Source organism: Streptomyces sp. IMTB 2501 (assembly GCF_001953885.1).
Classification (GTDB): Bacteria; Actinomycetota; Actinomycetes; order Streptomycetales; family Streptomycetaceae; genus Streptomyces.
Genome location: NZ_MQUS01000017.1, coordinates 1 through 114,047 on the forward strand (window position 1 = coordinate 1; position 114,047 = coordinate 114,047).

The following is a 114,047-nucleotide window of genomic DNA, read 5'->3' on the forward strand; positions in this document are numbered from 1 at the left end:
AGGAGTCCGCACGGTCCGACACCGGCTTCGTCGACCCGAACAACTTCTCCGCCTCCGGCGCGTGGTAATACGCCGACAGCCCCTGGAACTGGGAATGCACATCCGCACCCGTGGAACGGATCTGACCGGCATCCTTCTTCAGCGCACCGTAATCCTTCTCCAACTGCTCCAGATCACCGGTGAACTGCAGAATCTCCTCCGGCTTGATCACGCTCTGACCATCCCCCCGGTTCCTGTCCGCCTCTTGAGCGGACCCCCTCCACGCCCACGTCAACGTCTCATCATATAAATGAGGTCTCGGGCGAAGGTGCGACGCCCACGCGTGTCGGGTCGCCGAAGCTTGCAGGCGGGCCGGTGTCGGGCTGTTCGCCGAGCAGGATTCCGCCGAGGATGGCTCCCGCGACGCTAGTCTCCGAGGAACCACCCCCGCATCTGTACGGCGAGACGCCGAAGGCCGACAGCGTGCGCACCCTGCCACTGAGCCTGGAGTCCGGCGACAACCTGGTCAACTTCCGTACGAAGCAAGAACAGAAGCGCCAGGAGTGGAAGGACGCCTACGACGAGACCGGCCGCGTGTGGACGCACGAGAACGGTGAGGCGCTCCATCCCGACTGGATATCACGACGCTTCTCCCGTCTCGTGGAGCTGTCCGGGCTACCGCCAGTCCGCCTCCACGACCTGCGCCACCTCGCTGCCACCCTGTCCCTGCTCGCCGGGACCGACATCAAGGTGGTCCAGGAGAAGCTGGGGCACTCCTCACGCCAGATCACCTCCGACACGTACACCAGCGTGCTGCCCGAGATGATGCGGGCCGAAGCCGAGTCCGTGATGGCCGTCGTCCCCCGCGAAATCCCCTTCACCGTAAGCACCCCCATGGAGATCCCCGCGGAAGCCTGGCAAGGCGACGTTGCCGTCTTCTTCGCCCACGGCGCGCGGCAGTCGGCCGATACCTGGGCCGTCGGAGCGCAGCCTCATCCAGATGCCGATCTCCTCGGCATGATCACTATGGCTGGCCGGGGCCAGGACGATGCCGCCAACGCGGCTGTGAAGTGGGTACGCGACCACTGCGCCGCGAACGATCTGGAGCTGGTCCGGGTCGAGAACTTCAACGACCGCTACCCGGAGGAGCAGCGGACCTCGTTCTCACTCACCCGCTTCACGATCGCCCGATCCAAGTCGCCAGCCCTGGACGCCTGGTCGCTACCGACCGGCTTGCCGCCCGCAGCGATCCGGACCGCCCGCCGGGGGCCAAGCAGGCGACGAAAGACGCGTGAGAGCACTTCGGTCCACTGAACGGTCCCCGCGTCCACTACGCGTCCACTGGATCTTGATCTGAACGAGTGAAGGAGAGCCACCACGCTCGGCGTGGCGGCCCTCCTTCCACGTTGCCACAGGTAGAAACGCTTCTGCACCTGCGACGCCTGGTGGGGCGGGTGGGACTCGAACCCACGGCCGACGGATTATGAGTCCGCTGCTCTAACCGGCTGAGCTACCGCCCCATAGCGGCGTGTCGCGTACATGTGTGCGCGCCGTCTGCCGCAGCATAGCCGCTCATACGATCTCCTGCTTCGGATGGTCGGCATCCGCGCTGCTCATGACCTTGAGGACTACGGCGCAGGCACAGCGGTTCCCGCGGGCATGAAAAAGGACCCCCAAGGGGTCCTCGTTCACTGCGCTCCCCCGACTGGACTCGAACCAGTAACCTGCCGGTTAACAGCCGGCTGCTCTGCCAATTGAGCTACGGAGGACCGAAGCTCCCCCGACTGGACTCGAACCAGTAACCTGCCGGTTAACAGCCGGCTGCTCTGCCAATTGAGCTACGGAGGATCGCCTCGATTGCATCGAACGTACCTACCTGGGTATTCGCCAGGGGGCGGGCGCTCGCTGCGACACATACATTAGCGCAAGCAGGGGGGTGCTCCGCCAATCGGTACCCACGGCGCCCACGCCGCACCGCAGACCAAGGCAAGGGAAGGGTGGCAGCCATGCGCTACCGGCTCACGTTCGTCGCCGGACTGGCCCTCGGTTACGTGCTCGGCACGAGGGCCGGACGCGAGCGCTACGAGCAGATGAAGAAGGCCGCCCGGCGGATCGCGCAGAACCCGGCCGTCCGCAACACGGCCGAGAGCGCCGCCCAGCAGGGCCGCCAGTACGCAGGCAAGGCCTTCCACACGGTCAGCCACGGGGTCGGAGACCGGGTCCCCGAGACCGTGGCCCAGCGGGTGCGATCCCTGCGGGAGCGAAATCTGAACGGCACCCCTGAGGACGACTGGGGCACCAGCAACACCTAGGGGGCTGTTTCTGCCCAGGGACGCGGGGGCGGCGCGACAAGCCACAACGGCCCCGCACCGGCACGATCGCACAGGCCCCCCACGACGAGTAGGCGCTCGTGGCCGAAGCCGGCGCGGCGATGCGGCAAAATTCTCCGTATGGGGATAGTCGCCGGGCTGGACAGCTCACCGGACTTCACACGCATCGTGGTCTGCGACGCAGACACCGGTGCCGTACTACGGCAGGGGTACGCACCGCACCCGGTCGAGACGCCGGACGGCGCCCGCCCGAGCGACATAGACCCCCAGGCCTGGCTGCTCTCCCTCGGCGAGGCGGCGGGCGGCGGCCTGCTGGAGGGCGTGCAGGCCATCGGCGTGTCGGCCCAGCAGAACGCGCTGATCCCGCTGGACGCCCAGGGCAACACCGTCCGCCCGGCGCTGGTCGGCGGCGACAAGCGGGCGCAGGTCGCGGCGGCGGATCTCGTGGACGCGCTCGGCGGCCGGGAGGCCTGGGCGCAGGCGGTCGGCAGTGTGCCGCAGGCCGCCCAGCTCGTCACCAAGCTGCGCTGGCTCGCCAAGAACGAGCCCGAGAACGCCCGCCGGACGGCCGTACTGCTGCAGGCGCACGACTGGCTGGTCTGGCAGCTGCTCGGGCGGCCGGTGCGCAGGACCACTGATCGCGGGGGTGCCTCCGGAACCGGGTACTGGTCGGCCGCCACCGGTGCCTACCGGCCCGACCTGGTCGAGCTGGCGCTCGGCCATCAGGCGATGCTGCCGGAGGTGATCGGCCCGTCGGACGCGGCCGGTACGACCCCGGAGGGGCTGCTGATCTCCGCGGGCACCGGGGAGACCATGGCGGCCGCGTTCGGGCTCGGGATCGGGCTGGGGGACGCCGTCGTCTCCCTCGGGGCCTCCGGGTCCGTGATGGCCGTCCATCCCGAGGCGCTCGCCGACCAGTCCGGGATGATCACCTCCCTCGCCGACGCCACCGGAATGCACCTGCCGGTCGTCACCACCCTGAACGCCGTACGCACCCTGCGCGGTACCGCCGAACTGCTCGGGCTGCCGGATCTGGAGAGCCTGTCCGAGCTGGCGATGAAGTCCACGCCGGGCGCTCATGGCCTCGTCCTGCTCCCCTATCTGGAGGGTGAGCGGACGCCGAATCTGCCGCACACCGCGGGGACGCTCGCCGGGCTCCGGCGGGAGTCGATGAAGCCCGAGCATCTGGCGCGGGCCGCGTTCGAGGGCATGCTGTGCGGGCTCGGTGACGCGCTGGACGTGCTGCGCGGGCGGGGCGTGGACGTGCGGCGGATCTTCCTGCTGGGCCCGGCCGCCGAGCTGCCGGCCGTGCAGGCCGCGGCGCCCTCGCTGTTCGGTGCGCAGGTCGTCGTACCGCAGCCCGCGGACTACGCGGCGATCGGTGCGGCCCGGCAGGCGGCCTGGGCGCTGGGGGTGAAGCAGGGCACGCTCGATCCGCGTACCCCGCCGGCCTGGCAGGGAGCCGCGGCTCAGGTGCTGGAGCCGGGCGACGAGCTGGCCGTGGGTCAGGCGGTGCGGCAGCAGTTCGCGGCGGTGCGGGAGCAGACCCATCCGGGAGCGTTCCGCGTGTGACCCGCAGCCACTGGGGCCGTGGGCGCCGGGCCGTCGGGTTAATTCAGTTGAGGTAACGCGGGTGGAGTGTCCGACGATAGGGGCCAAGGGCACACCGACCAGCCCCTGTCGCCGAACCCGAGAGACGTAGCGTGCTCATACGACTTCTGCGTAGCTATCTCAGTCCCTACAAGAAACCCATAGCCTTGCTGGTGCTGCTGCAGTTTCTGCAGACCTGCGCCACCCTCTACCTGCCCACCCTGAACGCGCACATCATCGACAACGGTGTCGTGAAGGGTGACACGGGTTACATCCTGTCCTTCGGCGCCCTGATGATCGGCATCTCGCTGGCGCAGGTCGTGTGCAACATCGGCGCCGTGTACTACGGCGCGCGGACCGCCTCCGCGCTCGGCCGGGACCTGCGCGCAGCCGTCTTCGACCGGGTGCAGTCCTTCTCCTCGCGTGAGGTGGGTCACTTCGGGGCGCCCTCACTCATCACGCGTACGACGAACGACGTACAGCAGGTCCAGATGCTGGCCCTGATGACGTTCACGCTGATGGTGTCGGCGCCCATCATGTGCGTGGGCGGCATCGTGATGGCGCTCGGCCTGGACGTGCCGCTGTCCGGGGTGCTGGTCGCGGTGGTGCCGGTGCTCGGCATCTCCGTGACGCTGATCGTGCGGCAGCTGCGGCCGCTGTTCCGGTCGATGCAGGTGCGCCTCGACACCGTGAACCGGGTGCTGCGCGAGCAGATCAGCGGCAACCGGGTGATCCGCGCCTTCGTCCGCGACGAGTACGAGCAGGGCCGGTTCGGGAAGGCCAACGCCGATCTGACCGAGATGCAGCTGGCCACCGGCCGGATGCTCGCGCTGATGTTCCCGATCGTCATGACGGTGGTGAACCTGTCGTCGATCGCGGTGGTGTGGTTCGGCGCGCACCGCATCGACAGCGGCGGGATGGCGATCGGCGACCTGACCGCGTTCCTCGCCTATCTGATGCAGATCGTCATGTCCGTGATGATGGCCACCTTCATGTTCATGATGGTGCCGCGCGCGGAGGTGTGTGCCGAGCGCATCGAGGAGGTCCTCGGGACCGATTCCAGCGTGGTGCCGCCGGCGGCGCCGGTCGTCGAGCTGCGCCGGCACGGTCATCTGGAGATCCGGGGCGCCGGCTTCCGCTACCCGGGTGCCGAGGAGCCGGTGCTGAAGGCCGTCGACCTGGTGGCCCGGCCGGGTGAGACGACCGCCGTGATCGGCTCCACCGGCAGCGGCAAGTCGACGCTGCTCGGGCTGGTCCCGCGGCTGTTCGACGCCACCGAGGGCGAGGTCCTCGTCGACGGCGTGGACGTCCAGGACGTCGACCCGAAGCTGCTGGCGAAGACGGTCGGGCTGGTGCCGCAGAAGCCGTATCTCTTCGCGGGCACCGTCGCCACCAACCTGCGCTACGGCAACCCGGACGCCACCGACGAGGAGCTGTGGCACGCGCTGGAGGTGGCGCAGGCCAAGGACTTCGTGAGCAGGCTGGAGGGCGGCCTGGACGCGCCGATCGCGCAGGGCGGTACGAACGTCTCCGGCGGCCAGCGCCAGCGCCTGGCCATCGCCCGCACCCTGGTGCAGCGCCCGGAGATCTACCTGTTCGACGACTCCTTCTCCGCGCTCGACTACGCCACCGACGCGGCGCTGCGCGCGGCGCTCGGCCGGGAGACCGCCGAGGCGACCGTCGTCATCGTCGCCCAGCGCGTGGCGACGATCCGGGAGGCCGACCGGATCATCGTGCTGGACGAGGGCCGGGTCGTCGGCTCCGGCCGGCACCGGGAGCTGATGGCGGACAACGAGACCTACCGGGAGATCGTGCTCTCCCAGCTGACGGAAGCGGAGGCTGCCTGATGGCCGGGCCCATGGGACGCATGATGGCCGGGGGCGGCCCCGACCAGCGCTCGATGGACTTCAAGGGGTCGGGCAAACGGCTCGTCGCCCAGTTCAGACCCGAACGGCTCACGATCTACGGCCTGTTGCTCTGTGTGGTCGTCAGCGTGACCCTGAGCGTGATCGGCCCGAAGATCCTCGGCAAGGCCACCGACCTGGTCTTCGCCGGGATCATCGGCCGGCAGATGCCGGCCGGGGCCACCAAGCAGCAGGTCCTCGACCAGATGCGGGCCCATGGCCGGGGCTCCGTCGCGGACATGCTGCAGAGCACCGACTTCACGCCCGGCAAGGGCATCGACTTCGGTGCCGTCGGGAACGTCCTGCTGCTCGCGCTCTGTACGTTCCTGGTCGCCGGCCTGCTGATGGCGGTGGCCACCAGGCTGGTCAACCGGGCCGTGAACCGCACGATGTTCCGGATGCGCGGGTCCGTGCAGGCGAAGCTGTCGCGGCTGCCGCTGTCGTACTTCGACAAGCGCCAGCGCGGCGAGGTGCTCTCCCGCGCGACCAACGACATCGACAACATCGGGCAGACGCTCCAGCAGTCGATGGGCCAGCTGATCAACTCGCTGCTGACCATCATCGGTGTGCTCGTGATGATGTTCTACGTCTCCTGGATCCTGGCGCTGGTCGCGCTGGTCACCGTGCCGCTGTCGTTCGTCGTGGCCACGCGGGTCGGCAAGCGGTCGCAGCCGCACTTCGTGCAGCAGTGGCGCTCCACCGGCAAGCTGAACGCGCACGTCGAGGAGATGTACACCGGGCACACCCTGGTGAAGGTGTTCGGCCGGCAGGAGGAGTCGGCGAAGCAGTTCGCCGAGCAGAACGAGGCGCTCTACGAGGCCGGGTTCAAGGCGCAGTTCAACAGCGGTGTCATGCAGCCGCTGATGATGTTCGTGTCGAACCTCAACTACGTCCTGGTCGCGGTCGTCGGCGGTCTGCGCGTCGCCTCCGGTTCGCTCTCCATCGGTGACGTGCAGGCCTTCATCCAGTACTCGCGGCAGTTCTCGATGCCGCTGACGCAGGTCGCGTCGATGGCGAACCTGGTGCAGTCCGGTGTCGCCTCGGCCGAGCGGATCTTCGAACTCCTGGACGCGGAGGAGCAGGAGGCGGATCCGGTGCCGGGCGAGCGGCCGGCCGAGCTGCGCGGGCGGGTGGGCCTGGAGCGTGTGTCCTTCCGGTACGACCCCGAGAAGCCGCTGATCGAGGACCTCTCGCTCACGGTGGAGCCCGGCCACACGGTGGCGATCGTCGGCCCGACCGGCGCGGGCAAGACCACGCTGGTCAACCTGCTGATGCGGTTCTACGACGTGTCGGGCGGCCGGATCACCCTCGACGGCGTGGACGTCCGCAGGATGTCCCGGGACGAACTCCGGTCCGGGATCGGCATGGTGCTGCAGGACACCTGGCTGTTCGGCGGCACGATCGCGGAGAACATCGCGTACGGGGCGTCGCGGGAGGTGACCCGGGGCGAGATCGAGGAGGCCGCGCGCGCGGCCCACGCGGACCGGTTCATCCGCACCCTGCCCGACGGGTACGACACCGTGATCGACGACGAGGGCACGGGAGTCAGCGCGGGTGAGAAGCAGCTCATCACCATCGCGCGGGCGTTCCTGTCCGACCCGACGATCCTGGTGCTGGACGAGGCGACGAGTTCGGTCGACACCCGCACCGAGGTGCTGATCCAGAAGGCGATGGCCAAGCTGGCGGCGGGACGGACGTCGTTCGTGATCGCGCACCGGCTGTCGACGATCCGGGACGCGGACACGATTCTCGTGATGGAGAACGGATCGATCGTGGAACAGGGCGCGCACGCGGAGCTGTTGGCCGCGGACGGTGCGTACGCGCGGCTCTACAAGGCCCAGTTCGCGCAGGCTGTGGCCGAGGTGGACTAGGCGCATGGGGGCCGCCGGCGGGCGGCCCCCTTCTCCTCAGTCCAGGTAGCCCCTCAGCTGGTCCGCGAAGGCGTGGTCACGGAGCTTGTTGAGGGTCTTCGACTCGATCTGGCGTATCCGTTCCCGGGTCACGCCGAAGAGACGGCCTATCTCCTCCAGGGTGCGGGGGCGGCCGTCGATGAGGCCGTAGCGAAGCTGGACGACCTTGCGTTCCCGTTCACCCAGCGTGGACAGGACGGCCTCCAGGTGCTCCCGGAGCAGGAGGAACGCGGCGGACTCGACGGGGCTCGCCGCGTCGCCGTCCTCGATCAGGTCGCCGAGGGCCACGTCGTCCTCCTCGCCGACCGGGGCGTGCAGCGAGACGGGTTCCTGGGCCAGCCGCAGCACCTCCGAGACCCGCTCGGGCGCCAGGTCGAGGTGGTCGGCGACCTCGTCGGGCGTCGGCTCGTACCCCCGCTCCTGGAGCATGCGCCGCTGCACCCGTACGACCCGGTTGATCAGCTCGACCACATGGACCGGGACGCGGATGGTGCGGGCCTGGTCGGCCAGGGCCCGGGACATGGCCTGGCGGATCCACCAGGTGGCGTACGTCGAGAACTTGTAGCCGCGGGCGTAGTCGAACTTCTCGACCGCCCGGATCAGCCCGAGGTTGCCCTCCTGGACCAGGTCGAGCATGGTGAGGCCGCGGCCGACGTACCGTTTGGCGACGGACACGACGAGCCGCAGATTGGCCTCGATGAGCCGCCGCTTGGCCATCCGCCCCATGACGACGAGCCGGTCCAGATCGAGCGCCAACTGGCTGTCCAGGTCCGGGGTGTTGATCAGCTTCTCCTCTGCGAACAGGCCGGCCTCGACCCGGCGGGCGAGTTCGACCTCCTCGGCGGCCGTGAGCAGCGGGATACGGCCGATCTCGCGCAGGTACTGGCGGAACAGGTCGGCGGAGGGGCCGCCGGTGTCGGCCCGGGCCGGGACCGGTGTCTCGACGGGCTCGGCGGCCTCCAGTGGTTCGTCGGCTTCCTCGGGCTCGTCCGTGAGTGCTTCCGCGGGCGGTTCCGCCGGCTCGGCGGGCACCGTCTCCGGGTGTCGGGCGGCGGGGCCCTGCGGGGGCACGGCCACGAGGACTTCCGTCTCCGCGTCCGGCTCGTCCGCGGTGGCGCCGGCGGCGCTGGTGGCACCGGCGGCGCTGTCGGTCTGGGTGAGGGTCTGGGTCTGCACGGGGGCGACCTCCAGGATGATCACTGCTGAAGGTGTGCGGCAGCGGTTTCGGGAGTGGAGAGTCGACGGCCTGCGCTCCGCGGACTCGGGCACCGCACCCAGTGTGGAGTACGACACATCCCCGCCACGAGGGGCTTGCGGTGACTTTTTGCATCCGATCCGTGACCGGTCGGTTACTCAGTTCGTTGGACTATGCGATTGGCAACTGCGGGCACTGGTCCGCGCCGACTTGGGGCAGGATGAAAGGCATGAGCGAGTTGGAAGAGCTGCGGCGGCGTCTGGAGGCGCTGGAGGCGCGGGTGGACGAGGTCGCGGAACAGCAGGCCGCCACCAGGCACCTCGCTGTGAACTCCGACCGGGACGTGGCCGCGCTTCAGGAACAGCGGCGTGCCGACATGCAGCTCATGCAGGCGCTGCGGCAGACACAGCTTGAGCACACCAAGACGCTGGAGGAGCACGGCAAGCTGCTTGGCGCCCTCGTGTCCGGTCAGGTGGCGATGATGGAGCAGGTCGGATCGCTCACCACGCAAGTCGGAGCGATCATCGACCACCTCGGAATCACCCCGCCCGAGCAGCCCCGAGAAGAGGGCTAGCCTCCTTCACAGCGCCTCCGCGCCCCGCTCCCGCAACGCCTGGTCGTACTGCTGCAGAACCCACATCTCGTTCTGGACGGCGGACAGTTGGGCGGGGTCGCCGCCGGTGGCGAGGCGGGTCAGCTGGGACTGGATGTCGTGGATGCGGCGTTCCACGGCGCGGCGGCGGATCTGGACCAGGACCGTGCCGGCATAGGTCTCGTCCACCGTGCGCCGCAGGATCGGCTCGACGGCCAGTTCGGTGACCATCGCGCGGACGGTGTCGTCGGGCGCGGCCTCGCGGACCCGGACCAGATACTCCTGCGAGTCCGGAACGCCGTACTCGGCACCGCCCGCCTCCGCGACCGCCGTGCGGACGGCGGCGTACGGGGGCGCGGTGAACTCGTCCACTCCGTACGCGTCGAAGGCCGGGGAGACCAGCTCGGGGCGCTGGAGGGCGAGTTTGAGCAGTTCGCGTTCGGCGGCGTAGACGGGGTTGCGCAGGGTCAGGGCCGGGCCGGAGGAGCCTGGGCGGGCGGCCGGCGCCGCCCACTGCTGCTCCGCGCCGCGCGGGCGGTCCTGCGGGGCCTTTCCGCCGCGGTCCCTCGCCCAGCGGGCCAGCTGGGCCACGCGGCGGACCACGAACTGGGTGTCGAGGATGCCGAGCATGCCGGCCAGTTCGACGGCGACCTCGTGCTGGGCGCCGCTGTTCTTGATGCGGGCGACGATCGGCGCGGCCTCGTCCAGGGCGCCCGCCCGGCCCGCCGGGGTGTCCAGGTCGTAGCGGCTCACGATCTGGCGGAGTGCGAACTCGAAGAGCGGGGTGCGGGGTTCGGCCAGGTCCGCCACCGCCTCGTCGCCCTTCGCAAGGCGCAGTTCGCACGGGTCCATGCCGTCCGGCGCGATCGCGATATAGGTCTCGGCGGCGAACTTCTGGTCGTCCTCGAAGGCGCGCAGGGCGGCCTTCTGCCCGGCCGCGTCGCCGTCGAAGGTGAAGATCACGCGGGCCGAGCCGTTGTCCATCAGCAGACGGCGCAGGATCTTGATGTGGTCGCCGCCGAAGGCCGTACCGCAGGTCGCGATGGCCGTCGTCACCCCGGCCAGATGGCAGGCCATGACGTCCGTGTAGCCCTCGACCACCACCGCCCGGCTGGCCTTGGCGATGTCCTTCTTCGCCAGGTCGATGCCGTACAGGACCTGCGACTTCTTGTAGATCGCCGTCTCGGGCGTGTTCAGGTACTTCGGGCCGTTGTCCGCCTCGTACAGCTTGCGGGCGCCGAAGCCGACGACCTCGCCGCCGATGTCCCGGATCGGCCACATCAGGCGGCCGCGGAAGCGGTCGATGGGGCCGCGGCGGCCCTCCTGGGAGAGGCCGGAGAGGAGCAGTTCCTTGTCGGTGAAGCCCTTGCCGCGCAGATAGCGGGTGAGATGGTCCCAGCCCTGCGGGCTGTAGCCGACGCCGAAGTGAACGGCGGCGCCCTGGTCGAAGCCGCGCTCGGCGAGGAAGATCCGGCCGGTCTCGGCCTCGGGGCTGGTGGCGAGCTGCTCGGCGTACCACTGCGCGGCGATCTTGTGCGCCTCGACCAGGCGGATGCGCTCGCCGCGCTGATGCGCCGGGTTGTACCCGCCCTCCTCGTAGCGCAGCGTGATGCCGGCCTGGGCGGCGAGGCGCTCGACCGCCTCCGAGAAGGAGAGGTGGTCCACCTTCATCACGAAGGTGATGGTGTCGCCGCCCTCCTGGCAGCCGAAGCAGTGGAAGAGTCCCTTGCTCGGGCTGACCTGGAAGGACGGCGATTTCTCGTCGTGGAAGGGGCACAGGCCCTTGAGATTGCCGCCGCCCGCGTTGCGCAGCTGGAGGTACTCGGAGACCACGGCGTCGATCGGGACCGCGTCCCGAACCGCCTTCACGTCCTCGTCGTTGATCCGTCCTGCCACGAGGTGATTCTACGGGGCAGCACCGACACACCCGGCTCTCAGGAGGTGAGGCTGTCCAGCGGGACGTGCGGGTCGGCCAGGGCCTCCGTGTTCACCTGGGCCTGGGAACGGATCAGCTGCTGGATCCGGTCTGTGACATCCCACACGTTCACGTTCATCCCGGCCAGCACGCGTCCCTCCGCCACCCAGAACGCGATGAACTCCCGCTTGCCGGCGTCGCCGCGGACCACCACCTGGTCGTACGACCCCGGCGGCGCCCAGCCGCTGTACTCCATCCCCAGGTCGTACTGGTCGGTGAAGAAATAGGGCACGCGGTCGTAGGCGATCTCCTGGCCCAGCATCGACCGTGCGGCGGCCGGGCCGCCGTTCAGGGCGTTCGCCCAGTGTTCGACGCGGACCTGGGTGCCGAAGAGCGGCAGCGGGAACGCGGCGACGTCACCGGCCGCGTAGATGTCGGGATCGGACGTGCGCAGTTGCTCGTCCACCACGACACCGCCCCCGTCCGCCCGGTCGACGATCGCCAGCCCCGCGGCCTCGGCCAGGGCCGTGCGGGGTGCCGCGCCGATCGCCGCGAGGACGTCGTGCGCCGGGTGCTCCTCGCCGTCGTCCGTGCGGACCGCGAGGACCATGCCGTCCTGCCCGACGATCTCGGTGAGCCGCCGCCCGAACTGGAAGCGGACGCCGTGCTCGCGGTGCAGTTCGGCGAAGATGCCGCCCAGCTCGGGGCCGAGCACATGGTGCAGCGGGGTCGGCGACGGCTCGATCACCGTGACCTCCGCGCCGTACTCGCGGGCCGCCGCCGCGACCTCCAGGCCGATCCAGCCGGCACCCGCGATCACCAGATGCCCGTTGTCCCGGCCGAGGGAGGCCAGCACGCCCTTGAGCCGCTCGGCGTGCGCGAGCCGGCGCAGATGGTGCACACCTGCCAGGCCGGTGCCGGGGATGTCGAGGCGACGGGGTTCGGCACCGGTGGCGAGGAGCAGCTTGTCGTAGCGGATGACGGTGCCGTCACCGAGGCGGACGGTCTTGTCGGCGCGGTTGACCGCGACGGCGGGCTGGCCGAGGTGCAGCTCGATGTCGTTCTGTGCGTACCAGGCCGGCTCGTGCACGAAGACGCTGTCGCGCTCCTCCTTGCCGAGCAGATAGCCCTTGGACAGCGGCGGGCGCTCATAGGGGTGGTCGCGCTCGTCACTGATCAGTATCACCCGGCCGGTGAAGCCCTCCTTGCGGAGCGTCTCGGCCGCCTTCGCACCGGCGAGACCGCCCCCGACGATGACGAATGTCTGATCCGCGTCGACCACTTGATGCCTCCTCGTAAGGGTGCCGCCATATGCGAGCGTCCCGCACGCGCCGTGCTGCGGGAAGAGGGAGTGACCCGATCAGGCCACGGCCGGTCACTTTCCTCTCACATATGCCCCGTGAGTCTCGCGTGGAGCGAGCGCGCCGAGGCGTCGGTGAGGGAGGCGATCTGGTCGACGATCACCCGCTTGCGCGTGTGGTCGTCGCCTGCCCCGTAGAACAGTGCCCGAAACTGCGGGTCGAGGCCGTCCGGCGCGCGAGCGGTCAGCGCCTCGGCCAGCTCCGCCACGATCACCCGCTGGTCCGCGCGCAGCCGTTCCTGCTCGGCGCGCTGCATCACATACCGGTCCGCGACCGCCTTCAGCACCGCGCACTCCATGCGCGCCTCGCGGGGTACGACGAGTTCGGCGCCGTAGCGGGTGAGCCGGCCGCTGCCGTACGCGGCGCGTGTGGCGCCCTCGGCGGCCAGGCAGAACCGGCCGATGAGCTGGCTGGTGGCGTCCTTCAGGCGGGCCTGGGCGACCGCGGTGCCGTCGTAGCCGTGCGGCCACCACTCCTCGTCCTGGAGCCGGTCGAGGGCGGCGGAGAGTTCGGCCGGGTCGGTGCCGGCGGGGACATACCGGCCGATGGCGACCCGGAACACCTCCTGCCGCTCGGGCTCGGCGTGCAGGCAGTTGGGGTCGATGTGCCCGGCGTGCAGGCCGTCCTCGACGTCGTGCACCGAGTACGCCACGTCGTCCGACCAGTCCATCACCTGGGCCTCGAAACAGGTGCGGGTGCCGGGGGCGTGCGCTCTGACCCAGTCGAACACCGGGCGGTCGTCCGCGTAGACACCGAACTTGCGCGAGGCGGGGTCGGTGGGGTGGGCGCCGCGCGGCCAGGGGTACTTGGTGGCGGCGTCGAGGGCGGCGCGGGTGAGGTTGAGGCCGACGGAGCCCTCCGGGGTGAACCGTTTGGGCTCGATACGGGTGAGGAGTCTGAGGGACTGGGCGTTGCCCTCGAAGCCGCCGCAGTCGTCGGCGAAGGCGTTCAGGGCCTGTTCGCCGTTGTGGCCGAAAGGGGGGTGACCGAGGTCGTGGGCGAGACAGGCGGCTTCCACCAGATCGGGGTCACAGCCCAGGGCCGCGCCCAGCTCCCGGCCGACCTGGGCGCATTCGAGGGAGTGCGTGAGGCGTGTGCGGGGGCTGGCGTCCCACACACTGGCGCTACGCTCGCCCGGCGTGACGACCTGCGTCTTGCCGGCGAGCCTCCTGAGGGCGGCCGAGTGGAGGATGCGGGCGCGGTCGCGTTGGAAGGCGGTGCGGCCGGGGCGTTTGTCCGGTTCTGGGGCGTAGCGTTCGAGTGCGGCCGGGCTGTAGCTGAGTGCGGTGCCTTCCATGACTCGACAGTAAGCCCACTGATCTGCCGAGTTCTGTGACCTCGCGGCTACCGGTTGTGCGTGGTTTCTCGCTCCCCCAAGTTCTCGGCTTCGCTCGAACCCGGGGGGACCCCCATCGCGGCGGAGCCGCACATCGATACGGCCCCGTGCCCCTTCAGGCAGCTTCGGCCCGCCGTGCTGTCACGCTCTCCTCGTAACGCTGCAGGATCAAGCGGGCCATCGCCGGGTGGGCGCCCAAGGGAGCCGAGGCGATCCATGGTGCTGCTTTCGCGCACTGTGTGGCGAAGCGGCCCGGGGCCGTGAAGTACGAGGCGATCGCGACGCGGTGTCGGCCGCGTGCCGTCAGAGCCCGTACGGCTGCCGGGACGGTGGGAGTCGCCGCCGAGGCGTAGGCCGGGACGACCGGGACTCCCAGGCGGTCCGCGAGGGAGCGGGCGGTACGGCAGGTGTCAGCGGCGGAGTCGGGGTCGCGGGAGCCGGCCGCGGCCAGGACGACCGCGCTCGCCCGGCGGGTGGCCGCGTCCATGGCCGTGGGCCAGCCGGCCTCCCGCAGGCGGTCGTAGAGGGTCTCGACCAGGAGCGGGTGAGGGCCGAGGGGGGCGGCCACGTGGGTGCGGGCCGTCGTCGTGGCCGCCATCTCCGGGATGTCCTGCTTGACGTGGTAGCCGCGGGAGAGGAGCAGCGGGACCAGGACGGCGGGGGTGTCGCCGAGGGCGGCGAGGGTGTCCGGGAGCAGGGGCGCGTTCAGTTCGATGTGGCCCAGGTGCACGGAGAGGCCGGGGCGCAGCTCGCCTATGCGGTCCCGCAGCGTCCGTACGGTCTGCAGCGCGCGGGGGTCGCGGCTGCCGTGGGCGACCAGGACGAGGGCGGGCTGGGCCGGGCGGCGGCCGCCGAGCGGGGAGACGAGCCGCAGCTGCCCGGCCAGCTCGTTGCCGATGCTGTTCATGAGGTGCGCCGTACTGTCGAGGGGGACGAGGGACTCGGGGCGGGAAGGATGCGACGCCGTCATGGAAGGATCCTGCCGGGGCCACGTTGCATGGCCGTTGCCGGGCCGTCACGAGCGTTTTCCACGGGTTCACGTCGTACACACGGACGATGTGAGGCGAACCGGAGCGGCGTCGAGGACGTCCTTGAGGGTCGACAGCCGATTCCGGGGGACCGTGTTCCGGGGGGACCGTATGAAGATCCGTCGTCCGCGGCTGCCGCGCACCCGTCGGGGGCAGCGGCGGCTGGTGCAGGCCGTGATGGCCGGGTGTGTGCTGGCGCTGCTGCCGGTGACCTGGCTGTACGTGTCCACGGCGGACCGGCTGCGGACGACGGCGGACGCGCCGCGGGCTCGGGTCGCCGTGGTGTTCGGGGCCGGGCTGTGGAACGGGGAGCCGTCGCCGTATCTCGCGAACCGGCTGGACGCGGCGGCGAAGCTGTACCGGGCGGGTCGGGTCGAGGTCGTCCTGGTCACCGGGGACAACAGCCGCAAGGACTACGACGAGCCCGATGCCATGCGCGCCTATCTGAAGAAGCACGGGGTGCCGCAGAAGCGGATCGTCAGCGACTACGCCGGGTTCGACACCTGGGACTCCTGTGTGCGGGCCAGGAAGATCTTCGGCGTCGACCGGGCCGTGCTGGTCAGCCAGGGTTTCCACATCCGGCGGGCGGTGGCGCTGTGCCGGGCGGCGGGGGTGGACTCGTACGGGGTCGGGGTCGACGCGAAACACGATGTGACCTGGTACTACGGCGGGACGCGCGAGGTGTTCGCGGCGGGCAAGGCGGTACTGGACGCGGTGTTCCGTCCGGATCCGACGTTCCTCGGGCCGAAGGAGCCGGGAGTGGCGCGGGCGCTGGCCGCCGGGCGGTGACCGCCGCCACCCGGCGCATCCCCTCACGGCGGGCGGGGCGGCGCGGGGAGGTCGCCGTGTCGGGCGTGTAACCGGGAGTGCCCCAGGGTCGTAACACGGTCGACGCACGCTGGCGGTATGGACACGATCGCCTCGACGCCCACCCACTGCCCGTACTGCGCCCTGCAGTGCGGAATGAACCTCACGCCCCTGGCGGCGGGGGGCGTCGAGGTCGCCGAGCGGCCGGACTTTCCGGTGAACCGGGGTGCGCTGTGCGGCAAGGGGCGGACGGCGGCCGCGGTGCTGTCACCGGCGGTGCGGCTGACCTCGCCGCTGGTGCGGTCCGCTGGCCGGCTGGTCGAGTCGAGCTGGGCGGCGGCGCTGGACCTGATCGCCGAGCGGCTGGGGAGTACGCGGGAGGCGTACGGCGCCGACGCTCTGGGCGTGTTCGGCGGGGGCGGGCTCACCAACGAGAAGGCGTACGCGCTCGGCAAGTTCGCACGCGTGGTGCTGGGCACCTCGCAGATCGACTACAACGGCCGTTTCTGCATGTCGTCGGCCGCGGCGGCCGGGACGCGGGCGTTCGGTCTGGACCGGGGGCTGCCGTTCCCGCTGGAGGACATCCCGCGGACGGGGTGTGTGATCCTCGTCGGCTCCAATCTCGCCGAGACCATGCCGCCGTCCCTGCGGTTCTTCAGCGAACTGCGGGAGAACGGCGGCACGTTGATCGTCGTGGACCCGCGCCGGACGAGGACGGCCGAGCAGGCGGACCTGCATCTGGCACCGCGTCCCGGCACCGATCTCGCGCTCGCCCTGGGGCTGTTGCACCTGGTGGTGGCCGAGGGGCGGACGGACGAGGAGTTCATACGGGAACGGACGACGGGCTGGGAGGAGACCCGGGCGGCGGCGATGGCGCACTGGCCGGAGCAGGTGGAGCGGATCACGGGGGTGTCCGTTCCCCAGCTCCGGGAGGCGGTACGGCTGTTCTGTGCGCCCGAGTCGGCGATGGTGCTCACCGCGCGCGGCCCGGAGCAGCAGTCCAAGGGCACGGACACGGTGGGCGCGTGGATCAACCTGTGCCTGGCGACCGGCCGGGCGGGCCGGCCGCGGTCCGGCTACGGCTGTCTGACCGGGCAGGGCAACGGGCAGGGCGGCCGCGAACACGGCCAGAAGGCCGACCAGTTGCCCGGCTACCGCAAGCTGGACGACCCGGAGGCGCGGGCGCACGTGGCCGGGGTGTGGGGGGTGGACCCGGATGCGCTCCCCGGCCCCGGCCGCAGCGCGTACGAGCTTCTCGACGCCCTGGGGACGGACATCCGGGCGCTGCTGCTGATGGGCTCCAACCCGGTGGTGTCGGCGCCGCGCGCGGCCCATGTGGAGGAGCGGCTGCGCGCGCTGGACTTCCTGGCGGTGGCCGACGTCGTCCTCTCGGAGACGGCGGAGCTGGCGGACGTCGTGCTGCCGGTCACCCAGTGGGCGGAGGAGACCGGCACGACGACGAGCCTGGAGGGCAGGGTCCTGCTGCGCCGCCGGGCGGTCGCCCCGCCGCCCGGGGTCCGCAGCGACCTGTACGTCCTGCACGAGCTGTCCGCCCGCCTCGGCGTCGAGAAGGGCTTCCCGACCGACCCCGAGGAGGTCTTCGAGGAGCTGCGCCGGGCGAGCGCGGGCGGCCCCGCGGACTACTCCGGGATCACCTACCGGCGGCTGGCGGAGGAGACCGGGGTGTTCTGGCCGTGCCCGGAGAGCACGGACGAGGTGGCCCACCCGGGAACGCCCCGGCTCTTCCTGGACGGCTTCGCGACGCCCGACGGCCGGGCCCGTTTCGCCGCCGTGACCCATCGGGCGACGGCGGAGGAGCCGGACGCCGACTATCCGCTGCTGCTGACCACCGGGCGGGTCGTGGCGCAGTACCAGTCGGGGGCGCAGACGCGCCGGGTCGCCGAACTGAACGCGGCCGCGCCCGGCCCGTTCGTGGAGCTGCATCCGCGCCTCGCGGCCCGTATCGGCGCGGCCGAGGGCGCCCCGGTGACCGTGACATCCCGCCGGGGCCGGGCCACCGCGCCCGCCCGGATCACCTCCGCCATCCGCCCGGACACGGTCTTCATGCCGTTCCACTGGCCGGGCGAGGGCCGCGCCAACACCCTCACCAACCCGGCCCTCGACCCGACGTCCCGCATGCCGGAGTTCAAGTCGTGCGCGGTGCGGGTGGAGGTCGTGGGGCCACCGGAGTAGCACGGATCGGTCCGAGGGCCGCGGCGGGGGCGTAGGTTCGATGTATGCCCGACTTCGAGCAGTCCGACCTCGACGCCTATCTGGACCGCATCGGATGGCAGGGCGGCCGGCGTGCCGAGCTGGCGACGCTGCGGGGTGTCCATCTGGCGCACGCGCTGTCCGTGCCCTTCGAGAACCTGGACGCCCTGTCCGCACGGGCTCCCTCGCTCGCCCCGGCGGATCTGCTGGCCAAGATGGTCCACGGCGGGCGCGGCGGTTACTGCTACGAGCACAACACCCTGCTCCGGCTGGCCCTGGAGGCCCTGGGGTTCCCGGTGACGCCGCTGGCCGGGCGGGTGGTGCTGGGCGCGGCGACCCCTCAGAGCCGGCCGCGGACCCATGCGATGCTGCGGGTCACGGTGCCGGGCGAGCCGGAGCCGTATCTCGCGGACGTCGGCTTCGGCTCGATCGGGGCGCTGCTGGCGCCGGTGCCGCTGGTGACCGGCGTCGAGTCCGAGGGCGGCGGACGCCGGCACCGGCTGATGCCGCTGCCGCACCAGGGCCCGCTGGAGCTGTGGGAGTTGCAGGCCTACGACCGGCAGAAGGGGGAGTGGGCCGGGCAGTACGCCTTCACGCTGGAGCCGTTCACCGCCCGGGACTTCGAGGTGTTCAACTGGTACGTCAGCACCAACCCGCGCTCCCCGTTCAGCCGGCGCGCCTTTCTGCAGCGCACCGCAGCCGAGCGTCATCTGTCCCTGGACGGCAGCCTGTTGACCGAGACCCGCGCCGACGGCACGGTGGCCGAGCGCAGGGTGACGAACGAGGCGGAGGCGCGGCGCGTCGCGGCGGAGGAGTTCGGCATCGCCGTACCCGAGGGGCTGACACTGCTCGGCTGATCCGAACGGGAGGGCCTGGGGTCTGGACCGCCAGACGCCGTCCTGGATGCGGGTGCCGGTCGCGCGGAGGGCGGCGGCGACGTGGGGCGCCGGGCGAGGGGCGGCCCGTCTGTGGATCGAAGGCAGCCAGTGCGCAGCGGCCCACGACGTGATGTTCGAGGCGATCGCCGAGCGTTCCTTGAGCGGACGCGACTCGACCCTGTTGCTCCACCGACTCCGCAAGGACCCGCGGACAGGCGTGAGCAGAGAGACCACCAACTCGGCCCCCCTGGGGTTGATCAGTGTCGCCTCGCCCAGTCGCCACCCTCGACGCGCGTGCCGTGGGCGCGCAGGCGGGCCGCAGTGCGCGGGGCGGCCAGGTACACCCAGGTCCGTACGACTGTGCCGCCGATATCCCGGACGACGTCCCGGGCAACGCGCTCGTACAGGTTGCGCGGGTCGCCCGGGGTGTACTCCTCCAGCCGGTCCAGCTCGGCAAGCAGCCCCTCGTAGGACTCCGGGAGCACGGTGACCAGTTCCCCGCTCACCATTCCGCCCGGTTCCTCGACGGCAAACGGATAGCCGGGGCCCTCGTAGAGCACCGCGCCCAGGAGGCGGGCCGGTTCCTCCGCGGCGGTGCGGCCCCGCAGGAACAGGTCGTGGTTGGCCTCGCCGGGGCGGAGGGTGCCGTAGACGAAGAAGGGCAGCGGCGTCCCGGGCTTCCTCGGCTCTCGTGGGTCCACGCTCCGATTGTGCGGTATACCGGCCCCCGCCTGTCGCAGCGCGGGATCGCCGCTGCGGTCGGGATAGACGACGAAGCCGCTGTCGCGGGGCGTCCAAACCTGCAACTGCTTCAGGCTTTCGAATTCACCTGCGGCGAAGGCCCGTACCCACTTCCGCTCGGAACTCAGCGCCTGCCGGCCCTACTTGCCCTGAACCGCGAAGGGGTGTACCGAGGTGCGGCCGCCGGGGTGCTGTGGCCGGAGTCGACCCCATGCCGGACGGCCTCGAACCTCCGCTCCGCCCTGTGCCAGGCACGGCGGACGTCCTTCATGCCGACGGTCGAGTGCGTCGGGCAGCGGCCGCGGTTGTCCGAGGCGGTCCTGGTGGACCTGCGTGCCGCGTGGGCGACGGCCCGGAAGATCCATCTGGCCTGAGTGAACTCCCGGACGACTTCGAGCCGTTGGTCGAGGAACCGTCCAGGGAGCTGCTGCCCGGCCGGCCCGGTGAATGGCTGACGACGGAGCGCGACCGCTGGAACCAGCTGCGCCAACATGCCCTCGAAAGCCTGGCCCGGCGATTCCGCTCCGCCGGGCACTGCTTACCCGCGCTCCAGACCGCGCCGGCCGCCATCGGGATCGACCCGATCCGCGAAACCGGTCACCGCATCGTCATCGACGTGCACGCCGCCGAGGGCAACCTCGCCTGCGCGGTCAAGCGGTACGAGGACTATCGGGCATCTTGTCATGAACTCGACATTCACTGTCTGCATATCCGGTGCAGCACCACCCCCACCTCCTTACACATCTCCTTGAAAGCGCTATGGACATTCAAATGTCATGGCCCCTTAAATCGCTGTCGGCATCAGCTCCATTCCCCCGCCCCCGTTCCGCGCCGCCCCCACTCCCCCGTTCGGCGCCACCCCGAGGAGACAGATGAGCCGGATACGGCCGCATGTCCGAATACCCCGTCGCCTCAGCACCACCGCCGGTGTCGCCGTCACCACCGCGACCCTGCTGACCGCCGCCCTCTCCCCCGCCGCCCACGCCGACACCAGGCCGTCGCGGGCCACCGCGATCGAGAACGCGGCGTCGGCACTCCTGGCCCATGCCGCGAGCCTGGGCCTGACCTCCGCCGAGGACACCAGTGTCCGCGACGTGATCGTGGACAAGGACGGCACCCAGCACGTCCGCTACGACCGCACCTACCACCAACTGCCCGTGCTGGGCGGCGACTTCGTGGTCCACCTGGCCCCGGACGGCGCCTACCGCAGCGCGAACCGGTCCACCCGGGCCCCGATCTCCCTCACCTCGATCGTCCCGGAGATCGCGGCGTCCAAGGCCGCCGACCTCGCCGTGAACGCCCTGCGCGCCGCGAACCTCGGCAATGTGCTGAAGCAGGTCAAGGCCAAGCCCGAGCTGATCGTCGACGCCCTGCACGGCACCCCCAGGCTCGCCTGGCGCACCAACGCGGTCGGCCTGGACTCGCTCGGCAACCCGGCCGCCCGGACCGTGCTGACCGACGCCCGCACCGGCGCCCAGATCGACGCCTGGGACAGCGTCGAGACCGTCGGCGGCGACGGCCAGTCGCTGTACAGCGGGACGGTGCCGCTCAAGACGACCCAGTCGGGATCGTCGTACCAGCTCAAGGACCCGACGCGCGGCAACACCTACACCGGGGACGCGCAGGGCAAGACCGATATGTGCATCCTCAGCATCTGCATCAGCCGGGCCCCCGCGGCCGTGTTCACGGACGCCGACAACCACTGGGGCAACGGCACCACCGCCGACCGCGCCTCGGCCGCCGTCGACGCCCAGTACGGCACCGACGAGACCTGGGACTACTACAAGAACGTCCAGGGCCGCGACGGTATCGGCGGCGACGGCAAGGGCTCGTACAACCGCGTCCACTACGGCAGCAACTACAACAATGCCTTCTGGGACGACAGTTGCTTCTGCATGACGTACGGCGACGGTGACGGGACCACCTTCGGGCCGCTGGTCGCCCTCGACGTGGCCGGGCACGAGATGACCCACGGGGTGACGTCGAAGACGGCCGCGCTGACCTACTCCGGGGAGTCCGGCGGGCTCAACGAGGCCACCTCGGACATCCTCGGCACGATGGTCGAGTTCTACGCGAACAACCCCTCCAACCCCGGTGACTACCTCATCGGCGAGAAGATCGTGAAGTCCGGCTTCGGGCAGCCGGCCCTGCGCTACATGGACAAGCCGTCCAAGGACGGCAAGTCGGCCGACTACTGGAGCAGTTCGGTCGGCAATCTCGACGTCCACTACTCCTCCGGCGTCGCCAACCACTTCGCCTATCTCCTGGCGGAGGGCAGCGGCCCGAAGACGGTCAACGGGGTCAGTTACGACTCGCCCACGTACAGCGGCTCCACGGTCACCGGCATCGGCCGGGACAAGCTGGGCAAGATCTGGTACCGGGCGCTGACGGTCTACATGACCTCCTCGACGAACTACAAGGGAGCCCGCACGGCGACCCTGAACGCCGCCAAGGACCTGTACGGCGCGGGCAGCACCGAGTACAACGCGGTGGCGGCGGCCTGGAGCGCCGTCAATGTGAACTGAGGCCGCCCCCGTCGGCATGGCCGGTGCCGGTCCCGGCACCGGCCTGTTGGTCCCGGGACTTTGGTCCCGAAACACCCGGATCACCCGTGTCAGCTGATCCTTGTTACACAATCTCCGGATTTCCGTGATGAAGCGGTGCGACGGTCGGAGGCATGAAGCCGTCCCTCCGCCTGCTGCTCCCCGGCTGCGCCGCGCTCGTCGCCGCCGGGGCCGCCACCGGGTGCGCCGCCACGGACGGGCTGGCCGCCGGGGAACCGGCACCCTCCGTGTCCGCGCAGCCACGCCCCGACGCGGTGTGGCCCGCCTGGTCCGGTGCGTCCGCCTCGGCACCCGGCGCGCAGACCTCCACACGTCAGCCGCCGCCCGAGCCGCTGAAGGGGCTGCCCCCGATCGGCACGGACGGGGTGAAGGACCTGCGGGATCTGGACGTGCGGGCGGTGCTGCGCGCCGACCCGCGCACCCGGCCGTACGCCGACCGGCCGTACGCCGACAAGCCGGGCCCGGCCGGACTGCGCCCGCCGCGCTACACCGACCTGTCCGGGGACGGGCAGCCCGAACTGCTCGTAGCCGTGGACACCGAGAACGGCCGCACCCTGCTCGCCGTGTTCGCCGCCCGCGCCGGCCGGGTGTACGAGGTGCTGCTCAGCGGGGGCCGGCAGATGACCGCGGAGACGCTGGGCCGGGACCTGGTGCTGCGCGGCCTGTGCGCGGACGGCGCCCAGCAGGCCGTGCGCTTCCACTGGAACGGTGTCCGGCTGGTGACGGTCAGCGACGAGAAGCAGTACGGGTCCGCCGGCGCGGATCCGACGCCGTCCCCCACGCACAGCGAGAGCGGCGGGGAGACCGGGAGCGGCAGGGGCGGCGCGCGATGACGGCCCTCGGCCCGGCCGCACGCCGCCGTGTCGGCCTCGACCGGATCGGGCCGCCCCGGCTCGCGCCGCGCCGCCTCGGCCCCCGCCGGCCTCGGCTCCGTCGGCTCGGCCCGGACCTGATCGGGCTGCGCCGGCTCGGGCTGCGCGGCAAGATCGCCTTGCTGCTCGCCGCCGGCTGTGCGCTGGTCGCCGTCGCCATCGGGCTGCTCGTGCACCAGGCGCGGCTGGAGCAGGTCGCCGACGGAGCACGGGCACAGGCGCTGGCCCAGCTGGTCCGGGTCCGGCAGGTGTACGAACTCACCGGCCACGTCGACGAGGACGACGCCGGGGGCGCCCTCGACTCCTTGGCCGTACCGGAGCCGCTGCGGCGCGCCGCGCTCGACGGGCGGCGCACGACCTACCTCGAACTGTCCTCGGACCGTCCCGCGGTGTGGGCGGCGCGGCCGATCGGCGAACATGTGCTGTCCGTGCACAAGCCGCTGGACGAAGAGGCCCGGGAAATGGCCGAGTTCGACCGGCAGTTGATGGTGTCCGGCGCCGGGGTGGTGGCACTCGCCGCGCTCGGCGGGTCCCTGCTGGCCGGCCGGCTCAGCCGTGAGCTGCGGACGGCGGCGGCGACGGCGCGCCGGATCAGCGAGGGCGAACTGGACGCCCGGATCGGCGGGCCGGGACCGGCCGGCGGCCGGGACGAGGTGGCCGAACTCGGCGCCGCCGTCGACACGATGGCGGCGACCCTGCAGAGCCGGCTGGAGGCGGAACAGCGGTTCACCGCCGACGTCGCCCATGAACTGCGCACCCCGCTGACCGGCCTGCACACGGCGGCCGAACTGCTGCCGCCGGGCCGGCCGAGCGAGTTGGTCCGGGACCGGGTGCGGGCGCTGCGGACGCTCACCGAGGACCTGCTGGAGGTGGCCCGGCTGGACGCCGAGGTGGAGCGGCCGGACCTGGAGGTGCGCCCGCTGGGTCCCATGGTCGCCGGGATCGTGCGACGGGCCGGCGAGGACGTGGGGCTCACCGGCGCCGACGATGAGACCCCGGTACGGACGGACGCGCGCCGGCTGGAGCGGGTGCTGGCCAACCTGATCGGCAACGCCCGGCGGCACGGCGGCGGCCGGGTCGAGGTGTCCGTGTCCGGGTGCGCGGTGACCGTACGGGACCACGGGGAGGGCTTCCCGGAGCGGCTGTTGCGGGAGGGGCCGCGGCGGTTCCTGACCGGGGCCGCCGAGCGCGGCCAGGGCACCGGGCTGGGACTGACCATCGCCTTCGGGCAGGCGCAGGTGATCGGGGCGCGGGTGCGGCTGCGGAACGCACCGGACGGCGGAGCCGAGGCGGAGGTGCGGCTGCCGGCGGCGGCCGGGCACTGACGTGCCCTCACCCGTTCAACGGCGGGCGTCGCTCCATTCGTGTGCTCTTCGCACAGGTCATCTCATTTCCCCTTCGGTGCGCCTGTGACCTGCCGGAACTCGGCGGCGGCTACGCCGTGTGGGGCTGCTTGCGCGACACCCGTTCACCGTATTCCTGACGGGTCATCAGGAAGCGGACCCGGGCGAAAGCCATTTACCTCGAAAGGGCAGAGGAGACACGAGTCGGACAATCTCTGGGGAGCACCATGCGACGTACCGCCCGGCTGCTGACCGGTACCGCGCTCGCCGTGGCTGCCGCGGCACCCGCCTACGCCGGCAGCAGCACGAGTCTGGAGGTGTACCCCTCCAGCGTGGTGCCCGGAACCGAGGTCACAGTGAACACGGCGGCGTGTGGCGACAAGGGCTCGGCGACCGGGGACGCGGGGGCGGTGGGCGCAGGCACCTTCATGCTGGCGCCCAGCGCGCACGAGGGCGAGGCGGTCGGCCAGTTCCAGGTACCGGAGAGCGCGCAGCCGGGAACGTACGAGATCGTGGCCAAGTGTGCCGAGGGCAACCGGCAGGTGACGGGCGACCTGGTGGTGGCGTTGAGCCCGGCGCACGGGCAAATGCAGCCGCGGGGAAGCCTGAAGACGGGGGTCGGGGGCGCGCTCGGTCCCGACCCCGTGCAGACCGTGGCGGGTGTGGCGGCGCTGGCCGTCGCCGCCGCGGGCGGTACCTGGCTCCTGCATCGCCGGGCGAGAGGCGACAGGATCTGACGGACACCCTCCGCTGTCCGTCCGCCGGTACCGCAATCCCGCCCCCTCCGGGTCCGATGCCCCTCGCGGCCCGGAGGGGGAGGGGGTCCTCGGAGGTCCGCCTCCGGGGCATTCGGGGGTCGCCTCCGGGACATTCGGGGGTCGCCCCCGGAACATCGGGGGTCCGCCTCCGGGAGAGAGGTTCGCATGCGCAGGAGCGCGAGACGCGGCAGGAGCGCCGGGCTCGGCGACACCGCGATAGCCGCGGTCACCGTCGTGGCCCTCGGTTCCGGGGTGTGGCTGCTCGACGGCGGTGCCGGGACCGCTCCGCCGCAGCCGCCCGCCGCCGAGGGCCGTCCCGATCCGGGCGGCGCGCGCCTCGCGGCCCCCGCCCTCGCCCCCTCCCCGCCCACCCGTATCCGCATCCCCGCGATCCGGGTGAACGCCCCGCTGATGGGCCTGGCCCTCACCCCCTCCGGCAGCCTGGACGTGCCGCCCACCCGGAACAAGAACCTGGCCGGCTGGTACGAGTCCGGCACCCTGCCCGGCGAGACGGGCACCGCGATCGTCGCCGGCCATGTCGACAACGTGGAGGGGCCGGCCGTCTTCTACAGCCTCGGCGCGCTCAGGCGGGACGCCCGGATCGAGGTGGACCGCAGGGACGGCAGCGTGGCCGTGTTCACCGTGGACGCGGTGGAGGTGTACGCGGCGCGCAACTTCCCCGACGAGAAGGTCTACGGCGCCGCTGCCCGCCCCGAGCTGCGCGTCATCACCTGCGGCGGCGGCTACTCGAAGTCCACCGGCTACCAGGGCAACGTGGTGGTGTTCGCACACCTGACCGGCAGCCGCTAGTGCCTGTCGGGGCACTGGCAGACGGCGGCGTGCACACGCCGGCCACGCCGCGGCGCCGGGTGGACACCGCGCAGTACAAGCTCACTATGCTGTCCGCCAGTTGAGAGCGAGGGGGCGCAGTCGTGGCATCGCAGGTCGTGTCGTACGAACTCGACGAGCAGACGATCGTGCAGTTCGAGATCGAGCCGACGGGCGATTTCCACCAGGTGGGGTCCGAGGAGATCGTGGGCCGAGTCCGCGAGGCAGTGAATCCCGCGGTCGAGGCGGCCCATGCCGTCCTGCAGCGCGTGACCGCGCTCCGTCCGGCCGAGGTCGCGGTGAAGTTCGGCATCAAGGTCAACGGGACCGCGAACTGGCTGGTCGCCAAGGCCGCGACCGAGGCGAACTTCGAGATCACCTTGACCTGGCGTCCGGAAGGCGTCCCGAACGAGGCTGCCGACACGCGGTGAACGCTGCTCCCGGCCACGGCCCTCGTCCGGGCTCGGATGCCTGGGTGGCCGCCGTTCACACGGACGAACACGACGACAAACCGCTGGGATCCGGTTTTCTCATCGACAGCCGGCGCGTCCTGACGTGCGCACATGTCGTCTGTCCCCGGTGGGACAAGGGAGAACCCCTGTGGGTGGCGTTCCCGAAGTCCGACCAGCTCATGGACCGCCGGGTCAGGGTCCGGGAGATGATCGCGCCCCGGCCGCCGGCGAACCGACGTGTGCAGGACGTTGCGGTCCTGGTACTCGCCGACAGGCTTCCCGACAACACTGCGGCGCGGCTGCGGTGTCCGGCACCCGGCGCCCTCGTGAGCGAGGCATGGTGGTCGTTCGGCTTCCCCGAGGGGGACATCTTCGGCAACTCCGCCGACGGGTCGGTGGGCGAGTCCCTGGGATACGGCTGGATCCGCCTGGACACCAGGTCCCGCTACGCCGTGAGACCGGGGTACAGCGGGGCCGCCTTGTGGTCACCCACCTATCAGGCGGTCGTCGGAATGATCGGTCAGGCCAACGGCGCCACCGGAGACGCCCGCGCGCTCACCCTGCATCATGCTGACCGGTATCTGCCCGACGAGAAGCTGCGTCTGCTCGCCGAGTGGACGGCGGAAGCCGCCGGAGAGAGCGCCCTGGGGGCCTGGGGATGGACCCTGGAGAGCGATCCCGAGGCAGGTCGGCACTGGAGACCACGCGCTCGTGGGGTGAGTACGGACGCCGAGCGGGGATTTCGGTTCCGCGGCCGCAGCGCCGCCCTGACCGAGATCGTCACCTGGATGACGGGGGGTGCGGCCCCGCGCCACGTCCTCGTGGTGACCGGTTCGCCCGGAGTGGGCAAGTCAGCGGTCCTCGGGAGGATCGTCACCTCGGCCGACCCCGGAATCGCGGCATCCCTGCCTCCCGGGGATGACGCGGTACGTGCTCCGCTCGGCTCTGTGTCGTGCGCCGTCCACGCCAAGGGCAAGACCGCGCTAGAGGTGGCTGAGGAGATCGCTCGCGCCGCCTCCGCCGCGCTCCCCGAGAAGGCGGATGATCTCGCTCCTGTCTTACGTGTCGCCTTGACCGGGCGGCCGAGCACTCGGCGCACACCGTTCACCGTCGTCATTGACGCCCTGGACGAAGCCACCAGTCCGCAGCAGGCCCGTCTCATCGCCACCCGGATCGCGATGCCGCTGGCCGAAACCTGCGCGGACCTGCACGTAAGGGTCCTGGTAGGGAGCCGCCGGCGAGACGACGCCGGTGACCTGCTCACCTCTTTCGGTGCCGCTGCCTGCATCATCGACCTGGACACCACCGAGTACTTCGCCGAGGCCGACCTCGCTGCATACGCGCTGGCCACCTTGCAGTTGATCGGAGACGAACGTCCCGACAACCCCTACAGTGACGAGGCCGTCGCCCGCCCCGTTGCCCAGCGAATCGCCGAACTGTCCGACGGCAACTTCCTTGTCGCGGGACTGACTTCGCGCACGCACGGTCTGCATGACACGCGAGCGGTTGCTCCCGCCGGCATCTCGTTCACCCCGACCGTCGCCGAGGCCCTGAACGAATACCTGGCCAGAGTTCCCGGAGTCGAGGGGATCCCTGCCTCCACCCTGTTCACGGCTCTCGCCTACGCCGAGGCGCCGGGCCTCCCCCTTCCCCTGTGGGCCACAGCCGTCGCGGCTCTTGAAGGCACTGCTCCCACCGAGAATCGGCTGCAGGTCTTCGCCCGCTCCGCAGCGGCCAACTTCCTTGTCGAGACCAGCCTCAACGAGCAGAACGCCGGCGTGTTCCGCCTGTTTCACCAGGCCCTCAACGATGCCCTGCTGCAGACCCGCGTCCAGTCCGGTTCCTCCGCAGCCGACGAACGAGCACTCACCCGTGCTTTCATCGCCCTTGGCCAAGCCGAAGGCTGGGACCGCGCCCCCGCGTATGTGTTGCGCTCACTGCCCCGCCACGCGTCTCGCGGTGGCGTGATGGACGATCTCCTGACCGACGCGGCGTTCGCGTTGCACGCGGACCTCCGGCGCTTCATCCCCGTGGTCGGTCTGGCCCAAGGTGCCGAGATGCGTGACCGCGCCCAGCTCCTGCGCCGTACCCCCTTGGCGATCGATGCCTCGCCCGCGCAACGCGCCGCTCTCTTCAGCGTGACGGAAGCCCAGGAAGGCCTGGGCCGCACGTACCGCCGCCTGGCCATGGCCAGTGACTACCGAGCCGAATGGGCGTCCGTCAGCCCACGGGCCGAGGAAGCGATCCTGGAGGGCCACGCCGACGAAGTCCGGGCGGTGTGCAGCGTCAGCCTCGCCGGCCGCACGCATCTCGCCAGCGCCGGCAACGACGGAACCGTGCGTCTGTGGGATCCGATCAGCACACGTGCAACGCGTGTTCTGAGAACCGGGTTCGGCAGAATCCGGGCGCTGTGCGGTCTCGTCACCGAAGGCCACACGCTCCTCGCCGCCTCCGCCGATGAGACCGTTCGGCTGTGGGACCTGTCCGGACAGCGCTCCGGCGGCGTCCTGACAGGCCATGCCGACGCGGTGTTCGCTCTGTGCGCGATCGACGTTCGCGACCGTACGCTGTTGGCCTCCGCCAGCGCCGACACGACGGTCCGGCTGTGGGACCCCACCACAGGGCGCGCTCTTCATACGCTCGAAGGACACACCGATTGGGTCAACGCGATCTGTTCCGTGCCCGTCGGGGACGGCAGCGTCCTGCTGGCCTCCGCCTCGGCAGACCACACCGTGCGCCTCTGGGACCCGGCCACAGGGGAGCCGCTGACCACTTTTACGGGCCACCGGGAGGGGGTCGACTCCGTATGCGCCCTGCACGTCGGTGACAGGGTGCTCCTCGCCAGCGGTAGTGCGGACCGGACCATCCAGGTGTGGGACCCCATGACCGGGGAGAGCGTGCGCACCATCCGGGGGTCCATGGCCACGGCATACGAGCTGTGTGCCGCGGACGCCGACGGCCGTCCCCTTCTCGTGAGCAGGAGCGACGACGCCATCTGGCTGCTGGATCCCTCGACCGGCGAGGCCGTCGCCCCGCTCCCCCCGGGCCACGCCGATGAGATCCATGCCATGTGTGCGCTCACCGTCCATGGCCGCACACTGATTGCCAGCGGCGGTGACGACCGCACGGTACGGCTGTGGGACCCCGCCAGGACGCGTACCAGCCCTGCCGTCGCGATCCACGCGGTGTGCTCGGTGCGCCTCGATGACCATGCGATCCTCGCAAGCGGCGGCGACGACTGCACGGTGCGGCTCTGGGATCCCGCCGGCGGAGAAGCCGTCCGTGCCCTTGCCGGGCACACCGACTGGGTTCGCGCGCTCTGTTCCTTGGTCGTCGATGGCCGTGTGCTGGTCGCCAGCGGGGGCGACGACGGCATGGCCAGGCTGTGGGACGCGCGGACGGGAGACGTCGTCCACGTCCTCACGGGGCACTTCAGAGCCATCTACGCGGTGTGCTCCGTACGGATCGCAGGCCGTACCCTTCTCGCCACCGCGAGCGCGGACCACACGGTGCGGCTCTGGGATCCCGTGCGGGGATCGGCTGTCGGGACCCTGCGGCATGACGACGCGGTCTACACGGCGTGCCCCGTGGACCTCGGTGGCCGTACCCTTCTCGCCACCGGCACCGCCGGCGGCGGTGTGCGGTTGTGGGACCCCGTCACGGGCGAGGCGGAGAGGACGTACGCGGAATTCGCCGAGGACATCTACGCCATGTGCGCATGGCGGGCGAACGGCCGCACGGTCCTGGCCACATCGGGTGGACACGGCGATGTCACGTTGCGGGACGGGGCCACCGGGAAGGTCGTGGGCATCCTCGAAGGCCACTCAAGCGCGGTCAACGCCTTGAGCGTCATCGACCTGGGTGGCCGTACGCTCCTGGTCACCGCGAGCAGCGACCGAACAGTACGTCTGTGGGACCCGATCGCTCTTGCGGCGGTCATGGAGATCCCGGTACATCACCCAGGACTGGCGGTGACCTGCGTAAGTGGGCACCTGGTCGTCGGACTCGACCACGGTCTGCAGGCACTCGTGGTGAGCAAGGTGCTCTGAGGAGACCGCGCGGCTCCACCCCCGGCCGTCTTCTGTACTCAGTGCGCGGGCGCCTCCCCGCCCAGGACGTGTTCCCTCCCCCACGCCCCCAGCGGCGCCAGCGCCTCGTTCAGCGAGGTGCCACGGCCGGTCAGCGAGTACTCGACGCGCGGCGGCAGCTCGTCGTACTCCTCGCGGTGCACGATGCCGTCGGCCTCCAGCTCACGCAGCTGCGCGGCGAGGACCTTCTCCGTGACGCCCGGCAGAGCTCTGCGCAACTCCCCGAAGCGGTAGGGGCGTTCGTGCAGGGCCCACAGGATGAGCCCCTTCCACTTGCCGCCGATGACGTCCATCGCCGCGTCGATCCCACAGACGTACGCCCCGGGTCGTCGTCCCACCGGCATGCTCTCCCCCTTCGCGGCCTGCTCCCTTTCATCCAGGTAACCACCCACTTCCAAGTAGGTACTTACGCAGGGCGGCCCTCGCGAGCGAGCCTAGCCGTCATGACCGACAACACACCCCTGACCCTGCTCGGCACCGGCGCGATGGGCACCGCGCTCGGCCGGGCCTGGCTGGCCGCCGGGCACCCCGTGACCGTCTGGAACCGCACCCCCGCGCGCACCGCCGCCCTCACCGCCGAGGGCGCGGTGGCCGCCGGGAGCGCGGCGGAGGCGGTGGCCGCGAACCGGCTCACCGTCGTCTGCCTGCTGGACGACGCCTCCGTGGGCAGCGCCCTGGCGGACGCCGACCTGACCGGCCGCGACCTGGTCGACCTCACCACCGGCACCCCCGCCGACGCCCGGCGCAGGGCCGCGTGGGCCGAGGAGCGCGGCGCCCGCCTCCTGGACGGCGGGATCATGGCCGTACCACCGATGATCGGCACGCCCGGCGCGTACGTCTTCTACAGCGGCCGGCGGGACCTGTTCGAGGAGTACCGGGCGACGCTCGCCGTGCCGGCCGGCACCCGGTACGTCGGAGCCGACACCGGCCTCGCCGCACTGCACGACGTGGCGCTGCTGAGCGCCATGTACGGCATGTTCGCGGGCATCACGCAGGCCTTCGCGCTGGTGCGCGGGGCGACGGCCGTGGCACCGAAGGAGTTCGCGGACCTGCTGGTGCCGTGGCTCGACACGATGGCCGGTACGGCCCACCGTACGGCCGAGCGGCTGGCGAGCGGCGACTACACCGGCGAAGTCGTCTCCTCCCTGGCGATGCAGGTCGCCGGCACCGGAACCCTGCTGCGTACAGCCGAGGAGCAGGGGGTGAGCACCGAGCTGCTCACCCCGTTCCTGGACCTGATGGCCCGGCGCCTCGCGGACGGGCACGGCGCGGAGGACACCGCGGGGCTGGTCGATCTCCTGCGCCGCTGAGCCTGCCACTGCTGGTACGCCGGCTTCACCACCCGTGCGAAGACGACCGTCAGCAGGACGACCCGGACACCGCCGGTTTCCAGAGGGCTTTGACGATCTCCGCGGTGGCAGAGGCAAAGGCGGTGGCCAGGCCGAGGGGAGCAGCGCGGTGAGCGCTGCACCAGGAAGGTCCCGGTGCCGGCGGGGCCGCGCCGAAGGCCGGGCGCGGGATCACGAAGACGGCGAGCGCGGCAAGCCCGATGCGCACGGCCGGCGACGGCGACGGCCTTGCCGGTGCCGAGCGCCCGCGCGGCCGGGGTGGCCGACGGCAGCCCGGGCAGCGTGCCGGCAGAGGCAGCAGCCCGCCCCCGCCGCCGGGCAGGATCGCGGCCCTGACCTCACAGCTCCCCCCGGCGCACACACGGGACCCTCACACCCCCGGCCCGCCCCCGCTGAGGGCAGCGTTCCTCACGGGAAACAGACGTGATGCGACCGGGTAACGTCCACGCCGCACGCTCAAGGGCATGACCTCGAATACGCGTGTGGTGGTGATCGGCGCCGGCCTCGCGGGCGTACGGCTCGCCCGGCGGCTCGGCGAGCTGGGCACGCCCGCACTGCTCGTCGGCGAGGAGCAGCACCCGCCGTACAACCGGGTGCTGCTCGCCGAGGTGCTGGCCGGGCGGTACGCCCCGGAGGTGATCACCCTCCCGGCGCCGAGCGGCCTGCTGCGCGCCCGGGTCACCGGTGTCGACCGGGCCGCCCGCACCGTCGAGTGCGCCGACGGCACCTCGATCGCATACGACACGCTGGTCCTGGCCACCGGCTCCAACCCGGTGCTGCCACCCCTGCGCGGTCTGTTCACTCCCGACCACCAACTCCCCGAGGGCGTCCACGCGTTCCGCACCATGGACGACTGCCTGGGCCTCGCCAAGTCGGTGCGGCCGGGGGTGCGCACGGTCGTCGTCGGGGGCGGGCTGCTCGGTGTGTCCGCCGCCCGCGCGCTCGCCGTGCGCGGCGCTCAGGTGGTCCTCGCCCAGCAGGCAGAGCGGCTGATGGAGCGCCAGCTCGACCCGGACGCCTCCCGGCTGGTGCTGCGGCACCTCACCGAGCTGGCCGTCGAGGTGCACACCGAGTGCCGGGTACGGGACGTGCGCTGTGTCGCGGGCGCGGTCCGCTCGGTGGAACTGGCCGACGGATACGCCCTGGACGCCGACCTGGTCGTACTCGCCTGCGGGGTGCGCCCGCGCACCGGACTCGCCGAACAGGCCGGTCTCGCCGTCCACCACGGCATCCTCGTCGACGACGCACTGCGCACCTCCGACCCGCGCATCCACGCCGTCGGCGACTGCGTCCAGCACGACGGCACGGTCTACGGCCTGGCGGCACCCGCGCTCGAACAGGCCGACGCACTCGCCGAGTTGCTCGCCGGAGACGGCGAGGCACGCTATCGCGGCACCCGTTCCCTGACCCGGCTGACCCTCACCGGCCCGGGCTCCCCCTTCGACCTGGCCGCCTTCGGCGAGACCGAGGCGCGCCCCGGCGACGACGTCGTACGGCTCGCCGACGCCACCCGCGGTACCTACCGCAAGGTCGTCGTCCGCGAGGACCGCCTGGTCGGCGGGGTGCTCGTCGGCGAACTCGGCACCGTCGGCGCGCTCGCCCGCGCCTGGGAGGGAGCAGAGCCGCTCCCCGACGACGGCCCGCTGCTCCACCTGCTCACCCACGACGGAGGCTCCTGATGACCACCGCCCCGGGGGCCACCCCCACGATCGTGCTCGTCGGCCATGGCATGGTCGGCCAGCGCTTCCTCGAAGCGCTCGCCGAGCGCGGCCTGACCGCCACGCACCGCGTGGTCGTACTCTGCGAGGAGCCGCGTCCGGCATACGACCGCGTCGCCCTCACCTCGTACTTCTCGGGCCGGACGCCCGAGGACCTCTCCCTGACGGACGGGGAGTTCATCACCCTGCACGGCATCGAGCTGTGCCTCGGCGACCCGGCGCAGACGATCGACCGCGAGGCGAGGAAGGTCACGGCCAGGTCGGGCCAGGTCTTCGAGTACGACGTCCTCGTCCTCGCCACCGGCTCGTACCCGTTCGTGCCCCCGGTCCCGGGCAAGGACGCGGTCGGCTGTTTCGTGTACCGGACCATCGAGGACCTCCTCGCGATCGAGGAGTACGCGAAGACGAAGGCTTCCACGGGTGCCGTGGTCGGCGGCGGCCTGCTCGGCCTGGAGGCCGCCGGCGCCTTGAAGGGCCTCGGACTCACCTCCCACATCGTGGAGTTCGCGCCCCGGCTGATGCCCGTCCAGGTCGACGAGGGCGGTGGCGCGGCGCTCCTGCGCACCATCGAGGAGATGGGCCTGTCCGTCCACACCGGCGTCGGCACCCAGGAGATCGTCACCGACGCCTCGGGCGCCGTCACCGGCATGAAGCTGTCCGACGGCTCCGAACTCGCCACGGACCTGGTGGTGTTCAGCGCCGGTGTCCGCCCCCGTGACCAGCTGGCCCGCGACTGCGGTCTGACGGTCGGCGAGCGCGGTGGCATCACCGTCGACGAGCAGTGCCGTACCGTGTCCGACCCGCACGTGTTCGCGATCGGCGAGTGCGCGCTGGCCTCCGACGGCCGGGTGTACGGTCTGGTGGCGCCCGGTTATGAGCAGGCCGAGACGGCGGCCGCGACCATCGCCGCGGACGAGACCGAACAGCTGGCGTTCACCGGTGCCGACCTGTCCACCAAGCTGAAGCTGCTCGGCGTCGACGTCGCCTCCTTCGGCGACGCGCACGGCACCACCGAGGACTGCCTGGACGTCGTCTACTCCGACTCCCGCGCCGGCCTGTACAAGAAGCTGGTCATCGGCCGTGACGGGACGCTGCTCGGCGGCATCCTGGTCGGCGACGCGGAGGCGTACGGCACCCTGCGCGCGCTGACCGGTTCGGTGCCCCCCATCTCCCCCGAGTCGCTCGTCCTGCCCGCCGGAGCGGGCTCGGGGGCCCAGCTCGGCCCGTCCGCACTGCCGGACGAGGCGGTCATCTGCTCCTGCCACAATGTCAGCAAGGGCACGATCCGCGGCGCGGTCACGGAGCACTCCTGCACGACCGTGCCCGAGGTGAAGAAGTGCACCAAGGCCGGTACGGGCTGCGGAAGTTGCGTCAAGGTGCTCGGCCAGCTCGTCAACGCCGAGCTGGAGGCGAACGGCGTCGAGGTCGACAAGGGCCTGTGCGGCTGCTTCTCGCAGACCCGCGAGGAGCTGTACGAGATCGTCCTCGCCCTGCGCATCACCAGCCACCGGGATCTGCTCGACCGCTACGGCCGCGAGGACGCCCGGGGCGGCGACGGCTGCGAGACCTGCAAGCCGGCCGTCGGCTCGATCATCGCCTCCCTCGCCCCGACGATCGGCGCGAGCGGCTATGTCCTGGACGGTGAGCAGGCAGCCCTGCAGGACACCAACGACCACTTCCTCGCCAACCTGCAGAAGAACGGCTCGTACTCGGTCGTGCCGCGCATCCCGGGCGGTGAGATCGCGCCCGAGAAGCTGATCGTGATCGGCGAGATCGCCCGGGACTTCGGTCTCTACACGAAGATCACCGGCGGCCAGCGGATCGACATGTTCGGCGCGCGGGTCGAGCAACTCCCGTTGATCTGGGCCCGGTTGGTGGACGCCGGTTTCGAGTCGGGACACGCCTACGGCAAGGCACTGCGCACGGTGAAGTCCTGCGTGGGCTCCACCTGGTGCCGGTACGGGGTCCAGGACTCGGTCAGGATGGCGATCGACCTGGAGCTGCGCTACCGGGGCCTCAGGTCCCCGCACAAGCTGAAGTCGGCCGTCTCCGGCTGCCAGCGCGAGTGCGCCGAGGCCCAGTCGAAGGACTTCGGCGTGATCGCCACCGCCAACGGCTGGAACCTGTACGTCGGCGGCAACGGCGGCGCCACCCCGCGCCACGCCGACCTGCTGGCCCAGGACCTGTCGGACGCCGAACTGGTCCGCCTGATCGACCGCTTCCTGATGTTCTACATCCGCACGGCCGACCGTCTGGAGCGCACGAGCGTGTGGCTGGAGCGGATCCCCGGCGGCCTGGACCACGTACGGGACGTGGTGGTGCACGACTCGCTCGGCATCTGCGACGAGCTGGAGCAGCTGATGCGGGCGCATGTCGCCCACTACCGCGACGAGTGGGCGGAAACCGTCAACGACCCCGAGAAGCTCGCCCGGTTCGTGTCCTTCGTGAACGCCCCGGACACCCCGGACCCGGTCGTCGCCTTCGTCCCCGAGCGCGACCAGATCAAGCCCGACCTGCCGCTGCTGTCCATCGGCCTGCGGCCCGCCGACGACGCCCTGGAAGGAAGCGCCCAGCGATGACCCTGGCTCTTGAGACGACCGATCTGAAGGTGCAGCTCCGGCTGGCGGACGGCTGGTTCACGGCCTGCGAGCTGAGCGCGCTCGTCCCGGGCCGCGGGGTGGCCGCCCTGCTGCCGGACGGGCGTCAGGTCGCCCTCTTCCGCGACCGCGCCGACCGTCTGTACGCCGTCGACAACCGCGACCCCTTCACCGGCGCGGCCGTCCTCTCCCGCGGCCTGACCGGCACCCACCGGGACCGCCCGTTCGTGTCCTCGCCCCTGTTGAAGCAGCGCTTCGACCTGATCAGCGGGGAGTGCCTGGACGACGGGGCGGTGCGGGTGGCCGCGTACGAGGTGCGGACGGCCTGACGCTTGCTTGACTGATCGTTCCAGAAAACCTAGGCTGCGATACGTGGCCAGGACCAAGGAATTCGACCCGGACGCCGCGCTGCAGTCAGCCCTGGAGCTGTTCTGGCGGCGCGGCTACGCGGCGACGTCGCTGGCCGACCTGGTCGAGCACCTGGGCATCGGCAGGGCGAGCCTGTACGCGACCTTCGGGAGCAAGCACGAGCTGTACCTGAGGGCGCTGGACCGGTACGGACAGACACAGAACCCCCTGCTGACCGGGGAACTGTCCCGGCCGGGACCGGTGCTGCCGGCGGTGCGCGCGGTGGTCCGGCGGTTCGCCGCCGAGGCCGCCGCCGACCCGACCCGGGAGCTGGGCTGCCTGGTCACCAACACGGCGATCGAACTGGCCCCGCACGACCGGGCGGCCGCCCGCAGGGTGGAGCAGAGCTGGGACCACCTGGAGACCCTGCTGCACTCCGCCCTGGTCCGCGCCCGGGCTCAGGGCGAACTGGCCGAGGACCGCGATCCGCTCGCCCTCGCCCGTACGCTGCTCGTGCTGCTCCAGGGGTTGCGGGTGGTCGGCAAGGCCTCCTCGGATCCGGCCAGGGTCCGGGACGCCGCGGAGCACGCACTGGCGCTGCTCGACTGAGACACACGGTCGGCGGTGCCGTTTTTTTTGCATCCAATACTGAACCGATCAGTCAAAAAAGGGGAGATCATGACCACCGCTTCGACGCGCGCCCGCTTCACCGGCCGGACGGCCCTCGTCACCGGCGCCGGCAGCGGCATCGGGCGCGGCATCGCGCTGGCCTTCGCCCGCGAGGGCGCGAGCGTGGTCGTCGCCGGGCGCCGCGGCAAGCCGCTGGAGGAGACGGTGGCGCTGATCGAGGAGGCGGGCGGCCGGGCGCTGGCCGTCACCGCGGACGTGACCAGCGCCGACGACCTCAGGGCCGTGGTCTCCGCGGCCGTGGCCAGGTTCGGCTCCCTCGACGTGGCGGTGAACAACGCCGGTGTCATGACCGGGCGCGGGCGACCCGCGGCGGACCTGTCCGAGGAGGACTGGCGGACGATGCTCGACATCAACGTCACCGGCGTCCTCCTCGCCCTCCAGGCCGAGGTCGCCCAGATGCGGACCCAGCCCGGGGGCGGGGCCATCGTGAACATCGCCTCCCGGATCGGCGTGCACAGCCGGCTGCGCGGCACCACCGGCTACGCCGTCACCAAGGCGGCCGTGTCGGTGCTCAGCCGCGGCGCCGCCCTGGACCACATCGCCGACGGGGTGCGCATCAACGCCGTGAGCCCCGGCCCCACCGCCACGGACATGTCCTTCAAGCCCGGCGAGACCGAGGCCGGCCGGGCCGTCCGGATGCGCGCCGAGGTCCCGCTCGGCCGGGTCTCCACCGTCGAGGAGGTCGCCGCCGCCGTCCTCTACCTGGCCTCGGACGACGCGGCCTCGGTCGTCGGCACCGACCTGGTCGTGGACGGCGGTTCGACGGCCTGACCCGGATCAGTCGATCCCCGAACGCTCCACCCCCGCCACGATCCACCGCTGGAAGCACAGGAACACCACCAGCAGCGGCAGGATCGACACGACGGCGGCGACGAACAGTTCGTGCAGCCGGATCACCTGGGACGTCGTGAACGACGACAGCGCCACCTGCACCGTCCAGGCGCTCTGGTCCTGTCCGATCACCAGCGGCCACAGGAAGGAGTTCCACGCGCCGAGAAGGACGATCGTGCCGACCGCCGCGAACACCGGCCGCGCGTTCGGCACGACCACCAGCCAGTACGTGCGCCAGTAGCCGAGCCCGTCGACCTGCGCCGCGTCCTCCAGCTCCCGTGGGAACCCCAGGAAGTACTGCCGGAAGACGAAACAGGCGAACGCCGAGAACAGCGTCGGGATGATCAGTCCCCGCAGCGTGGAGATCCAGCCCAGCGACGACACCAGCACAAAGCTCGGTACGAAGGTGACGGCGGCCGGGACCAGCAGGGTGCCGAGGATGCCGTAGAAGACCTTGTTCGCGTGCCGGTACGGGATTCGGGCGAGGCCGTAGCCGGCGAGGGAGGCGAGCAGCAGGGTGCCGAGTGTCGTCGCGACGGCGATCAGCGCGGAGTTGAGCAGGGAGCGGGCGAAGGGGACGGACGGGTCGCCGAACAGCTCCCGGACGTTCCCCCACCTCAACTCGCCGGGAAAGAAGGTCCATCCGGGCGACGTGATGTCCTGCTCGCTCGACAGGCCGTTGCGGACGAGCAGATAGAAGGGGATCAGGAAGAGCAGGGCCAGCGCGATCAGCAGCACCAGTCGAAGCGCCCGTCCGGCCCGTACCAGGGCGTCATCCATCCGCGTCCGTCCTTCCCAGCCCGAGCCACCGCGCCTGCCCCACCGTGACGATCGCGATGACGAGCGCGAGGATCACCGCGCCCGCGCTGCCCAGCCCGAGGTTCTGCCCCTGCCCGAGCGCGGTGTAGTAGAGATAGACGAGCGGCGGCCGGGCGTACGGCGGGTATCCCCTGGCATCGGACAGCAGGTTGTAGAACTCGTCGAAGGCCTGGAAGGCGTTGACGACGAGCAGCAGCACCACCGCGACCGAGGTGGCCCGCAGCTGGGGCAGTGTGATGTGCCGCAGCACCGTCCAGCCGGGCCGGGCACCGTCCACGGCGGCCGCCTCGTACAGCGCCGGGTCGATCCGCTGCAGCCCGGCTAGGAACAGGATCATGTAGAACCCGGCCTGCAGCCACAGCCGTACGGTGACGATGACCAGCCAGTACCAGGGCGGATCGGTGGTGGACAGCCAGGCGACGGAATCGCCGCCGAACCACCCGAGGACGGTGTTGGCGAGCCCGAACCGTACCCCGTTGAAGAGCGACATCTTCCACACCAGGGCGGCGACGACGTAACTGCACGCGGCCGGCAGGAAGAAGACCGACCGGAAGAACGCGCGCGCCCGCCGGATCCGGTTGACCATGAGCGCGAGCGAGAGGGAGGCGAGGTACGTGACGGGGACGATGAAGGCGGTGAAGACGAGGAAGGTCTTCAGACTGCCGAGGAACGCGTCGTCCTTCAGCATCGCCGTGTAATTGTCCAGGCCGACGAAGTGCGTGGGCGTGACGGTGTTGTGCGCGTCGAAGAAGCTGAGGCCCACGCTCCACAGCAGCGGAACATAGGTGAACAGCGCGAGCCCGAGCGCGAACGGCCCCACGAACACCCAGAACCAGAGGGTCCCGCGGCGCCTCACGACGTCTTCTTCGCGTTCTTCACACGGTCGAGCTCACCGGCCACCTTCCCTACGACGGCCCGCAGTTCACCCTCCGGATCGGCTCCGCTCCTGATGATCCGGCTGAGCGCGTCCTGGTAGGCGGTCTGGGCGGCCGGCGTCCACAGCAGGGGCTGGGCGTAGCCGTGGTCGGTGGTGAAGCGGACGGCGTCGGCGGCGGCACCGCTCTGGAGTCTGGTGGCCTTCCTGGCGAGGGAGATCCGGGCCGGGATGTGAAAGCCGTAGGACAGCGCGAAGTCCTCCTGGTAGTCGGTCCGTTCGACCCACAGCCACTTCACGAACTCCTCGGCGGCCTCCTTGTGTCTGCTGCGCGCGCTGACGGCGGCCCCGTACGCCCCGACGGGCACGGCGGGCTTCCCCTGGCCACCGTCCCCGGGGAACGGCAGCACCCCGAAGTCGTCGCCGAGTTCCTTCTGCACCTGCGGCAGCGCCCACAGCCCGGACCACTGCATCGCGGTCAGCCCCTGGAGGAGGGCGGACGGGTCGGACCAGTCGGCGGGCGCGCCGAGGAGGAGGGACCGGTCGGCGTGGAGACGGTGCAGCTTGCCGAGGGTGCGGGCGGCGGCGGGGTCGTCGAAGCCGACCTTGCCGTCCTCGGTGACCAGCTGCAGCCCGGCGGCGTACAGGGGCGTACCGCCGAGCACCCCGGCTCCCCCGTCATTGCCCAGGAAGAGCCCCTTGACCTTGCTGTTCGTGAGCTTCCTGGCGGCGTCCACGAGGGCGTCGAGCGTGGCCGGCGGCTCGACCCCGGCGTCCTTCAGCAGGCTCTTGCGGTAGTAGAGCAGCTGCATGTCGATGACCTGCGGGATGCCCCAGATCCGTCCGTCGTAGGTCTTCGGCGCGAGCACCGCCGGATTGAAGTCGTCCTTGACGCCCTTGAGGAGATCGGAGAGGTCGACGACCTGTCCGCCCTGGATCTGGTCGATCGTGGGCCCGTTGACCTCGAAGACGTCCGGTCCCGAGTCGGTGAGCAGGGCGGCCGCGGTCTGCTGGTCGTAGTTCCCGGGCCGCCACTGCACCTTGACGCTCGCCTTCCTGTAGGCGGCGGCGTACCGCTGCACGGCCTGCTCGGTGCCGGGTTCGCCGTACTGGTGGTACCACTGGGCCAGAGCGGTTCCCGAACTTCCGCTTCCACGCCCGGTGTTGGACCCGCAAGCGGCGAGCAGTCCGGCTCCTGCCCCGGCTCCCGCGGCAAGCAGTGCCCTGCGGCTGATGGTCATCGTCTGTGCCCCCTGACGTCCGTCATCGATGCACGGCCCAACGATCAACCATGCGCCTCGATTACGAAAGAGGGCCCCCGTCAGGCACGCCTGGCACAGCCACAGTGGGCTGAAACCCGGCCACGACCTTTTCGGGCCGGAGCGCATCCAACACAGTGACCTTCATCAACCGATTCGCCCGATGGAGGCGAATGCGCCGTGTTCCAGTATCGAAACTCTGTCTCCGCAGATGATGCACGGAGAGGCGGCACCCCCGCACAGGGTGCCGCCTCTCTTTTCGTGGTCCGGAGCCGTCGCCCATCGGTTGAGGGTCGGGGACAGGCGGCGGCTCCGGCGTCCGGGGAGGGTCAGCGGTGGTCGCTGCCCGCCGAGTTCGTCGCCGCGCGGCCCGCTTCGAGGCGGGCGACCGGGATGCGGAACGGGGAGCAGGAGACGTAGTCCAGACCCACCTCGTGGAAGAAGTGGACCGACTCGGGGTCACCGCCGTGCTCACCGCAGACGCCGAGCTTCAGGTCGGGGCGGGTACGCCGACCCGCTTCCGCCGCCAGCTTCACCAGGGAGCCCACGCCGTCCCGGTCGATCGTCTCGAAGGGGGATACGCCGAAGATTCCCTTCTCCAGGTATGCCGTGAAGAAGGACGCCTCCACGTCGTCCCGGCTGAAGCCCCACACCGTCTGCGTCAGGTCGTTCGTGCCGAAGGAGAAGAACTCCGCCGCCTCCGCGATCTGGCCCGCCGTGAGGGCCGCTCGCGGCAGCTCGATCATCGTGCCGATCGCCAGCTTCAGCTCGGTGCCCGTCGCCGCCTCGACCTCCGCGATGACCTGGTCGGCCTCTTCGCGGACGATCTCCAGCTCCTGGACCGTGCCGACCAGCGGGATCATGATCTCGGCGCGCGGGTCGCCCTTGGCGTTCTTGCGTTCGGCCGCCGCTTCGGCGATCGCGCGGACCTGCATGGTGAACAGGCCGGGGATGACCAGGCCGAGGCGTACGCCGCGCAGGCCGAGCATCGGGTTCTGCTCGTGCAGGCGGTGGACCGCCTGGAGCAGGCGCAGCTCGTTCTCGTGGGGCTCCTGGCGGGACTCGGCCAGGGCCACCCGGACCGACAGCTCCGTGATGTCCGGCAGGAACTCGTGCAGCGGCGGGTCCAGCAGCCGGACGGTCACGGGCAGGCCGTCCATCGCCGAGAACAGCTCCACGAAGTCCTGCTTCTGCAGCGGGAGGAGCGCCTTCAGGCTCTCCTGGCGCTCGTCCTCCGTGTCGGCCAGGATGAGCCGCTCGACCAGCTCACGGCGGTCGCCGAGGAACATGTGCTCCGTGCGGCACAGGCCGATGCCCTGGGCGCCGAAGCGGCGGGCCCGCAGGGCGTCCTCGGCGTTGTCCGCGTTGGCGCGCACCCGCAGCCGGCGCTTGCGGTCGGCGAAGGCCATGATGCGGTGCACGGCCTCGACCAGTTCGTCGGCGTCGTGGGCGCCCGCGTGCATCCGGCCCTCGAAGTACTCCACGACCGGGGACGGGACCACCGGGACCTCGCCCAGGTAGACCTTTCCGGAGGAGCCGTCGATGGAGATCAGGTCGCCCTCTTCCACGACGTGACCACCCGGCACCGTCATCCGGCGGCGCTTGGTGTCGACCTCCAGCTCCTCCGCGCCGCAGACACAGGTCTTGCCCATGCCTCGGGCGACCACGGCCGCGTGCGACGTCTTGCCGCCGCGCGACGTGAGGATGCCTTCCGCCGCGATCATGCCGTCCAGGTCGTCGGGGTTCGTCTCACGGCGGACCAGGATGACCTTCTCGCCCGAGCGGGACCACTTCACGGCCGTGTACGAGTCGAAGACCGCCTTGCCCACCGCCGCGCCCGGGGACGCGGCGATACCGCGCGCCACCTGGTCCACCTTCGCGTGCTCGTCGAAGCGCGGGAACATCAGCTGGGCCAGCTGGGCGCCGGTCACCCGCTGGAGGGCTTCCGTCTCGTCGATCAGGCCCTGGTCCACCAGCTGCGTGGCGATACGGAAGGCCGCGCCCGCCGTGCGCTTGCCGACCCGGGTCTGGAGCATCCACAGCTGACCGCGCTCGATCGTGAACTCGATGTCGCAGAGGTCCTTGTAGTGGTTCTCCAGCGTCTCCATGATCTGCATCAGCTGGTCGTACGACTTCTTGTCGATCGACTCCAGCTCCGCGAGCGCGACGGTGTTGCGGATGCCCGCCACCACGTCCTCGCCCTGGGCGTTCTGCAGGTAGTCGCCGTAGACGCCCTGGTGGCCCGAGGCGGGGTCGCGGGTGAACGCCACGCCCGTGCCGGAGTCCGGGCCCAGGTTGCCGAAGACCATCGAGCAGACGTTGACGGCCGTACCGAGGTCGCCGGGGATGCGCTCCTGGCGGCGGTACAGCTTCGCCCGGTCACCGTTCCACGAGTCGAAGACCGCCTTGATGGCGAGGTCCATCTGCTCGCGCGGGTCCTGCGGGAAGTCCCGGCCGGCCTCCTTCTTGACGATCTTCTTGAAGGTGGTGACCAGCTTCTTCAGGTCGGCGGCCTCCAGGTCGGTGTCGACCGTGACCTTCTTGGCCTCCTTGGCCGCCTCAAGGGCCTCCTCGAAGAGGTCGCCGTCGACGCCGAGGACGGTCTTGCCGAACATCTGGATGAGGCGGCGGTAGGAGTCCCAGGCGAAGCGGTCGTCGCCGGCCTGCTTCGCCAGGCCCTGCACCGACTTGTCGGAGAGGCCGATGTTCAGGACCGTGTCCATCATGCCGGGCATCGAGAACTTGGCGCCCGAGCGGACCGACACGAGGAGCGGGTTGTCGGCCTGGCCGAGCTTCTTGCCCATGCGGGACTCAAGGGCGTCGAGGTGCGCACTCACCTCGTCACGCAGTGCCGCGGGCTCCTCGCCGCTGTCCAGGTAGACCTTGCAGGCCTCCGTGGTGATGGTGAAGCCGGGAGGGACCGGCAGACCGAGGTTGGTCATCTCGGCGAGGTTGGCACCCTTGCCGCCGAGGAGGTCCTTGAGGTCCTTGTTTCCCTCGGTGAAGTCGTAAACGAACTTCACTCCGTGGGGTTCTTTGTTTTCCGACACGGGTCTCGACTCCTTGAGGCCACGGTGGCTGCCCTGACGGCGAGGAACATACCCAGATCGAAGGAACATGGGTACGTCTACTTGTGCGTCATGCGCCTGTAACCAGTCGTCCGCCAGCGGATCGAAAGTCAAAGCTTGGCAAGCCGACACGGCCTGATGTTTTCACTTCTTGAACGCAAGCATCCCCAGATGCCAGGTTTTCCGCTCAGATGAGCGGCCATCCCGCACGTCTGATTTCGATCGATGAACGATCAAGCGGTGGCACCCAGTGCCACCCCTTGGAGAAGTGCAGCCGCCCAAGATCTGCTCATCTGAGCGCAACCCTTATCAAGGGTGGCGAGAATCACGCTGCCACAGCCCGCCGGATTTCACCATGCGGACCGCTTCCCGATACCGGAAACACCCTCGTCACACGCCCGGAGACACCGCACGCACCCGGCGGCGGCGATGTCACACACCCAGCGCCCGCAGCCGCTCCTCGGCCCGTTCCGGCGCGTAGAGGTGTTCCACGACCAGTGCCCCCGCTCCGATGAGCGCGGCCCGCTCCCCCAGCCGCGAGGTGACGACGTCCAGGTGGGCCGTGGAGCGCGGCAGCGCCCGCTGGTAGAGCAGCTCCCGCACCCCGGTGAGGAAGGGCGTGCCCGCGAGGTCGCCCGCGATCATCAGCACGCCCGGGTTGAGCAGGGTCACGACCGTCGCCAGCACCACACCGACCTGGCGCCCGGCCTCGCGGGCCAGCGCCGTCGCCTCGGGATGCCCCGCGGCCAGCAGGTCCCGTACGTCCGCGCCGGAAGCGGCCGGCACCCCGCTCTCCGCCAGCCGCCGGGCCACGGCGCCGCCGCTCGCGACGGCGGCGAGACAGCCGTGCGAACCGCAGCGGCACAGCGCGTCCGCGCCGATGCGGATGTGCCCGATGTCGCCCGCGCCGCCGTCGGTGCCCCGGTAGATCACGCCGTCCACGACCACCCCGGCGCCTATGCCCGTGGACACCTTGACCAGTACGAAGGCCCCGCAGCCGGGATGTCCGGCGCGCTGTTCGCCGTAGGCCATGAGGTTGGCGTCGTTGTCCACCAGGACCGGGACCGTACCCGCGCCGGTGTGCTCGGTGAAGGCGCGGGAGAGGCGGCCCCTTATGTCGTAGCCGTCCCAGCCGGGCATCATCGGCGGCTGCACCACCCGGCCGGTCCCGGTGTCCACCGGGCCGGGCACGGCGAGCCCGATCCCGCAGACGTCCGCCGCCGGACGCCCGGTCTTCTCCAGCAACCGGTCGAACCAGTGGCCGAGTTCGCCGAGCACCGCCTCCGGACCGTCCTCGACGACCAGGGTCCCCGAGTGCTCGGCGAGGATCTCGCCGGTCAGGCCGAGGACGGCGGCGCGGGCGTGCCGGGTGTCCAGGTCGGCGGCGAGCACGACGGCGTGGCGGTCGTCGAACTCCAGGGTGATGGAGGGGCGGCCGCCGAGCGGTGAGCCGACCGGGCCGCCGGCGCCCTCGCGCAGCCAGCCGGCCCGGAACAGCCGGTCCAGGCGCTGACCGACGGTCGCCCGGGACAGCCCGGTGACCTGCTGGAGCGCACCGCGTGTCACGGCCCGGCCGCTGCGCACCAGTTCCAGCAGCTCGCCGGCGCCGGCCTGGCCGGCCCGTCTGACGGGCCTCTCCTGACGGTCGGTCATACGGTCGGTCATGCGCACCCCCTTGTGTTTCCCAACCATGCATTACATATTGAGTTTTGCGTGTTAAATAGACGTAACTCTACGGTCGCAACAACCGAACCCGGTCGGCCCGGCCGGGTGTCTTCGTCTTCGGGGAGCCCCGAGTGGATCGCAGCACGCAGCTCACCGCCCGTCCCACGGAGTACGAGATCGCGTACGATCCCCCGGCCTCCGCGGCGTCTTTGCACGTCAGAGCGGCCAAGGTGCTCGACGCGAACTGGACGGGCAGTTCGACGATCCCCTCCCGGAACCTGTATCCGCACCAGTGGTCCTGGGACTCGGCGTTCATCGCGATCGGCCTGCGGCACATCTCCCCGCGGCGGGCCCAGACCGAGCTGGAGACGCTGCTGGCCGCCCAGTGGGCCGACGGACGCGTCCCGCACATCGTCTTCAACCCCTCCGTACCGCTCGACGCCTACTTCCCGAGCCCCGACTTCTGGCGCTCCACCAGCGCCGGCCGCCCCGCGGGCGCCCCGCGCACCGTACAGACCTCGGGCATCGTCCAGCCACCGGTGCACGCGCTCGCGGCCTGGCTGGTGCACTGCGCCGACCCCGTTCTGTCCCGGGCACGCGGTTTCCTGGCCCGGGTGTACCCGAGGCTGGCCGCCTGGCACCGCTATCTGCTGCACCGCCGGGACCTGGGCGGCGCGGGGCTGGTGTCGGTCGTCCACCCCTGGGAGCAGGGCATGGACAACAGCCCTTGCTGGGACGCCCCGCTCGCCCGGATCACCCCGGCCCCGGCCCGCTCCTTCCGCCGCGCCGACCTCGCCCATGGCGCACCCGAGGACCGGCCGACGGATCTGGACTACGGGCGGTATGTACGGCTGGCCGCCGACTACCGGGACGCCGGGTACAGGGATGGGGTGGGCGGGAGGAACGGGGATGGGGCGGGCGGGAGGAACAGGGATGGGGCGGGCGGGAGAAACGGGAATGGGGCGGGCGGGAGAAACAGAGATGGGGCGGGCGGGGGAAACACAGCCGGTGAAGGCGAGTTCGCCGTCGAGGACCCGTCCTTCAACGCCCTGCTCATCGCCTCCGAGCACGCACTGGCCCGGATCGCCGGTGAACTGGGCGCGACGGGCACAGCCCGGCACGCGCGCGCCGAACGCCTGACGGCGGCCCTGGTGGAGAGGCTGTGGGACCCGGCCGCCGGGATGTTCCTGTGCCGGGATCTTCGGGGCGGGGGGCCGATCCGTGAGCGTGGGGTCTCCGGGCTGGTGCCGCTCATTCTGCCCGGGCTGCCGCGTGCGGTGGCCGGCGCGCTCGTCCGTACGTTGTGCGGGCCGCACTTCGGGCTCGGTGGGCGTACCCGGCTCGTGCCCAGTTACGACCTGCTCGGTGAGGCCTTCGACCCGCACCGGTACTGGCGCGGCCCGGCCTGGTTCAACACCGGCTGGCTGCTGGAGCGGGGCCTGCGCCTGCACGGCGAGCGGGAGCGTGCCGACGCGCTGCGCGCGGCTGTGCTCCACCTCGCCGACGCCACCGATTTCGCCGAGTACGTCGACCCGTACACCGGCGAGGCCTGCGGCGCGACCGGCTTCGGCTGGACCGCCGCGCTCGCCCTCGATCTGCACCATGAGCTGCGTCGAGAGCGAAACCAAGAGCCGCACAAAGACCTTCCCAAGCGCCCCGGCGAGGGCGTGTCCAAGGCGGCGACCGGCACGTTCGACACGAGTGACGAAGGAGGAGACCGGGTATGACCGACCGGCATCATCTGCTCGTGCACGGGGCGACGTTCGCCACCGTGGGCGACCGGGGCGACATCAGTGGCGTCCGGGGCGGTGGTTCCCCGGACGGGTTGTTCGTACGGGACGCCCGGCATCTCAGCCGCTGGCAGCTCACCGTGGACGGCGCCGTGCCCGAGGTGCTCACCCCGGTCACCGACAGTGACGCTGCCCGCTGTGTGCTGGTCCCGCGCGGCGGCCGGCAGGAGCCTCCGGCGCACACCCTGTTCCGCCGGCAGGCCGTCGGCGACAGCTCGTTCGTGGAGTCGCTGCGGGTGACCAGCAACCGCCCGGAGCCGACCACGGTCCGGCTCGCCATCACCGTCGACGCCGACTTCACCGACCAGTTCGAACTCCGCTCCGACCACCGCACGTACGCCAAGCCGGGCGCCGTACGCTCCCGCGAAGTCCTCGACGACGGCATCGAGTTCACCTACCGGCGCGGCGAATGGCGATCGCGTACGACCATCACGGCCGACCCCGCTCCCGATGCCGTGGAGGAGACCGGCACCGGCGCCCGGCGCCTGGTGTGGGCTCTCGGTCTGGACCCGCACGGCACGACCGAGCTGCTGCTCCGTGTGATCGCCCGCCCGCACGGCGAGAAACGCGCCCTGCGGGTGCCTCGGGACCCCGCGTCCCAGGACCAGCAACTCCTCGCGGTGGAAGGGGAGTTCATGGAGGGTGTGGCCTTCCCGAGCAGTTGGCCGGAACTGGCGGCCGCCTGCGCGCGGGGCCTCGCCGACCTGGCCGCGCTCCAGGTGCCGGCCACCGGACCCGACGGCGAGGAACTGCGCGTCCCGGCCGGCGGGGCCCCCTGGTTCCTCACTCTCCTCGCCCGCGACGCCCTGCTCACCTCCCTGTTCGCACTGCCGTACCGCCCGGAGCTGGCCGCCGCCACACTCCCCGCGCTCGCCGCGACCCAGGCGTCCGGCACCGGTGTGTCCCCGGTCGCCCAGCCCGGCAAGATCGTGCACGAGGTTCGCAACGGCGAGCTGGCTCACTTCGGGCAGGTGCCGTTCGGTCGGTACTACGGCTCGGTCGACGCGACCCCGCTGTTCCTGATCCTGCTCGGCGCGTACGTCGAACGGACCGGGGACCAGATCCCGGCCCGGCGCCTGGAGCCGCACGCGCGTGCCGCCGTCGGCTGGATGCTGGACCACGGCGGCCTGACCTCCCGCGGCTACCTCGTCTACCGCGCCGACGAGGGCGGCCTCGCCAACCAGAACTGGAAGGACTCCCCCGGTGCGATCTGCTGCGCCGACGGCACCCGGCCCACCGGCGCGGTCATGGCGGCGGGCGCGCAGGGCTACGCGTACGACGCGCTGCGCCGCACGGCGTGGCTGGCGCGCACGGTGTGGGGCGACGAGACGTACGCGGCGCTGCTGGAGCAGGTGGCGGCCGATCTGCGGGACCGGTTCCAGCGGGACTTCTGGATGCGGGAGCACTCCTTCCCGGCGCTCGCGCTGGACGGCCAGGGCCGCCAGATCGACGCGCTGGCCTCCGACGCGGGGCATCTGCTGTGGTCGGGGCTGCTGGACAAGGAGTACGGCGAGGTGGTGGGCCGACGGCTGCTGGAGCCGGACTTCTTCTCCGGCTGGGGCGTGCGGACGCTGGCCGCGGGGCAGGCGGCGTACCACCCGCTCTCGTATCACCGGGGTTCTGTGTGGCCGCATGACAACGCGCTGATCACGCTGGGTCTTGCGCGGTACGGACTGCATGACGAGGCCCGTACGGTGGCGCGTTCGCTGATCGACGCGGCGACGGTGGCGGGGCATCGGCTGCCGGAAGTCCTGGCGGGGTACGGGAGGGACACACATCCGGAGCCGGTTCCCTATCCGCATGCGTGTGTGCGGGAATCGCGGTCGGCTGCGGTGCCGCTCGCGCTGCTCGCAGCGGTGGGGGGCGGGTAGCGCCGGCGGGGTATCTGTGGTGCCTTCGCTGCGGGTTGTGTGCGGTTGCTCGCGCGGTTCCCCGCGCCCCTGGGTTGGTGCGGTGAGCGTTTGCCAGGTGTTTGCCCTGTGCTGTGAACAGGGGTTCTGGGGAGGCCGTACGGAGTGACGTCACGGGTGTCGTACGGAAGGACCTCGGGTGTCTCAGGACACGAGCACGCGCCAGCTGGAAAACGAAGCACCGGACGACGACGCCCCCGTCGAAACGCCCGCGCCCACTCCCCGCCCCTTCCGGCGGCCGTGGGCCGACTTGCCGCGGAGGCCCTGGGTCGCCTGGCGGACGCGTACGCGGCGCTGGCGGGAGGGGCATCCCGAGGTCGTCCGGGTGCTGTCCGGCGCGGTCAACGTGCTCGCCGCCGTTCTGGTCGTCGGCGCGCTCGTGATGCCGAACTCCATGGACGGGCTGGGGCTCTCGACGTTTGTGCGGATACCGGCGGAAGGTGTGATCGGGGCCGCCGTGATGCTCGCGCTGCCGCGCCGGCCGCGGGTGGTACTGGCCGTCGTGTCCGGGATCGCGCTGGCCGCGATGACCGTGCTGAACCTGCTCGACATGGGCTTCACCCAGTATCTGGGCCGCGGCTTCAACCCCATCCTCGACTGGAGCCTGCTCGGCGACACCCACTCGTATCTGGTGGACTCGCTGGGCCCTACGGCCACGCTCGCCGCCACGGCCGGTGTGATCGTCCTCGTGCTGCTGCTGTTCGTGCTGCTGACGCTGTCGACCGTCCGGCTCGCCAACCTGCTCGCCCGGAACTCCGGCATCGCGACCCGGGGCACCCTGATCGCCGGCGTCGTCTGGATCACCTGCTCCTCGCTCGGCGTGCAGATGTCCGGCGTGCCGCTCGCCGTCGACCGCACCGCGACCGCGCTGAAGGGGCAGGTCCGGCAGGCGCGGAACACCCTGCGGGACGAGGCGGAGTTCGAGAAGGTGGCCAGGGTGGACGCCTTCGGGAACACCCCGGGCAGCCAGCTGGTGCCGGATCTGCGCGGCAAGGACATGATCTTCACGTTCATCGAGAGCTACGGACGCAGCGCGGTCGAGGACCCGATCATGGCACCCGGGGTCGACAGCACGCTCGACGCGCGCACCAAGGATCTGGCCAAGGCCGGTTTCCACGCCAGGAGCGGCTGGCTGACCTCGGCGACGTACGGCGGCAGCAGCTGGCTCGGGCACTCCACCACCATGTCGGGCCTCTGGATCAGCGACCAGCAGCGTTACCGCACGGTCATGGCCAGCGACCACATGAGCCTGACCGACGCGTTCAAGAAGACCGGCGCCTTCGACACCGTCGGCGTCATGCCGGGCGTGCAGAAGGGGTGGCCGGAGCAGAAGTGGTACGGCCTGGACAAGGTCTACAACGCCTTCCAACTCGGCTACAAGGGGCCGAAGTTCAGCTGGTCGACGATGCCGGACCAGTACACGCTCCAGCAGTACCAGGACCGCGTGCACAGCAAGAAGCCGGCCGACGGCAAGTCACGGATGTCCCTCCTCATCCTGACCTCCAGCCACACCCCCTGGGCGCCGATCCCCAAGATGGTCCCCTGGAACCAGCTGGGCGACGGCTCGGTCTTCAACGGCATCGAGAAGGCCGGCAACCCGTCCTCCTACACCCTCACCGACGACACGCACTCCAAGGAGGAGTACGGCAAGTCCGTCCAGTACACGGTGACGGCCCTGACCCAGTGGCTGGAGCGCTACGGCAACGACAACACCGTGCTGGTCTTCCTCGGCGACCACCAGCCGAACGCCCACGTCAGCGGCAACCGTGCCAGCCGTGACGTGCCGGTCTCGATCGTCGCCAAGGACCCGAAGCTCCTCGACAAGATCGACAGCTGGGGCTGGACCGACGGCCTGCGGCCCGCGCACAACGCGCCGGTCTGGAAGATGAGCGCGTTCCGCGACCGCTTCCTGACGGCGTACGGCTCGACCCCGCACCCGAAGAAGGGCTGATCAGCCTCCGGAGGTGTCCAGCTCCGCGTCCTCGCTGACGCCCGCGCAGTCGTAAGGGTCCTTCAGCCAGCCGTCCGGCAGCACCACCCGGTTGTTGCCGGACGTACGGCCGCGCGGGCCGTCGGCGCCGAGCGGCCAGGGCTGGTCGAGGTCCAGCTCGTCCAGGCCGGCCCGCAGCTCCTCCAGGGAGGATGTGATCGCGAGTCGCCCCCGCATCTCGGAGCCGACCGCGAAGCCCTTCAGATACCAGGCGACGTGCTTGCGGAAGTCGATCACGCCCTTGGACTCGTCGCCGATCCACTCGCCGAGCAGGCGGGCGTGGCGGACCATGATGTCGGCGACCTCACGCAGTGCGGGTCGTTCGATGTCATCCGTACGCCCCTCGAAGGCGGCGACCAGGTCCGCGAACAGCCACGGCCGCCCCAGGCACCCGCGCCCGACCACGACACCGTCGCAGCCGGTCGCCCGGACCATCCGCAGCGCGTCCTCGGCCGACCAGATGTCGCCGTTGCCGAGCACGGGGATCTCCGGCACATGCTCCTTCAGGCGTGCGATGGCGTCCCAGTCGGCGGTGCCGCCGTAGTGCTGGGCGGCCGTTCGGCCGTGGAGCGCGATCGCCGTGACGCCCTCCTCGACGGCGATACGGCCGGCGTCGAGGTAGGTGATGTGATCGTCGTCGATGCCCTTGCGCATCTTCATCGTCACCGGCAGGTCGCCGGCGCCGCTCACCGCCTCGCGCAGGATCGCGCGCAGCAGGTTCCGCTTGTAGGGGAGGGCCGAGCCGCCGCCCTTCCTGGTCACCTTGGGGACCGGGCAGCCGAAGTTCAGGTCGATGTGGTCGGCCAGGTCCTCCTCCGCGATCATGCGGACGGCCTTGCCGACGGTCGCGGGGTCGACGCCGTACAGCTGGATCGAACGCGGCCGCTCGCTCGCGTCGAACCTGATCAGCTGCATGGTCTTCTCGTTGCGCTCGACCAGCGCCCGGGTCGTGATCATCTCGCTGACGAACAGCCCCTTGCCCCCGCTGAACTCACGGCACAGCGTGCGGAAGGGCGCGTTGGTGATGCCCGCCATGGGTGCGAGCACGACGGGCGGCGTCACGGCGTGCGGGCCGATGGAGAGCGGGTGGGTCATCGTCAGGGCTCCGGTACGGATGTAGGGCACAGGGACACGGGGCAAGGAACCATTGTCCCTCACCCGGCCGGTCACCCGTCCGCCAGCTCCGCCAGCCGTTCCAGCCGATCCTCGCTCTCCTCGTCGGCGGGGATGTACGCCACCACGCGGTGGGCCGGTGACTGTGGTGCCAGCCACATGTTGCGGTGCTCAAGGCGGATCAGGCCGGCCACCGGGTGCCGGTACCGCTTGACGTGCGGGGACATCGGCGCCACCTCGTGCCGTCCCCACAGCTCGCGGAACTCCTCGGAGACCGCCAGCAGCCGGTCCAGCTGCTCCTTCCACGCGGGCTCGGCCACATGCTCGGCCATGGCCGCCCGGTACTTGGCGATCAGGTCCCGCAGCATCTCGTCCCGGTCGAGGAAGTCCCGCTTCCAGCGCTCGCTGGTGGTCAGCAGCCACAGACAGTTCCGCTCGGCCGGCGGCAGCTCGGCGGGGTCGCCGAAGAGCTGGGCGAAGGGCCTGTTGGCGGCGAGGACGTCGTACCGGGCGTTCTGCAGGGCGGCCGGGTAGGGCGCGAGCCGTTCGACGACCTTCCGCGCGGACTGGGAGACCACCGGGCACTCGGGATCGGTGCGCGGGTCGGCGGTCCCGGCGAGGGCGAAGAGGTGGGCACGCTCGGTGGGGTCCATGAGCAGGGCCCGGGCGACGGCGTCCAGCACCTGCGCGGAGACATGGGTGGCGCGGGCCTGCTCGATCCACGTGTACCAGGTGACGCCGACCGCGGAGAGCTGGGCGACCTCCTCCCGGCGCAGTCCCGGTGTACGGCGGCGCGGGCCGCGCGGCAGGCCGACCTGCTCCGGGGTGATGCGCTCGCGCCGGCTGCGCAGGAAGGCGGCCAGTTCCCGGCGCCGGACGTGCTGCGGCCCGGACTGCGCCGTACGGATGTGCTGCGCTTGCGGCTGGTCCGTGCGGTGTTCCGGCGCTGCGATGCTCATGTGCCAAGGGTGCCGTCCCGCCGTAGCCCGGTTCCAGTTGGTGCCGGTACCTGGATGAGTGCCGCCTGGTACCCCGCTGGGAGCTGTCCCAGAGTCGAGGGCGTGACCACGACGACGACCACTGTGCCGACCGAGGCCCCGCCCCGCGGCCTCACGCCCCTGGGCCTGCTCACCCTTCTCCTCGGGACCGCCCTCCCGATGATCGACTTCTTCATCGTCAATGTCGCGCTGCCGACGATCGAGCACGATCTGCACGCCGCGCCGGCCACGCTGGAGATGGTGGTGGCCGGGTACGCGGTGGCGTACGCCGTGCTGCTCGTCCTCGGCGGCCGGCTGGGCGACGGCCACGGCCGGCGGCGGCTGTTCCTGTGGGGAGTGGCCGGTTTCGGGCTGACCTCGCTGGTCTGCGGGCTGGCGCCGACCGCCGGGTGGCTGGTGGCGGCGCGGATCGCGCAGGGTGCCGCGTCGGCGGCGCTGCTTCCGCAGGTGCTGGCCACCATCCACGCGACGACGTCCGGGGAGCGGCGGGCCCGCGCGGTCGCCCTGTACGGCTCGGTCGGCGGGGTGTCCGTCGTACTCGGCCAGGTGCTGGGCGGGGTGCTGGTGGCGGCCGATCTGGCGGGCACCGGCTGGCGCGCGGTGTTCCTGGTGAACGTGCCGGTGGCCGTCGCCGCCCTGGTCTGTGCGGTGCGCTCGGTGCCGGAGAGCCGGGCCGAGCGGCCCGCGCGGGGTGACCTCGCCGGTACGACGCTGCTGGCGGCGACGCTGACCGCGCTGCTGCTGCCGCTGACCGAGGGCCGGGCGGCGGGCTGGCCGCTGTGGTCGGTGCTGCTGCTGTGCGCGGCGCCGCTGTGCGGGGCGGGGTTCTACGGGGTGGAGCGACGGGCGGAGCGGGCCGGAGGCAGCCCGCTGCTGCCCCCGTCCCTGCTGATCGCGCCGGAGGTCCGCCGGGGCCTGCTGCTGGGTCTGCCGGTGTTCATCGGGTTCGCGGGCTGGATGTTCGTGAGCGCGGTGACGCTGCAACAGGGCCTCGGCTACGGGGCGTTGGGGGCCGGGCTGACGCTGGTGCCGATGGGGGTGGCGCAGTTCGCGGCGTCGATGCTGGCGCCGCGTGTCGTACGACGGTTCGGCGGGCGGGCGGTGGCACTGGCGGCGGTGGTGCACATCGCGGGGCTGGCGACGGTGACGGCGACGGCGCTGCTGGGTCCCTGGCCGCATCTCTCCCCGCTCGCCCTCTCCCCCGGTCTGGTGCTGTGCGGCCTCGGCCAGGGCCTTCAACTGCCCCTCTATTACCGGATTCTGCTGGCGGCGATCCCGGCCCGGCTGGCGGGCACGGGCAGCGGGCTGGCGGCCACGCTCCAGCAGTCGTGCCTGGCCGTCGGGGTCGCGACGCTCGGTTCGCTGTTCCTGTCGCTCGTCCCCGGTCTCGGCATGCGGGAGGCGCTGGCGGTGGTGCTGGCGGTGCAGGCGGCGGGACTGGCGGGGCTGGGGTGGCTCGGTCTGCGGCTGCCCGCCAAGATCATGTAACACTCATTAGTTAGACACACTATTGAAATCGAGGTACGGTGAAACCATGCCCGAGTTGAGCCATCGCCGCCGTCTGCTCGTGCTCGCGATCTGCTGTATGAGCCTGCTGATCGTGAGCCTGGACAACACCGTGCTGAACGTGGCGCTGCCGTCCATGCAGCGCGATCTGCACGCCACCACCTCCGGACTGCAGTGGACGATCGACGCCTACACGCTGGTGCTCGCCTCGCTCCTGATGCTCGCGGGCTCGACGGCCGACCGCATCGGCCGCAAGAAGGTCTTCATGACCGGCCTGATCGTGTTCACGGTCGGCTCCGTACTCTGCTCCGTGGCGCCGAACCTCAGCCTGCTGGTGGTGTTCCGCATGGTGCAGGCGATCGGCGGCTCGATGCTCAACCCGGTCGCGATGTCGATCATCACCAACACCTTCACCGACGCCCGGGAGCGGGCCCGCGCGATCGGCGTGTGGGGCGCGGTGGTCGGCATATCCATGGCTGCGGGCCCACTGGTGGGCGGTCTCCTCGTCCAGTCGGTGAGCTGGCGCTCGATCTTCTGGATCAACCTCCCGGTGGGCCTCGCCGCCCTCCTGCTCACCCTCCGCTTCGTCCCCGAGTCCCGCGCGCCGAAGGCCCGCCGCCCCGACCCGATCGGGCAGCTCCTGGTCATCGCCCTGTTCGGCTCGCTGACGTACGCGATCATCGAGGCGCCGGACGCGGGTGCGGCGACGGTGGCTCCCTTCGCGGCGACAGCCCTGGCGGCCCTCCTGGCCCTCCTCCGGTACGAACCTCGCCGCGCCGAACCCCTCATCGAGCTGCGCTTCTTCCGCTCGGCGCCGTTCAGCGGGGCCACCGTCATCGCGATCAGCGCGTTCGCGGCGCTGGGCGGCTTCCTGTTCCTGTCGACGCTGTATCTGCAGAACGTCCGCGGTCTCGACGCCCTGCACGCGGGCCTGTGGATGCTGCCGATGGCCGCGCCGACCTTCCTGTGCGCGCCCCTGTCCGGCCGCCTGGTCGGCGGCCGCGGCCCGCGCCTCCCCCTCCTGGTGGCCGGTACGGCGATGACGGCGAGCGGCGTCCTCTTCGCGGCCTTCGAGGCGGAGACGTCGAACGCCACCCTCCTCATCGCCTACGTCCTCTTCGGCATCGGCTTCGGTTTCGTGAACGCGCCGATCACCAACACGGCCGTCTCCGGCATGCCCCGCGCCCAGGCCGGCGTGGCCGCCGCGGTCGCCTCCACCAGCAGACAGCTGGGCCAGACCCTGGGTGTCGCGGTGATCGGCGCGGTCCTGGCCTCCGGCATCCACACCTCCGCCTACCGCGACACCTTCGTCTCCGCGGCCCGCCCCGGCTGGTGGATCCTCACCGCCTGCGGCCTGGCCGTCCTCGCCCTCGGCCTCCTGACCAGCGGCCGCTGGGCCCGCAGGACGGCCGAGCGCACGGCCGAGAGCCTGTCCTCACCGGAGGTCCGGGAGGCGGCGGGGGTCGGCGCGGAGACCTGAGTGCGGGCGGGGCGCGGCCACGACCGGACGAGCGGCTTCGCCCGCCGAGGACCTGGGGCCTGCACGGCGGAAGAGGGCGTCGACGCGATGGGCTCCCCCCTTGGTGGGGCGGACGTTGCCTGTTGGGGCACTACCTCCGCGCCATCTCGTACAGCTTCTCCAGGCGCTCGCGGGACTCCTCGTCCGCGGGGGTGTACGTCACCATGCGGGCGCCCAGCTCCGGGCCCAGCCACAGGTCCGTGTGCTCCAGTCTGAGATGGCCGACGAGGACGTTGCGGAACTCCTTGGTCTTGGAGCGGCTGCCGACCACCTCGTAACGCTGCCAGTTCTCGCGGAACTCGGGGGACGCCGTCTCCAGCCGCTTCAGGAGCATCTTCCAGGCCGGTTCGCCGAGATGGCCGGCCAGTGAGGCGCGCAGCTTGGCGGCCATCAGGCGCTGGGTCTCCTCCAGGTGGACGACCGAGTCCTGCCACTCCTTGTTGGTGTAGCAGAGGAGCATGCAGTTGAGGTCCTCCGCCGGCAGGGCGTCCAGGTCGCACAGCAGGCGACTGTAGGTGCGGTTGTAGGCGAGGATGTCGTACCGGCTGTTCTGGATGGAGGCCGGGAGCGGCTCCAGCCCGCGCAGCAGTTCGCGCAGGGCCGGGGTGACGCTCGGGCAGCTCGCGGCGGGCGTCGGATCGGTGGCGCCGGCCAGCTGGAAGAGGTGGGCGCGTTCGCTGGCGTCCAGCATCAGGGTGCGGGCGAGAGCGTCCAGGACCTGGACGGAGACCTGGATGTCCCGTGCCTGTTCCAGCCAGGTGTACCAGGTGACGCCGACCGCGGAGAGCTGGGCGACCTCCTCCCGGCGCAGTCCGGGCGTACGGCGCCGGGCCCCTCGGGGCAGGCCCACCTGCTCGGGGCTGATGCGCTCACGGCGGCTGCGCAGGAACGCGGCCAGTTCGTGCCGCCGGATCTCCGAGCCCCGGGTCGGCTGCGGGGCGGTCTCGCGGTCCGTGGCCATAGTGGTCATGGCTCCAGGGTGCCTGCCCTCTCATCCTGTTGCCAGGTAGTTCTTCTACCAGGATGAGGACACTCTGGTACCAGTCTGAACGACGGCGCAGGCTCAAGGGCATGAGTGAGACCGTCACCACCCGGGCCGTCCCTGCGACGACGGCCACACCGCCCGCACTCGGCGGGCTCGGACTGTTCACCGTTCTGCTCGCCGCGGCGCTGCCGCTGATCGACTTCTTCATCGTCAACGTCGCCCTGCCGACCATCGGCGCCGACCTCCGCGCGGGCGAGGCCGTGCTGGAGCTGGTCGTCGCCGGGTACGGCGTCGCCTATGCCGTACTGCTGGTGCTCGGCGGCCGGCTCGGGGACCTGTTCGGGCGGCGTCGGCTGTTCCTCGGCGGGATGGCCGCGTTCGGGCTGACCTCGCTGGCCTGCGGACTGGCGCCCGACGCCTGGAGCCTGGTCGCGGCGCGGGTCGCGCAGGGCGCCTCGGCCGCCGCGATGCTGCCGCAGGTGCTCGCCACCATCCAGGCCACGACGCGTGGCGCGCGCCGCGCGAAGGCCATGAGCCTGTACGGCGCCACGGCCGGACTGTCCATGGTGGCGGGGCAGATACTCGGCGGGGTGCTCGTCGCCGCCGATGTCGCAGGCACCGGCTGGCGGTCGGTGTTCCTCGTCAACGTCCCTGTCGTCGTGGTCGGGTTGATCCTCGCCGTGCGGGTCATGCCCGAGACCCGGTCGCAGCATCCGGAGCCCGTCGACGGCCTGGGCACCGTCCTGCTCGCGGTGTCCCTGCTGACACTGCTCGCCCCGCTCACCGAGGGCCGGGCCGCGGGCTGGCCGCTGTGGACATGGCTGTCGCTGGCCGCGTTCCCGTTCGCCGCCGGCGCGTTCTGGACGGTGGAACGGCGGGCCGACCGGTCGGGGCGCACCCCGCTGCTGCCGCCGAGCCTGCTGGCGCTGGCCTCGCTGCGGCGCGGTCTGGTGCTGATGGTGCCGTTCTCGATCGGCTTCAGCGGGTTCATGTTCGTGATCGCGCTGGCGCTGCAACAGGGCGCCGGGCTCGGTCCGGTGCCGGCCGGGCTCGCGCTCGCGCCGATGGCCGTGGCCTTCCTGTTCGTCTCCCTCGCCGGGCCCCGGCTGATCGCCCGTTTCGGCACCCGGGTCGTCACCGCGGGCTCCGCGATCCAGGGCGTGGGCATCCTGCTGATCGTGCTGGCCGCCTGGCGGGACTGGCCGCACCTGGACGCCGGCTCGCTGCTGCCGGGCGCGGCCGTCGCCGGCGCCGGACAGGCGCTCCAACTGCCCAACGTCCTGCGGCTCGTGATGTCGGAGGTGCCGCCCGCCCGGGCCGGTGTCGGCAGTGGCGTGATGGTCACCACCCAGCAGTCCGCGCTCGCCCTGGGCGTGGCCACGCTCGGCACCCTGTTCCTCACCCTCGTGCCCCGCATGGGCATGCGGGACGCGCTGGTCACCACGCTGCTGGTGCAGTTGGCCGGGATCGTACTGACCGGCCTGCTCAGCCTGCGCCTGCCCCGCCATGTCGGTTGATCCAGGGCACGGCTTGGACAACTCCGGGTGAAGCTCCCCCTGTTGATGTTCGTCTTGTTGCACACTCCTGTCCCGGTCGGGGTGTGCCCGACGCGAGGAGGCGTGAGGCGTCATGCCACAGGACAACAGCACGAGCAAGGTCAGCCGCTGGGACCAGCACGGCCGGGAGCATGTCGTACGGGTGCACCGCACGGGAGTGCAGCGCACCATCCGATGCGACACCTGCGGCTGGCGCAGAGGCGCCCAGTTCCTGCCCTGGCTGAAGGCCGAGGAGCATCTGGCCGAGGCTCATCAGGCGACGATCGACCCGGCGGCCGCCCGGCAGCCCTCCAGGTAAGGACATCGGGTCCCAACACCGCGCTCGACCTGCGCTCTTACCAACCGAGGACACGTTCCGTCACCTCTCGAGTGGCCGCTTTCCCCCTGCTGGTTCAGCCTGGGAAAGGTCCATCGAGCGACAGGAGACACACATGACCTCGGTACTCCGCCATCGCTACGGCCGCGCGCTCGGCGCATGCGCTCTCTCCGTGGCGCTGCTCTCCGGCGGAACGGCCGGAGCCTACGCCGCCGGCATCAAGCCCAGCCCCAGCCCCAGCAATTCGGCCGCCAAGGCCTCGATCACCCTGACGGCCAACAAGACCTCGGTGAAGGCCGGCGAAACGGTGAAGTTCACCGGGCGCACCACGGGCCTGAAGATCAACAGTCCGCTGGTGCTCCAGCGCGAGAAGAACGGCAAGTGGGTTCCCATGAAGGCGACCGGGAAGGTCAAACAGGGCAGCTCGTACGCGATCCTCGCCACGTTCAAGACCGCGGGCACCGAGACACTGCGGGTCTCGAGCGCCACCATGGGCGGCAAGGTCCACTCGCCCACCGTCACGGTGAAGGTGAGCTGAGCCCCGTACCGGGGCACCCTCACCGCGAAGGTGACCCAAGTCCCCGCATCAGCAGGTCCACCACGGCCGTGAACTCCTCGTCCACGCCGGGAGCGGTCCACTCCCGGGCGTAACAGGGGTCATGGAAGCGGCCGGTGGCCTGGAAGACGGCCCGGGCCGCGGCGGCCGGGTCGGGCACCGAAAAGGCGCCCGACCCGGCCCCTTCCGCGATGATCCGGGTCAACTGCCTGGTCAGGTCGGCGAGATGATCGCCGACCGCCGTGCCGTTCTCGTCGGTCAGCACCGTGTACGTGGCGAAGAGTTCCGGGTCGTCGCCCGCCTTGTGCCGCTTGGCCTCGAACAGGGCCGCGAGCCAGGCCCGCAGCCGCTGCTCGGGAGTGCCGTCCGCGTCGACGATTACCGCGAGCCTCTCCGACGTGCGGTCCAGCCAGCGTTTGGTGACCGCCTCGCGCAGCGCCGCCTTGGTGCGGAAGTGCCGGTAGACACTGCCATGGCTGACGCCGAGCGCGCGGGCGACGTCCACCACGGTGGCCTTGGCCGGGCCGTGGCGGCGCAGCACCTCCTCGGTCGCTTCGAGGATGCGCTCGGCGGTCAGGGTCTCGGTGGGCGGTGCCATGCCTTAGACCGTACCCGCAGTCACGATCAGCGCTCGCTGTCGAGGTGCGCCAGCTGCGCGGCCGGGTAGCGGTCGCCGGCCGCCGCGTCCGCCGGTACGGCCTCCTCGATCGCCGCCAGGTCGGCCGCGTCCAGGGTGACGTCCAGCGCGCCCAGCGACTCGCTCAGCCGCTCACGGGTGCGGGCGCCGACCAGCGGCACGATGTCCTCACCGCGAGCGAGCACCCAGGCGATGGCGGTCTGCGCGACCGTGACGCCCTTCTGCTCGGCGATCTTGCGCAGGGCCTCGACCAGGTTCAGGTTGTGCTGGAGGTTCTCGCCCTGGAAGCGGGGCGAGTGGGCGCGGAAGTCGTTCGGGGCCAGCTGCCGGTCCCGGGAGAAGTGGCCGGAGATCAGCCCGCGGGACAGCACGCCGTACGCGGTGACGGCGATGCCCAGCTCGCGGGTGGTGGGCAGGATGTCCCGCTCGATACCCCGGCTGATCAGCGAGTACTCGATCTGCAGATCGGCGATCGGGGCGGTGGCGGCGGCCCGCCGGATGGTCTCGGCGCCGACCTCGCTCAGGCCGATGTGCCGGACGTACCCCTTCTCGATCAGTTCGGCGATCGCGCCGACGGTCTCCTCGATCGGCACGATCGGGTCGAGGCGGGCGATCCGGTAGACGTCGATGTGGTCGACGCCGAGGCGCTGCAGGGAGTAGGCGGCGAAGTTCTTCACGGCGGCCGGGCGGCCGTCGTAGCCCACCCAGTTGCCCTCCGGGTCGCGCAGGGCGCCGAACTTCACGCTGGTCAGGGCCTGCTCGCGGAGGGCCGCCGGGGCGGTGCGCAGGGCCTCGCCGATCAGCATCTCGTTGTGCCCCATGGCGTAGAAGTCGCCGGTGTCCAGGAGCGTGACGCCCGCCTCCAGGGCGGCGTGGATGGTCGCGATGGACTCCGCGCGGTCGGCGTCGCCGTAGAGCGCGGACATGCCCATGCAGCCGAGGCCGAGGGCGGAGACGGCAGGTCCGGTGGTTCCGAGGTTTCGGGTTCGCATCGTCATGCCTTCACGATGCCATGACAGCTGACAGATTTCAATATCTGTCACTCCAACTTTGTCATTCAGGGCTGCTGAATGGTCCAGACCTATTGACGAGAGGTCTGGACCAGAGCACTGTCATGCCTACGACACCTCACCGCACCCCCACCGGGAGGCCTCGCATGCTCAGACGCCTGCTCGCCACCGCGCTCACCGCGGCCGCCCTCGTCCCACTCGGGATCGCCACCGCCCCCACCGCCTCCGCGGCTGACACCTGCGCCGTGAAGTCCCGGCCGGCCGGAAAGGTGCTCCAGGGCTACTGGGAGAACTGGGACGGCTCCGCGGGCGGCGTCCACCCGCCCTTTGGCTGGACCCCGATCACCGACTCCCGTATCCCCGCGCACGGTTACAACGTCATCAACGCGGCCTTCCCCGTCATCCGCTCCGACGGCACGGCGCTGTGGGAGGACGGCATGGACACGGGCGTGAAGGTGGCGACGCCCGCCGAGATGTGCGCCGCCAAGGCGTCCGGCCAGACGATCCTGCTCTCGATCGGCGGCGCGACGGCCGGCATCGACCTCAACTCGTCCACCGTGGCGGACAAGTTCGTCTCGACGATCGTCCCGATCCTGAAGAAGTACAACTTCGACGGCGTCGACATAGACATCGAGACGGGCCTGACAGGCAGCGGCAGCATCACCCAGCTGTCCGCGTCCCAGGCCAACCTGATCCGCGTCATCGACGGCATCCTCGACCGGATGCCGTCCGGCTTCGGCCTGACGATGGCCCCCGAGACCGCGTACGTCACCGGCGGCAGCGTCACCTACGGCTCGATCTGGGGCGCGTATCTGCCGGTCATCAAGAAGTACGCGGACAACGGCCGGCTGTGGTGGCTGAACACGCAGTACTACAACGGCAGCATGTACGGCTGCTCCGGCGACTCCTACGAGGCGGGCACGGTCGCGGGCTTCACCGCCCAGACCGACTGCCTGAACAAGGGTCTGGTGGTGCAGGGCACGACCGTCAAGGTGCCGTACGACAAACAGGTCCCGGGTCTGCCCGCCCAGCCCGGCGCGGGCGGCGGCTACATGTCACCGTCCCTGGTCTCCCAGGCCTGGCAGCACTACGGCAGCTCGCTCAAGGGCCTGATGACCTGGTCGATCAACTGGGACGGCTCAAGGAACTGGACCTTCGGCGACAACGTCAAGGCGCTCCAGGGCCGCTGAGAACAAGAAAACCTTTCCCTCCCACGGACAACCCGCACCGCAATTCCGGCATCTCATCGTGTGACCGACAAGTGGGGGAACACGATGAACTGGTCCAAACCCCTGGGCGTCGCAGCGGCCGGTCTCGCGCTGTGCGGGTGCGCCACCTCGGCGGGCAACGCCGGAGCCAAGCCGAGTGCGCCCGTGACCGCGCACAGCGCCGTGCCCACGGCGGGCACCGCGAACGCCCCCGCAACCACGTCCCACAAGCCCCAACTGATCCTGAACGGCCAGCTCGACGCCCGCCCCGGGCAGCTGGTCTCCATCCTGCTCGACGGCGTCAGCCGGGCCGGGGGACACGACGCGGTGACCGCCGAGTCGCATGCGTTCGGCAGGCCCGTACGGCTGCGCTGGGACAAGGGCGACAACGCCTACGAGGCGCTGGTGCCGCTGGCCATGACGGACCGGCCCGGCTGGTATCCGCTGTCCGTCGCCGTCGCGGACCGCACGGTGGCCACCGACAGGATCCAGGTCGTCCCCTCCGTGCGCCCGTCGTTCACGGTCGGCGTGAACTGGCGGGTGACCCGGCCCGGTGAGCCGGTGACGCTGCGCTTCGACGACCTGTACCCGGGCGAGCGGGGCACCGACTTCACCGTACGGTCCACGGCACTGCCGGGGCCCGTACGGCTCGCCCACGACAACGTGATCGACTACTACGACCCCCGCGCGTTCTCGGCCACGCCGGCGCTCAAGCCCGGCCTGGGGGACGGGGCGTACGCCTTCGAGCTGTACGGCCCGCACGGCAACCGCATCGCCGAGAAGCGCCTGAAGGTCCGGGCGGCCCGTCCCGGCGACCCCGACTACCTCGGCAAACCGGACGGCCCGGACTTCTACGACCCGCGCAAGGAGTACCCCGGCCAGGATCACCACACCATCAAGGTCCGCGCCGGAGACCAGGTCGGGATCGTCTGGCGCGACGCGTACCCGGACCCGGGCGAGGAGAGCCGGCTGATCGCCACGTCCCCGGCGTTCACCCACGCCGTCCACCTCGGCCGGGACACCAGCAAGGGCGCCGACGGCGACGACCCGCGCTACTTCGGCACCGCCGGCCTCCGCACCGGCCTGGAGCCGGGCCGCTACCCGGTGACGGTCGTCTCCCACCACGGCCGCGTGACGAGGACGGCGTATGTGATCGTGACGGCGGTCCGGAAATGAGGGTGTGAGAACGCCCGCCCACCAGCCGAGCGAGCCGGCGGGTGGGCGGGCGGAAAACGGCTGGTGCGCCGCGGGCCTCAGCAGCCCAGCAGACGCTGAGCCAGGTAGCCCTCGATCTGGTCCAGCGACACGCGCTCCTGCTTCATCGAGTCACGCTCACGCACCGTGACGGCGTTGTCCTCAAGCGTGTCGAAGTCCACCGTCACGCAGTACGGCGTACCGATCTCGTCCTGGCGCCGGTAACGGCGGCCGATCGCACCGGCGTCGTCGAACTCGATGTTCCAGTTCTGCCGCAGCGCCTGGGCGAGGCCCTTGGCCTTCGGGGACAGCTCGGGGTTCCTCGAAAGGGGCAGCACCGCGACCTTCACCGGAGCCAGCCGGTGGTCGAGGCGCAGCACCGTCCGCTTCTCCATCTTGCCCTTGGCGTTCGGCGCCTCGTCCTCGACGTACGCGTCGAGCAGGAAGGCCAGCATGGTGCGGCCGACACCGGCCGCGGGCTCGATGACGTACGGCGTCCAGCGCTCGCCGGCCTCCTGGTCGAAGTAGGAGAGGTCCTGGCCGGAGGCCTTCGAGTGCGCACCCAGGTCGTAGTCCGTGCGGTTCGCGACACCCTCCAGCTCGCCCCACTCCGAGCCGCCGAACTGGAAGCGGTACTCGATGTCGGCGGTGCGCTTGGAGTAGTGGGAGAGCTTCTCCTTCGGGTGGTCGTACCACCGCATGTTCTCAGTGCGCAGGCCCAGGCCGGTGTACCAGTTCCAGCGCTGCTCCATCCAGTACTCGTGCCACTTCTCGTCCTCGCCCGGCTTGACGAAGAACTCCATCTCCATCTGCTCGAACTCACGGGTGCGGAAGATGAAGTTGCCCGGCGTGATCTCGTTGCGGAACGACTTGCCCATCTGGGCGATGCCGAACGGCGGCTTGCGGCGCGAGGTGGTCTGCACCTGGGCGAAGTTGGTGAAGATGCCCTGGGCGGTCTCGGGGCGCAGGTAGGCGACCGAGCCGGAGTCCTGCGTCGGGCCGAGGTGCGTCGACAGCAGACCCGAGAACTGCTTGGGCTCGGTGAACTGGCCCTTGTTGCCGCAGTTCGGGCAGTTGATGTCGGCGAGGCCGTTCGCCGGGGCGTGGCCCTTCTTCTCCTCGTACGCCTCTTCCAGGTGGTCGGCGCGGAACCGCTTGTGACACGCGGTGCACTCGGTCAGCGGGTCCGTGAAGGTGGCGACGTGGCCGGACGCGACCCAGACCTCGGAGGCCAGGATGACGGACGAGTCGATACCGACCACGTCCTCGCGCGACGTCACCATGTAGCGCCACCACTGGCGCTTGATGTTCTCCTTGAGCTCGACACCCAGCGGTCCGTAGTCCCAGGCGGCACGCTGTCCGCCGTAGATCTCACTGCACGGGAAAACGAAGCCACGGCGCTTGCTCAGGCTGACGATGGTGTCGATCTTGTCGGCGGCCACGGTGCTCTCTTCATTACGACGACGGGCGTTGAAGCGAGATGCTTCCAGCGAATGATTCAGGTTACCGGCGCAGGCTCCCCCACGGCCAAATCGGCCCCCTGCTCACGGCCCCCACCAGCCGTTGTTGACAACGGTTTCCATGTTTGTTGAAAATGACTGTCATGAACGTACGACGACGCCTCATACCCGCCGCCGCGCTCACCGCGGTCACCGCCCTCGGGATCGGCACGCTCTCCGCCTGCTCCAGCGACAGCGCGGCAGCGGCCGGCACCGGCAAGTTCGATGTCGTCGCGTCCTTCTACCCCATGGCCTTCCTCGCCGAGCGGATCGGCGGGAGCCACGTCCACGTCACCAGCCTCACCTCCCCCGGCCAGGAGCCGCACGACCTGGAGATCAGCCCCAAGCAGATCGCCATGCTCCAGGACTCCGACGCGGTCCTGTACCTGAAGAACCTCCAGCCCTCCGTCGACGACGCGGTGGCCCAGTCCCCGGTCGGGACGAAGATCGACGCGGCCTCCCTGACCACGCTGGAGCAGCACGGCAACGAGGTCGGCGGTCACGCCTCCGCGCACGACACCCACAAGAACGAGGAGCCGGCGGGCAAGGACCCGCACATCTGGCTCGACCCGGTGCGTTACGCCCAGGTCGCCGAGGGTGTCGGCAAGGCCTTCGAGAAGGCCGACCCCAAGCATGCGGCCGACTACAGGAAGAACACCGCGGCCCTGGTCAAGCAGCTGAACGACCTGAACACACAGTTCAAGGACGGCCTGGCGCACACGAGGACCAGGGTCTTCGTCACCACGCACGCCGCCTTCGGCTACCTCGCCGAGCGCTACGGCCTCACCGAGGAGGCCATCAACGGCCTCGACCCCGAGTCCGAGCCGAGCGCCGCCCGGGTCAGGGACCTGGAGACCCTGGCCAGGGCCGACGGCGTCTCCACCGTCTTCTACGAGACGCTCGTCAGCGACAGGACCGCGAAGACCATCGCGAGCGACGCGGGCCTGAAGACCGACGTCCTCGACCCGATCGAGGGCATCACCGCCAAGTCCCGCGGCAAGGACTACTTCTCCGTCCAGGAGGCCAACCTCAAGGCGCTCCAGCAGGCGCTGGGGGCCAAGTGAGCAGCAGGGGAGACGAGATGACCAGCGAACCCGGCGAGCCCGTCATAGCCCTGCGCGAGGTCGCCGCCGAACTCGGCGCGCGTCCCGTGCTGCGCGGCATCGACCTGACCGTCGGCCGCGGCGAGGTCGTCGCACTGCTCGGCGCCAACGGCTCCGGCAAGTCCACGGCGATCCGCACCATCATCGGCCAGGTCCCGGCGAGCGGCGGCACGATCGAGCTGTTCGGCACCCCGCGCCGCGCCTTCCGCGACTGGGCGCGCGTGGGTTACGTACCGCAGCGGACGACGGCCGCGGGCGGTGTCCCGGCGACGGTCACCGAGATCGTCTCCTCGGGCCGGCTCTCCCGCACCCGCTTCGGCGTCTTCCGCAAGGCCGACCGGGAGGCCGTGCGGCGGGCCCTGGAGCTGGTCGGCATGGCCGACCGGGCCAAGGACTCGGTGAACGCCCTGTCCGGTGGCCAGCACCAGCGGGTCCTGATCGCCCGCGCCCTCGTCGCCGAGCCCGAACTGCTGATCATGGACGAGCCGATGGCGGGCGTCGACCTGGCCAGCCAGGAGATCCTCGCGCAGACGCTGCGCGAACAGGTCGAGCGGGGCACGACGGTCCTGCTCGTGCTGCACGAACTGGGCCCCCTGGAGCCCCTGATCGACCGGGCGGTCGTCCTCCGCGACGGCTGCGTACTGCACGACGGCCCACCGCCGCGCGCCGTCGGCCAGCATGCCCTGCCCGGCCACGACCACGTACACCCGCACGCACCGGCGGGCTCCGAACCTCTGCGGACGGGACTGCTGAGCTGATGGACTTCCTGAACTACGCCTTCATGCAGCGGGCGCTGCTCGCCGCCGTCCTGGTCGGCATCACGGCTCCCGCGGTCGGCATCTATCTGGTCCAGCGCCGCCAGGCCCTGATGGGCGACGGCATCGGGCACGTGGCGATGACGGGCGTCGGCCTCGGCTTCCTCCTCTCCACCTCCCCGGTCTGGATGGCGACCGCCGTGTCCGTGCTCGGCGCGGTCCTGATGGAACTGATCCGCTGGTACGGCAGGACCCGCGGCGACATCGCCCTCGCCATGCTCTTCTACGGCGGTATGGCCGGCGGCGTGATGTTCATCAACCTGGCGCCGACGGGCTCCAACGCGAACCTGACGACATACCTGTTCGGCTCGCTGTCGACGGTCTCGCAGTCGGACGTCGTCTCGATCTGTCTGCTGGCCGCGCTCGTGGTGCTGGTCACGCTCGGCCTGCGCCGCCAGCTGTTCGCGGTCAGCCAGGACGAGGAGTTCGCGCGGGTCACGGGTCTGCCGGTGCGCGCGCTCAACCTGCTGACGGCCGTGACGGCGGCGGTGACCGTGACCGTCGCCATGCGCGTGGTCGGTCTGCTGCTGGTGTCCGCGCTGATGGTGGTGCCGGTGGCGGCCGCGCAGCAGCTCAGCCGCAGCTTCACGGCGACCTTTGTGATCGCCGTCGCGATCGGGGTGGCGGTGACCGTCAGCGGCACGATCACCTCGTACTACCAGGACGTTCCGCCCGGCGCGACGATCGTCCTGCTGACCATCGCCGCGTTCGTCGCGCTGACGGTGCTGGCCACGCCGCTGGCCCGTCGACGCGCCCGTGCGGCGGCCGCCGCTGACCCGGCGGGGGACCCGGCCGAGTGCACGATTCCGGCCACCAGAGAGGCGGGGGACAAGATCGGCGTCTGACCGCTGACAGCCCGGGCTGGCACAATGGCCGCCCGGGCAGAAGCGAGAGACTCGCCCGCGAGAGAGCCGAAGGGGCGCGCGACACCGGCTCAAGGCGCCCGTAGGCGAAAGAGCCATCGAAGGAGGCAACGGTGACGACCGCTGGACCGCCCGTGAAGGGCCGCTCGACCCGACAGCGGGCAGCCGTGGCGGCGGCCCTGGACGAGGTCGACGAGTTCCGCAGCGCGCAGGAACTGCACGACATGCTCAAGCACAAGGGCGACTCGGTCGGCCTGACCACGGTCTACCGCACCCTCCAGACCCTCGCAGACGCCGGCGAGGTCGACGTCCTGCGCACGTCCGACGGCGAGTCCGTCTACCGACGCTGCAGCACCGGCGAACACCACCACCACCTGGTCTGCCGCACCTGCGGCAAGGCGGTGGAGGTCGAAGGACCCGCGGTGGAGAAGTGGGCCGAGGCGATCGCGGCGGAGCACGGGTACGTCAACGTGGCCCACACGGTGGAGATCTTCGGCACCTGCGCGGACTGCGCGACGCGGAGCGACTGACGTTCCTCCTGGGGAGCATGGTGAACGCGGTGGCGTTCTTGCCGTCGCCGAGCAGGACGGACACGCGCGGCGCCGCCGATCACCCGGCGCCCGCGCCTATGCCCGTCCGAAGCACCGCTCCAGTTCGTCGAAGTCGTAGAAGGCGCTGCCCTTCTCGATCGGACGGCAGCCCGCCCTGAACGCCGTCTCCTTCTCGTTGTAGAGCATGCGGACGGCGTAGCGGCCGTCCTTCTCGTACACGTCCCACTGGATGTCGGCGCCGAGCGGGGCCACCGACGCGCCTCGCCAGGGATTGCCGGCGTAGGTGTACGGCTCCCCCGGCGTCGCCGGCCGCGTGCTGCCCGGCAGCTGCATCAGGGCCGCCAGCGGGATGATCTCCTCGGCATGGGTGAAGCGGAGTTCGGCGCCGAGGTCGCTGGTGCCGGACCGCTTGGCCTCGATCTGCTGGAAGAAGTCGTCCAGCAGGACGTCCGCCATCCTGTAGGTGATGTCGCTGTCGGCGAAGCCGGGGCCCTTCTCGTAGAAGTCCTCCGCGTCGCCGAGGTAGCCGAACCAGGCCGCGTCCGAGCGGGAGATGAAGCGGTCCAGGTCCCAGCCCCTGCCGTCCGGGTCAGGGCTCTCCTCGCTCATCGCGGGGGCGATCGCGTACAGGTTGTAGACGGCCTGCGCGGCGCCGACCTGGTCGCCGCCGCTGATCCGGTCGACGAAGGGTTCCGTGAAGAGCCGCCGCAGCACGCTGTGCGCGGCCTCGTGTGTCCGGGGCTGGTCCTCGATCGAGTTCAGCGTGTCCTTGAGGCGCTGGTCGTTCGCGACGTAGTCGCGGTACGCCGCACCACCCGCCGCCTTGTGGAAGTACAGCAGGTCCTTGTCGGTGCGGGTCGCCCCGATCAGCGGCTTCAGCGCGGGGTCGGCAAAGGCCAGCGCGCCGGTGAACTCGCCCGCGCTGTCCACGGCCCGCCCCTGCCCGGAGCTGACCACGTCGATCTTCTCGCCCTCGTCGGCGATCTTCGCGAACAGCGCGGGCAGGCGCCGCTCCATACGCGTCGCCGTGTCCCGCATCTCCCGCCGGCCACGCCCGCTGAGGTTGCCGTACCCGACCTGGGACATGGCAGCCTGCAGGGCCCGCACCCGCGGCCCGAACTCCTCACCGTTCTCGGTGAGTTGCCCCTGCTGCCGCGCCTTGTCCCACAGGGCGAGGACCAGGTCGCCGTCCTCGCCGCCGGTCGCGGCACGCGAGCCGTGCCGGGAGACGTTCTCGGTGAAGACAGCGGTGTAGCCGGCCGGAGGCTGCTCGTAGGTGCCGGCGCTCTGCTGGGGCTCGTACGGGGCCTTGGTGCCGTAGCTCTCGCGGTGCGCGGGGCCGTCGGAGGCGTGCGCGGGCAGCGCGGTGAGCAGCAGGGCGCCGAGGGCGAGGGCCGGCGTGAGACGTCTCATGAGTCCCTCATCCTCGACGGCCCGGATGAACCGGTCTGCGTGGTCCGGATGAACCGGGGGTGGCTACGAGGTGGACTTGCCCTTCATCGCTTCCTCCATGGCCAGCAGCTCCTCGTTCGGGACGGCGCCGCCGAACCGCCGGTCGCGGGAGGCGAATTCGACACAGGCCCGCCACAGGTCACGGCGGTCGAAGTCGGGCCACAGCACGTCCTGGAAGACCATCTCGGCGTACGCGCTCTGCCAGAGCAGATAGTTGGAGGTGCGCTGCTCACCGCTCGGGCGCAGGAACAGGTCGACGTCCGGCATGTCCGGGTAGTACAGGTATTTCTGGATGGTCTTCTCGGTGACCTTGGCCGGGTCGAGCCGGCCGGCCTTCACGTCCTCGGCCAACGCCCTGGCCGCGTCGGCGAGTTCGGCGCGGCCGCCGTAGTTCATGCAGAAGTACAGGGTGAGCAGGTCGTTCCCCTTGGTCTGCTCCTGGGCGACCTGCAGCTCCTTGGCGACCGACTTCCACAGCCTGGGCATCCGGCCCACCCAGCGCACCCGGATGCCGAGTGCGTCGAGCTGGTCGCGGGTCTTGCGGATGAAGTCGCGGTTGAAGTTCATCAGGAAGCGGACCTCGTCGGGCGAGCGCTTCCAGTTCTCGGTGGAGAACGCGTACAGGGAGATGTTGCGGACGCCGATCTCGATCGAGCCCTGCAGCACGTCGAGCACCCGCTCGGCGCCGACCTTGTGCCCTTCGGTGCGGGGCAGACCGCGCTCCTTCGCCCACCGGCCGTTGCCGTCCATGACGATGGCCACGTGGTTCGGGACCAGCTCGCCGGGGAGCTTCGGCGCGCGGGCACCGGACGGGTGCGGCTCCGGCGCCCTGTACTCGCGCCGCTGGCGTCCCAGGATCCCGCGTACGACCATGTGCTTCTCGTCTCCCTCTGCCTCTACGTCTTTTCCACGTACCTGAGCGAGCGCAGCCCGCGCTCCAGATGCCAGTGCAGGTAGGCGGACACCAGCCCGCTGCCCTCGCGGACATACCGTGCCTCGCACGTGTCCGCCGTCTCCCAGTCTCCCGTAAGCAGCGCCCCGAGCAGCACCAGGGTCTGTGCCGAGGGTACGACGCTGCCGGGCACCCGGCAGTCGACGCAGACGGAGCCGCCGGAGGCGACCGAGAAGAAGCGGTTCGGGCCGGGCATGCCGCACTTCGCGCAGGCGTCGAAGCTGGGCGCGTAGCCGTTGACGGCGAGGGAGCGCAGCAGGAAGGCGTCGAGGACGAGGTGAGGGGCGTGCTCCCCGCGCGCCAGTGTCCGCAGGGCCCCGACCAGCAGCAGATACTGCTGTACGGCGGGCTCGCCCTCATGGTCGGTGAACCGCTCGGCGGTCTCCAGCATCGCCGTACCGGCGGTGTAGCGCGCGTAGTCGGTGACGATCCCGCCGCCGTACGGTGCGATGGTCTCACTCTGCGTGCACAGCGGGAGTCCGCGCCCGATCAGCTCGCTACCGCGCGCGAAGAACTGCACGTCGACATGGGAGAAGGGCTCCAGCCGGGCCCCGAACTTCGACTTGGTGCGCCGCACCCCGCGCGCCACGGCCCGCACCCGACCGTGACCGCGCGTGAGCAACGTGATGATCCGGTCCGCCTCGCCCAGTTTCTGGGTCCGCAGGACGATGCCGTCGTCCCGGAAGAGACTCATCGCCGGCCCCCGCCCTCGCCCGGCCGGGCGTCCGGGGGGTGCCCCCCGGACAGGCACAGCGTGATCCGGTCCGCCTCACCCGGCTTCTGGGTGCGCAGCACGATGCCGTCGTCGCGGAACAGACTCATGGCACCCATTCTGGCCCATGCGGGCAGCGGCTAGAGCGCCTCTCCGCGACTGCGGGCGTTGGCGTGCGCGGTCGCCGCCTTGAGCCGCTCGGCGGCGGTCGCGGTGCGCAGCGCTCCGGGTTCGGCGTCCCACTCCCGGCCCCCGCCGTACGGTCTCAGCTGGACGTAGGGGCCCTCGTACCCCATGACGATGCCGAGCCTGCCGGTACGCGTGTCCACCACATGGCTGCCGACGGCAGGCCGCAATTCCCTCAACATGTCCTCCGGCTGTTCGGCACACAGCGCGCCGCGCGGGTTGTACGTCGCGCCCTTGACCTGCTCCCCTTCCTTCCCGAGTTTCACGCTTTGCGCATCCCGAGTGACGCTCCGCCTCTACAATCCGCAGCCACATATTGATTCCGAATTGCGGAAACGCAAAACCGCTTTACGGAATCCCCGGGTCAACAATATGTTGCGGGGATGGCAGCGAACGGCTTCACCCCCTGGCCCGAGGAGACCGCCCTCGCCTACCGCCGCGCCGGCTACTGGCAGGGCCGTCCCCTGCCCGAGCTGCTGCACGACTGGGCGGCCGCGCACGGGCCGCGCACCGCGCTCGCGCACGGCGCGACCCGTCTGACGTACTTCCAGCTGGACCGACGGGTGAACCGGATGGCCGCGGGGCTGCGGCTGCGCGGCGTCGCGCCCGGCAAGCGGGTCGTGGTGCAGCTGCCGAACACCCCGGAGTTCGTCGTCGCGGTGTTCGCGCTGATGCGCGCCGGGGCGATCCCGGTGCTCGCGCCGCTCACCCACCGGGAGCCGGAGATCACCCATGTGGTCGCCGAGAGCGAGGCCGTCGGCTACATCGGCCCGGCGGTGTACGGCGGCTTCGACCACACCGCGATGGCCGCCCGGGTCGCCGCCGGGTCGACATCGCTGCGGCGGATCTTCACGCTCGCCACGCCCGGCGAGCAGGCGGGCGGCTTCTCGGTGCTGCCGGGCGGCTGTCTGGCCTTCCCGCTGCACACCGTGGACGAGGCGCCCGTACCGGACCGCCGTCCGGACGCCTCCGACGTGGCGTTCTTCCTGCTGTCGGGCGGTACGACGGCGCAGCCGAGGCTCATCGGCCGTACCCACGACGACTACGCCTACCAGCTGCGCGCCACCGCCGAGTTGCTCGGCCTCGGTCCCGAGGACGTCTATCTGGCGGTGCTGCCCGCGGAGTTCAACCTCACCCTCGGCAGCCCCGGCATCCTCGGCACCCTGGCCGCGGGCGGCACCGTGGTGCTGCTCGACGACCCGGCGCCGGACACCGCCTTCGCCGCGATCGCACGGGAACGGGTGACCGTCACCTCGGTGCTGCCCGGCCTCGCCGCCCGGTGGCTGGACGCCCTCGACGGCGCCGGGGCCGGTCTGGTGCCCCACCAGGCGACGTTCGCCCCGTCGCGACGCCCGGTACACCCACTCGCCGCACCGGCCGAAAGCCCACGTACGCCCAGCCCATCGGGCACGGCCTCCGGCCGGCACACCGAGAGCACGCACCGGACGCCGCTCCCTGACGGCCAGACGTTGCGAGCCGGGACACTGGACTCGCTGCGCGTGCTGCAGATCGGCGGCGGCCGCCTCGCCCCCGGCCTCGCCGCACGGATCGAGCCCGGCTTCGGCTGCCGGCTGCAGCAGGTGTCCGGCAGGGCCGAGGGGCTGCTCACCGTCACCCGCCTCGACGACCCGCGGGACGTCGTGCTCACGACCCAGGGACGCCCGGTCTCCCCGGCCGACGAGATCCGTATCGACGCCCCCGAGGGAGAGGCCGGCGAACTCCTCGTCCGCGGCCCGTACACCCCGCGCGGCTACTACCGGTCCCCCGAGCACAACGCCCGCGCCTTCACCCCCGACGGCTTCCACCGCACCGGCGACCTCGCCCGGCTGACCCCGGAGGGCAACCTGGTGGTGGAGCGCCGTGCCGAGGACCTCGTGATCCGCGAGGAGTGACCGGGTCCCCGCCCATCCCCTGAACCCGATCGGCCCAACTCGCGCCGGTACCCGAACATTTCGGGCCGTCATCGGCACGACCGGTGGCGCCTAGGCCATTCGTGTGCGCTGTCTTGACCGCCCCCACAGCCCCTCTTATGGTCGCGCTACCGACCGGACGTAGGACGTAGGACGTCGTATCTCCCACCCCCTCCCCCCACCGACTTGCTGGAGGACCCGTGCGCGACGACGTGACCCCCGACGCACCGGCCCCGCGCCGCCGGTCGTTCCTGAAGTTCACCGGTGCGCTGGGCGCGGCCGCCGCGCTGCCGCCCGTGCTGGCCGGCTGCTCCGCCGGGCCCGAGTCCACGAACGACACCGGAGGCGGCGGCAAGGACCGGACGCTGACCGCCGTGATCGGGTACGGCAACGACGGCACCTGGGATCCGACGCAGACGGCGTCGGCGTTCTCGATGGCCGCCAACAACCATGTCTACGAGGGGCTGCTGGACACCGACCCGATCACCCGGGCGCCGTATCCGGCGCTCGGCACCGAGGTGCCGAAGGACCCGAACGCCACCACCTGGCGGTTCACGCTGCGCTCCGGCGCGACCTTCCACGACGGCAAGCCCGTCACCGCCGACGACGTCGTGTTCGTCTTCGACCGGATCCTCGACCCGGGCACCCAGACGCTCGCCAAGGGCTTCTTCGTGAGCTGGCTGGACAGCGTGAGGAAGGTCGATACGCGGACCGTCGAGCTGGTGCTCAAGTTCCCCTTCCCGGACGGGCTTTCCCGGCTCACCCTCGCCAAGATCATGCCGAAGCACGTCTTCTCCAGGCCCGGCGCCTGGGACGACGCCATCAAGGGGCTGGCCGTGGGCTCGGGGCCGTACCGGCAGACCGCGCACCACCCGAAGTCCAACACCACCTTCGAGGCGTACGCCGCCTACAACGGCTCCCGCAAGCCGGCCTTCCAGCGCATGAACTGGCTGACCATCGTGGATGCCGCTCCCCGTGTCGCGAAGATCTCCGGGTCCGACGCCGGGGCGCAGATCGCGGACAACATCCCGTACGCCAATATCGCGAGGCTGGAGCAGGGCGGCCTGACGGTCGCGGGCGGCGCCGGGATGAACAACCTGTTCCTGATGTTCAACACCCGGCACAAGCCCTTCGACGACGTACGGGTGCGGCAGGCGCTGCACTACGCCATCGACACCGGGAAGATGGTGCGGGTCGCCCTGAAAGGGCACGGAAAGCCCGCCTCCTCGTTCCTCAACGAGGGCAATCCCGGCTACCGGCGGGCCAGGACCGTGTACGACTACGACCCGCAGAAGGCGAAGGCGCTGCTGAAGGCGGCGGGCGTGACGAACCTCAAGGTCGACATCCTTGCCGTGAACGTCAGTTGGATCGTGGACTGTCTGCCGACCATCAAGTCCTCCTGGGACGCGGTCGGCGTGGAGACGACCCTGGCGCCGCAGGAGACCACGGCCGTCTTCACCAAGATGGACCAGAAGCAGGACTACCAGGTGGTGGCCGCCGCCTCCAATCCCAATCAGTTCGGGCTCGACGCCGACCTGATCATGCACTACAACTACGGCCCGCAGAACCTGTGGATGGGGTACACCCGGTGGGCCGACGACCCCGTCGCCAAGCAGCTCTTCAAGGACATGGACCGGGCGACCCGGGAGCCGGACGCGGCGAAGAAGAAGGCGATCATCCAGGACTGCATCGACGTCGTCGCCGAGCAGGCCGTGCTGTACCCGGTGGTGCACAACGAGCTGATGACCGCCTGGGACCCGCGCAAGCTCACCGGGATAAGAGCACAGCCGTACCCGGGGATCAACGTGCTCCAGGCGAAGTGGGTCTGACGGCATGACGGCCGTCGTAAGGATCCTGCTCCGCCGTGTCGCCCTGCTCGTACCGCTCCTGCTCGGGATCGTGCTGTTCGTGTTCCTGGTGATGCGCTTCTCGGACGTCGACCCGGCGTCCGCGTTCTTCCAGGGCTCGAACCCGACCCCGCAGCAGCTGCACGACTTCCGGGAGCGCAACGGGCTGCTGGATCCGCTGCCCGTACGGTACGTCCACTTCGTCGGCGACCTCCTCCACGGCAACCTCGGCACCAGCGCCCTGACCCGCGCCCCGGTCGTCGACCAGGTCACCACCGCGCTGCCGCTCACCCTCCAGCTCACCTTCCTCGGCCTCGCCGTCGCGGTGGTGCTGGCACTGGCCGGCGGGGTCACGGCGGCCGTCTACCGGGACCGGATCCCGGACCAGGCCATCCGGGTCGTCTCGCTGATCGGGGTGGCCGCGCCCGGGTTCTGGCTGGCGCTGCTGATGATCCAGTACCTGGCGGTGGACCGGGGCTGGTTCCCGACCGGCGGCTACATCAACCCGGCCGACTCCGTCACCGGCTGGCTGAAAACCATGGCGCTGCCCGCCTTCGCCCTCTCGCTGCCGGTGGCAGCCCAGCTCACCCGGATCGTACGGACCTCGGTGGTGGAGGAGCTGGACAAGGACTACGTGCGCACGGCGATCGGGAGCGGGCTGCCGCCCCTGGTGGTCGTCGGGCGGAACGTCCTCAGGAACGCCCTGGTCAATCCGCTGACCGTGCTGGGTCTGCGGGTCGGCTATCTCCTCGGCGGTGCCGTCGTCATCGAGACCATCTTCTCGCTGCCCGGCATGGGCAAGCTGATGATCGACGCGGTACAGAACGGCGACCCGGCCGTCGTCCAGGGGGTGGTCCTGACCACGGCCACCGGGTTCGTCGTCGTCAACCTCGTCATCGACATCCTGTATCTGCTGGTCAACCCACGTCTGAGGGCGGCCTGATGGTCATGCGCGCCAGGTCGACAGGGCATGGCCCTGCGGAGCGGCTTTCCCGGCCCGGTGTCCGGCTGCGCGGCTGGCGCCGGCTGCCGCCGCTGTCCAAGATCGCCGTCTGCTTCCTGGCCCTCGTGATCCTCGTCGCCGTACTCGCTCCCCTGCTCGCCCCGGACGATCCGCTCGACCAGCAGGACCCGGTCGGCGGCAGCGGGCATCCGTCGGCCGCGCACTGGCTGGGGCAGGACAGCCTCGGCCGGGACATCCTGAGCCGGCTGATGTACGGCGCCCGGTGGTCGCTCGCGATCGGGCTGGGCGCCACCGCGCTCGCCCTGGTCGTGGGCGCGGTCATCGGGGCGGTCGCGGCCACCTCGCGCAAGGGCGTCGACGAGACGCTGATGCGCTGCCTGGACGTGGTGATGGCGTTCCCGGGGATCGCGCTCGCGGCCGTGCTGGTCGCCGTGTTCGGCGGCGGCTTCGGGGTGCTGATCTGCGCGATCGCCTTCCTGTTCACGCCGCCGGTGGCGCGGGTCGTACGGGCGAACGTCCTCGACCAGTACGGCGAGGACTACGTCACGGCGGAACGGGTGATCGGCGCCCGCACCCCGCACATCGTGCTGCGGCACGTGGCCGTCAACTGCGCCGCCCCGGTGCTGGTGTTCTGCACGGTGCAGGTCGCCGAGGCGATCGTGTTCGAGGCTTCGCTGTCCTTCATCGGCGCCGGGGTGCGCCCGCCGGACCCGTCCTGGGGCAGTGTCATCGCCGACGGCAAGAACATGGTGCTGACCGGAGGCTGGTGGGCGACCGTCTTCCCCGGGCTGCTGATCCTGCTGACCGTGCTGTCGCTGAACATCCTCTCCGAGGGCGTGTCCGACGCGTGGGCGGCACCGGCGCCGAGGGAAGTGGAGACGCCTGAGGACCGGCTGGAGGCGCCGGAGCCCGGCAACGGCGAGGTGCTCCAGCTGCCCGGCCTGACCGAGGCCGCCCGGCGGCTGCGCTCCCGGGCCCGGCCCCGCCCCGGCTCTTCCGGTCAGCCGGTGCTCGCCGTGGAGAACCTCACCATCGGCTTCCCGGACCGGCACCGGGGCGTGGACATCGTCGCCGGGGTCAGCTTCGAGGTGTACCCCGGTGAAGTGCTCGGTCTGGTCGGCGAGTCGGGCTGCGGGAAGTCGCTGACCGCGCTCACCGTGATGGGGCTCCAGCCGCGGGACGCGCGCGTCGGCGGCCAGATCCGGTTCCGGCAGCGGGACCTGCTCACCGAGCCGGTGCGGGCGCGGCGGAAGCTGCTCGGGCACGAGATGGCGATGGTGTACCAGGACGCCCTGTCCTCGCTGAACCCGGCGATGACCATCCGGGCCCAGCTGAAGCAGCTCGGCCGGCGCGGTGGCCGCCGTACCCCGCGGGACCTGCTGTCGATGGTCGGGCTCGACCCCGAGCGCACCCTGCGCAGCTATCCGCACGAACTGTCCGGCGGCCAGCGCCAGCGCGTCCTCATCGCCATGGCCCTCTCCCGCGACCCGCGGCTGATCATCGCCGACGAGCCGACGACCGCCCTGGACGTCACCGTGCAGGCGCAGGTGATGGAACTGCTGCTGCGGCTGCGTGCGGAGCTGGGCTTCGCGCTGATCCTGGTCTCGCACGATCTGGCGCTGGTCGCCGACGTCACCGACCGGGTGGTGGTGATGTACGGCGGGCAGATCGTGGAGAGCGGGGTGACCGCCGACCTGGTGCTGGCGCCGGCCCACCACTACACGCGCGGTCTGCTCGGCAGTGTGCTGTCGCTGGAGTCGGCCGAGGAACGCATGACGCAGATCAAAGGGGTCGTACGCGCCCCGGCCGACTTCCCGGCGGGCTGCCGCTTCGCCGACCGCTGCCCGCTGGCGACCCGGGTGTGCCACGACAGCGCGCCCGTCCTCACCGGTACGGCCGCCCACACCGCCGCCTGCCATCACCCGGCCGTACCCGTGGAGGAGGCTCTCCGGTGAACGCCGTCATCGACGTCCGGGACGCTCATGTCGTGCACAAGGCCCGCAGTGGCGGACTGCTCAGGCGCGACCGGGTGTACGCCCTGACCGGCGCCGACCTCACCGTGGCCGCCGGGGAGACGGTGGGCGTGGTCGGCGAGTCGGGCTGCGGGAAGTCGACGCTGGCGCGGGTACTGGTGGGCATCCAGCGGCCGACCTCCGGGACGGTGGCGTTCCGGGCCCGTGACCTGTGGACGATGCCACCCGCCGAACGCCGGGCCACGCTCGGCGCGGGCGTCGGGATGGTCTTCCAGGACCCCTCGACCGCGCTCAACCGGCGGCTGACCGTACGCCGGATCCTGCGCGACCCGCTGGACGTCCACGACCGTGGCACCTGGGCCGAACGGGAGGAGAAGGTAAGGGAGTTGATGGCCCTGGTCGGCCTGCCCCGGGCGCTGGCGGACGCGCTGCCCGGACAGCTCTCCGGCGGCCAGCGGCAGCGCGTCGCCATCGCCCGCGCGCTCGCCCTGGACCCCGCCCTGGTCGTCGCCGACGAGCCGACCAGCGCCCTGGACGTGTCGGTCCGCGCCCAGATCCTCAACCTCCTGCTGGACTTGAAGGAACGCCTCGGTCTGGCCCTGGTGTTCGTCTCGCACGACATCCAGACGGTACGGCGGATGAGCGACCGGGTGATCACCATGTATCTGGGCCGGATCGTGGAGGAGACCCCGGCCGACCGGGTCACCGACGCCGCCCGGCACCCGTACACCCGTGCCCTGTTCTCCGCCACGCCGGGCCTGCTGGACCCCATCGACCCGATCCCGCTGACCGGGCCGGTGCCCTCGGCGACCCGGCCACCGAGCGGCTGCCCGTTCCGCACCCGCTGCTGGAAGGCGGATCACCTGTGTGCCGAGGCGATGCCGGGCTTCTCGGCCGCGTCACGGCCCGGACACCGCTACCGCTGCCACCATCCTGTGAAGGAGGATCAGTCGACTCGCGACCTAGCACGCCAGGAGCCCTGATGTCGTTGCCCACCCCGCTCACCGGTGTCGTCCCGCCCGTCTGCACACCCCTGACGCCGGAGCGCGAGGTGGACGTCCGCTCGTTGCTCAGGCTGGTCGACCATCTGGTGGAGGGCGGGGCGCACGGGCTGTTCCTGCTCGGGTCCACGTCCGAGGCGGCGTTCCTGACGGACCGGCAGCGCCGGCAGGTCGTGGACGCGGTGGTCGCCCATGTCGGCGGTCAGCTGCCGGTCCTCGCCGGCGCCATCGACATGACCACCCCGCGCGTCCTGGACCATGTCACGGCCGTGACGGCGGCCGGCGCGCAGGCCGTCGTCGTCACCGCCCCGTTCTACGCCCGCACCCACCGCGCCGAGATCGTCCACCATTACCGCAGGATCGCGGCCGCGAGCGAGGTGCCGGTCATCGCCTACGACATCCCCGTCGCCGTGCACACCAAGCTCCCCGCCGATCTGGTGCTGGGGCTGGCCGCCGACCGGGTGCTGGCCGGGGTCAAGGACTCCAGCGGGGACCTGGGCGCCTTCCGCGAGATCGTCACCGGGGCCCGTCCGTATCCGGGGTTCAGCGTGCTGACCGGCTCGGAGCTGTTCGTGGACGCCGCGCTGGCGCTGGGCGCCGACGGGGCCGTGCCGGGGCTGGCCAACGTCGATCCGCACGGGTATGTGCGGCTGTACCGGATGTGCCGGGCGGGCGACTGGGAGGGCGCGCGGGCCGAACAGGAGCGGCTGTGCGCGCTGTTCGGAATGGTCGCGGTCGGCGATCCGGCGCGGATGGGCGGCAGTTCGTCGGCACTGGGCGCGTTCAAGGCCGCGCTGCATCTGCGCGGCATCATCGACTGCCCGGTGACGGCCGAGCCGCAGGTGCCGCTGTCCGGCGAGGAGACCGAGCGGGTCTGCAAGTTCCTGGCGGCGGCGGGGCTGCTCTAACGGGCGTCGGCGGGGCTGCTCCAGGGCAGGGTCAGGCGGCGGAACTCCAGGGTGTCGTAGGCGTGGGCGCCGGTCTCGTAGAGGATGCCGACCGTGTCGTGGCCGAGCGGGACCAGGTCGGAGTAGGCGGCCGGCCGGTCCGAGAGGGTGCGCAGCCGGGTGAAGGTGTGGCCGAAGTCCTCGCTGGACCAGATCGCCATGGCCCGGCGGGCGGTGGGCACGGAGGGGCCCGAGAACAGCAACGGCGCTTCTGTACCGGTGAGTTGGAGGACGCTGCCCTGGACCGCGGGGACGTCGTCCAGGGTGGGCTGGGCGGTGTAGGGGCGGTTGAGGGTGGTGCCGCCGTCGGCGGAGTAGCCGTCGAGGCGGTGGCCGGGCGCTCTGCCACCCTGGGCGCGGGCGCTGAAGTAGACGCGCCCGTCGGGGAGTTGGGCGGCGCTCGTCTCGTTGACGTCGGTCACGCCGTCGTAGTGGTCGTTCATGAAACCGAGGTGCCAGGTGCAGCCGCCGTCGTCGCTGTAGAGGGCGTGACCGCCGTAGTACTTCGCCTCCCGGCCGGTGTCGGAGGAACCGGCGGGCGGTACGCCGGAGTGGTTGGCCGGGACGAGCAGACGGCCGGCGTACGGGCCCCGGGTGAGAGCCAACGCGTGTCCGGGGCCGGTGGCGTACCAGCGCCAGCCGGGCCGCTTCACCCGGTCGGTGATGTCCACGGGGCGGCTGAAGTGACGGCCGTCGTCCCGGCTGCGCTGTACGAACACCCGGCGGCCCCGGTCCGCCCGGACCTCGCCGCGCATGATCTGCCCCTCGGTCGCCGAGCCGCTGTTGCCGCAGGTCACGAGGACGACGGCACCGGTGCGCGGGTCCACGACCGGCGCCGGGTTGCCCCGGGTGTCCCCGTGCCCGGCGGCCACCACGGTCAGCGGGCCCCAGGTGCAGCCGCCGTCGGTGGAGCGGCGCAGCACGACATCGATGTCGCCCGTGTCGCTGACGCCGTTGCGCCGGCCCTCGGCGAAGGCCAGGACGGTGCCGTACCGGGTCGTCACGACCGCCGGGATGCGGTAGACGGCGTAGCCGCCCTGGCCGGACACGTACGGCAGGGAGGAGGCACAGCCGGGGGCCTGGTCGGCCTGGGGCTTCCGGCCGGTCGGGGCACCACCGTGGGCCGGGGAGGCCCGGCCGGTCGTGGTGCCCGCACGGGCCGGGGGCGCCGCGCGGCCGTTCGCGGTGCTCGCACGGGCGGGGTTCGCCTCTTCGGGACTCGCCTGGGCGGGCAGGCGCACGGTGAGCGAGGTGAGGAGTGCGAGGGCGGTGAGCAGGGCGCGGCGGAGCGGGGTCATCCGCTCATGTTCTCCGCAACCACCGGCCGCGCCTCGTATCCCACGCCCGTACCGAGGGCGGACGGACGTGCGGCACTCCCCACGACGGGGGCCCGTTCAGCGGGCCACCGTGGGGAAACCGAGCCGTCCGTCGTGGACTTCGGCGATCTCGTCGGCGGCCGTCAGATGGGTGCGGTCGTGTGTGACCAGGACGGTGGCGATGGCCCGCTCATGGGTCAGACGGGTGATCAGGTCGACGACGGCGGCGCCGCGTTCGTGGTCGAGCGCGCTGGTGGGTTCGTCGACCAGGAGCAGGGCGGGGTCGTTCATCAGGGCCCGGGCGATGCCGACCCGCTGACGCTGCCCGCCGGAGAGCTGGTGGGGGCGCCGGCCGGCCTGGGCGTCGAGGCCCACGGCGGCCAGCAGTTCCCTGGCCCGGGCGCGGGCCGCGGCCCGTGGGCGTCCGTCGATCCGGGCCATGACCTCCAGTTGCTCGGCCGCGGTGAGGGCGGGCAGCAGATGGGGCTGCTGGAAGACGATGCCGATCGTGCGGCGACGCAGCTCGGTCAGGTCCCGGCGGCTCAGACCGGTCGTGGTGACGCCGTCGACGGTGACGGTGCCGGCGTCGGGGGTGACGAGGGTGGCGGCGACGGCGAGCAGGCTGGACTTGCCGGAGCCGGAGGGGCCGGCCACGGCCGTCAGGGTGCCCCTGGGCACGTCCAGGGTGACCTGGTCTAGGGCGGTCAGCCGGTCCTCGCCGTCGGGGTAGGTGAGGGTGATGCCGGACAGGTGCAGGCTCATCGGGCGCTCCCGAGGGCGGTCAGCGGGTCCACGGAGGTGATACGGCGGACGGACAGGGCGGCCCCGAGCGCGCCGATCAGGATCATCACGGCGGCGGGGACGAGGACGGTGGCGGGGGTGAGGAGGAACGGCACCGCGCGGTCCACGACGAGGGCGCCGAGCGCGGCGGCGGTGCCGGTGCCGAGGAGGGTGCCGGCGCCGAGGAGGACGGCGGCCTGGCCGAGGGCGTCCCTGAGCAGGTGCGCGGTGGAGGCGCCGAGCGCCTTGAGGACGGCGATGTCGCCGCTGCGCTGGATGGTCCAGACGGTGAAGAAGGCGCCGACGACGAGGGCGGAGATCGCGAACAGGAAGCCGCGCATCAGCTGCAGGGAGCCGTTCTCTGAGGTGTAGGAGCCGATCGCGGACAGCGAGTCGTCCTTGGCGACCGTCCTGGTGCCGATGGTCCGGTCGGCGGCGGTGAGATCGGCTCCGGCGGTGGTCTCCAGGGCGATCACGGTCGCGGCCGGGCCGTCGCCGGCCCCGCTGGGAGGTGCCAGCTGCTGCCAGGCGGTGAGGCCGGTCCAGATGACCGGGGTGTGGCTGAAGGAGGCGTCCCCCCGGACGGCCGCCACGGACATCGTCTGTCCGGCCAGGGTGAAGGTGTCGCCGGGCTTGAGGCCGAGGTCGTCGGCGGCCGTGGCGGAGAGCACCGCCGCGTGCCCGTGGATCCTTCCGCCGTCGGGTGCCAGGTGGGAGCCGGGCCGGACGCCGAAGGCCGAGACACCGGTGCTCCGGTCGCCCGCGGTGGCTTTGGTGGTGGCGATCCCGAGGGGTTCGGCGCGGGTGACGCCGGGCGTTCTCGCCCACTGGTCCCACTGCCGGGCGGTGACGGTGGAGTTGGTGTACGACAGGCTCTGCCCGTGGCCCGGGGCCTCGAAGGCGATGCGGTCGGCGGGCAGGCCGGTGATCGCGGAGACGTTCTGCCGGCCGAGGCCGGCGGTCAGTCCGGACAGCAGCCCGACCAGCAGGGTGATCAGGGTGATGACGGTCCCCATCAGGGCGAACCGCCCCTTGGCGAACTTCAGGTCTCTCCAGGCGACGAACACGGCTTCGGCTGCTCTCCGGGGTGGTGAACGTGGTGTGTGATGTGCCTCCACCGTCGCCGTCCGCGCCCCGCTCGGGCATCTGGCGGCGGAGGGCACTTCGCGGGCCGGAAGACGGCGTACGGATTGCAACTTTCGGCAGAGGCACGGTCGCGGATCGCTTCCTTACGCTGGAAGGACTGTGAACACCGCCGCCCCCGCCCTGACCCCGACCACCCGGGCCCTGTCCTGGTGCCTGCACCTGCTGGTCGTCGGCCTGCTCGCGCTGACCGCCGTCCGGGCCGTGACCGGTCCCCTGCCGCATGCCGGGCCGACCGTCGCCGTGGCGGCCGGGTGCGGGCTGGTGTACGCGGCGGGTCCGCTGCTGCCCCGGATCCGCGGGGACCGGCGGGCCGCCGCGTGGTGGCTGGCCGCTGTCGGCGCGGTGTGGCTGGGGCTGCTGGCGCTGTCCGCCGACGGCGTGTGGGTCGCCTTCCCGCTGTACTTCCTCCAGCTCCATCTGCTGCCGCGCCGGACCGGCCTGGCCGCGGTGGCCGCGACCGCGCTGGCCGCGGTGACCGCGTTCGCCGCCCATCAGGGCTCCTTCAGCGCGGCCATGGCGATCGGACCGGCGCTCGGGGCCGCCGTCGCGGTCGCGGTGGTGTGGGGGTACCAGGCGCTGTACCGGGAGAGCGAGCGGCGCCGCCGCCTGATCGAGGAGCTCACGGCCACCCGCGCGGACCTGGCCGAGGCCCAGCACACCGCGGGGGTGCTGGCCGAACGGGAACGGCTGGCCCGGGAGATCCACGACACGCTCGCCCAGGGGCTGTCCAGCATCCAGCTGCTGCTGCGCGCCGCCGAACGGAACCTGCCGGGCGCCCCGGAGAACGCCGTACGCCACGTCGGCCAGGCCCGCCAGGCCGCGGTCGACAACCTCGCCGAGGCCCGCCGCTTCGTCGCCGCGCTGGCCCCGCCCGCGCTGGAGGGCACGACCCTGGCGGACGCGCTGGAACGGCTGTGCGCGACCACCGGCACCCGCCACCGCCTGACGACCCGCTTCCACCTCACCGCCGATCCGCTTCCCCTGCCGACGGCGCACGAGGTCGCCCTGCTCCGCGTCGCCCAGTCCGCCCTGGCCAACACCGTCCGGCACGCGCAGGCGACCACCGTGGACGTCACCCTCGCAGCCCTGGACGACCGCATCACCCTCACCGTCGCTGACGACGGCATCGGCTTCGACCCCGCCCGGCTGCCCGCCCCCGACCCCGAGACGGGCGGCTTCGGCCTGACCGCCATGCACACCCGCCTCCACGCCCTGGGCGGCACCCTGACCATCGACTCCGCCCCTGGCCGCGGCACTACCCTGACGGCCCGCCTGCCCTTCACCCGGCCCACGGGGACCGAGGGGCCGCCCGCCGACACCGACACCGAGACCAGGCCGGCCCCGCCGGCCGAGACCGAGGCCCGCCCGTGACCGAGCACCCCGCCCTGACCGAACGTCCCGTCCGTCTCCTTCTCGCCGATGACCATCCCGTGGTGCGGGCCGGACTGCGGGCCGTGCTGGAGACCGAGCCGGGTCTCGTCGTGGTGGCCGAGGCCGCGACCGCCGAGGACGCCGTCGCCCGTGCCGCCGTGGGCGACATCGACGTCGTGCTGATGGACCTGCAGTTCGGCAAGGGGATGGGCGGCGCCGAGGCCACCGCCGCGATCACGGCCCGGCCGGGTGCCCCCCGGGTCGTGATCGTCACCACCTACGACTCCGACGCCGACACCCTCCCGGCCATCGAGGCCGGCGCCACCGGCTACCTGCTCAAGGACGCCCCTCCGGAGGAGCTGGCCGCCGCCGTACGGACGGCCGCCTCCGGGCGCACCGCCCTGGCGCCGGCGGTCGCGGACCGGCTGATGAACCGGCTGCGCGCGCCCGGCACTTCACTGACCCGGCGCGAGACCGAAGTCCTCGCCCTGGTCGCCGAGGGTCTGTCCAACCAGGCCGTCGGCCGGCGCCTCCACCTCACGGAGGGCACGGTCAAGTCCCACCTCGCCCGTGTCTACACCAAGCTCGGCGTCGACTCGCGTACCGCCGCCGTGGCCACCGCCACCGGCCTCGGCCTCATCCGCCGCTGAGTGCTCCGCTGGAATTGCCGCGATGTGCCGTCGCTCGCCTGCGGCGCCGTCGTGGCTGGTCGCGCAGTTCCCCGCGCCCGGCGATCAGGACGGCGTCCTCGCCGCAGCCAGCAGGCGGGTCACATCGTCGGAGCAGATCGTCAGGGCCGCACCGACCGTGGTGAGGGCGTCGCGTTCGGCGGGGGTGTAGGGGCCGTCGGCGAGGGCGATGCGGGCGGCCTGGAGGAGGAGGGACTCGCGGCCGGCGGGGGCGAGGTGCGGGGCGAGCGGGTCCAGGGCCTCGTGCAGCTCTATCGTCAGGCTCGTGCCGCACTCCCCGCCGAGCACCCGGCCGGTGTCCGCGGCGAGGGCGTCGACCAGCGCGGCCAGCTGTTCCTCGGTACAGCCGTCGAAGCCGGCCGCGCGGACGGCGGCGGCGGCCGTCTCCAGGGCCGTACGGGAGGAGGTGCCGCCCGCGGCGAGCACGGCGAGGGCGACGGTGTGCACGGCGTCGCGGAGCATCGCCGAGAAGCGGCGGGTGGTGGGGTGGTCCAGGACGTCGGTGCCGTAGTGGTGGCGGCAGGCGGCGCACTCCACGACCGGTCCGGTGGACCCGCGGGGCAGCAGGGGCACCCCGAGCAGGGTGAGCCGACGGCGTCCGGTGAGCCGCTGGTAGTTGCGGTCGCCTCCGCAGCCCGGGCAGTAGAACTCGCCGTCCCCGACGGGAGTCCACGCGGTGCGGATGCGCAGGATGTGCACAGCCCTGGCGGCACGGCCGTCTCGTCCCCGTACTGGCAGCACGTCGCACCTCCGTAACCGCACGGCAACATCGCCGCGCTGGCGTGATGTTAGCCACATCACGGAGGCTGAGTCAGTACCCCGGAAGAGACCTTTCTGTGACCTGCCCGGCCCTGTGGCCGATAACAGACGGGGCCCCGGCCGCCGTATACAGCGGTCGGTGCCCCGAAACTCCCGGTCAGAGCCGTCAGCGGGCGGCGCGGTTCACCGCGGAGACGACCGCCTTGAGCGACGCACGCGTCGTGTTCGCGTCGATGCCGATCCCCCACAGGACCTTGTCGTCGATCGCGCATTCGATGTAGGAGGCGGCCTGTGCGGAGGCTCCCTCGCTCATCGTGTGCTCCTGGTAGTCCAGGAGGCGTACGTCGATGCCGATGGACTGCAGGGCGTCGAAGAAGGCCGAGATCGGACCGTTGCCGGAACCGGTCAGGACCGTGTCCTCGCCGTCGACCGTGGCCTCGACCGTGAGGGTGTCCACGCCGTCCGTGTCGGTCGTCGACTGGCCCGTCCTGACCTGGATACGGCCCCACGGGTTGTCCGGGTTCGGCAGGTACTCGTCCTGGAAGACCGCCCAGATCTCCTTCGGCGTGATCTCACCGCCCTCGGCGTCCGTCTTCGCCTGGATGATCCTGGAGAACTCGATCTGCATCCGGCGCGGCAGCTCCAGCTTGTGGTCGTTCTTCAGGACGTAGGAGATACCGCCCTTGCCGGACTGCGAGTTGACGCGGATGACGGCCTCGTACGAGCGGCCGACGTCCTTCGGGTCGATCGGCAGGTACGGCACCGCCCACTCGATGTCGTCCACCGTGACGCCCTTGGCCTTCGCGTCGGCCTCCATGGCGTCGAAGCCCTTCTTGATGGCGTCCTGGTGGGAGCCGGAGAAGGACGTGTAGACCAGGTCGCCCACGTACGGGTGGCGCGGGTGGACCTCCATCTGGTTGCAGTACTCCCACGTACGACGGATCTCGTCGATGTCGGAGAAGTCGATCTGCGGGTCGACGCCCTGCGAGAACAGGTTCATGCCCAGGGTGACCAGGTCGACGTTGCCGGTGCGCTCGCCCTGCCCGAACAGGCAGCCCTCGACGCGGTCGGCGCCGGCCATCACCGCCAGCTCGGCCGCCGCCACGGCCGTACCGCGGTCGTTGTGCGGGTGGACGGAGATGCAGACGTGCTCGCGGCGGGAGATGTTGCGGCCCATCCACTCGAAGCGGTCCGCGTGCGTGGACGGCGTCGAACGCTCCACCGTGGCGGGCAGGTTGAGGATGATCTCGCGGCCCGGGCCGGGCTGCCAGACGTCCATCACCGCTTCGCAGACCTCCAGCGCGAAGTCCAGCTCGGTGTCGGTGAAGATCTCCGGCGAGTACTGGTAGCCGAACTCGGTCTCGGGGCCCAGCAGTTTCTCGGCGTACTCCATGACGAGCCGCGTGCCGTCCACCGCGATCTGCTTGATGTCGTCCTTGGAGCCACGGAAGACCACGCGGCGGAAGACCGGGGCCGTGGCGTTGTAGAGGTGCACGGTGGCGCGCTTGGCGCCCTTCAGGGACTCCACGGTCCGCTCGATCAGGTCCTCACGGGCCTGGGTCAGCACGGAGATCGTGACATCGTCCGGGATCGCACCCTCTTCCTCGATGATCGAGCGCACGAAGTCGAAGTCGGTCTGGCCGGAGGCCGGGAAGCCGACCTCGATCTCCTTGTAGCCCATCTTGACCAGCTGGTCGAACATCCGGCGCTTGCGCTCGGGCGACATGGGGTCGATCAGGGCCTGGTTGCCGTCGCGCAGGTCGGTGGAGAGCCAGCGGGGGGCGGCGGTGATGCGCTTCTGAGGCCAGGTGCGGTCCGGGATGTCGACCTGCTCGTAATGGCCGTACTTGTGGATCGGCATGCTGCTGGGCTGCTGGCGGTTCGCCATGATGCGTGGGCTCCTCAGGGTGTCCGGATGTCCGGATGGACGGCCGACGACGCAACGCCAAGCACCGCGGGGAGGGAGTCGGCCTCGACTACAGGCCCTCGCCGCGGCAGCTAAGGAGAAGCAGCCCGTAACGCATGATGCGCAGCAGCCTAGCCGAGCCGCCCCGGAATCGGGGACGCGGTCCAGTATGCGGGACCGGTGTCACAAAATGGACAAAAAGTGCGCCGTACCACAATGTCACGGAGCGTGGCGCTCCCTGTCCCGGTATTTCACCAATCATGGTGGCACCTAGTGACATCGAAATCACACAGTGCGATGGTGCGGGGCATGACGACCAACGGGGGCTTCGAGCCCGTCTTCTGCACGATCGTGCCGCCACACCTCCTCGACCAGCTGGCCCGGCACGACGACCCCGCCATCGCCGAGTCCGCCCTGCGCACCCTGGAGCGGGACGCCGCCCAGCGCACCCGGCGCCGGATCACAGCCGTCCGCACGACCGCCGCAGCACCGGCCGCCGCCCCCTCCGACAAGCCGAACCGCACCATCTACGACGCCGGGCACCAGGAGACCCTGCCGGGCAAGAAGGTGCACTCCGAGGACGACAAGCCCGCCAAGGACGCGACCGTGAACCGCGCGCACGCGGGCCTGGGCGCCACCTTCGAGCTGTATCTGAAGGCCTACGGCCGGCACTCCATCGACGGCGCGGGCCTGCCGCTGAACGCGACCGTGCACTACGGCGAGAACTACGACAACGCCTTCTGGAACGGCGACCAGATGGTGTTCGGCGACGGCGACGGCACCACGTTCCTCGACTTCACCATCCCCGTCGACGTGATCGGGCACGAGCTGACCCACGGCGTCACCCAGTACACCGCGAACCTGGACTACTACGGCCAGTCCGGCGCCCTCAACGAGTCGGTCTCGGATGTCTTCGGCTCGCTGATCAAGCAGTACGCCCTCGGCCAGACCGCCGACCAGGCCGACTGGCTGATCGGCGCCGGGCTCCTCGCCCCGAGCGTGCACGGCACCGCGCTGCGCTCCATGAAGGCCCCCGGCACGGCGTACGACGACCCGAACCTGGGCAAGGACCCGCAGCCGGCGAGCATGGACCACTACGTCCGCACCAGCCAGGACAACGGCGGCGTGCACATCAACTCCGGCATCCCCAACCACGCCTTCTACCTGGCCGCCACGGCGATCGGCGGGCGCTCATGGGAGAAGGCCGGACAGATCTGGTACGACGTGCTCACCGGTGGCGAGCTGGCGTCCGGCGCGGACTTCGCGGCCTTCGCCCGGCTCACGGCCGCCGCGGCCAGGTCCCGCTACGGCGAGGGCGAGGAGACGAAGGCCGTCCTCGGCGCCTGGTCGCAGGTCAAGGTGCCGACTTCCTGATTCCGCACCATCCGTACTAGACAGGGACCCATGCGTATTCAGGTACGGCGCACGGGCGGTTTCGCGGGCATCGAGCGCCGGTCCGAGGTGGACACCTCGGACCGGCCCGACGCCCTCACCTGGCAGGCCCTGGCCGAACGCGTCCTCGCGTCCGGCCAGGGCTCCCCGCCGGCCGGCGTCCCGGACGGCTTCCGGTACGAGATCACCGTGGACGGCCGCACGGTGTACGCGGCCGACCCCCGACTCACCGAGGACCAGCGGGAGTTGGTGTCCCGCGTGCTGAGGGAAGGGGCGTGACCACCGGGTTGCCGCCGGGGCATTGACTTCCGTTACCGGGGGTAAGGATGATCCCGGCCATGGCGACTGACGCAGGCGATCCGGCCCCCGCCCCGCTCCCCCGCTTCCCCGGCGGCTTCCTGTGGGGTGTGTCGACCTCGGCCCATCAGATCGAGGGGGCGGCCGGGGAGCGCGAACCCTCCGTGTGGGACGTGTTCACGGCCGAGCCGGGGCGGGTGAAGGACGGTTCGACGGCGGCGGTGGCCTGCGACCACTACCACCGCTACGGCGAGGACGTGGCCCTGCTCGCCGCCCTCGGCGTGGACGCGTACCGCTTCTCGGTCTCCTGGCCCCGCGTGAACTCCCCCGGCGGCCTGGACTTCTACGACCGTCTGGTGGACGAGCTGTGCGGGGCGGGCGTACGGCCCGTGCCCACCCTCTTCCACTGGGATCTGCCCGCCTCACTGGACTGGCTGCGGCGGGACACGGCGGACCGGTTCGCCGAGTACGTGAGCGTGGTGGCCGAGCGCCTCGGCGACCGCGTGAGCAAGTGGATCACCCTCAACGAGCCTGCGGAACACACGCTGCTGGGCCATGCCCTGGGCGCCCACGCTCCCGGCAAGCGGCTCCTCTTCGACGCGCTCCCGGTCGCCCACCACCAGCTCCTCGCCCACGGTCTCGCGGTACGGGCCCTACGCGCGGCCGGCGCGAGCGACATCGGCATCGCCAACTCCCACGGCCCCACCTGGCCCGCCTCCGCCGAACCGGCGGACCGGGAGGCGGCCGGCTTCTACGACCTCCTGCTCAACCGCCTGTTCGCCGAACCGATCATCCTCGGTGAATACCCGGACGGAATGGGCGAGTTGATGCCGGGAGACATGACCGCCGACCTCAAGGTCATCGCCGAGCCCCTCGACTGGTACGGCATCAACTACTACGCGCCGACGAAGGTGGGCGCACCCGGCGGCACCGACAGCGAGTACGGCGGCCTCGCGCTGCCCGCCGAACTGCCCTTCTCGGTGAGGGAGATCGAGGGCCGGCCGACGACCGACTTCGGCTGGCCGATCGTCCCGGAGGGCCTCACCGAGCTGCTGACCGGCTTCCGTGACCGCTACGGCGACAGGCTCCCGCCGATCGTCATCACCGAGAACGGCTGCTCCTACGAGGGCATCGACGACCAGGACCGCGTCGCCTACCTCGACGCCCACATCCGGGCCCTGCACACCGCCCTGGAATCCGGGGTGGACGTGCGCGGCTACTTCGTGTGGTCCCTGCTGGACAACTTCGAGTGGGCCGAGGGCCATGCGCGCCGCTTCGGCCTGGTGCACGTGGACTACGGGACGCTGGAGCGCACCCCGAAGGCCTCCTACCGCTGGTTCCGGGACGTGCTCCGGGCCCAGAGATGACCACGGTCGGCGGTTCGGCCGCCGCTGCCCTGGCTGAGCCGGTCGAACGGGTGGGCCGGGGCTGGACGGCGGCGCTCTCGCTGGCCAACGGCGCGATCTGGGTGGGCTGGTTCGGGCCGCTGCAGATCCTGCTCGCCTCCCAGGCCGGGGACTTCGCGCCCGGCACCGGGATGTCCAAGGAGACGATGCTGGCCTGGGTGACCGGCGCCGGTGCGGTGGTCTCGCTGCTCGCGAACCCGGTCTTCGGTGCCCTGTCCGACCGGACGACGGCCCGCCGGGGCCGCCGTACCCCATGGATCGTGGCCGGGGCGGCGGGCGGCGCGCTGTCCCTGCTGCTGCTCACCGAGGCGGGCGGCGTGTGGTCCATGGCGGCGGCCTGGTGCCTGGTGCAGCTCACGCTGAACGCGGCGTTCGCCGCCGTGACGGCGGCCGTGCCGGACCGGGTGCCCCGGCTCCAACGAGGCGCGGTGGGCGGCTGGCTGGGAGCGGCACAGATTCTGGGGGTGGTCGGCGGCACCGGCCTCGCGACGGCGGCAGGCGGGATCCGGGCCGGGTATCTGGCGTGCGCGGTGTGCACGGCGGCGGGTGTACTGCCGTACGTCCTGCGCTACGAGGATCTGCGGCTGGCCGAGGAGGACCGGCCGCCATGGTCCTGGCGCGGCTTCCTTGCGGGCTTCTGGCTGAGCCCGCGCCGCCACCCCGACCTCGGCTGGGCCTGGCTGACCCGGTTCCTGATCAACCTCAGCAACTCCCTGGTGCTCCTGTACCTCCTGTACTACCTGCGGGACCGCCTGCACCGCCACGACCCCGGTCAGGGGGTGCTGATCCTGACGGCCGTCAACAGCGTGACGCTGATCGCGACCGTCGTGGTGGGCGGGGTGTGGTCGGACCGGGTGGGCCGGCGCAAGCCGTTCGTCGTCTGGTCGGGGCTGCTGATGGCGGTGGCGACGGCGGCGCTGGCCGGCTGGCAGACCTGGCCGGGCGCGATCGTCGCGTCGGCGGTCCTCGGGGTCGGCTTCGGCGTGTTCACCTCGGTCGACTTCGCGCTGATGACGGACGTCCTGCCGAAGGCGCTGGACCGGGGCAAGGACCTCGGTGTGATCAACGTGGCCAACGCCCTGCCCCAGGTCGCGGCTCCCGCCCTCGCCGCGCCGATCGTCACCCACCTGGGCGGCTACCGGGCGCTGTACCTGGTGGCGGCGGTGATCGGGGTGGCGGGGGCGGTGCTGGTGGGGCGGATCAAGGGGGTCGAGTGATGCTTTCCGAAGGGTGTCACAGGGCGCCGGCGTCGCGGGCGGACCAGACGGTCGGGTAGACCGGCCGGAAGCCCAGGTCCCGTCGGATCTTCCGGGTGGACATGATCCCGAACCACGGGTCGGGGTCGGTCCGGGTGTACATCCCGGCGGGCACCTCGACGCCGTTGAGCTGGTGCAGCTCGACGGCCGTGACCGGGGCGTCGTCGGCGATGTTGTGGAGGGGTCCGTTCACCGCCGGTGCGTACAGCAGGCGCAGCAGCCCTTGGGCGACGTCGACATGGTGGGCCATCTGCAGCCGCTGGGCGGAGGCCCAGTTCGCGGCCCAGCGCAGGGAGTCGGCGAGGTGCGGGTCGCCTTCGCCGTAGACGAAGGGAAGGCGGCCGACGCGTACCTCCATGCCGCCCTCCAGCGCCAGCAGCTCCCGTTCCGCCGCCGCCTTGGACTCGGCGTAGGCGCCCCACATCTCGCCGCCGGGCCGGATCTCGTCGTCCTCGGTCATCGGGCGCCCGCGTCCGGTGCCGTACACGACCCCGGTGCTGACTTGCACGAACCGCCGTACGCCGGCGGCCGTCGCGGCCCGCCCGAGGGTCACGGCCGCGTCCCTGTTGACGGCCCAGGCCTCCTCGTCGGGCACCCCACGGAAGGAGGCGGCGATGTTCACGACGGCGTCCACCCCGGCGACGGCCTTGCCGAGCACGTCGTCGTCCCGGAGATCGCCGAGCACGACGTCGGCACCGAGGCCGGCGAAGCGGTCCGCACGGGAGGCGTCCCTGAGCAGGACCCGTACCCTCCCCGGCCGGGTCTGTGCCAGCAGCCTGGGCACGAAGCGGCGTCCCACCTGTCCCGTCGTCCCGGTCACCAATGTCAGCATCGTGTGCTCCTCTCGTCGGTGACCAGCCTCGACCGAGGCGGGAGCGACCGGGAGAGACCTGTTGATCGGGGGATCGACAGTCCCTGGATAAGCCGGGCGGCCTGCCGCACGCTGGAGGGGTGAACCGAGCCGAACTCGCCGATTTCCTGCGCCGTGGCCGCGCCCGGCTGACCCCGTCGGACGTGGGCCTGACGCCGGGTGCCCGGCGTCGCACACCGGGTCTGCGCCGCGAGGAGGTGGCACAGCTTGCGGGCATGTCGGTGGACTACTACACCCGGCTCGAACAGTCCCGGGGTCCGCGCCCGTCCCGCCAGATGCTGACGGCGCTGGCGCGTGCGCTGCGCCTCACCGACGCCGCACACGACCACCTGTTCCATCTGGCGGGCGAGGAGCCGCCGCGCCGCGAGACGGCGTCGGCGCATGTCCGGCCCGGTCTGCTGCTGATCCTGGATCGCCTGTACGACACTCCGGCGCAGCTGGTGAACGACTGCGGTGAGGTACTGGCCCAGAACGCGATGGCCAAGGCGCTGGTCGGCGACATGATGTCCCGGCCCCGGCACGAGCGGAACCTGGTGCGGCGCTTCTTCCTGGACCCGGCCGCGCGCTCGCTCTTCCCGGAGGAGGACCGCGAGCCGCACGGGCGCTCCCATGTGGCCAGCCTGCGCGCGGTGACCGCCGCCCGCCCCGACGACCCGGAACCGGCCGAGCTGGTCGCCGAACTGCGTTCAGCGAGCCGGGAGTTCGCGCTCCTGTGGGACGAACACGAGGTGTCCGTGCGCGACCGGGCGACCAAGCGCTTCCAGCACCCGCTGGTCGGCCTGCTGGAACTGGACTGCGAGGTCATGCTCAGCCACGAACACCACCATCTCCTCGTCGTCCACACGGCCCGCCCGGGAACGGAGTCCCACGAACGGCTTCAGCTGCTGAGGGTGGTGGGGCTGCAGGACATGACCCCACAGCAGGCCGTCGGCTAGAAGCCCAGCCTGCGAAGCTGCTTCGGGTCGCGCTGCCAGTCCTTGGCGACCTTGACGTGCAGGTCCAGGAAGACGGGGGTGCCCAGCAGTGCCTCGATCTGCTTGCGGGACTTGATGCCGACCTCCTTCAGGCGCTTGCCCTTGGGGCCGATGATGATGCCCTTCTGGCTGGGGCGCTCGATGTAGACGTTGGCGTGGATGTCCAGCAGGGGACGGTCGGCCGGGCGGTCCTCGCGCGGGAGCATCTCCTCCACGACCACGGCGATGGAGTGCGGCAGCTCGTCGCGGACGCCCTCCAGGGCCGCCTCGCGGATGAGTTCCGCGATCATGACCTGCTCGGGCTCGTCCGTGAGGTCGCCCTCGGGGTAGAGGGCCGGGCCCTCGGGGAGGAGCGGGATCAGGAGGCCGGCCAGCAGATCCACCTGCTTGGCCCCCACCGCCGACACCGGGACGATCTCCGCCCACTCGATGCCCAGCTCCTGGCCCAGCTGGTCGATCGCGATCAGCTGCGCGGCGAGGGCCTTGGAGTCGACGAGGTCGGTCTTGGTGACGATGGCGACCTTCGGCGTCTTCTTGATCCCGGCCAGCTCCTTCGCGATGAAGCGGTCACCGGGGCCGATCTTCTCGTTCGCGGGAAGGCAGAAGCCGATCACGTCCACCTCGGCCCACGTCGTCCGTACGACGTCGTTGAGCCGCTCGCCGAGCAGTGTGCGCGGCTTGTGGAGCCCGGGGGTGTCCACGAGGATCAGCTGGGCGTCGGGCCGGTGCACGATCCCGCGTACCGTGTGCCGCGTCGTCTGCGGCTGGTTCGCGGTGATGGCCACCTTCTGCCCGACCAGAGCGTTCGTGAGGGTGGACTTGCCCGCGTTGGGGCGGCCCACGAAGCAGGCGAAGCCGGCGCGGTGGACGGTCTCGGCCGGCTCTTCGGATGACGGGGTACGAACGCTCATGCCGTTCATTGTCCCTGATCCACGAGGCCCGACCGCACCGTGCGGTCCCCGGCCCCCGAGTGAACACCGGCGACACCGCCTGGCTGCTCGCCGCGACCGCTCTCGTCCTGCTGATGACACCGGGCCTGGCCCTGTTCTACGGCGGCATGGTCCGCACGAAGAGGGTCCTCAACATGCTGATGATGAGCTTCGTGTCGATCGCCCTGGTCACGGTGGTGTGACTGGCGGCCGGCTACTCCCTCGTCTTCGGGGACGACGCCTTCGCGGGGCTCATCGGCACCCTGGGCCACGCCGGTATGAGCGGCCCGGGCCCGGGAAGCGTGCACGGCACGGACCCCGCCCTCCTCTTCACCACCTTCCAGCTGACCTTCGCGATCATCACCGCCGCGCTGATCAGCGGTGCGGTCGCCGACCGGACGAGCTTCTCGGCATGGCTGGTCTTCGTGCCGCTCTGGACCCTGCTCGTATACGTTCCGGTCACCCACTGGGCGTGGGGCCCGGGTGGCTGGATCCGGGACAAGCTCGGCGCGCTCGACTTCGCGGGCGGTCTGCCGGTCGAGATCACCTGCGGCGCCTCCGGTCTCGCCCTGTGCCTGGTCCTCGGCCCCCGCCTCGGCTTCAAGAAGGACGCCATGCGTCCGCGCAACCTGCCCATGGTGATCCTGGGCGCCGGTCTGCTCTGGTTCGGCTGGTTCGGCTTCAACGCGGGCTCGGCGCTGGGCGCGAACGGGCCGGCGGCCGCCGCATTCCTCGAACACCCTCGCGGCCGGCCGCACCGGTCTGCTCGGCCGGCTCTTCGTCGAGCAGAAGCGCGACGGCCACCCCACCACCCTGGGCGCCGCCTCCGGCGCGGTCGCCGGCCTGGTCGCCATCACCCCGTCCCGCGGCACGGTCTCCCTGCTCGGCGCGCTGGTCGTCGCCGTCGCCGCGGGTGTCGTCCGAAGTTACGCGGTGAGCTGGAGGTTCAAGCCGAACTACGACGACTCCCCGGACGTCGTAGGCGTCCACCTGGTCGGCGGCGTCATCGGCACCCTGCTGATCGGCCTGTTCGCCCAGAAGGCGATGACCGGCGGCACGGAGGGCCTCTCCTACGGCGGCGGGCTCACCCCGCTCGGCAAGCTGCTGGACAAGGCGATGGGCTTCAGGGCGAGCGAGGAGCAGGAGCACACCGGCCTGGACCTTACGGTGCACGCCGAGACGGCATACGATCACGGCGTCCTGGGCCACGGCGCCCCGGTCTCCCACTCCGTCCTCAGTACAGCCAGCACGCAGAAGGTCGACACCCAGGCATGAAGCTCATCACCGCGATCGTCAAGCCGTACCGTCTGGACGCGGTCAAGACCGCCCTGCAGGAGCTGGGCGTGCACGGTCTGACCGTGACCGAGGCGAGCGGCTACGGCCGGCAGCGCGGCCACACCGAGGTGTACCGGGGGGCCGAGTACCGGGTCGACCTGGTGCCGAAGGCGCGTATCGAGGTCGTGGTGGAGGACGCGGACGCCGACGCCGTGATCGACGCGATCGTCAGTGCCGCGCGGACGGGGAAGATCGGGGACGGGAAGGTGTGGGCCGTGCCCGTGGAGACGGTCGTACGCGTGCGGACCGGCGAACGCGGCCCCGACGCGCTCTGACCAGCAGCACCCCGGCCGCCACCCCCGCGACGCACACCAGCGCCACGACGAGCCACGGCAGCGCGAGGAAGGTGGCGCTCGCCGACTGCCGGGTGCCCGGCGCGCTCGCGGTCAACGTCACGTCGGCCCGGTCGAGTTGGGGCGCCCCCCGCCAGGTCTCGGTGAGCCGGACCCGCTGTCCCGGCAGCAGCTCGGAGGGCACCCGGGTCAGCCGGCGGTCGAGCAGCGTACGGCCGAACAGCCCGCGCACCGTCAGCTCCACCTTGGGGTCGAGGGTGACGTTTCCGGTGTTGTGCAGGGTGTAGGAGACGGTGGCCGTACCGGCACCGAACCCCGGGATCAGGGGCTGGTGATGGCTGATGTGCACCTGCCCGACGGAGAGCGCGGGCAATGCGGGCCCGCCGACCCGGAGGTAGACACGGGCGCCGACGGCCCGCTGCACACCGAGCGCGAGCCTGCCGCTGCCGGGGTCGACCTGTTCGTCGAGGGCGACGACGGCACCCGGATGGTCACCGGGCTCGGCCCCTTCCGGAACGTGCAGGGTGAAGGGCACGGTGACGGTCGTACGCCCGGGCACGGTGACCCGGGACTGCGCGAGCCGGGCCCAGGCGCCCACCCCGAGCATCCGCTCCCGCACGGTCCGCACGGCGAAACCGCCGTCGCGGGCGGTGTTGTAGGCGTCGGCCGCGTAGAGCCGGAAGGTGAGCGGCTCACCGGTCCTGTTCTGGACGGCGACCTTGTCGGTGAGGGTCTGGCCGGGTTCGGCCGAGAGGTAGAAGCAGGGCCGCGCGGCGACCTTCGAGGCGACCGGGTAGACGGACCAGCTGCCGTTGTCGGCGGCATGGGCGGGCACGGCGGTGAGGCCGAGGAACAGGCCGAGGAGGCTGAGGAGGCGGACGTACGGCTTGCGCATGGGTGCGGACCCCCACGGACGGGAGACATGACGTAGAACGGGACAACGGGCGGGTGCGGACGCCCCTGCGCTCAGGTGAGCGTCAGCGTGAGCACGCCGGAGTACGCGCCCGGAGGTGTGAACGCCGGTACGTCCAGGGAGAGTCCGGCGTCCACGGTGAACTCACCGCCGGTGAGCGTGCCGTCGGCGGTCTGTGCGAGGGTCGCTCCCGAGGCACCCAGGGAGCCCGCCGAGCCGGCCTTGCAGGTGCTGGGGCTGCCGGGCTTGGTCGCGCAGGCGGGGGTCCAGCTGAGCCTGCCCGCGTCGATCTTGGCTCCGGGACCGGTGAGGTCGGTGACCTTGCCGGTGAGCGACCAGCCGGCCGGTCCGCCACGGAAGTCCTTGACGGTGACGGTCTGCAGCGCGCCGGTGGAGGCCCCGCCCTTGCCGAAGTCGACCGCCGACAGCGCGACGGAGTCCCCGGCCTGGGACATGGACAGCGTGCCCGCCCTGACGGTGGTCGTCAGCTTCTGACTGCCCGGTGGAACGGGCGAGTTGTCGTTGACGACGTAGGCCGCGGGCCCGGCCCCGTTGTCCGCACTCCAGGAGCCGCCCTCGTAGGCCACGATCCCGGTGGTCGTCTTGTCCTTGACGACCAGAGAGCCGCTGAAGGCCCCCTGCGCGTCGGCGGTCACCGTGGCGGTGTCCGCGGTCTGGTTGCCCCCGGCCCGTCCGGCCAGCGTGACGGTGGCACCCGGCGTGAAGTTCGTACCGCTGACGGCGACACTCGCACCCGGATCACCGGAGGCCGAACTCAGTGAGATGGCCCGGGTGTTGGCCGGAGTTCCAGCGCTCGCCGTGACGGTCTCCGACACCGGGGCGGGCGGGGTGGTGACCGTACAGGGGGTGTCCAGCTCCAGGATGTAGCTGGTGTGGATGTTGTAGTCGCCGGGCGAGAGGGTGATCTGGCCGGGCTTGGTGACGGTGAACGTGCCGGTCATCGAGAAGGACGGGAAGGCGGCCTTCCCCGGCACCGGCGGATTCTTCTTGGGCCCCGCGACGGTCACGTCCCCCGACTGGGCACCCCCGAGGGTGACCTTCCCGGTCGGGGTCATGATGTCGGCCGGCAGGGCGAGATCGGTGGGATTGCTGGCGGCGGCGGTGACCACGGTGTAGGTCACGGTGACGGTGTCGCCGACCTTCGGGGTGGTGTTGTCCACCGACACGTTGGCGGTCGTGGTGCCGTCGATCGGCGGGATGCCCGCCACGGCGGGCGGGATGCAGTGCGTGGCGAAGTTCACGTTCGTACCGGCGGCACCGGCCGGGAAGGCCAGCGCGCCGCCCGCGGTGACCGCGAGCGCGGTCGCCCCGAACAGTGAGCTCCAGCGCCACCGCCGGGATCTTCGTGATCTTGGGGGTGTCGAACCCATGGGGCCCCCTCCTGAGGGTTGTGGGCGCAGCGGCTCATCTGCGCCGACAGGGGGCATTGATGTGGAGCGGGGGTGAGAAGTCAATGGAGATGCCGCAGAAATCTGACGGATCATCAGTTTCTGCGGCATCCAGGGGACTTCCGTCCGGAACCGGAACAGATCGCTCAGTCGAAGACGAAGGGGCCGGGCGCCTGCGGCCCGTTGGCCGTGCACGTCACGGTGACCCCGAAGATCACCATCTTCAGCGAGCCGCCGCCCGCGTCGAGGCTGTCACCGGAGGCGACGGTACCGGGGAGCGGGCCGACGCTGACCGGGTCGCCGGCCTTCATGGCGGGGTTCTTCGTCCCGCTGAAGACGACCGAGCCGCCACCGGCCTTGGCCATGGTGAGGGTGGAGGAGATGGAGTCCTGGGCGACCGCGACCGGCGCGCTGATCGCGGAGGAGCTGAGGGTGATGGCGGCCGAGGTGCCGCTCTGGGTGGCGGTGAGCGTGGCCGTACCACCGCCGAAGACGCCGCAGCTCGCGGAGATGGTCGCCGACTGTGGGGTGACGGCGGCCGCGGTGGGTGCGAAGGCGAGTCCGGTGACCGCGAGGGCCCCGGCGGCCAGTGCCGCACCCGTTGCCGTGCGCTTGCCTCTCATGGAGATCCGCTTCCCTTCCCTGTGGGGAGTGCCGTGTGGGGGGACGCCGACGGGTGAAGAGGCCCGAGCAGGCGAGTGCGGACGCCGCGTCGGCGGTGCGGATCTGACGACCCGTCGGAACTTACGGCTTTATTGATGCGCAGGAGCAAGGACTCAACAAGGTTGAATTCCAGCCGACCTGCCGTTCGGCCGGTACCTGCTCAACGGGATACCGGCCCACGCGCACGGCTCAGCCGGCGGAGACGGTCAGCCGCACAGCCCCGTCCAGCCCGGCGAGCAGCACCGGCGTCCCCGCACCCCCGAGGTCGGAAACGGCGGCCAGATCCTCGGCCGGCACGGACTCCGCCTCGCTCACCACCGCCGCCGCCTCCAAGGACTTCGCCCCCGACGCCACGGCCATGGCCACGGCCGTACGCAGCGCGCTCAGCCGCAGCGAGGCCAGCTCCACCGACCCGGCGACATACGTCCGCCCGGTCTCGTCCCGTACGGCCGCACCCTCCGGCACGCCGTTACGGGCCCGCGCGGAACGGGCCAGAGTCACGATCTTGCGGTCCTCGGGATCAAGCGCGTTGCTCTCGGTCATGCCCAGAGCATACGAAGCCCGGCCCCGTTCACCCCGCCACGGGGTACATCGCGCCCCGGCGGCCCTCCGGGGAAGCCAGCCATTCCAGCTTTTCCGCGGTGTTCGCCTCGTCCAGGGGGGTGTGCAGCACGATCATCAGATCGGGGCGGACCGGGACCTTCAGTACCGTCGACTCCACGACCAGCAGTCCGGCCAGCGGATGGTCCAGTTCCTTGCGCACCTGCCCCTGGTCCTCGATGTCCCGCTCCGCCCACAGCTGAAGGAACTCGGGGCTGCGCTCGGACACCTCGGCGAGGACCTCCCGGAACCCCTCGTCGTCCGGCCGCGCCGCACACGCGGCCCGGAACTGCGCCACGACCGTACGCGCGTTCCGCTCCCAGCTGTGGCTGCGCGCCCGGTACAGCGGATCGACGAAGAAGTCGATCAGGCAGTTCTGCGTGACGTCCGGCCGCATGCCGAGCACGATCGCGGCCGCGTCGTTGTACATCACGCAGTTGTAGTACAGGTCCATGATGTGCGCCGGATACGGCATCCAGGTGTCGATCAGCCGCCGCAGCCCGTCACACATGTCCCGCTTCTCCGGCGCCACTTCGGGCGCCGGCGGGTTCATCCCGGCCAGCAGATACAGGTGCCGGCGCTCGGCGTCGCTCAGCCGCAGCACCCGGCCGACGGCGTCGAGCACCGACGGCGAGACGGAGATCTCCCGCCCCTGCTCCAGCCACTGGTACCAGGAGGCGCCCACCCCGGCGAGCACCGCGACCTCCTCCCGGCGCAGTCCGGGCGTACGGCGCCGGCCGCCGCCCACGGGCAGTCCGGCCTCCTCCGGGCTGACCCGGGCCCGCCGGCTCATCAGGAACTCGCGCAGCTCGTTGCGCCGTTCACTCTTCATCGCCCCCGCTGCAGGCACGTAGCCGCTCCTCCCCCGTCGTGTCTGGTGGTCCCACCACCACCATAAGTTCCGACTCCCCACCGGTATTCCGCACGCCCGAAGCTCAGGACATGGCGATCGACACCACCACTCCGACCACCCGCTCCACGGGCGTACCGCTCGACAGCCCCCGGTTGTCGACGCGTGACAAGCTGGTCCTGTTCGTGCTGTGCGCGGCCCAGTTCATGGTCGCGCTGGACTTCTCCGTGCTGAACGTGGCCCTGCCCGAACTCGGCACCGACCTCGGCATGAGCCGCTCCGCCCTGCAGTGGGCGGTCACCGCGTTCGCGCTGCCCTCCGGCGGCTTCCTGCTGCTCTTCGGCCGCATCGGCGACCTGTACGGCCGCCGGAAGCTGTTCCTGACCGGCCTGGCCCTGTTCGGCGCGGCCTCGCTGCTGGCGACCCTGGCCTGGGACCCGGCGTCCTTCCTGGCCGGGCGGGCGCTGCAGGGCCTGGGCGCGGCGGCGATCGTGCCGACGGCCATGTCCCTGCTCACCACCACCTTCCCGGAGGGCCCGGCCCGCGATCGCGCCCTCGGCATCGCCGGCACGGTGATGTCGCTGGGCTACACGGTCGGCATGGTCGCGGGCGGCATGCTCACCGACACGCTCGGCTGGCGCTCCACGATGGCCCTGCTCACCGTGTCCGCGCTGATCGTGCTCCCCCTCGCCCCCGGTCTGCTGCCGGAGTCCCGCACCCCGGACCGCCCGCGCCTCGACGTGCCCGGCGCGATCACCGTCACCGCGGGTCTGCTCTCCCTGATCTACGCCCTGTCCACGGCCGCCGACCACGGCTTCGGCCGCGCGGACGTCCTCGTCACCCTGGTCGCCGGTCTGCTTCTGCTGGCCGTGTTCACGGTCGTCGAGTCCCGTACGGCCGCTCCCCTGGTCTCGCTGCCCATGCTGCGCCGCCGCACGGTGGCCTGGGGCAATGTGGGCGGTCTGGTCACCTTCTCGATGATGTCGACGGTGATCTTCGTCCTGACCCTGTACCTCCAGGAGATCCTGCGGCTGTCGGCGTTCGAGACGGGTCTGGTCTTCGGCGTCCAGGGCGTGCTGTCGGCGATCGCCGGCTCGCTCGCCCCGAGGGTGATCGGCCGCTTCGGTGCCCGCCGCACCCTGGTCGGCTCGCTGGCCGGCCAGGGCGCGCTGATCGCGGTCCTGCTCCTGCTGGACTCCCACGGCTGGTCGGTCTGGCTCGCCACGGCGGCCGTGTCCCTGGCGAGCATGTTCCACCTGGGCGCGATCATCTCGTACGGCCTGACCGTCACCTCCGGCGTCCCGGACGAGGAGCAGGGCCTGGCCACCGGTCTGGTGACCTCCACCCAGCAGGTCGGCATCACGGTCGGTATCCCGCTGCTGGGCGTGCTGGCCACCACGTCGCACGACCTGCTGAGCGGCGTCCACACGGTCCTCGCCCTGGACGCGGCGATCGTCCTGGCCGCGGCCGTCCTGGTCGGCCTTGGCCTGCGCCAGGGTCGGAGCAGCGGCCGGCACACGGGTCAGCCCAGGGTCTGAACGATCTCGCTCCGCGCGGCCGTGTGCACCACACGGCCGCGCGCGCCGTTGACCAGCGGAAGGAAGGGCGCGACATGCCCGCACTCGACATCGGCGGCGATCGGCACCCCGAGCGGGCCGAGCGCGTCGAGGACGGCCTCGTACTGGGTGAGGGTACGGCTGTCGGGGTGGGTCCGGCCGACGAGGACGGCGGCGGCCCGGTCGAAGAACCCGGCGAGCCGCATGCCGTGCAGGTGGCGGCAGATGGTGAACGCCTTGTCCTCGCAGGCCTCGGCATGGACGAGCAGCGACTCGTCCCCGGCGCACCGCGAGGTGTCGAGGTACGGCGTGTCCATGAGGTTGTTGCCGTGCACGGCCGCGATCCCGGTGCGCAGGGTCAGCGGGGTGATGACCGTCGACATGTCCGAGTGGCCGACGCCCCAGGTCGGCTCGGCCCGCCCTCTCGCCTCGAAGTCGAGCGACGGCAGCAGATCGATCGCCAACTCCCCGCCCCAGGGAGGCACCACGGCCCGGATCGCGGCATCGAGACCGGCAAGGCGATCAAGGCCGGTCCAGCGGCTCTACGGCCGGTCCAGCCGCAGTCGCTCCGCTCTCGGCAGTCCCGCGACGACGAGGTCGTACGAGTCCTCGATCAGCTCCTTCAGCAGCCGTTCGGGCAGGTCGCCGTCGACGGTCACGGTGTTCCAGTGCCGCTTGTTCATGTGATATCCGGGGACGATCAGCCCTTCGTGCTCGCCCCGCAGTCTGACGGCGTCCTCGGGCTCGCACTTCAGGTTGATCGTCAGGGGCTCCCCGTCCAGCCTGCTCAGGGCGAACATCTTGCCCAGCACCTTGAAGACCGAGGTCTCCGGGTTGAACGGGAAGTCCTCCTCGGCCGCGTTGAAGGACAGGCAGAAAGCGCGCAACTCCTGAGGTGTCACTCGGGTTTCTCCTCCTCGGCGGGTTCCACCAGGACCGTGACGATCTTGTTCCGGCGTCCGGTCGCGGCCTCCGCCGTGAGCTTCAGCCGGCGTTCGTCGGGCAGTTCGACCTCGGCGGACGCGCCCGCGATGGGCACGCGGCCGAGGGCCTTGGCGAGCAGTCCGCCGACGGTCTCCACGTCCTCGTCGTCGTACTCCTCCAGGCCGTACAGCTCGCCGAGGTCGGTGATGTCGAGACGGGCGGTGACCCTGTAGCGGTCGTCACCGAGATCCTCCACGGGCGGGAGTTCCCGGTCGTACTCGTCGGTGATCTCGCCGACGATCTCCTCCAGGATGTCCTCGATGGTGACGATGCCGGCCGTGCCGCCGTACTCGTCGATGACGACGGCGACGTGATTGCGTTCCTTCTGCATCTCGCGCAGCAGGTCACCGGCGTTCTTGGTGTCCGGCACGAAGACGGCCGGCCGCATGGCCGTGGAGACCAGGTCGCTCTCGGCGTCCCGGCTGATGTGTGTCTTGCGGACCAGGTCCTTCAGATACACGATCCCGACGATGTCGTCCTCGCTCTCACCGGTGACCGGGATCCGGGAGAACCCGGAGCGCAGGGCGAGCGTGAGGGCCTGGCGGATGGTCTTGTACCGCTCGATGACGATCAGGTCGGTGCGGGGGACCATGACCTCGCGCACGAGCGTGTCGCCCAGCTCGAAGACGGAGTGCACCATGCGGCGCTCCTCATCCTCGATCAGCGACTCCTTCTCGGCGAGGTCGACCAGCGCGCGCAGCTCGGCCTCGGAGGCGAACGGGCCACGCCGGAAGCCCTTGCCGGGCGTGAGCGCGTTACCGATGAGGATGAGGAGCGACGGGATCGGGCCCATCACACGGGCGAGCGGCAGCAGGACGTACGCCGCCACCGTCGCCGTGTTCAGCGGGTGCTGGCGGCCGATGGTGCGCGGGGAGACCCCGACGGCGACGTACGACACGAGCACCATGACCCCGATGGCGACCAGCAGGGCCTCCCAGGTGGCGGTGAACTCCTGCAGACAGGCGTACGTCACCAGGGCCGCGGCCGCCATCTCGCAGGCGACGCGGACCAGCAGGGCCACATTGAGATAGCGGGTGGGGTCGGCGGCGACCTGGGCGAGTTTCGCGCTGCCGCGCCGGCCCGACTTGACGGCCTCCTCGGCGCGGAAGCTGGAGACGCGCGCGATGCCCGCCTCCGCGCAGGCGGCGAGCCAGGCGACGACGACCAGCGCGATCGCGCCGACCACGATCTGCGGAGACATGGAAGAACCGATCCGCTTATGAGACGGTCGGCGCCGGCGACGGCCCGGTCAGCCCGCGCTCGGCCCGCCACCCGTCGACGATGGCGGCCTGGAGCCCGAACATCTCGGCCTTCTCGTCGGGCTCCTCGTGGTCGTACCCGAGCAGGTGCAGCACGCCATGGACGGTGAGCAGCTGAAGCTCCTCGTCCATGGAGTGCTGCGTCGGGGCTTCCGTCCCCTGCTTGGCGGCGACCTCCGGGCAGAGCACGATGTCGCCGAGCAGCCCCTGCGGCGGCTCGTCGTCGTCCTTCGACGGCGGCCGCAGCTCATCCATCGGGAACGACATGACATCGGTCGGCCCGGGCAGGTCCATCCACTGGATGTGCAGCTGCTCCATGGCGTCGGCGTCCACGACGATCACCGAGAGCTCGGAGAGCGGGTGGATGCGCATCCGCGCGAGCGCGTAGCGGGCGATGTCCAGGATCGCCTGCTCGTCTACCTCGGTGCCGGATTCGTTGTTGACGTCGATCGACATGGCCGTGCTGGTCTACTTCCCCTTGGAGCCCTTGGCGCCGGACTTGCCACGGCCGCCCTTGTGGGTGCCGTTCTCGGTGCCGTGCTTGCTGTCGTACATCTCGTACGCGTCGACGATACGGCCCACCAGCTTGTGCCGTACGACATCGTGGGACGACAGCCGGGAGAAGTGGACGTCCTCCACACCCTCCAGGATCTCCTGCACCTGCCGCAGACCGGACTTGGTGCCGTTCGGCAGGTCGACCTGGGTCACGTCACCGGTGATGACGATCTTCGAGTCGAAGCCGAGGCGGGTGAGGAACATCTTCATCTGCTCGGGGCTCGTGTTCTGGGCCTCGTCCAGGATGATGAAGGCGTCGTTGAGCGTACGGCCACGCATGTAGGCGAGCGGCGCGACCTCGATCGTCCCGGCGGCCATCAGCCGTGGGATGGAGTCCGGGTCGAGCATGTCGTGCAGCGCGTCGTACAGCGGGCGCAGGTAGGGGTCGATCTTCTCGTAGAGCGTGCCGGGCAGAAAGCCGAGCCGCTCACCGGCCTCCACCGCGGGGCGGGTCAGGATGATCCGGTTGACCTGCTTGGACTGCAGGGCCTGAACGGCCTTGGCCATGGCCAGGTAGGTCTTGCCGGTACCGGCGGGGCCGATGCCGAACACGATGGTGTGTTTGTCGATCGCGTCGACGTACCGCTTCTGGTTGAGGGTCTTCGGGCGGATGGTGCGGCCCCGCGAGGACAGGATGTTCTGCGTCAGCACCTGTGCCGGGGTCTCCGGGCCGTCGCTCGTCCCGTTGTCGCTCGCCTTGAGCATGGCGATCGAGCGTTCCACTGCGTCCTCCGTCATCGGCTGCCCGGTGCGGAGCACCAGCATCATCTCGTCGAACACGCGCGAAATGAGGGCGACATCGCTGGGGTCACCGATCGCGCTGATCTCATTGCCCCGGACGTGGATGTCGGCCGCCGGGAAGGCCCTCTCGATCACACGCAGGAGGGAGTCGCCGGAACCCAGCACGGTCACCATGGGGTGCTGGGCGGGGACGGTGAACTGCGCTCTCGCCTGCTCCTGCGCGGGGGTGGTGTGAGCTGTGGGTGTCTGTGTCATGGGCCGGCGCTGAAGGCCTGCGCTTCCTCCTCGTCACGGCCGCCTGGCTGAGGACGGCCTCGCGACTCCAGGGTACGACGGTGCACAGACAAGCCCGTAGGCCTTTTCGACGGTCGGTTTTTCCTCTGGCTACGTCAGCTGGAGCGGCGGAAACCGATCGTCGGTACCGCTCGCCGCAACGGCCACGGCCGATCCAGTTCCTCCGGCACCAGCCCCTCAAGGAACTCATACCTGTGCAGCGCCGCCGGATCCTGCCCCGGCAGGGCCTGCACGCGCCGCCACCACGCCCCGATCTCCGACCACCCGGGCGCCGACAGCGACCCCCCGAACTCCTGCACCGACAGGGCCGCCGTGAGCCCGGCGAAGGCCAGCCGGTCCGCCAGCGGCCACCCCGCCAGGGACCCGGTCACGAACCCGGCGACGAACACGTCCCCCGCCCCCGTCGGATCCAGCGCCTCCACGGCGATCGCCGGCACCTCCGCCGCCTCCCCGGTACGCCGGTCCACCGCGTACGCCCCCTCGGACCCCAGCGTCACCACGGCCACCGGCACATGATCGGTCAAGGCATGCGCGGCGATCCGCGGACAGTCCGCCCCGGTGTACCGCTTCGCCTCCTCCGCGTTCGGCAGAAACGCCTCGCAGTGCTCCAGATCGGCCAGCCCGGCGAGATCCCACGCCCCGGTGTCGTCCCAGCCGACGTCGGCGAAGATCCGGGTGCCCTCGCGCGCGGCGGCAGCGATCCACGGCGCGCGCATGCCCGGCGTCAGCGAGGCCACGGCCGCCCGCGCGCGGGGCACGCGGTCCCGGGCCCGCTCCTGGAGGAACGCGGCCTGAGGCGGCGGCTCGTGCCCGTGCGACACCATCGTCCGCTCGCCCTCGTACGCCATGGACACGGTCACCGGTGAGTGCCAGCCGGGCACGGTCCGTGACGCCGACAGATCGATGCCCTCGCCCTGTTCGAGCGCGTCCCAGCAGTACTCGCCGTAGTGGTCGTCCCCGAAGGCCGCCGCGAGGGAGGTCTTCAGCCCGAGCCGGGCCAGGGCCGTGGCCATGTTGGCGACCCCGCCGGGGCTGGAGCCCATGCCCCGGGCCCAGGACTCGGTGCCGCGTACGGGCGCCGAGTCCAGGCCGGTGAAGATGATGTCGAGGAAGACCGTGCCCGTCAGACAGACGTCCCAGGGCGGGTCGCCCGGCTCGCGCAGCGCCGCGAGCGGATCGACCTGGGCCCGGCAGGGCGCGGCCTGGGTGAGGTGTTCCGGTTCCTCTCCGGTGATCGTGTGCGACGGGGTCACGGTGCGCTCCCTGGCGTGGTGCGGATCTGGCCAGTGTGCACCACTCAGCGCGCCGTGCAGCGGGTTAACAGCTGCTTACCAGCGGGGCATCACCGGTTGCCGCCAGCCCGGTTCGGCCACCCGCATCGCCGCAGCGTCGTCGCGGTCCCGCAGCGAGCCGTCGTCCTCGGCCCACCGCCGGTGCAGCCGGGCCAGTTCGTCCCGGTCCAGCTCGACACCGAGACCGGGGGCGTCCGGCACCACGACCCTCCCGTCGGTGAAGCCGGGCCGTTCGGTGAGGACGTCCTCGGACTGCCAGGGGTAGTGGGAGTCGCACGCGTGATGCAGTCCGGGGACGGTGGCCGCGACCTGGGTCATCGCGGCGAGGCTGATCCCGAGGTGGGTGTTGGAGTGCATCGAGATCCCGACCCCGAACGCGGCGCAGATCGCGGCGAGTTCGCGGGTGTTGCGCAGCCCGCCCCAGTAGTGGTGGTCGGAGAGCACGACCTGCACGGCGTCGCGGGTGAACGCATCCTTGATCTCCCCGAAGGTGGTCACGCACATGTTGGTGGCGAGCGGCACATCGGTCCCCGCGGCCACCTCGGCCATCGCGGGCGTCCCGAGCGTCGGGTCCTCCAGGTACTCCAGGACGTCGCCGAGTTCCTTCGCCACCTTCAGGGACGTCTCCACCGACCAGGCGCCGTTGGGGTCGAGACGCAGCGGGTGCCCGGGGAAGGCCTCGGCGAGGGCCCGTACGGCGGCGATCTCCTCGTCGGGCGGGAAGACACCGCCCTTGAGCTTGAACGATCCGAACCCGTGCCGCCGCCGCAGCTCCCGCGCCTGTGCCACGACGCCGGCCGGATCGAGCGCGGCACCCCAGTCGTCGGGCTCGGCCGGCACGCCCGCCGGGTGCGCGGCCGGCTTGTAGAACAGGTAGGCGCTGTACTCGACGGCGTCCCTCAGCTTGCCGCCGAGCAGCGCGTGCACCGGCAGTCCGAGCGCCTTGCCCTGGGCGTCCAGGCAGGCGACCTCGAAGGCGGACAGCACCGACAGCCGCAGCTTGTCGGCGCTCTGCACCCCGCGCAGCCCGCCGGCGTCCACTTCGCCGTCGACCCGCGAGTCGTCGACGCCGAGGTCGATCGCGAACAGCGCGTTCACGTCCATGACCGACCGTCCGGTGAGCCGCGCGGCGAGCGGGCGGGCCAGTTCCAGGTACTTGGTGTCGCCGTAGGTCTCGCCGAGCCCGGTGATCCCGTCGGCCGTGACGATCTCCACGATCAGCCGGGGGGTGTACGGCTGGTGCACGCCCTGGGTGTTGAGCAGCGGCGGGTCGGCGACCAGGATCGGCGTCAGGCGTACCTCGGCGATGGTCAGGTCACGGGTCACAGGGAGGCTCCTACGAGGTCGAGTCCGGCGGTGAGCAGGGCCTTGAGGTCGGCGAGGTCGGCGGGCGCGGGGTCGGTGAGCGGGGCGCGCACGGGTCCGACGCGCTGTCCGCGCAGCCGGGCCGCCGCCTTGACCAGGGACACGGCGTATCCGGGCGCGCGGTCGCGCAGTTCGACGAACGGGACGTAGAACTCCCGCAGCAGCTTGTCGGCCGTACCCTCCTGCCTGTCCCGGAGCGCGGCGAAGAATGCGCCGGCGATCTCCGGGGCGAAGGCGTGCACGGCGGAGGAGTAGGCGGGGACGCCGACGGCGGCGTAGGCGCGGGCCTGGATCTCGGCGGTGGCGGCGCCGTTGAAGAAGAGGAAGCCGTCGGGGGCGGCGAGGGTGAGGCGCTGGAGCCGGTCGAGGTCACAGTGGCCGTCCTTGACGCCGATGACGTTCGGGATACGGGCGATACGCCGCAACACGCCCACCGTATAGGCGACTTGGCCGCGCTGGTAGGCGATCAGCGGCAGCCGGGTGCGTTCGGCGAGCCGCTCCAGCTGGGCGGCGAGGCCGTCCTGCGGGGCGTCGACCAGGTAGTGCGGCAGCACCAGCAGGGCGTCGGCGCCGGCCTCCTCGGCGATCCGCGCGAACCGGGCGGCCTGGGCCCAGCCGTACCCGGTCCCGGCCACGACCGGCACCTTTCCGGCCGCCTCCGCGACGGCGATGCGGACGACGGTCCGGTACTCCTCCTCGTCCAGCGAGAAGAACTCCCCGGTGCCGCAGGCGGGGAAGACGGCGCCGGGCCCGGCGGCGAGCCTGCCTGCGACATGGGCGCGGAAGCCGTCGGGATCGAGGGAGCCGTCGTCATGGAACGCGGTCAGCGGGAAGGACAGCACCCCGCGCGCCATCCCCTCCCGAAGCCGCCGCGCCACACCCTCGGGACTCGGATCGCCGCCCACCTGATCATCTCCCCTTATGAATCACGTCCATGTATGAGAACAGAGGCTAGATACATGCATACGAGGCCGTCAATGGGAGGGCGAACGAAAGGACCGCCACCCCTCGAAAGGGCAATCCGCCTACCCCCACCCCCTCACCCCAAACACAACAGTGACTCAGATCACCCCACCCGACCTTCTTCCGGAACCGGCTGCTTGATACAACTTGCTCGCGCGTTCCTGTCCGTCGACGGTCGTCGCCCCTCCCCCTTCTTTCTGAGCCCTTCCTTTCGCATGCCCTGGGAACGCCCGTGTCCGCCCCCCGCACCCTGCCCTGGCCCCTCGTCGCCCTTTTCACGGCCGGGTATCTCGCGCCGTACCTGCTCCCCACCACCGTCGGCAGACTCGCCGGCGGACTGCCCCTGAGCGCCACCCAGGCCGGCGCCATCGGCAGTGCGCTCCTGCTGAGTTCGGCGACAGCGGGATTTCTGCTGGCCTCCCGGGTCGACCGGATCGGGCCCCGCACCCTCGCCCGCACGGGCCTCGCGCTCGCCGTCCTCGGCTACGGCGGTGCCGCCCTCACCGGGTCCGTCCCGGCCGTCGTCGCGGGCGCGATCATCGGCGGTTTCGGGTCCGGCACGGTCACGGCCGTCGCCGCGAGCGGTATCGCCGCGCAGCAGGATCCGCACCGGGTCACCACACTCGGGCTGCTCGGCGTCTCCGGCCTCGCGGGCGCCCTGTATCTGACGATCCCGCACCTCGGCCCCGGCCACGGCCTGCCCCTGGCCGCCCTCGCGCTCACGGCACTCGCCGTCTGGCCGCTCACCGGCCGCCTGTCCGGCCGCGGCGCACCGGCCCGTACGGCCAAGGCGTACGGCCGCCTCCCCCATCTGCGCGCCGGACTGCTGCTGGCCGCCGCCATGCCCTGCTGGTCCCTCGCCCAGAACTCCCTGTGGGGCGTCAGCGGCCGCATCGGACTCGACCAGGCCCATCTCACCGAGGTCACCGTCGGCGCGGTGTTCGCGGTCGCGCTCGGCGCCGGACTCGTCGGGGTCGTCGGCGCCGGCGCGCTCGGCCCCCGGCTGGGCCGGGCCCTGCCCATCGGCGCCGGTACGGCACTGATCGCGGGCTGTATCGCGCTCAGCGCGTCCGCGACCGACCTGCGGGCCTTCGCGGCGGGAGAGATCTCCTGGAACCTGCTCTACCCGGTCGTCCTGTCGTACGTGATCGGCCTCGCCGCCTCCCTCGACCCGCGCGGCCGCTGGGCGGTCCTGGTGGGCTCGGCGTCCTCGCTGGGCACGGCGGCGGGACCGCTGACGGGGAGCGTGCTGGCGGCGGGCACGGGCTTCCCGGTGATGGGCAAGCTGCTCGGCGCCGGGCTGCTGCTGATCGCCGTACCGATGACGGCGGTGGCCCTGCGGGCGGGCAGGCGGCCCCTGCAGGTCATGCCGGTCGTGGAAGTCCCGGTGGAGACGCCCGCCGTGCCCGTCCAGCGCGACTACGACACCGCGTCGCCGAACTCGTACGCGTCCACCTCGGCGATGTAGCGGGCCCGGCGCTCCTCGTCGTCCTCCAGGAAGGACGCAAGGAAGGAGTTGCGGGCCAGCTCACGCAGCCGGTCCTCGGACAGGCCCAGGGTCCGGTGCACGGCCGTGAAGTTGTCGCCCGCGTAGCCGCCGAAGTACGCCGGGTCGTCGGAGTTGACCGTGCACAGCAGGCCCGCGTCGAGCATGGCCGGCAGCGGGTGGTCGGCGAGTGTGCCGACCGTGCGCAGGCGGACGTTGGACAGCGGGCACAAGGTGAGCGGGATCCGCTCCCGGACCAGCCGCTCGACCAGCGCCGGGTCCTCCATACAGCGCAGCCCGTGGTCGACGCGCTCGACGCCGAGCACGTCCAGGGCCTCGGTGATGTACTCCGGCGGCCCCTCCTCACCGGCGTGCGCGACCCGGCGCAGCCCGAGCGCGGCCGCCGCCTCGTACACCTCCCGGAACTTCACCGGCGGATGCCCGACCTCGGCGGAGTCCAGGCCGACCCCGGTGATCCGGTCCAGGTAGGGCGTCGCCGCCTGCAGCGTCTCCAGCGCGGAGTCGGCCGACTCGTCGCGCAGGAAGCACATGATGAGCTTCGTGGAGATGCCGTGGTTCTGCTCGCTGCTGCCCAGCGCCCGCCACAGCCCCTCCACGACCGTCCCCAGGGGCACACCCCGCGCGATGTGGGCCTGCGGGTCGAAGAAGATCTCCGCGTGCCGGACGCCCTGCGCGGCGGCGCGGACCAGGTAGGCGCCCGCCAGGTCGGCGAAGTCCTGCTCGGTGCGCAGGACGGCCATCAGCTCGTAGTACAGGTCCAGGAAGGACTGGAGATCCTCGAAGTCGTACGCCTTGCGCAGTTCTTCGGTGTCCGCGTACGGGAGGGTCACGCCGTTGCGAGCGGCCAGCTCGAACGCCAGCTCCGGCTCCAGGGTGCCTTCGATATGGAGGTGCAGTTCTGCTTTCGGGAGGGGCATCAAAGAATCGTACGGGTGCTTTATCGGCGTTTCGGGACCGGCACCCGCTGCAGATCGTGCGCCACGGTCAGCTCGCCCGCGAAGCCGGCCGCGCGCGCCTGCCGCTCGAACTCCTCGGGCTCGGAGTAGCGCTGGCTGAAGTGGGTGAGGACGAGGTGGCGCACGCCCGCGTCCCGGGCGACGGCGGCGGCCTGCCCGGCGGTCAAATGCCCGTGTTCCACGGCCAGTTCGGTGTCCTCGTCCAGGAACGTGGACTCGATGACGAGCAGGTCGCAGTCCTCCGCGAGGGTGTGCACACCGGCGCAGAGCCGGGTGTCCATGACGAACGCGAACCGCTGCCCGCGCCGCACCTCGCTGACGTCCTCCAGCGTGACGTCCCCCAGCCGGCCTTCGCGCTGCAGCCGGCCGACGTCCGGGCCCTTGATCCCGAGCGCGGCGAGCCGCTCGGGCAGCATGCGGCGGCCGTCGGGTTCGATCAGGCGGTAGCCGTAGGACT

The 114,047-nt window shown here is 71.2% G+C and carries 96 protein-coding genes, 3 tRNA genes and 4 pseudogenes (1 of these 103 running past the window's edge); 54 read left to right on the plus strand and 49 right to left on the minus strand.

From position 1 onward, the window contains the following. Positions 1 to 211 (minus strand): hypothetical protein (locus tag AV521_RS26910; RefSeq protein ID WP_143658652.1); only part of this gene is annotated, 211 nt, incomplete at its 3' end. Positions 212 to 390: 179 nt separating this feature from the next. On the opposite strand from AV521_RS26910, the gene AV521_RS26915 reads away from it, so the two are divergent. Next, complete coding sequence (locus AV521_RS26915; RefSeq protein ID WP_076091564.1) at positions 391 to 1,293, plus strand: site-specific integrase; 903 nt, start codon at positions 391 to 393, stop codon at positions 1,291 to 1,293. A 129-nt stretch (positions 1,294 to 1,422) separates the two neighbouring features. Here the strand turns inward: AV521_RS26915 and AV521_RS26920 are convergent. From AV521_RS26920 to AV521_RS26930, 3 genes are all read right to left on the minus strand, one after another. Next, positions 1,423 to 1,499 (minus strand) — tRNA-Ile (locus AV521_RS26920). Between the two features lie 176 nt (positions 1,500 to 1,675). Beyond that, a tRNA-Asn gene (locus AV521_RS26925) sits at positions 1,676 to 1,748 on the minus strand. Positions 1,749 to 1,754: 6 nt separating this feature from the next. Further along, positions 1,755 to 1,827 (minus strand) — tRNA-Asn (locus AV521_RS26930). 158 nt (positions 1,828 to 1,985) lie between these two features. Here AV521_RS26930 and AV521_RS26935 point away from each other — a divergent pair. From AV521_RS26935 to AV521_RS26950, 4 genes are all read left to right on the plus strand, one after another. Beyond that, entirely contained in the window at positions 1,986 to 2,291 is a 306-nt protein-coding gene (locus AV521_RS26935) for a hypothetical protein (RefSeq protein WP_076091566.1), read from the plus strand. 138 nt (positions 2,292 to 2,429) lie between these two features. Next, the gene (locus AV521_RS26940; RefSeq protein WP_076091568.1) at positions 2,430 to 3,881 is read left to right on the plus strand and encodes an FGGY family carbohydrate kinase; all 1,452 of its coding nucleotides are present in this window, start codon (positions 2,430 to 2,432) and stop codon (positions 3,879 to 3,881) included. 131 nt (positions 3,882 to 4,012) lie between these two features. Continuing rightward, complete coding sequence (locus AV521_RS26945; protein ID WP_076091570.1) at positions 4,013 to 5,746, plus strand: ABC transporter ATP-binding protein; 1,734 nt, start codon at positions 4,013 to 4,015, stop codon at positions 5,744 to 5,746. Continuing rightward, the gene (locus AV521_RS26950) at positions 5,746 to 7,674 is read left to right on the plus strand and encodes an ABC transporter ATP-binding protein (RefSeq protein ID WP_076091572.1); all 1,929 of its coding nucleotides are present in this window, start codon (positions 5,746 to 5,748) and stop codon (positions 7,672 to 7,674) included. The genes AV521_RS26945 and AV521_RS26950 overlap by 1 nt, the downstream gene beginning before the upstream one ends. A 36-nt stretch (positions 7,675 to 7,710) precedes the next feature. On the opposite strand, the pseudogene AV521_RS26955 reads toward AV521_RS26950, so the two are convergent. After that, positions 7,711 to 8,932, minus strand: a pseudogene (locus AV521_RS26955) (RNA polymerase sigma factor). Positions 8,933 to 9,137: 205 nt separating this feature from the next. Here AV521_RS26955 and AV521_RS26960 point away from each other — a divergent pair. Beyond that, positions 9,138 to 9,482, plus strand: a complete 345-nt coding sequence (locus AV521_RS26960; protein WP_076091574.1) for a hypothetical protein — start codon at positions 9,138 to 9,140, stop codon at positions 9,480 to 9,482. Between the two features lie 6 nt (positions 9,483 to 9,488). On the opposite strand, the gene dnaG is transcribed toward AV521_RS26960, so the two are convergent. The 4 genes from dnaG to AV521_RS26980 form a co-directional block, all read right to left on the minus strand. Beyond that, a complete protein-coding gene (dnaG, locus tag AV521_RS26965; protein ID WP_076091576.1) occupies positions 9,489 to 11,396 on the minus strand; it encodes a DNA primase in 1,908 nt (635 codons plus the stop codon). A 38-nt stretch (positions 11,397 to 11,434) separates the two neighbouring features. Then, positions 11,435 to 12,697: an NAD(P)/FAD-dependent oxidoreductase gene (locus tag AV521_RS26970; RefSeq protein ID WP_076091578.1), complete on the minus strand. Its 1,263-nt coding sequence runs from the start codon at positions 12,695 to 12,697 to the stop codon at positions 11,435 to 11,437. A 104-nt stretch (positions 12,698 to 12,801) separates the two neighbouring features. Next, on the minus strand, positions 12,802 to 14,073 hold the full coding sequence (locus AV521_RS26975) for a deoxyguanosinetriphosphate triphosphohydrolase (RefSeq protein ID WP_076091580.1): 1,272 nt from the start codon (positions 14,071 to 14,073) through the stop codon (positions 12,802 to 12,804). 154 nt (positions 14,074 to 14,227) lie between these two features. Then, positions 14,228 to 15,082, minus strand: a complete 855-nt coding sequence (locus AV521_RS26980) for a sirohydrochlorin chelatase (protein ID WP_076091582.1) — start codon at positions 15,080 to 15,082, stop codon at positions 14,228 to 14,230. A 169-nt stretch (positions 15,083 to 15,251) separates the two neighbouring features. Here AV521_RS26980 and AV521_RS26985 point away from each other — a divergent pair, with 169 nt between their 5' ends. From AV521_RS26985 to AV521_RS26995, 3 genes are all read left to right on the plus strand, one after another. Next, entirely contained in the window at positions 15,252 to 15,929 is a 678-nt protein-coding gene (locus AV521_RS26985; RefSeq protein ID WP_076091584.1) for a vancomycin high temperature exclusion protein, read from the plus strand. A 117-nt stretch (positions 15,930 to 16,046) separates the two neighbouring features. Next, positions 16,047 to 18,140: a molybdopterin oxidoreductase family protein gene (locus tag AV521_RS26990; protein ID WP_076091586.1), complete on the plus strand. Its 2,094-nt coding sequence runs from the start codon at positions 16,047 to 16,049 to the stop codon at positions 18,138 to 18,140. A 44-nt stretch (positions 18,141 to 18,184) separates the two neighbouring features. Beyond that, positions 18,185 to 19,015, plus strand: coding sequence for an arylamine N-acetyltransferase (locus tag AV521_RS26995; RefSeq protein ID WP_076091588.1), 831 nt, complete (start codon positions 18,185 to 18,187; stop codon positions 19,013 to 19,015). A 278-nt stretch (positions 19,016 to 19,293) separates the two neighbouring features. Here the strand turns inward: AV521_RS26995 and AV521_RS27000 are convergent, their stop codons facing one another. Further along, a complete protein-coding gene (locus AV521_RS27000; RefSeq protein ID WP_076091848.1) occupies positions 19,294 to 19,737 on the minus strand; it encodes a gamma-glutamylcyclotransferase family protein in 444 nt (147 codons plus the stop codon). Positions 19,738 to 20,117: 380 nt separating this feature from the next. Here AV521_RS27000 and AV521_RS52780 point away from each other — a divergent pair. The 8 genes and pseudogenes from AV521_RS52780 to AV521_RS27045 form a co-directional block, all read left to right on the plus strand. Continuing rightward, positions 20,118 to 20,447: pseudogene (locus tag AV521_RS52780) on the plus strand (BTAD domain-containing putative transcriptional regulator); the annotation flags it as partial. A gap of 202 nt (positions 20,448 to 20,649) precedes the next feature. After that, on the plus strand, positions 20,650 to 22,302 hold the full coding sequence (locus AV521_RS27015; RefSeq protein WP_076091592.1) for a M4 family metallopeptidase: 1,653 nt from the start codon (positions 20,650 to 20,652) through the stop codon (positions 22,300 to 22,302). A 152-nt stretch (positions 22,303 to 22,454) separates the two neighbouring features. Continuing rightward, positions 22,455 to 23,174 (plus strand): hypothetical protein, encoded by a 720-nt coding sequence (locus AV521_RS27020; protein WP_076091594.1) that lies wholly within the window; start codon positions 22,455 to 22,457, stop codon positions 23,172 to 23,174. Further along, positions 23,171 to 24,538, plus strand: a complete 1,368-nt coding sequence (locus tag AV521_RS27025; protein ID WP_256725693.1) for a HAMP domain-containing sensor histidine kinase — start codon at positions 23,171 to 23,173, stop codon at positions 24,536 to 24,538. The genes AV521_RS27020 and AV521_RS27025 overlap by 4 nt, the downstream gene beginning before the upstream one ends. A 245-nt stretch (positions 24,539 to 24,783) precedes the next feature. Further along, complete coding sequence (locus AV521_RS27030; RefSeq protein ID WP_076091596.1) at positions 24,784 to 25,293, plus strand: hypothetical protein; 510 nt, start codon at positions 24,784 to 24,786, stop codon at positions 25,291 to 25,293. Positions 25,294 to 25,479: 186 nt separating this feature from the next. Then, a complete protein-coding gene (locus tag AV521_RS27035) occupies positions 25,480 to 26,124 on the plus strand; it encodes a class F sortase (RefSeq protein ID WP_076091598.1) in 645 nt (214 codons plus the stop codon). 122 nt (positions 26,125 to 26,246) lie between these two features. Continuing rightward, positions 26,247 to 26,573, plus strand: a complete 327-nt coding sequence (locus AV521_RS27040; RefSeq protein ID WP_076091600.1) for a CU044_2847 family protein — start codon at positions 26,247 to 26,249, stop codon at positions 26,571 to 26,573. A 44-nt stretch (positions 26,574 to 26,617) separates the two neighbouring features. Continuing rightward, complete coding sequence (locus tag AV521_RS27045; protein ID WP_076091602.1) at positions 26,618 to 30,643, plus strand: trypsin-like peptidase domain-containing protein; 4,026 nt, start codon at positions 26,618 to 26,620, stop codon at positions 30,641 to 30,643. Between the two features lie 38 nt (positions 30,644 to 30,681). Here the strand turns inward: AV521_RS27045 and AV521_RS27050 are convergent, their stop codons facing one another. After that, positions 30,682 to 31,026 carry a helix-turn-helix domain-containing protein gene (locus AV521_RS27050; protein WP_076091604.1) on the minus strand — a complete coding sequence of 115 codons (345 nt, stop codon included), beginning with the start codon at positions 31,024 to 31,026 and terminating at the stop codon, positions 30,682 to 30,684. 99 nt (positions 31,027 to 31,125) lie between these two features. Here AV521_RS27050 and AV521_RS27055 point away from each other — a divergent pair, with 99 nt between their 5' ends. From AV521_RS27055 to AV521_RS27080, 6 genes are all read left to right on the plus strand, one after another. Then, positions 31,126 to 31,992, plus strand: a complete 867-nt coding sequence (locus AV521_RS27055) for an NAD(P)-dependent oxidoreductase (RefSeq protein WP_076091606.1) — start codon at positions 31,126 to 31,128, stop codon at positions 31,990 to 31,992. A gap of 503 nt (positions 31,993 to 32,495) precedes the next feature. After that, positions 32,496 to 33,710, plus strand: coding sequence for an NAD(P)/FAD-dependent oxidoreductase (locus AV521_RS27060; RefSeq protein ID WP_076091608.1), 1,215 nt, complete (start codon positions 32,496 to 32,498; stop codon positions 33,708 to 33,710). Beyond that, positions 33,710 to 36,328: a nitrite reductase large subunit NirB gene (gene nirB / locus AV521_RS27065; RefSeq protein ID WP_076091610.1), complete on the plus strand. Its 2,619-nt coding sequence runs from the start codon at positions 33,710 to 33,712 to the stop codon at positions 36,326 to 36,328. Before AV521_RS27060 ends, nirB begins: the two co-directional genes overlap by 1 nt. Continuing rightward, on the plus strand, positions 36,325 to 36,675 hold the full coding sequence (gene nirD / locus AV521_RS27070) for a nitrite reductase small subunit NirD (protein ID WP_076091612.1): 351 nt from the start codon (positions 36,325 to 36,327) through the stop codon (positions 36,673 to 36,675). The genes nirB and nirD overlap by 4 nt, the downstream gene beginning before the upstream one ends. A gap of 43 nt (positions 36,676 to 36,718) precedes the next feature. Beyond that, a complete protein-coding gene (locus tag AV521_RS27075) occupies positions 36,719 to 37,303 on the plus strand; it encodes a TetR/AcrR family transcriptional regulator (protein ID WP_076091614.1) in 585 nt (194 codons plus the stop codon). A gap of 69 nt (positions 37,304 to 37,372) precedes the next feature. Further along, the gene (locus AV521_RS27080) at positions 37,373 to 38,155 is read left to right on the plus strand and encodes an SDR family NAD(P)-dependent oxidoreductase (protein WP_076091616.1); all 783 of its coding nucleotides are present in this window, start codon (positions 37,373 to 37,375) and stop codon (positions 38,153 to 38,155) included. Positions 38,156 to 38,161: 6 nt separating this feature from the next. On the opposite strand, the gene AV521_RS27085 is transcribed toward AV521_RS27080, so the two are convergent. From AV521_RS27085 to AV521_RS27105, 5 genes are all read right to left on the minus strand, one after another. Continuing rightward, positions 38,162 to 38,995 carry a carbohydrate ABC transporter permease gene (locus tag AV521_RS27085; RefSeq protein WP_076091618.1) on the minus strand — a complete coding sequence of 278 codons (834 nt, stop codon included), beginning with the start codon at positions 38,993 to 38,995 and terminating at the stop codon, positions 38,162 to 38,164. Next, positions 38,988 to 39,890 (minus strand): carbohydrate ABC transporter permease, encoded by a 903-nt coding sequence (locus AV521_RS27090; RefSeq protein ID WP_076091620.1) that lies wholly within the window; start codon positions 39,888 to 39,890, stop codon positions 38,988 to 38,990. The genes AV521_RS27085 and AV521_RS27090 overlap by 8 nt, the downstream gene beginning before the upstream one ends. Continuing rightward, positions 39,887 to 41,149 (minus strand): ABC transporter substrate-binding protein, encoded by a 1,263-nt coding sequence (locus tag AV521_RS27095; protein WP_179023413.1) that lies wholly within the window; start codon positions 41,147 to 41,149, stop codon positions 39,887 to 39,889. The genes AV521_RS27090 and AV521_RS27095 overlap by 4 nt, the downstream gene beginning before the upstream one ends. A 347-nt stretch (positions 41,150 to 41,496) precedes the next feature. After that, the gene (ppdK, locus tag AV521_RS27100; RefSeq protein WP_076091622.1) at positions 41,497 to 44,217 is read right to left on the minus strand and encodes a pyruvate, phosphate dikinase; all 2,721 of its coding nucleotides are present in this window, start codon (positions 44,215 to 44,217) and stop codon (positions 41,497 to 41,499) included. Positions 44,218 to 44,667: 450 nt separating this feature from the next. Continuing rightward, positions 44,668 to 45,900, minus strand: coding sequence for an ROK family protein (locus AV521_RS27105; protein ID WP_076091624.1), 1,233 nt, complete (start codon positions 45,898 to 45,900; stop codon positions 44,668 to 44,670). Positions 45,901 to 46,031: 131 nt separating this feature from the next. Between AV521_RS27105 and AV521_RS27110 the strand changes: the two genes are divergently transcribed. The 3 genes from AV521_RS27110 to AV521_RS27120 all read left to right on the plus strand — a co-directional run bounded on the left by AV521_RS27110 (position 46,032) and on the right by AV521_RS27120 (position 51,551). Then, positions 46,032 to 47,627: a hypothetical protein gene (locus AV521_RS27110; protein ID WP_076091626.1), complete on the plus strand. Its 1,596-nt coding sequence runs from the start codon at positions 46,032 to 46,034 to the stop codon at positions 47,625 to 47,627. Beyond that, positions 47,624 to 49,561 carry a glycogen debranching N-terminal domain-containing protein gene (locus AV521_RS27115; RefSeq protein WP_076091628.1) on the plus strand — a complete coding sequence of 646 codons (1,938 nt, stop codon included), beginning with the start codon at positions 47,624 to 47,626 and terminating at the stop codon, positions 49,559 to 49,561. Before AV521_RS27110 ends, AV521_RS27115 begins: the two co-directional genes overlap by 4 nt. 178 nt (positions 49,562 to 49,739) lie before the next feature. Beyond that, complete coding sequence (locus AV521_RS27120; protein ID WP_371917068.1) at positions 49,740 to 51,551, plus strand: CDP-alcohol phosphatidyltransferase; 1,812 nt, start codon at positions 49,740 to 49,742, stop codon at positions 51,549 to 51,551. Here AV521_RS27120 and dusB read toward each other — a convergent pair whose 3' ends face one another. After that, the gene (dusB, locus tag AV521_RS27125) at positions 51,552 to 52,685 is read right to left on the minus strand and encodes a tRNA dihydrouridine synthase DusB (protein WP_076091856.1); all 1,134 of its coding nucleotides are present in this window, start codon (positions 52,683 to 52,685) and stop codon (positions 51,552 to 51,554) included. It lies immediately after the preceding gene. Between the two features lie 71 nt (positions 52,686 to 52,756). Further along, a complete protein-coding gene (locus tag AV521_RS27130) occupies positions 52,757 to 53,662 on the minus strand; it encodes a helix-turn-helix transcriptional regulator (protein ID WP_079249421.1) in 906 nt (301 codons plus the stop codon). 54 nt (positions 53,663 to 53,716) lie between these two features. Between AV521_RS27130 and AV521_RS27135 the strand changes: the two genes are divergently transcribed. Together AV521_RS27135 and AV521_RS27140 are read left to right on the plus strand one after the other, a co-directional pair. After that, entirely contained in the window at positions 53,717 to 55,189 is a 1,473-nt protein-coding gene (locus AV521_RS27135; protein WP_079249422.1) for an MFS transporter, read from the plus strand. A 46-nt stretch (positions 55,190 to 55,235) separates the two neighbouring features. After that, on the plus strand, positions 55,236 to 56,687 hold the full coding sequence (locus AV521_RS27140) for an MFS transporter (RefSeq protein WP_076091632.1): 1,452 nt from the start codon (positions 55,236 to 55,238) through the stop codon (positions 56,685 to 56,687). Positions 56,688 to 56,817: 130 nt separating this feature from the next. Here AV521_RS27140 and AV521_RS27145 read toward each other — a convergent pair whose 3' ends face one another. Next, the gene (locus AV521_RS27145) at positions 56,818 to 57,696 is read right to left on the minus strand and encodes a helix-turn-helix transcriptional regulator (RefSeq protein ID WP_076091634.1); all 879 of its coding nucleotides are present in this window, start codon (positions 57,694 to 57,696) and stop codon (positions 56,818 to 56,820) included. Between the two features lie 101 nt (positions 57,697 to 57,797). Between AV521_RS27145 and AV521_RS27150 the strand changes: the two genes are divergently transcribed. The 3 genes from AV521_RS27150 to AV521_RS27160 all read left to right on the plus strand — a co-directional run bounded on the left by AV521_RS27150 (position 57,798) and on the right by AV521_RS27160 (position 60,121). Next, the gene (locus tag AV521_RS27150) at positions 57,798 to 59,228 is read left to right on the plus strand and encodes an MFS transporter (protein ID WP_076091636.1); all 1,431 of its coding nucleotides are present in this window, start codon (positions 57,798 to 57,800) and stop codon (positions 59,226 to 59,228) included. Between the two features lie 112 nt (positions 59,229 to 59,340). Next, positions 59,341 to 59,565: a hypothetical protein gene (locus AV521_RS27155; RefSeq protein WP_076091638.1), complete on the plus strand. Its 225-nt coding sequence runs from the start codon at positions 59,341 to 59,343 to the stop codon at positions 59,563 to 59,565. A gap of 133 nt (positions 59,566 to 59,698) precedes the next feature. Then, positions 59,699 to 60,121: a hypothetical protein gene (locus tag AV521_RS27160; RefSeq protein ID WP_076091640.1), complete on the plus strand. Its 423-nt coding sequence runs from the start codon at positions 59,699 to 59,701 to the stop codon at positions 60,119 to 60,121. Positions 60,122 to 60,140: 19 nt separating this feature from the next. Here the strand turns inward: AV521_RS27160 and AV521_RS27165 are convergent, their stop codons facing one another. Both AV521_RS27165 and AV521_RS27170 read right to left on the minus strand, forming a co-directional pair. Then, complete coding sequence (locus AV521_RS27165) at positions 60,141 to 60,737, minus strand: TetR/AcrR family transcriptional regulator (RefSeq protein ID WP_076091642.1); 597 nt, start codon at positions 60,735 to 60,737, stop codon at positions 60,141 to 60,143. 26 nt (positions 60,738 to 60,763) lie between these two features. Further along, positions 60,764 to 61,774 (minus strand): aldo/keto reductase, encoded by a 1,011-nt coding sequence (locus AV521_RS27170; protein WP_076091644.1) that lies wholly within the window; start codon positions 61,772 to 61,774, stop codon positions 60,764 to 60,766. A 158-nt stretch (positions 61,775 to 61,932) separates the two neighbouring features. On the opposite strand from AV521_RS27170, the gene AV521_RS27175 reads away from it, so the two are divergent. Next, on the plus strand, positions 61,933 to 62,976 hold the full coding sequence (locus AV521_RS27175) for a chitinase (RefSeq protein ID WP_076091646.1): 1,044 nt from the start codon (positions 61,933 to 61,935) through the stop codon (positions 62,974 to 62,976). Between the two features lie 60 nt (positions 62,977 to 63,036). Further along, positions 63,037 to 64,170 (plus strand): hypothetical protein, encoded by a 1,134-nt coding sequence (locus AV521_RS27180; RefSeq protein ID WP_256725694.1) that lies wholly within the window; start codon positions 63,037 to 63,039, stop codon positions 64,168 to 64,170. A gap of 77 nt (positions 64,171 to 64,247) precedes the next feature. Here the strand turns inward: AV521_RS27180 and AV521_RS27185 are convergent, their stop codons facing one another. Then, a complete protein-coding gene (locus AV521_RS27185; protein ID WP_023550941.1) occupies positions 64,248 to 65,630 on the minus strand; it encodes a glycine--tRNA ligase in 1,383 nt (460 codons plus the stop codon). 161 nt (positions 65,631 to 65,791) lie between these two features. Between AV521_RS27185 and AV521_RS27190 the strand changes: the two genes are divergently transcribed. The 4 genes from AV521_RS27190 (at position 65,792) to AV521_RS27205 (ending at position 68,998) form a co-directional block, all read left to right on the plus strand. After that, positions 65,792 to 66,751 (plus strand): metal ABC transporter substrate-binding protein, encoded by a 960-nt coding sequence (locus tag AV521_RS27190; protein WP_076091648.1) that lies wholly within the window; start codon positions 65,792 to 65,794, stop codon positions 66,749 to 66,751. A gap of 17 nt (positions 66,752 to 66,768) precedes the next feature. Continuing rightward, positions 66,769 to 67,548: a metal ABC transporter ATP-binding protein gene (locus AV521_RS27195; protein WP_076091650.1), complete on the plus strand. Its 780-nt coding sequence runs from the start codon at positions 66,769 to 66,771 to the stop codon at positions 67,546 to 67,548. Continuing rightward, positions 67,548 to 68,450 carry a metal ABC transporter permease gene (locus tag AV521_RS27200; RefSeq protein WP_076091652.1) on the plus strand — a complete coding sequence of 301 codons (903 nt, stop codon included), beginning with the start codon at positions 67,548 to 67,550 and terminating at the stop codon, positions 68,448 to 68,450. The genes AV521_RS27195 and AV521_RS27200 overlap by 1 nt, the downstream gene beginning before the upstream one ends. Positions 68,451 to 68,581: 131 nt before the next feature. Continuing rightward, a complete protein-coding gene (locus AV521_RS27205) occupies positions 68,582 to 68,998 on the plus strand; it encodes a Fur family transcriptional regulator (RefSeq protein ID WP_076091654.1) in 417 nt (138 codons plus the stop codon). A 96-nt stretch (positions 68,999 to 69,094) separates the two neighbouring features. Here AV521_RS27205 and AV521_RS27210 read toward each other — a convergent pair whose 3' ends face one another. The 5 genes from AV521_RS27210 to AV521_RS27225 form a co-directional block, all read right to left on the minus strand. Beyond that, a complete protein-coding gene (locus AV521_RS27210) occupies positions 69,095 to 70,432 on the minus strand; it encodes a histidine-type phosphatase (protein ID WP_076091656.1) in 1,338 nt (445 codons plus the stop codon). A 63-nt stretch (positions 70,433 to 70,495) separates the two neighbouring features. Beyond that, entirely contained in the window at positions 70,496 to 71,344 is an 849-nt protein-coding gene (locus AV521_RS27215) for an isoprenyl transferase (protein ID WP_076091658.1), read from the minus strand. 23 nt (positions 71,345 to 71,367) lie between these two features. After that, positions 71,368 to 72,117 (minus strand): DNA repair protein RecO, encoded by a 750-nt coding sequence (gene recO / locus AV521_RS27220; RefSeq protein WP_076091660.1) that lies wholly within the window; start codon positions 72,115 to 72,117, stop codon positions 71,368 to 71,370. Then, positions 72,114 to 72,245, minus strand: coding sequence for a hypothetical protein (locus AV521_RS47840; protein ID WP_371917069.1), 132 nt, complete (start codon positions 72,243 to 72,245; stop codon positions 72,114 to 72,116). Before AV521_RS47840 ends, recO begins: the two co-directional genes overlap by 4 nt. Before the next feature lie 30 nt (positions 72,246 to 72,275). Next, positions 72,276 to 72,491: a hypothetical protein gene (locus AV521_RS27225; RefSeq protein ID WP_031226128.1), complete on the minus strand. Its 216-nt coding sequence runs from the start codon at positions 72,489 to 72,491 to the stop codon at positions 72,276 to 72,278. Between the two features lie 213 nt (positions 72,492 to 72,704). Between AV521_RS27225 and AV521_RS27230 the strand changes: the two genes are divergently transcribed. From AV521_RS27230 to AV521_RS27255, 6 genes are all read left to right on the plus strand, one after another. Continuing rightward, complete coding sequence (locus tag AV521_RS27230; RefSeq protein WP_076091662.1) at positions 72,705 to 74,213, plus strand: (2,3-dihydroxybenzoyl)adenylate synthase; 1,509 nt, start codon at positions 72,705 to 72,707, stop codon at positions 74,211 to 74,213. Positions 74,214 to 74,431: 218 nt separating this feature from the next. Beyond that, the gene (locus AV521_RS27235) at positions 74,432 to 76,060 is read left to right on the plus strand and encodes an ABC transporter substrate-binding protein (protein WP_076091664.1); all 1,629 of its coding nucleotides are present in this window, start codon (positions 74,432 to 74,434) and stop codon (positions 76,058 to 76,060) included. Positions 76,061 to 76,064: 4 nt separating this feature from the next. Next, positions 76,065 to 77,021, plus strand: a complete 957-nt coding sequence (locus AV521_RS27240; protein ID WP_076091666.1) for an ABC transporter permease — start codon at positions 76,065 to 76,067, stop codon at positions 77,019 to 77,021. Between the two features lie 5 nt (positions 77,022 to 77,026). Continuing rightward, the gene (locus AV521_RS27245) at positions 77,027 to 78,997 is read left to right on the plus strand and encodes a dipeptide/oligopeptide/nickel ABC transporter permease/ATP-binding protein (RefSeq protein ID WP_107481041.1); all 1,971 of its coding nucleotides are present in this window, start codon (positions 77,027 to 77,029) and stop codon (positions 78,995 to 78,997) included. Further along, on the plus strand, positions 78,994 to 79,998 hold the full coding sequence (locus AV521_RS27250) for an ABC transporter ATP-binding protein (RefSeq protein ID WP_076091670.1): 1,005 nt from the start codon (positions 78,994 to 78,996) through the stop codon (positions 79,996 to 79,998). Before AV521_RS27245 ends, AV521_RS27250 begins: the two co-directional genes overlap by 4 nt. Beyond that, complete coding sequence (locus tag AV521_RS27255) at positions 79,998 to 80,924, plus strand: dihydrodipicolinate synthase family protein (RefSeq protein WP_076091672.1); 927 nt, start codon at positions 79,998 to 80,000, stop codon at positions 80,922 to 80,924. Before AV521_RS27250 ends, AV521_RS27255 begins: the two co-directional genes overlap by 1 nt. On the opposite strand, the gene AV521_RS27260 is transcribed toward AV521_RS27255, so the two are convergent. The 3 genes from AV521_RS27260 to AV521_RS27270 all read right to left on the minus strand — a co-directional run bounded on the left by AV521_RS27260 (position 80,921) and on the right by AV521_RS27270 (position 84,126). Further along, positions 80,921 to 82,261: an exo-alpha-sialidase gene (locus AV521_RS27260; RefSeq protein WP_079249423.1), complete on the minus strand. Its 1,341-nt coding sequence runs from the start codon at positions 82,259 to 82,261 to the stop codon at positions 80,921 to 80,923. The genes AV521_RS27255 and AV521_RS27260 overlap by 4 nt on opposite strands. A gap of 96 nt (positions 82,262 to 82,357) precedes the next feature. After that, positions 82,358 to 83,041 (minus strand): ABC transporter ATP-binding protein, encoded by a 684-nt coding sequence (locus AV521_RS27265; protein WP_076091673.1) that lies wholly within the window; start codon positions 83,039 to 83,041, stop codon positions 82,358 to 82,360. After that, positions 83,038 to 84,126 (minus strand): ABC transporter permease, encoded by a 1,089-nt coding sequence (locus AV521_RS27270; protein ID WP_076091675.1) that lies wholly within the window; start codon positions 84,124 to 84,126, stop codon positions 83,038 to 83,040. Before AV521_RS27270 ends, AV521_RS27265 begins: the two co-directional genes overlap by 4 nt. 178 nt (positions 84,127 to 84,304) lie before the next feature. Between AV521_RS27270 and AV521_RS27275 the strand changes: the two genes are divergently transcribed. Both AV521_RS27275 and AV521_RS27280 read left to right on the plus strand, forming a co-directional pair. Continuing rightward, positions 84,305 to 85,576: a sensor histidine kinase gene (locus tag AV521_RS27275; protein ID WP_076091677.1), complete on the plus strand. Its 1,272-nt coding sequence runs from the start codon at positions 84,305 to 84,307 to the stop codon at positions 85,574 to 85,576. A 14-nt stretch (positions 85,577 to 85,590) separates the two neighbouring features. Beyond that, the gene (locus tag AV521_RS27280; protein ID WP_076091862.1) at positions 85,591 to 86,226 is read left to right on the plus strand and encodes a response regulator transcription factor; all 636 of its coding nucleotides are present in this window, start codon (positions 85,591 to 85,593) and stop codon (positions 86,224 to 86,226) included. An 84-nt stretch (positions 86,227 to 86,310) separates the two neighbouring features. Here the strand turns inward: AV521_RS27280 and AV521_RS27285 are convergent, their stop codons facing one another. Then, positions 86,311 to 87,006: a TerB family tellurite resistance protein gene (locus AV521_RS27285; protein WP_076091679.1), complete on the minus strand. Its 696-nt coding sequence runs from the start codon at positions 87,004 to 87,006 to the stop codon at positions 86,311 to 86,313. Positions 87,007 to 87,190: 184 nt separating this feature from the next. Continuing rightward, positions 87,191 to 88,912: a 2-isopropylmalate synthase gene (gene leuA, locus AV521_RS27290; RefSeq protein ID WP_076091681.1), complete on the minus strand. Its 1,722-nt coding sequence runs from the start codon at positions 88,910 to 88,912 to the stop codon at positions 87,191 to 87,193. A gap of 327 nt (positions 88,913 to 89,239) precedes the next feature. Here leuA and AV521_RS27300 point away from each other — a divergent pair, with 327 nt between their 5' ends. Genes AV521_RS27300 through AV521_RS27315 form a run of 4 tightly spaced genes read left to right on the plus strand, consistent with a single transcriptional unit; the run spans position 89,240 to position 93,242 of the window. Further along, positions 89,240 to 90,304 carry a M4 family metallopeptidase gene (locus tag AV521_RS27300; RefSeq protein ID WP_076091864.1) on the plus strand — a complete coding sequence of 355 codons (1,065 nt, stop codon included), beginning with the start codon at positions 89,240 to 89,242 and terminating at the stop codon, positions 90,302 to 90,304. A gap of 30 nt (positions 90,305 to 90,334) precedes the next feature. After that, positions 90,335 to 90,601, plus strand: a complete 267-nt coding sequence (locus AV521_RS27305) for a protealysin inhibitor emfourin (RefSeq protein ID WP_076091683.1) — start codon at positions 90,335 to 90,337, stop codon at positions 90,599 to 90,601. Positions 90,602 to 90,660: 59 nt separating this feature from the next. After that, positions 90,661 to 91,986, plus strand: a complete 1,326-nt coding sequence (locus AV521_RS27310; protein WP_076091685.1) for a GH1 family beta-glucosidase — start codon at positions 90,661 to 90,663, stop codon at positions 91,984 to 91,986. Further along, positions 91,983 to 93,242: an MFS transporter gene (locus tag AV521_RS27315; protein WP_076091687.1), complete on the plus strand. Its 1,260-nt coding sequence runs from the start codon at positions 91,983 to 91,985 to the stop codon at positions 93,240 to 93,242. Before AV521_RS27310 ends, AV521_RS27315 begins: the two co-directional genes overlap by 4 nt. A 16-nt stretch (positions 93,243 to 93,258) precedes the next feature. On the opposite strand, the gene AV521_RS27320 is transcribed toward AV521_RS27315, so the two are convergent. Continuing rightward, positions 93,259 to 94,113: an NAD(P)-dependent oxidoreductase gene (locus AV521_RS27320; RefSeq protein WP_076091689.1), complete on the minus strand. Its 855-nt coding sequence runs from the start codon at positions 94,111 to 94,113 to the stop codon at positions 93,259 to 93,261. A 119-nt stretch (positions 94,114 to 94,232) separates the two neighbouring features. Between AV521_RS27320 and AV521_RS27325 the strand changes: the two genes are divergently transcribed. Further along, positions 94,233 to 95,087, plus strand: coding sequence for a helix-turn-helix transcriptional regulator (locus tag AV521_RS27325; protein WP_076091691.1), 855 nt, complete (start codon positions 94,233 to 94,235; stop codon positions 95,085 to 95,087). Here AV521_RS27325 and era read toward each other — a convergent pair. Continuing rightward, positions 95,084 to 96,037, minus strand: coding sequence for a GTPase Era (gene era / locus AV521_RS27330; RefSeq protein WP_076091866.1), 954 nt, complete (start codon positions 96,035 to 96,037; stop codon positions 95,084 to 95,086). The two genes, AV521_RS27325 and era, sit on opposite strands and share 4 nt — an antisense overlap. 113 nt (positions 96,038 to 96,150) lie before the next feature. Between era and AV521_RS27335 the strand changes: the two are divergent. Then, a pseudogene (locus AV521_RS27335) lies at positions 96,151 to 97,330 on the plus strand (ammonium transporter). Continuing rightward, positions 97,327 to 97,665, plus strand: coding sequence for a P-II family nitrogen regulator (locus AV521_RS27340; RefSeq protein ID WP_076091693.1), 339 nt, complete (start codon positions 97,327 to 97,329; stop codon positions 97,663 to 97,665). Before AV521_RS27335 ends, AV521_RS27340 begins: the two are co-directional and overlap by 4 nt. On the opposite strand, the gene AV521_RS27345 is transcribed toward AV521_RS27340, so the two are convergent. The 5 genes from AV521_RS27345 to AV521_RS27365 all read right to left on the minus strand — a co-directional run bounded on the left by AV521_RS27345 (position 97,559) and on the right by AV521_RS27365 (position 102,100). Further along, complete coding sequence (locus AV521_RS27345) at positions 97,559 to 98,578, minus strand: DUF916 domain-containing protein (protein WP_076091695.1); 1,020 nt, start codon at positions 98,576 to 98,578, stop codon at positions 97,559 to 97,561. The genes AV521_RS27340 and AV521_RS27345 overlap by 107 nt on opposite strands. 71 nt (positions 98,579 to 98,649) lie before the next feature. Beyond that, positions 98,650 to 99,987 carry a beta-xylosidase gene (locus AV521_RS27350; RefSeq protein WP_076091697.1) on the minus strand — a complete coding sequence of 446 codons (1,338 nt, stop codon included), beginning with the start codon at positions 99,985 to 99,987 and terminating at the stop codon, positions 98,650 to 98,652. A gap of 164 nt (positions 99,988 to 100,151) precedes the next feature. Next, positions 100,152 to 100,628, minus strand: coding sequence for a hypothetical protein (locus AV521_RS27355; RefSeq protein WP_076091699.1), 477 nt, complete (start codon positions 100,626 to 100,628; stop codon positions 100,152 to 100,154). Between the two features lie 229 nt (positions 100,629 to 100,857). After that, positions 100,858 to 101,211, minus strand: a complete 354-nt coding sequence (locus tag AV521_RS27360) for a cytidine deaminase (RefSeq protein WP_076091701.1) — start codon at positions 101,209 to 101,211, stop codon at positions 100,858 to 100,860. Positions 101,212 to 101,239: 28 nt separating this feature from the next. Beyond that, the gene (locus AV521_RS27365) at positions 101,240 to 102,100 is read right to left on the minus strand and encodes a helix-turn-helix transcriptional regulator (RefSeq protein ID WP_076091703.1); all 861 of its coding nucleotides are present in this window, start codon (positions 102,098 to 102,100) and stop codon (positions 101,240 to 101,242) included. 110 nt (positions 102,101 to 102,210) lie between these two features. Here AV521_RS27365 and AV521_RS27370 point away from each other — a divergent pair, with 110 nt between their 5' ends. After that, on the plus strand, positions 102,211 to 103,656 hold the full coding sequence (locus tag AV521_RS27370) for an MFS transporter (RefSeq protein ID WP_076091705.1): 1,446 nt from the start codon (positions 102,211 to 102,213) through the stop codon (positions 103,654 to 103,656). Here AV521_RS27370 and AV521_RS27375 read toward each other — a convergent pair. From AV521_RS27375 to AV521_RS27410, 8 genes and pseudogenes are all read right to left on the minus strand, one after another. Further along, positions 103,641 to 104,180 (minus strand): annotated as a pseudogene (locus AV521_RS27375) (LD-carboxypeptidase); the annotation flags it as partial. The gene AV521_RS27370 and the pseudogene AV521_RS27375 sit on opposite strands and share 16 nt — an antisense overlap. Positions 104,181 to 104,216: 36 nt before the next feature. Then, a complete protein-coding gene (locus AV521_RS27380) occupies positions 104,217 to 104,576 on the minus strand; it encodes an MmcQ/YjbR family DNA-binding protein (RefSeq protein WP_076091709.1) in 360 nt (119 codons plus the stop codon). Further along, entirely contained in the window at positions 104,573 to 105,859 is a 1,287-nt protein-coding gene (locus tag AV521_RS27385; RefSeq protein WP_076091711.1) for a hemolysin family protein, read from the minus strand. The genes AV521_RS27380 and AV521_RS27385 overlap by 4 nt, the downstream gene beginning before the upstream one ends. Positions 105,860 to 105,875: 16 nt before the next feature. Then, positions 105,876 to 106,373, minus strand: a complete 498-nt coding sequence (gene ybeY, locus AV521_RS27390) for an rRNA maturation RNase YbeY (RefSeq protein WP_076091713.1) — start codon at positions 106,371 to 106,373, stop codon at positions 105,876 to 105,878. A gap of 12 nt (positions 106,374 to 106,385) precedes the next feature. Then, positions 106,386 to 107,468, minus strand: a complete 1,083-nt coding sequence (locus AV521_RS27395; protein ID WP_076091715.1) for a PhoH family protein — start codon at positions 107,466 to 107,468, stop codon at positions 106,386 to 106,388. A gap of 134 nt (positions 107,469 to 107,602) precedes the next feature. Continuing rightward, positions 107,603 to 108,760: a carbohydrate kinase family protein gene (locus AV521_RS27400; protein WP_076091717.1), complete on the minus strand. Its 1,158-nt coding sequence runs from the start codon at positions 108,758 to 108,760 to the stop codon at positions 107,603 to 107,605. A gap of 75 nt (positions 108,761 to 108,835) precedes the next feature. After that, positions 108,836 to 110,125, minus strand: a complete 1,290-nt coding sequence (locus AV521_RS27405) for a glucarate dehydratase family protein (protein ID WP_076091719.1) — start codon at positions 110,123 to 110,125, stop codon at positions 108,836 to 108,838. Next, a complete protein-coding gene (locus AV521_RS27410; RefSeq protein ID WP_079249425.1) occupies positions 110,122 to 111,018 on the minus strand; it encodes a 5-dehydro-4-deoxyglucarate dehydratase in 897 nt (298 codons plus the stop codon). The genes AV521_RS27405 and AV521_RS27410 overlap by 4 nt, the downstream gene beginning before the upstream one ends. 341 nt (positions 111,019 to 111,359) lie before the next feature. On the opposite strand from AV521_RS27410, the gene AV521_RS27415 reads away from it, so the two are divergent. Continuing rightward, on the plus strand, positions 111,360 to 112,595 hold the full coding sequence (locus AV521_RS27415; RefSeq protein ID WP_076091723.1) for an MFS transporter: 1,236 nt from the start codon (positions 111,360 to 111,362) through the stop codon (positions 112,593 to 112,595). Here the strand turns inward: AV521_RS27415 and AV521_RS27420 are convergent. Beyond that, positions 112,547 to 113,551: an adenosine deaminase gene (locus AV521_RS27420; RefSeq protein ID WP_076091725.1), complete on the minus strand. Its 1,005-nt coding sequence runs from the start codon at positions 113,549 to 113,551 to the stop codon at positions 112,547 to 112,549. The two genes, AV521_RS27415 and AV521_RS27420, sit on opposite strands and share 49 nt — an antisense overlap. 20 nt (positions 113,552 to 113,571) lie before the next feature. Further along, positions 113,572 to 114,047, minus strand: partial view of a ribonuclease Z gene (locus AV521_RS27425; RefSeq protein ID WP_076091727.1) — the 3' portion only. It continues 430 nt past the right edge of the window; only the last 476 of its 906 coding nucleotides appear in the window; its start codon lies off the right edge, out of view; the stop codon is at positions 113,572 to 113,574.

What these genes read in the sequence shown, in the direction of transcription:
- AV521_RS27140 (WP_076091632.1), top strand. Translation starts at nt 55,236, where the DNA reads ATGCCCGAGTTGAGCCATCGCCGCCGTCTGCTCGTGCTCGCGATCTGC.
- AV521_RS27305 (WP_076091683.1), top strand. Translation starts at nt 90,335, where the DNA reads ATGCGTATTCAGGTACGGCGCACGGGCGGTTTCGCGGGCATCGAGCGC.
- AV521_RS27060 (WP_076091608.1), top strand. Translation starts at nt 32,496, where the DNA reads ATGACCTCGAATACGCGTGTGGTGGTGATCGGCGCCGGCCTCGCGGGC.
- AV521_RS27170 (WP_076091644.1), bottom strand. Translation starts at nt 61,774, where the DNA reads ATGACGATGCGAACCCGAAACCTCGGAACCACCGGACCTGCCGTCTCC.
- AV521_RS27265 (WP_076091673.1), bottom strand. Translation starts at nt 83,041, where the DNA reads ATGAGCCTGCACCTGTCCGGCATCACCCTCACCTACCCCGACGGCGAG.
- AV521_RS27115 (WP_076091628.1), top strand. Translation starts at nt 47,624, where the DNA reads ATGACCGACCGGCATCATCTGCTCGTGCACGGGGCGACGTTCGCCACC.
- AV521_RS27150 (WP_076091636.1), top strand. Translation starts at nt 57,798, where the DNA reads ATGAGTGAGACCGTCACCACCCGGGCCGTCCCTGCGACGACGGCCACA.
- AV521_RS27165 (WP_076091642.1), bottom strand. Translation starts at nt 60,737, where the DNA reads ATGGCACCGCCCACCGAGACCCTGACCGCCGAGCGCATCCTCGAAGCG.
- AV521_RS27135 (WP_079249422.1), top strand. Translation starts at nt 53,717, where the DNA reads ATGAGTGCCGCCTGGTACCCCGCTGGGAGCTGTCCCAGAGTCGAGGGC.
- AV521_RS27155 (WP_076091638.1), top strand. Translation starts at nt 59,341, where the DNA reads ATGCCACAGGACAACAGCACGAGCAAGGTCAGCCGCTGGGACCAGCAC.
- AV521_RS27050 (WP_076091604.1), bottom strand. Translation starts at nt 31,026, where the DNA reads ATGCCGGTGGGACGACGACCCGGGGCGTACGTCTGTGGGATCGACGCG.
- AV521_RS27345 (WP_076091695.1), bottom strand. Translation starts at nt 98,578, where the DNA reads ATGCGCAAGCCGTACGTCCGCCTCCTCAGCCTCCTCGGCCTGTTCCTC.
- AV521_RS27030 (WP_076091596.1), top strand. Translation starts at nt 24,784, where the DNA reads ATGCGACGTACCGCCCGGCTGCTGACCGGTACCGCGCTCGCCGTGGCT.
- nirD (WP_076091612.1), top strand. Translation starts at nt 36,325, where the DNA reads ATGACCCTGGCTCTTGAGACGACCGATCTGAAGGTGCAGCTCCGGCTG.
- AV521_RS26990 (WP_076091586.1), top strand. Translation starts at nt 16,047, where the DNA reads ATGGACACGATCGCCTCGACGCCCACCCACTGCCCGTACTGCGCCCTG.
- AV521_RS27245 (WP_107481041.1), top strand. Translation starts at nt 77,027, where the DNA reads ATGCGCGCCAGGTCGACAGGGCATGGCCCTGCGGAGCGGCTTTCCCGG.
- era (WP_076091866.1), bottom strand. Translation starts at nt 96,037, where the DNA reads ATGAGCGTTCGTACCCCGTCATCCGAAGAGCCGGCCGAGACCGTCCAC.
- AV521_RS26980 (WP_076091582.1), bottom strand. Translation starts at nt 15,082, where the DNA reads ATGACGGCGTCGCATCCTTCCCGCCCCGAGTCCCTCGTCCCCCTCGAC.
- AV521_RS27255 (WP_076091672.1), top strand. Translation starts at nt 79,998, where the DNA reads ATGTCGTTGCCCACCCCGCTCACCGGTGTCGTCCCGCCCGTCTGCACA.
- AV521_RS27200 (WP_076091652.1), top strand. Translation starts at nt 67,548, where the DNA reads ATGGACTTCCTGAACTACGCCTTCATGCAGCGGGCGCTGCTCGCCGCC.
- AV521_RS26985 (WP_076091584.1), top strand. Translation starts at nt 15,252, where the DNA reads ATGAAGATCCGTCGTCCGCGGCTGCCGCGCACCCGTCGGGGGCAGCGG.
- AV521_RS27260 (WP_079249423.1), bottom strand. Translation starts at nt 82,261, where the DNA reads ATGACCCCGCTCCGCCGCGCCCTGCTCACCGCCCTCGCACTCCTCACC.
- AV521_RS27015 (WP_076091592.1), top strand. Translation starts at nt 20,650, where the DNA reads ATGAGCCGGATACGGCCGCATGTCCGAATACCCCGTCGCCTCAGCACC.
- AV521_RS27320 (WP_076091689.1), bottom strand. Translation starts at nt 94,113, where the DNA reads ATGCTGACATTGGTGACCGGGACGACGGGACAGGTGGGACGCCGCTTC.
- AV521_RS27230 (WP_076091662.1), top strand. Translation starts at nt 72,705, where the DNA reads ATGGCAGCGAACGGCTTCACCCCCTGGCCCGAGGAGACCGCCCTCGCC.
- AV521_RS27160 (WP_076091640.1), top strand. Translation starts at nt 59,699, where the DNA reads ATGACCTCGGTACTCCGCCATCGCTACGGCCGCGCGCTCGGCGCATGC.
- AV521_RS27130 (WP_079249421.1), bottom strand. Translation starts at nt 53,662, where the DNA reads ATGAGCATCGCAGCGCCGGAACACCGCACGGACCAGCCGCAAGCGCAG.
- AV521_RS27410 (WP_079249425.1), bottom strand. Translation starts at nt 111,018, where the DNA reads ATGGCGCGCGGGGTGCTGTCCTTCCCGCTGACCGCGTTCCATGACGAC.
- AV521_RS47840 (WP_371917069.1), bottom strand. Translation starts at nt 72,245, where the DNA reads ATGAGTCTGTTCCGCGACGACGGCATCGTGCTGCGCACCCAGAAGCCG.
- AV521_RS27055 (WP_076091606.1), top strand. Translation starts at nt 31,126, where the DNA reads ATGACCGACAACACACCCCTGACCCTGCTCGGCACCGGCGCGATGGGC.
- AV521_RS27315 (WP_076091687.1), top strand. Translation starts at nt 91,983, where the DNA reads ATGACCACGGTCGGCGGTTCGGCCGCCGCTGCCCTGGCTGAGCCGGTC.
- AV521_RS26995 (WP_076091588.1), top strand. Translation starts at nt 18,185, where the DNA reads ATGCCCGACTTCGAGCAGTCCGACCTCGACGCCTATCTGGACCGCATC.
- AV521_RS26960 (WP_076091574.1), top strand. Translation starts at nt 9,138, where the DNA reads ATGAGCGAGTTGGAAGAGCTGCGGCGGCGTCTGGAGGCGCTGGAGGCG.
- recO (WP_076091660.1), bottom strand. Translation starts at nt 72,117, where the DNA reads ATGAGTCTCTTCCGGGACGACGGCATCGTCCTGCGGACCCAGAAACTG.
- AV521_RS27020 (WP_076091594.1), top strand. Translation starts at nt 22,455, where the DNA reads ATGAAGCCGTCCCTCCGCCTGCTGCTCCCCGGCTGCGCCGCGCTCGTC.
- AV521_RS27365 (WP_076091703.1), bottom strand. Translation starts at nt 102,100, where the DNA reads ATGAAGAGTGAACGGCGCAACGAGCTGCGCGAGTTCCTGATGAGCCGG.
- AV521_RS27420 (WP_076091725.1), bottom strand. Translation starts at nt 113,551, where the DNA reads ATGCCCCTCCCGAAAGCAGAACTGCACCTCCATATCGAAGGCACCCTG.
- AV521_RS27355 (WP_076091699.1), bottom strand. Translation starts at nt 100,628, where the DNA reads ATGAGAGGCAAGCGCACGGCAACGGGTGCGGCACTGGCCGCCGGGGCC.
- AV521_RS27080 (WP_076091616.1), top strand. Translation starts at nt 37,373, where the DNA reads ATGACCACCGCTTCGACGCGCGCCCGCTTCACCGGCCGGACGGCCCTC.
- AV521_RS27310 (WP_076091685.1), top strand. Translation starts at nt 90,661, where the DNA reads ATGGCGACTGACGCAGGCGATCCGGCCCCCGCCCCGCTCCCCCGCTTC.
- AV521_RS27190 (WP_076091648.1), top strand. Translation starts at nt 65,792, where the DNA reads ATGAACGTACGACGACGCCTCATACCCGCCGCCGCGCTCACCGCGGTC.
- AV521_RS27240 (WP_076091666.1), top strand. Translation starts at nt 76,065, where the DNA reads ATGACGGCCGTCGTAAGGATCCTGCTCCGCCGTGTCGCCCTGCTCGTA.
- AV521_RS27215 (WP_076091658.1), bottom strand. Translation starts at nt 71,344, where the DNA reads ATGGTCGTACGCGGGATCCTGGGACGCCAGCGGCGCGAGTACAGGGCG.
- AV521_RS27360 (WP_076091701.1), bottom strand. Translation starts at nt 101,211, where the DNA reads ATGACCGAGAGCAACGCGCTTGATCCCGAGGACCGCAAGATCGTGACT.
- AV521_RS27300 (WP_076091864.1), top strand. Translation starts at nt 89,240, where the DNA reads ATGACGACCAACGGGGGCTTCGAGCCCGTCTTCTGCACGATCGTGCCG.
- nirB (WP_076091610.1), top strand. Translation starts at nt 33,710, where the DNA reads ATGACCACCGCCCCGGGGGCCACCCCCACGATCGTGCTCGTCGGCCAT.
- dusB (WP_076091856.1), bottom strand. Translation starts at nt 52,685, where the DNA reads ATGACCCACCCGCTCTCCATCGGCCCGCACGCCGTGACGCCGCCCGTC.
- AV521_RS27175 (WP_076091646.1), top strand. Translation starts at nt 61,933, where the DNA reads ATGCTCAGACGCCTGCTCGCCACCGCGCTCACCGCGGCCGCCCTCGTC.
- ybeY (WP_076091713.1), bottom strand. Translation starts at nt 106,373, where the DNA reads ATGTCGATCGACGTCAACAACGAATCCGGCACCGAGGTAGACGAGCAG.
- AV521_RS27035 (WP_076091598.1), top strand. Translation starts at nt 25,480, where the DNA reads ATGCGCAGGAGCGCGAGACGCGGCAGGAGCGCCGGGCTCGGCGACACC.
- AV521_RS26915 (WP_076091564.1), top strand. Translation starts at nt 391, where the DNA reads ATGGCTCCCGCGACGCTAGTCTCCGAGGAACCACCCCCGCATCTGTAC.
- AV521_RS27095 (WP_179023413.1), bottom strand. Translation starts at nt 41,149, where the DNA reads ATGACCATCAGCCGCAGGGCACTGCTTGCCGCGGGAGCCGGGGCAGGA.
- AV521_RS27210 (WP_076091656.1), bottom strand. Translation starts at nt 70,432, where the DNA reads ATGAGACGTCTCACGCCGGCCCTCGCCCTCGGCGCCCTGCTGCTCACC.
- AV521_RS27395 (WP_076091715.1), bottom strand. Translation starts at nt 107,468, where the DNA reads ATGACACAGACACCCACAGCTCACACCACCCCCGCGCAGGAGCAGGCG.
- AV521_RS27350 (WP_076091697.1), bottom strand. Translation starts at nt 99,987, where the DNA reads ATGGGTTCGACACCCCCAAGATCACGAAGATCCCGGCGGTGGCGCTGG.
- AV521_RS27195 (WP_076091650.1), top strand. Translation starts at nt 66,769, where the DNA reads ATGACCAGCGAACCCGGCGAGCCCGTCATAGCCCTGCGCGAGGTCGCC.
- AV521_RS27340 (WP_076091693.1), top strand. Translation starts at nt 97,327, where the DNA reads ATGAAGCTCATCACCGCGATCGTCAAGCCGTACCGTCTGGACGCGGTC.
- AV521_RS27025 (WP_256725693.1), top strand. Translation starts at nt 23,171, where the DNA reads ATGACGGCCCTCGGCCCGGCCGCACGCCGCCGTGTCGGCCTCGACCGG.
- AV521_RS27385 (WP_076091711.1), bottom strand. Translation starts at nt 105,859, where the DNA reads ATGTCTCCGCAGATCGTGGTCGGCGCGATCGCGCTGGTCGTCGTCGCC.
- AV521_RS26950 (WP_076091572.1), top strand. Translation starts at nt 5,746, where the DNA reads ATGGCCGGGCCCATGGGACGCATGATGGCCGGGGGCGGCCCCGACCAG.
- AV521_RS26935 (WP_076091566.1), top strand. Translation starts at nt 1,986, where the DNA reads ATGCGCTACCGGCTCACGTTCGTCGCCGGACTGGCCCTCGGTTACGTG.
- AV521_RS27085 (WP_076091618.1), bottom strand. Translation starts at nt 38,995, where the DNA reads ATGGATGACGCCCTGGTACGGGCCGGACGGGCGCTTCGACTGGTGCTG.
- AV521_RS27370 (WP_076091705.1), top strand. Translation starts at nt 102,211, where the DNA reads ATGGCGATCGACACCACCACTCCGACCACCCGCTCCACGGGCGTACCG.
- leuA (WP_076091681.1), bottom strand. Translation starts at nt 88,912, where the DNA reads ATGGCGAACCGCCAGCAGCCCAGCAGCATGCCGATCCACAAGTACGGC.
- AV521_RS27145 (WP_076091634.1), bottom strand. Translation starts at nt 57,696, where the DNA reads ATGACCACTATGGCCACGGACCGCGAGACCGCCCCGCAGCCGACCCGG.
- AV521_RS27105 (WP_076091624.1), bottom strand. Translation starts at nt 45,900, where the DNA reads ATGACCGACCGTATGACCGACCGTCAGGAGAGGCCCGTCAGACGGGCC.
- AV521_RS26975 (WP_076091580.1), bottom strand. Translation starts at nt 14,073, where the DNA reads ATGGAAGGCACCGCACTCAGCTACAGCCCGGCCGCACTCGAACGCTAC.
- AV521_RS26940 (WP_076091568.1), top strand. Translation starts at nt 2,430, where the DNA reads ATGGGGATAGTCGCCGGGCTGGACAGCTCACCGGACTTCACACGCATC.